This window comes from Citrobacter sp. Cy070, assembly GCF_030332245.1.
Taxonomy (GTDB): Bacteria; Pseudomonadota; Gammaproteobacteria; order Enterobacterales; family Enterobacteriaceae; genus Citrobacter; species Citrobacter youngae.
In genome coordinates this window covers 1-83887 of sequence record NZ_JAOWIG010000058.1, presented here as the reverse complement: position 1 = coordinate 83887, position 83887 = coordinate 1, and the positions used below count along the sequence as shown (strand labels likewise).

The following is an 83887-nucleotide window of genomic DNA, read 5'->3' as shown; positions in this document are numbered from 1 at the left end:
AATCGGTGGAGCTGCATGACAAAGTCATCGGGCATTATCTGAACATAAAACACTATCAATAAGTTGGAGTCATTACCAAACGCTTCAAGTCAGTAACCTGTTTATTTACGGCAAGCGTTCTTTTCCCAATGCAAGCCTCTGCAGCAGTATCAGATTACGATGCGTTGATTATTGAAGCGCGAGGTGGTAATAGCACACCGTTATTGCGCTACCTTGAGGAGCAGGGAAAGAAAAGTGCGTTAACGCCAAATCAGGTGGCTGACTGGCTGCAAGTATCCAGTTGGGTTGATAACAACGATAAAGCAACCATTGATATCTGGCAAAGGTATCGTGGACAGATGGAAGTGCCCGCACGCGGCAAAGTGGCCGCTGCACGTGCGTATCGCAATCAGAAGAGCTGGAATGAATCATTAGCGCTCTGGGAGAGTGTTGTACAGGAAGAGCCTGAGAACGCCGATGTGCGTACTGGCTGGATCATGACGCTGGCGGATGCACGTTACAATCAGCAGGCCCTGACTGAAGCGAATAAATGGGCACGTGCGCATCCGGGGGCTGACTCTGATGCACTGCTTGCCTATGTGTATCATTCACAGGGTAAAAACTGGGATGCGCTGTTAGTCGCCAGCCAGGCGGATGAAGTTGATCCGGGTAACAAAAATGCGAAATCCACGCTGTTGTCAGCGCTGTCAGCCAACCGTGTTGCTGAACCGGCGTTGGGACTGACGGAAGTGGTTCCGACATCTGACCCCGTTAAGCGGCGTCTGGCGCTTGATGCTGCAGCCGAAAAGGTGCGCGCTTCTTATACCTCTGCACGAAATGAAGATGAGCGTTTTATCGTGGCGGATAAAGCGCTTGCCCGCTATGACCAGTTGCTGGCAGCCTGGAAAGATGAACCTGCAGCTCAGGGGGATGTGCGTCGGGCGAGGATTGACCGCATGGGGGCCCTGCTGGTGCGTAAGCGCACTGCCGACGTGATTCAGGAGTACGAATCCCTTTCCGCGGACGGTGAAGTGCCCAACTATGCCAAACGTTGGGTGGCTTCGGCGTGGCTCAGCGAACGTCAGCCGGAAAAGACCGAAGCAATGCTGGCGAGCATCTATTATCCGAACGGACCTATCCCTGTTACGCCGCTCAGTCCTGAAGATCAACAGGATCTGTTCTATGCGCATATTGATAATGAAAACTTTGATGCCGCTAAAAAACAAGTTGATGACTTGATCAAAGAGAGCCCGTATCTGCGTCGTATCTACGGCTCGCCAACGCCACAGCCTAACGATAACTGGCTGCTCGGGCAGACGCTGCTGACGCAATATCATCTTGCTGCCAATGAACTGCCAGAGGCAGAAAAACTCTCAGAACATCTGGCACGAACGGGGTCCGGTAACCAGGGGTTGCGCATAACCTATGCTTCCGTTTTGGAAGCCCGTGGATTGCCACATGCGGCGGAAAAAGAGTTAAAGCTTGCGGAAGTGATCGAGCCCAGCAACCTGGAGCTGGAGCGTCAGCAGGCCTATGTGGCGCTGGATCTTCAGGAGTGGAAACAGGCCGATGAGCTGACCGATGATGTCATCGCCCGTAGCCCGGATGACGAAGCGACGCTGCGCCTGGCACGGATCCGTGATGTGCACAAAATGTCGGAAGTGCGTATCAGCGGTACGCAAGGGATCTCCTCCGATAGTCCGGTCAGCGGTAAGAATGACTTCAACATCAATACAGCGATTTACAGCCCGCCGATTAATGACAACTGGCGACTGTTTACCGGTTTCAACTTTGCCACCGGCGAGTTTGAAGAAGGAAAGGGCATCAGCCGCGATTTGGCGGCTGGTGCTGAATGGACTTCACGTGATTACTGGGCCGAAATGGAACTGTCTGGCCGTAATTATGGCGACGGGCAGAAAATGGGGGGCCGTCTTTCAGCCTGGCATGACTTCAATGATAACTGGCGTGTGGGTGGGTCAGCAGAGCGTCTTTCCCGCAATACGCCACTGCGTGCGCTGCGTAGCGGCGTATATGCAAACGGCGGCGACATGTATGTCCGCTGGTACCAAAACGAACGGCGAGAGTATCAATTGTCGTTTGCGGCCTCACATTTCTCGGATGGTAACGATCGTCTCGAATACGGGCTTAGCGGAAAAGAGCGTATGTGGACGACACCGCGCTTCACGCTGGACTTTACCCCGGGTATCGGCGGTAGCACCAACACCAAAGAGAATGTGCCGTATTACAACCCCAAAAGTGATTTCTCCGTAGTTCCCGGCTTGACCGCGGAGCAGGTGCTTTACCGACACTATGACACCGTGTGGACACAGCAGGGAGTGGCTGGTGTGGGCGGCTACTGGCAACAAGGTGAAGACGCAGGGGCTATCGTCCAGTTGGGTTACGGTCAACGGCTTAAATGGAACAACGTCGTAGATGGCGGGGTGATGCTGGTGTGGGATAAACGCCCCTACGACGGTAAACGTGAGCGGAATATCTCCCTCGCTTTCGATTTGAATGTCAGGTTTTAAGGATTGTTCATGCTGAAAAGATGCCTATGGCTTAGCGCACTCATCGCTGGCTGGTTGATGATTACCGCGTGCAGCAGTGCGCACAATACGACGCCTCGCTACGTTCCTCCTGATGAGAGAACGCCGCTGACGGCCGATCACCCGTGGCCGAAAAATAGTTTTTTGGTTCTGGGTTATCACGATGTAGAGGATGATGCAGCCGATCAGCGCTACCTCTCTGTGCGTACCAGCGCGCTGAGCGATCAAATAGCCTGGCTCCGTGATAATGGCTATAACCCGATCAGCGTTCAGCAAATTCTGGATGCTCATGACGGTAAAATCGTGCTGCCGGAAAAAGCGGTTCTGCTCACCTTTGATGACGGGTATAGCAGTTTCTATACCCGCGTCTGGCCGCTGCTGAAAGCTTACAACTGGCCAGCCCTTTGGGCACCGGTTGGAAGCTGGGTGGATGCCCCTGCGGACAAAAAAGTCGATTTTGGTGGCCTGATGACGGCGCGCGACAAATTCGCCACCTGGAAGATGGTCGAGGAAATGGGCAAATCGCCGTTGGTGGAAATCGGCGCGCATACCTGGAACTCGCATTTCGGTGCTGAGGCGAACCCGCAGGGAAGTAAAGAACCTGCAGTGGCAAACCGTCTCTACGATAAGAAAACCGGCACTTACGAAACGGACGAGCAATACTATCGCCGTATTAATACCGATATCTCTTTGATCACCAATAAAATTAAAGCGGTAACGGGGAAATCGCCACGTGCGTGGGTATGGCCTTACGGTGCCGCCAGCGGTACGACCTTAAACCTGGCCAAAGAGCAAGGTTATAAGATGGCGTTTACGCTTAATGAAGGGCTGGCGAATGCGGCATTCCTTGATGATATCCCGCGTGTACTGATTTCTGATAACCCATCGCTCAAGCGTTTTGCCAGTCAGGTTGCTCAGGTGCGTGAACCGCAGACGATGCGCGTGATGCATGTCGATCTGGATTACGTCTATGACAAAGACCCCGCCCAGCAGAAGCGCAACATCGATAAGCTGATCCAGCGTGTCTACGACATGCGTATCTCTCATGTCTTCCTGCAGGCGTATGCCGACCCTAAAGGCGACGGGAACATTCGCGAGGTCTATTTCCCCAACCGCTGGCTGCCGATGCGTGCCGATCTGTTTAACTATATCTCCTGGCAGTTACAAACCCGTGCAGGGGTTACCGTGTACGCCTGGATGCCGGTGCTGGCTTTCGATCTGGATGCCTCAATTCCGCGTGTAACGGCATGGGATCCGAAAACCGGACGTACTGCGATCAACCGCGAGAACTATGTCCGTCTTTCACCCTGGAGCAGTGAAGCGCGTCAGCGCATTACCGAGATCTACGAAGACCTGGCGAAGCACGCCAGCTTCAAAGGCATCTTGTTCCATGACGATGCCTTCCTGACGGATTTTGAAGATGCATCGCCGGAGGCGTTAGCCGCCTACCGTGCCGCAGGACTTCCGGGAAGCATCGAGCAAATCCGTAATAACCCTCAGGCGTTTGAGCGCTGGACTCGCCTGAAAAGTAAGATGCTGATCGACTTCACCAAACAGCTGACTCAGTCTGTGCGTAATATTCGCGGTCCACAGGTGCAAACTGCGCGCAATATTTACGCCATGCCGGTACTGGAGCCTGAAAGTGAAGCCTGGTTTGCGCAAAACCTGAATGATTTCCTGAATACCTATGACTGGACGGCACCCATGGCGATGCCATTTATGGAGCAGATCCCGGCCAATGATGCTAACGCCTGGCTTGATCGACTGGTGAATGCTGTCGCACAGACGCCCGGCGCGCTGGATAAAACCGTGTTTGAACTGCAGGCACGCGACTGGCGTAAATCCGGGGAACAGGCCGAAATCAGCGGTAAACAGCTCGCCGAATGGATGCGTCAGCTTAAGTTAAGCGGCGCAGGCAACTACGGCTATTACCCGGATGATTTCATCAGCGATAAACCTGAGATGTCAGAGATTCGTTCGACGTTCTCCTCATACTGGTACCCGCAAAAATGACCGATCGCATAATTGCTTTCCTGATACTTTGCCTGATGTTCAGCCTGCCGTTTGGCGTGGCTGTCGTCTTCACGGGTGAAGTGATGTTGAACTTTGTCTTCTTCTGGCCCTTGTTCATGTCTGCATTGTGGATAAGCGGCGGGGTCTATTTCTGGTTTTACCGTGAGCGTCACTGGAAATGGGGAGATGAAACGCCGCCGCCTACTCTGGAAGGGAATCCGCTGGTCTCGATTTTGATCCCGTGTTTTAACGAAGGGATCAACGCGCGCGAAACGATCGAGGCCGCACTGGCCCAGCGATATAAGAATATTGAAGTTATTGCCATCAATGATGGTTCGACGGATGACACGCACGATGTTCTGGAACAGCTGGCAACAGAGTACCCAAGCCTGCGAGTGATTCACTTAGCGGAAAACCAGGGGAAAGCCCTGGCTCTTAAGACCGGCGCAGCTGCAGCGCGCAGTGATTACCTGGTGTGCATCGATGGGGATGCGTTACTGGATCGTGATGCCGTCGCCTATATCGTGGCTCCGCTTATCCAGTTCCCGCGCGTTGGTGCGGTGACCGGTAACCCGCGTATTCGTACCCGCTCGACGTTAATTGGCCGCGTACAGGTCGGTGAGTTCTCGTCGATTATCGGCTTAATCAAGCGTACCCAGCGAGTCTACGGGCAGATATTTACCGTTTCAGGCGTCGTTGCCGCGTTTCGTCGCCGGGCGTTGGCTGAAGTTGGCTACTGGAGCCCGGACATGATCACCGAAGATATCGACATCAGCTGGAAGCTGCAATTACGCCACTGGTCGGTATTCTTTGAGCCGCGCGCGCTGTGCTGGATCCTGATGCCTGAAACATTGAAAGGACTGTGGAAACAGCGCCTGCGCTGGGCACAAGGTGGTGCGGAGGTGTTTATCGTTAACATGCGCCGCCTGTGGTCGTGGGAATTCCGCCGTATGTGGCCGCTGTTCCTTGAGTTCTGTTTCTCTACCGCTTGGGCATTTGCGTATGCGGTTAGTATCGTGCTGTTCCTGTTAGGGCTGCTATTCCCGATGCCAGACACGCTGTATGTTCAGCATCTGTTCCCGCCAGCCTTCACTGGACTTATCCTCGGCGTGGTCTGCCTGTTGCAGTTCGCGGTGAGCCTGATGATTGAACGGCGCTATGAAAAAGGGATTGGGGCCTCATTGTTCTGGATCATCTGGTTCCCGGTGGTGTACTGGATGCTGAGTCTGTTCACCACGCTGGTGGCGTTCCCCAAAGTGATGCTCAAACGCAAACGCGGCAGGGCACGCTGGGTCAGTCCTGATCGCGGTATCGGGAGGATTGAATCATGAACCAACCGTTGATTTTTACCGAACGGCGTCTGCTGCCGCGGGTGATCGACGTCGTGTTGACGCTTATTGCCTGGATTGGGTTCTTATACCTGATTTATAAAGGGTTGATCGTCGCACTGGCGCATTCACCGCATATAGGGGTTCGACCCTTTTTCACGACCCTGGATACGGTGACGTTTTACATTCTTATTGCCCTGGTCAATGGTCTGGTGCTAATTGGTTGGGCTAAGTACAACCAGTTTCGTTTCCGGGTGGAACGCCGCAGTCGCAGACCGGGTCTGGAAGAGCATGAGCTGGCGGAAAGTTTACGCATTACCCGCGAGCTGGTGACCGAGCTGAACAAGGCGAGGGTGCTGACGGTTCACCATCATGAAAGTGGTGAGATCAGTCATATCGATGTGGACAGGGATATCGCCGATAACCGTCTGCCGCCACCGACGCCTGCGATGCTGGAGTATTTGCCACCAGAGCAGCAGCCGTCGTGGCAAAGACGGTCTGAGTGATATTTCTGCTTTCAGCGGCTTCCTTCAGCCTCGCATCGGTCTATGATTAGACCCAGACAATAAAAAAATGTGAGGCAATGTCGTGGATAAGGAACTACTGGATGCAGGTTACCGGGCCTATACCGGCGAGAAGATTGACGTCTATTTCAACACGGCGATATGTCAGCATTCGGGCAATTGCGTGCGGGGAAGCGCGAAACTGTTTAACCTGAAACGTAAACCGTGGATCATTCCGGATGAAGTGGATGTCGAGACGGTTATCAGGGTCATCGATACCTGTCCGAGCGGTGCGCTGAAATATCGCCAGAAATGAGTGAGGGGACTATGGAAATTCTTGCAGGCCACAACAAGTTTTATGTCAATGATGCCGAGGGCAACCAGGTTGCTGAGATAGTATTTGTGCCGACGGGCGAGCATCTGAGCATCATTGAACATACCGATGTCGACCCCAGCCTGAAAGGTCAGGGCGTCGGCAAACAGCTGGTGGCGAAAGTGGTAGAGAAGATGCGCGCTGAAAACCGCAAAGTGATCCCGCTGTGTCCGTTTGCCAAACATGAGTTCGATAAAACTCGCGAGTACGACGATATTCGCGCCTGATTATCACACGAGCGCCGGAACGCATCCCCGCTATCCGGCGCATCACTGCCGATGCAGCAGATCCTGATAAATCCCCGTCAGTACCCCTTGTGGCCCAAACTCTTTTTTAATCCACTGCGTTACGCGACCGGTTGCTGCGTGCTGGGTTGCCAACAGCATGCGTGAATCCTGACGCGGGTTGTGGATCTGCCGCGTGACCAGCAGCGACTTTTCCATCGCTTCGCGTACCATATAGTCCGGTAAAAAGCCGATGCCTTCACCCAGAATCTGGCACTGACACTTGGTATTAAAATCAGGAACCAGAATCGACTCCTGTCCGTGTAACAGCCAGCCGACCTTCTTGTTAATGGTGTGCGCGGTGTCTTCCACCATGATGTTCGGGTACAGGCGCAGCTGGCTCTCAGAAATAGGTTCAGGCATAAAGGCGAGCGGATGATCAGGGGCAATCGCAAACGACCAGCGGATCGCGCCAATCTCAGTGTAATCAATGCCGCCGCCGTCCAGTAACGTATCGGGCGCGCCGATAGCAATGTTGGCGAGGTTGTTGATGATCGAATCCCAGACGCCGTTATACACCTCGGTGGTGACGGTTATCTGGCAGGTCGGAAACTGCTTTTTGAGTACCTGTAACAGCCGTGCAGTATGCTGTGGGGTATACAACAGCTGGTTAATGCAAATGCGTACCCTCGCTTCAATTCCCTGGGCGATAGTATCGATGCTGCGCTTGATGGCGTGGAAGTCATTCAGCAGGTCGGTTGCTTTGCGAAAGAAGTAGCGACCGGACTCGGTGAGCTCAATGCTGCGGGTACTGCGAGTAAACAGCACCACATCGAGCCCCATCTCCATACGTTTGATGGTGTAGCTGATGGCCGACGTTGTTAAGCCAAGCTCCTCAGCGGCCTTGCTGAAACTGCTGTAGCGCGCTGCCATCGTAAAGGCCAGCAGGTTTTCCTCGGTAAAAATTGAATTCATCCGTTCTCCCCTCAGACCATGCTGCGATGTCCACGATACGATGATTGTTGAATGTATTTGTAATCCTTATCGAGAGCAATCAGTTTTGAACAGAATTTAACACTAGGGTTACATTTGATTTGAAGGCAATCACACTTCTGTATTTTAGTTGCGACCCGCTATCTGTGCTGCATACCGCCTGATTTCCCCAGGCTCTGATTCATCGCTAAAACGGCTTCCGTCATAAGGGAAAGATTGCACTACAGCACGTTTTACTCTCATTATTAAATTTGATTCAACAATCGACACGCTTACGATGAATGAAATTTAAGCGGATGTTATTCTCTAAACTCTGTTGCTATTCTCAGGTTATCGGAAATATGAAGAGTCTAAAAAACTGCAGGAGAGTGATTATGTCAGAGAAAGAACTTATTACTGAATTTCTGCTGGCGGCAGAACAGGGTAACGTCGAAGGATTAAAATCCTGTCTGGAAAAAAATGTGGATATTAATGCCACCAACCGTCAGGGCCGTACTGCCATAATTATTGCCAGCCTGAATAAGCATTACGATTGTGTTTCTTTATTGATTGCCGCCGGTGCTGATATTAATAAGCAAGATCAAACCTGCTTTAATCCATTCCTGATTAGCTGCCTGACAAATGACTTAACGCTACTGCGTTTGGTATTACCGGCTAACCCGGATCTTGAGCGTCTGAGTCGTTTTGGCGGTGTCGGCATTACGCCTGCCAGCGAAAAAGGCCATGTCGAGATCGTGCGTGAGCTGCTGCTGCGTACCGATATCAATGTCAACCATACTAATTTTGTTGGCTGGACGCCGCTCCTGGAAGCCATCGTACTTAATGACGGTGGCGCGAAGCAGCAGGAGATCGTTAAGCTGCTGCTCGACCATGGCGCAAACCCGCACATGACGGATAAATACGGTAAAACCCCGCTGGAACTGGCGCGAGAGAAAGGGTACCACGAAATTGCCGAGCTGCTGATTGCCGCCGGAGCCTGACAGAGGAGCGCCATTATCGCTACGCCATCACGGCGATGCGTACTGGCGCTAACCGCCGACGGCGCGTTTCTTTCATTCCGGGGAACGGGACGGGTCGAACAGGTTTTTTCCCACGCGGTAAACCTGTTGATACCTGAACAGCAGCGGTTGCTGACGTTACTGAGTGAAGATTGTGATAACGCACCTAACAGCTGTCGGCTGGCGCTGACGCATTGTGAAGACCTGTTTCACCCCGGTGAGCTGGTCAATTTTAGCGGGTTGGGAATAGTTGTTGGCAATGATAAATGGATAGAAACTTCCGGGTGCCTGCCGTGGCGAATGCCACAGTGGACATCTGATGCAGCAAGTCTTGCCGCAGTCGGCTGGCAGCATTGGGAAGAGGTTATCCGCCAACAGCTAAGAAGCGACGACACATTATTTTTGTATCAGGGTGACAATCCGTTTTTTCAGGAAATCACCCGTCAATTACACAACCGCCGACAAACATTACTGACGGCGTTGCGTACAGGAGAAAATATCTCTACAGCGGTCAGCCATTTAATTGGTCTGGGGATTGGGCTGACGCCATCATCGGATGATTATTTAGTTGGTCTAAGTACCATCTTATTTATTCCAGGACACCCGCTGGGAAAATATCGTGAAGATTTTTTAGCAGCTTTACAATGTGCCGGAAATAATACGACATTACTCAGTAAAATTACGCTGGAGGAGGCTTTTCATCAGCGCTATCGGGAAAGTGTCGCACGACTGCTGAACCATATTATTAATGAGCAACAACCCGTTTCTACGCAATATATAACTGATATTAAAAATATCGGCTCAAGTTCTGGCTGCGACATGCTGTACGGCATGGCAGATGCCTGCGCCCTGAGCCACAGGTCCGGAGGGAATTATGTCGATCAGGATAGTTGTTAAAAAGAATACGTACTTTGATTCGGTCTCACTGATGTCTATTTCAACACGCGCAAATAAGCTCGATGGTGTGGAGCAGGCGTTCGTGGCTATGGCGACAGAAATGAATAAGGGCGTGCTGAAGAATCTCGGCCTGCTCACGCCTGAACTGGAAGAGGCGAAAAGTGGCGATCTGATGATTGTCATTAAAGGCGCCAGCGAAGCGGCGAACGAGCAGACGCTGGTGGCGATTGAGGATCTGTTCACGCATAAAGAGCAGGGCGGCCAGCACGAAGCGCGCTATGCCACGCTCGCCAGCGCGAAGAAGCACGTTCCCGACAGCAACCTGGCGGTGATCTCGGTCAATGGCCTGTTTGCCGCGCGTGAAGCGCGTCAGGCGCTGCAAAATAACCTCAACGTGATGTTGTTCTCTGACAACGTCTCTCTTGAAGACGAGCTGATGCTTAAGCAACTGGCGCACGAAAAAGGGCTGTTGATGATGGGGCCAGACTGCGGAACCGCCATCATTAACGGCGCGGCGTTGTGTTTTGGCAACGCGGTGCGTCGCGGCAACATCGGAATTATTGGTGCGTCCGGTACCGGTAGCCAGGAACTGAGCGTACGCATTCACGAGTTTGGCGGCGGAATTTCCCAGCTGATTGGCACCGGTGGACGCGATCTGAGTGAGAAGATTGGCGGCCTGATGATGCTTGACGCGATTGGCATGCTGGAGGCCGATCCGCAAACTGAGATCATCGCGCTTATCTCCAAACCTCCTGCGCCAGCGGTGGCGCGCAAGGTGCTGGAACGTGCGCGCGCCTGTCATAAGCCCGTGGTGGTGTGTTTCCTCGGACGTGAAGCCGCGCCTGCGGATGAAAAAGGCCTGCAGTTTGCCCGCGGTACTAAAGAGGCGGCGTTGAAAGCGGTGCTGCTGACCGGCGTGAAAAAAGAGAGCCTGGATCTGCATCCGCTCAACTGGCCGCTGATTGAAGAGGTTCGCGCCCGTCTGACCCCGCAACAAAAGTACATCCGTGGCTTGTTCTGCGGTGGCACGTTGTGCGATGAGGCGATGTTTGCTGCCATGGAAAAACATGCCGAAGTTTACAGCAACATTCATCCGGATCCGGCGTTCCGCCTGCAAGATCTCAATCGCAGCGTGGCGCATACCTTCCTCGATTTCGGTGATGACGATTTTACCAACGGCAAACCGCACCCGATGATCGATCCCACCAACCGCATTAGTCGTCTGTTGCAGGAAGCGCGCGATCCTGAAGTCGGCGTGATCGTGATGGACTTTGTGCTTGGCTTTGGATCGCATGAAGATCCGGTTGGCGTAATGCTCGATGCGATCGTTGAAGCCAAAGCGATCGCCGCCGCAGACGGTCGTCCGCTTGAGATCCTCGGCTATGTGCTGGGAACCGATCTTGATACGCCGTCACTGGAAAAACAGTGCCAGATGCTGACCGATGCTGGCGTCATCTGGGCGAGCAGTAGCACCAACACCGGATTGCTGGCGCGTGAATTTATCTGTAAAGGGGAGGAAGCCTGATGAGCCAGACACTGTTTAACCAGCCGCTGAATGTGATTAATGTCGGTATCGCGATGTTCAGCTATGACCTGAAAAAGCAGAACGTTCCCGTGACCCAGCTCGACTGGACGCCGCCGGGCCAGGGCAACATGCAGGTGGTTGCTGCACTGGACGAGATTGCCGATTCGCCGCTGGCAGACAAAATCGCTGCCGCTAACCAGCAGGCGCTGGAACGTATTATCCAGTCGCATCCGGTGCTGATTGGCTATGACCAGGCAATCAATGTCGTGCCGGGGATGACCCGCAACACCATCCTGCACGCTGGACCGCCAATCCGCTGGGAAAAAATGTGCGGCGCAATGAAGGGCGCAGTCACCGGTGCGCTGGTGTTTGAAGGGCTGGCGAAAGATCTGGATGAAGCCGCCGAACTGGCCGCCTCGGGCGAAATTATCTTCTCTCCGTGCCACGAGCATGACTGCGTTGGCTCGATGGCGGGTGTGACGTCAGCATCCATGTTTATGCACATCGTTGAGAACAAAACCTACGGCAACCGCGCATATACCAATATGAGCGAGCAGATGGCGAAGATCCTGCGCATGGGAGCGAACGATCAAAGCGTTATCGATCGTCTGAACTGGATGCGTGATGTGATGGGCCCAATGCTGCGCGATGCCATGAAGCTGGCGGGAGAAATAGACTTGCGCCTGATGCTGGCGCAGGCGCTACACATGGGCGATGAGTGCCATAACCGTAACAATGCCGGGACGGCGCTGCTGATTCAGGCACTGACGCCGTGGATCATTCAGACCGGTTATCCGGTTGAGCAGCAGCGTGAGGTGTTCGAATTCGTCCTCAGCAGCGATTACTTCTCCGGGCCGACCTGGATGGCGATGTGTAAAGCCGCAATGGACGCCGCCCACGGTATTGAATACAGCACCGTGGTGACGACGATGGCGCGTAACGGCGTTGAGTTCGGTCTGCGCATCAGCGGCTTACCGGGTCAGTGGTTTACCGGTCCGGCGCAGCAGGTGATTGGCCCGATGTTTGCGGGCTATAAGCCGGAAGATTCCGGACGCGATATCGGCGATAGCGCGATCACCGAAACCTACGGTATTGGCGGTTTCGCCATGGCGACGGCACCGGCTATCGTGGCGCTGGTGGGGGGTACGGTCGAAGAGGCCGTTGATTTCTCGCGCCAGATGCGTGAAATCACTCTCGGCGAAAACCCCAACGTCACCATTCCGCTGCTTGGTTTTATGGGCGTACCGACCGCTATCGATATTACGCGCGTGGGCAGCACCGGCATTCTGCCGGTGATCAACACCGCAATTGCGCACAAAGACGCGGGGATCGGCATGATCGGTGCCGGAATAGTCCACCCGCCGTTCGCCTGTTTTGAAAAGGCGATCCTCAACTGGCGCGACCGCTACTGCCAATAACAACAATCGGGGCTGACGCGGTTAGCCCCACAGTAGCGAAGCGAAAAACGTTGCTTACCTGCAGGGCTGGGCGATCTTCGCGATCGCAAACGATGCTTAACCTGTTAAGGATATTCCATGAACAGCATAAAACTAGAATGGAAACGTGGTGACTGGGCAGCTTACTTTGGGCTGATGACCAACAACCTGACTAACCTGCTGACAATGATGGGGCTGCTCATTTTTGTCGTCGGGATCCCTACCGAAATTGTCTATGGTCGCATTGCGCCTGCCTTTGGTCTGGCGGTGCTGGTGGCCAGCGTCTGCTACGCCTGGTTTGGCCTGCAGATGGCAAAGCACACCGGGCGTAAAGACGTGACGGCGCTGCCGTCCGGACCGAGCGCACCGTCAATCTTTACCGTCACCTTCCTGGTACTGATGCCGGTTTATCAGCAAACCAAAGATGCCAACTTTGCTATCCAGATAGCGCTGGTATGGTGCTTTGTCGAAGCGTTGATCCTGGTGGGCGGCTCCTTCCTGGGCGAAACCATCCGCAAGATGATCCCACGTACGGTACTGCTTTCTTGTCTGTCCGGCCTGGGACTGTTGCTGCTGGCGATGAACCCGATGCTGCAGGCATTCGAAGCGCCGACCGTCTCTTTCATCGTGCTGTTGCTGATCTTCATTAACTGGTTCGGTAAGAAGCCGATTTTTGCCCGTATTCCTACCGGTTTGCTGCTGCTGATTGCCGGTACGGCCCTGGCGTGGATCTCCGGTTTACAAAGCCCGGAAGCCATTAAAGCGTCGATGTCTTCCTTTGGCTTCAACCCGCCGGAAATTCATGTCGACAGCTTCTTGCAAGGTTTGCCGCATGCACTGCCGTATCTGGCTTCTGCGGTTCCTCTGGGTCTGGCGAACTACATTTTCGACCTTGAGAACATTGAAAGTGCGCACGCGGCGGGGGATGAGTACAACACCCGTAAGGTGATGATGGCGAACGGCTTTGCCTCCATGCTCGGCTGCATGCTGGGCAATCCGTTCCCGGTGACCGTGTATGTTGGGCATGCGGGCTGGAAAGCGATGGGCGCCAGCATCGGCTATACCCTCGCTTCAGGCATCACCATGTTCCTGGTACCGCTGTTTGGGCTGGGCGCGTTTATGCTCGCCATTATTCCGATGACCGCGATAGTGCCGATTCTGGTGTTTATCGGCGTGGTGACCGCCAACCAGGTGGTGCGAGAAACGCCCAAAGTCGAGGTTCCCGTCATCTTCATCTGTCTGTTCCCGTGGATTGCCAACTGGGCATTGACCATCGTTAACAGCGTGATGGGCGCCGCCGGAACCTCTGCGGGGAAACTGGGCAGTGACCTGCTGCACAGCAAAGGCGTCTATTACGACGGACTGGTGCATCTGGGAAGCGGCGCGCCGCTGGCCAGCATGCTGTGGGGCTGTGTCGCTATCTTCGCCATTATGAATAAGCCGTTACGCGGGGCGATTGCCGCAGCCTTTGGGGCACTGCTGTCGCTGTTTGGCGTGATCCACTCCCCGGCAGTTGGCTTTGCTGAGGGCAGCTCGATGATGTTTGTTGTGGCCTACCTGATGATGAGCGGCATGTTTGTCGTCAAACATATTCTCGACAGTCGTGAAGCGGCTACTGCGCCTGAGCAGGAACCGACGAAAACAACCTGAATCGCCTGCAAGCGGAAGAAAATACGATGAAAGAACTTGTGGTCGTTGCCATTGGCGGCAACAGCATTATCAAAGATAACGCCAGCCAGTCGATTGAGCACCAGGCTGAAGCGGTGAAGGCGGTGGCGGACACGGTGCTGGAGATGTTGGCATCGGACTACAACATTGTGCTGACACACGGTAACGGGCCGCAGGTGGGGCTGGATCTCCGACGTGCGGAAATCGCGCACGAGCGTGAAGGGTTGCCACTCACCCCGCTGGCAAACTGCGTTGCCGATACTCAGGGCGGTATCGGTTATCTGATCCAACAGGCGCTGAATAACCGTCTGGCGCGGCGCGGTGAGCAGAAGGCAGTTACGGTGGTCACGCAGGTGGAGGTCGACAAAAACGATCCGGGCTTCGCTAATCCGACCAAGCCTATCGGGGCGTTCTTTAGCGAAGCGCAGCGCGATGAGTTGCTGCGGGTCAATCCGGGCTGGCGCTTTGTCGAGGATTCGGGGCGCGGCTACCGGCGGGTTGTGGCTTCCCCTGAACCCAAACGTATTGTTGAAGCAGAGGCCATCAAAACGCTGACCCAGCAGGGGTTTGTGGTGATTGGTGCGGGTGGCGGCGGCATCCCGGTGGTGCGTAGCGAGCACGGGGACTATCACAGCGTGGATGCGGTGATTGATAAAGATCTCTCCACGGCGTTGTTGGCGCAGGAGATCCGCGCCGACATTCTGGTGATCACCACCGGCGTAGAGAAAGTGTGTATTCACTTCGGCAAACCCAACCAGCAGGCGCTGGATACGGTGGATATTGCGACAATGACCCGCTACATGCAGGAAGGTCACTTCCCGCCGGGCAGTATGTTACCCAAAATCGTTGCCAGCCTGACGTTCCTTGCGCGTGGCGGTAAGCGGGTAATCATCACCACGCCGGAATGCCTGCCTGCCGCACTGCGCGGTGAAACGGGCACCCATATTGTCCATTCCTGAGAGGAGATGCGAATGAAGGAAAGTAACAGCCGCCGTGAATTTTTAAGCCAGAGCGGAAAAATGGTCACTGCTGCCGCGCTGTTTGGCGCAGTGGCTCCGGTCACGTATGCTGCTAATCCTGTCGGGAACACCTGCGGGTCGAAGAGCACAATGACGATTAACGATAAGCACTATTACCTGGATAACGTCCTGCTGGAAGCGGGGTTTGATTACGAAAACTCGGTGGTGGTACATACCCGTACCGCGCTGCAAACCGTTGAAATCCAGGACGGGAAAATTGTTGCGCTGCGCGAGAATAAGCAGCATCCGGATGCGGCGCTGCCGCACTACGATGCGGGTGGAAAGCTGATGCTGCCCGCCATGCGCGACATGCATATCCATCTGGATAAAACCTTTTACGGCGGTCCCTGGCGTTCGCTGAACCGTCCGGCGGGCACCACCATTCAGGATATGCTCCGCCTGGAGCAAAAGCTGCTGCCTGAACTCCAGCCTTATACCCAGGAGCGGGCGGAAAAGCTTATCGATCTGCTGCAATCAAAAGGCACCTCGATTGCCCGCAGTCATTGCAATATCGAACCGGTTTCCGGACTGAAAAACCTGGAGAACCTGCAGGCGGTGCTGGCGCGTCGCCAGCCGGGTTTTGCCTGCGAAATCGTGGCGTTTCCGCAGCATGGCCTGCTGTTATCAAAATCTGAACCGTTAATGCGTGAAGCGATGCAGGCGGGAGCGCAGTATGTCGGCGGTCTGGACCCAACCAGCGTCGACGGCGCGATGGAAAAATCACTCGATACCATGTTCCAGATTGCGCTCGATTACAACAAAGGCGTGGATATCCATCTGCATGAAACCAGTCCGGCGGGCGTGGCGGCGGTGAATTACATGGTAGAAACGGTGGAGAAAACCCCGCAGTTGAAGGGAAAACTGACCATCAGCCATGCATTTGCGCTGTCTACGCTGAACGAGCAGCAGGTGGATGAACTGGCAGCCCGCATGGCGGCGCAGCAAATTACCATTGCCTCGACGGTGCCGATTGGCACGATGCACATGCCGCTAAAACAGCTGCGCGACAAAGGCGTGGAAGTGATTACCGGGACTGACAGCGTGATTGACCACTGGTCGCCGTACGGGCTGGGCGATATGCTGGAAAAGGCGAATCTGTACGCACAGCTCTATATTCGCCCGAATGAACTCAACCTGTCACGGGCGTTGTTCCTCGCTACCGGTGATGTGCTGCCGCTTAACGATAAAGGTGAGCGCGTCTGGCCGAAAGCGCAGGATGAAGCCAGCTTTGTGCTGGTGGATGCCTCCTGCTCGGCGGAAGCGGTCGCCCGCATCTCTCCACGTACCGCAACTTTCCACAAAGGCCAACTGGTGTGGGGGAATGTCGCAAGCTAGTTTGGTTTTCCGCGCAGCGGCTATCGCTGCTGCGCTCCCATATATTAACCGACGATCCCCATATAGCCGTGAATCCCCATATATAAGCCGACCATTGCAATGAGCACGCTGGAAAAATAGGGCGCTTTGCGTGCCAGCGTGTTAAATCCGCTCCAACGCTTGGCCGCCTGCTGCACGCTGATTGCCGCGCCCACGCCCACCGTTACCAGCGTTATCGCCAGCCCGAGGCTAAAGCACAGCACCATCGTTGCCCCCAGCGTAAAGGCTTTGAGCTGGATACAAATCAGCAGTACCGTAATGGCCGCAGGACACGGGATTAACCCGCCGGTCAGGCCAAACAATAAAATTTGGCCGTTGGTGACCTCTTTGCCCGCAAAGCGGCGCTGAATATCGGTGGCATGCGCCCGTTCGTGGGCGTCCTGATACTCTTTCGAACTTTCGCTCAGCCCTGCTAACGCGGCATGGTTATGATCGTGGTCATGGTCATGATGATGATCGTCATCGTGATCATGATGATGGTGGTGATGGTCGTCATGATCATGGTGATGCCCGTGATCGTGGTCGTGATGCGTCTGGGCCAGCCAGTTCTGCTCTCCCTGCCAGGTTCGCCAGAACATCCAGAATGCGGTCCCGAGAATAATTATCGCCGAGACAAACTGCAGCCAGGGCTCCACGGCCTGGGCTGTAAACGCTTTGCTGATATACATCCCGCCGAGCGCAATCAACCACACCACAGCGGTATGCGACAGGGTAGCCGCCAGCCCCAGCATCACCGCCTGCTTGATAGTCCCCTTTATGGCGATAATAAAGGCCGCCATCATTGTCTTGGAATGCCCCGGTTCCAGACCGTGCAACACACCTAATAGAATCGCGCTGGGAATGAAAAACCAGGCGTTGCCTTGCTGAAGAAGCGTCGAAAACTCACCCATGAGAATGATTCTTAGTTGTTTTGTTTCACCGGATTCTACTCCCCCCCAGTATTAAATACTACCCCCCAGTAGAATGACGATGGTATTGTCGCTACAGACAGACGTTAAAAAAGGTATTGCAATGTCACATACGATCCGCGACAAACAGAAGCTGAAAGCCCGAACCAGTAAGATTCAGGGCCAGGTAGCGGCGTTGAAAACCATGCTGGATGAACCGCATGAATGCGCGGCGGTATTGCAGCAAATAGCGGCGATCCGCGGTGCGGTAAACGGATTAATGCGTGAAGTGATTAAAGGTCATCTGACCGAGCACATTGTGCATCAGGGCGATGAAATAAAGCGTGAAGAGGATTTGGATGTGATCCTGAAAGTGCTGGATTCGTACATCAAATAAGTCAGTTTAACGGCTCATCCACACACTGATGAATGAGCCGTTGATAACGTCATTTAGCCAAAAAACATCACAGATACACACAGCAGACCGACAATCAACGTTATCAGGTTCCCCACTGAACGGTACGGCTTCAGCGCCGGGATCAGATAGGTAGACAATGTCGGCATGATAAACAAAATCATGGCAATCAGCGGCCCACTAATCGCGTAAATCATTGAAATAGCATTAGGATTAATGCAGCAGATGATAAACGTGATAGCCGAGACCAGCATGATGGACAAAGCGCGGTTAAAGGCCCGGCTTTTCTTCACACCCACCTGATGCAACGATGTTTTTACTACCTCCGTTGCTCCTTCAATCACGCCAAAGTAGGTGCCGAGGAACGATTTTGACATCGCCACGACGGCAACGATGATCCCAGAAATCGACAGCCATGCCGGTGCGTTAGGCATCATCGACAGCGCTGACAGAATGGTCACGCCTTCATTTTTTGCATCCTCGATATAGTTTGTCGGAATCGAAAGCAAACAGCTGAAAACGAAAAACAGCACGCTCAGGCAGATGATGACGTAGGCTACCTTCATGATTTTTTTGCATTTACCCATGGCCTGCTCGCCGTATTTCTCACGTCGATCAATGGCGAACGTGGAGATAATTGGCGTATGGCTAAAAGCGAAAACCATCACGGGAATAGATATCCAAACCTGATGAAGCGTGTGCTGATCGACAGACATCTGGCCGGTGAGTAACGTTGGCTGCCAGCTTCCGGTCAGGTAGAGCGAAAGGAATAAAAAATACGCGATGAGCGGGAACACCAGAAAGCCCATCACCCGGATGGTGGCTTGTCGACCCATCAGAAAAATTAAATTCAGCACCAGTACCACGCCGAGACTTACCAGCATGCGTATGCGTAGATCAATCTCGATATGTTTTGCCAACTGTTCGGTGAGTGAATTGGTTATCGCCACGGCGTAGATCAGCACCACCACAAAGAAGGCAATAAAATAAAGCGTCGTGATCAGGCTGCCTATCTTCTTGCCATAGTAGTGGGTGACCGCGCCGGTGATCCCTTCACCTGCAGAGGTTTTTGACGACAGAATAAACTGGCACAGCGCCTTGTGCGGCCAGTAGGTTAAAGGCCAGGCGACGAGTGCGGTGATAAACAGTACCACCGCGCCTGCAGAACCCAGCTGTATGGGAAGGAAGAGGGTTCCTGCGCCGACGGCAGTCCCATATAGTGCGAAGCTCCAGAGAGTCTCTTCTTTTGACCAAAATTTCGACATTATTTGAACGTATCAACTATAAAATAAACAAAAAGAAGCGCAATTTACCACAAATGAGAGGGGCTGGGGGAGGTGTGAACAAGTGGGCTGGTGAATGGATGAATAGCCGGAATTGAGAAAATTCCGGCTATTGTTTGAATTATCAGGCAGTAACGCGCTGCTGGCGACGCTTCATAACACGCTCGCGTAACGTGTCATATGCCCAGTTATAGAACATGGTGTACGGCAGGAAGAACAGGAAGAAACCTATTTCCAACGTGAATGCCTGAAACAGGCTGACGTTCAGCACATACGCCACGATGCTCACCCCGATCACAATAAAACCACTCTCAAAACCTAACGCGTGGAATGCGCGTACTTTAGCCGTACGTTTCACCAGATGTGACGGCCATAAGCGGTCAAACAGGGCGTTATATATGATATTCCAGATCATTGCTGTCGTTGCCAGCAGAATGGTCAGCCCGCCCATTTCCAGTACCGAGCGCTGCATCAACCATGCGGTGGTTGGTGCGAGAACAGCGGTGGCAATGCCTTCAAAGCAGACGGCATGAAAAATACGCTCTACTAGCGAGCGGCGTTGGACTGTATCGTGTTGCATAACCTAAAACCTTCTTTGATGCCCGGATAACGGAATGGTGGCAATTTTATCGTTTTATGTGATATCTAAAAGATAGTATCCATCGATAAAGTAGATAGTTCATGCGTTACTCTCCTGAAGCATTAACGGCATTTGTGGAGACCGTTTCCTGCGGTTCATTTTCTGCGGCGGCCCGGCGGCTGCGCAAAAGCCAGTCCACCATCAGTACGGCCATTGCGCATCTGGAAGCCGACCTTGGTTTTGCGCTGTTTGACCGTTCATCACGCCAGCCAACGCTGACCGAAGAAGGTAAGCGGGTGCTGGGTTATGTGCAGGCGATTCTGACGGCCAGCGAACGACTGGATGAAGCGGCGATCTCGTTGTCGGGTGAAACTGAGGCGCGTCTGACCTTCGTGTTGTCAGACACGCTGCATCCGGATGTGCTGGAAGAGTTGATGGTGCAGTTTGATCGCAAGTTTCCCCATACCGAGTTTGAATGTCTGATTGGCGAAGACGAGGACGTGATCGATCTGCTGCAAAAAGGACGTGCGCAGGTGGGGTTGATCGAAGCGCGGGAGGATTACCCGACCGACATGGGCGTCACGCGCCTGCCGATGCAAACCTGGATGGGATTATATGTTGCGGCTTCGCATCCGCTGGCGGCGCAGGAAAAACTGCAGTGGGAACAGCTGCATACCTGGCGCGAGCTGCGTCTGAACACCTATCTGGAAAGCCGTACCAACGTGGCGCGCGGCCCTGTGTGGTCTGCTCCCAACTATTTGTTGCTGCTGAGTATGGCGGTTCAGGGATTCGGCTGGTGCGCGCTGCCTTGCGCGCTGGTAGAAGAATTTGCCGCAGAAAAGCCGCTGGTTCCATTGACGCTGCCCGGTTGGCCAAAGGCTATCTCTATCGATCTGTTGTGGAATAAGAAATCCCCGCCAGGCGTGGCGGGAAGTTGGCTGCGCGACCATTTACAGCAGAGTGGCGTTCAGATGACCAATAAATGATACGAATTTCCTTTGTGATAAAAATCACCTTTTTTAAACAACCTTGATAACTCTTTTTAACAATCATCTACTATTGCGGTGTTATTTTGCGCTGAGGTGGTGATGAAAGAGGTTGTGATAGTCGGGGCGTTAAGGACACCGATTGGCTGCTTCCAGGGGACGCTGGCGCGCCACTCTGCCGTTGAATTAGGCAGCATGGTAGTCAGGGCGTTACTGGAACGCACGGGCGTGGACGTTCACGCCGTGGATGAAGTGATCCTCGGTCAGGTGCTTACCGCAGGTGCCGGGCAGAATCCGGCGCGTCAGTCTGCCATCAATGGTGGGCTACCCAATACCGTTTCCGCCATCACCATTAACGATGTCTGTGGTTCGGGCCTGAAAGCGCTGCATCTGGCGACCCAGGCTATCCAGTGCGGCGAAGCCGACATTGTGATTGCGGGTGGGCAAGAGAATATGAGCCGCGCCCCGCATGTCCTTACGGATAGCCGCACCGGCGCACAGCTGGGGAACAGCCAACTGGTCGACAGCCTGGTACATGACGGGCTGTGGGATGCTTTCAACGACTACCATATGGGTGTTACCGCTGAAAATCTGGCACGGGAATATGGTATCAGCCGCGAATTACAGGACGCCTACGCGCTTCATTCGCAGCACAAAGCGCGGATGGCAATTGATGCCGGGCGCTTTAAAGATGAGATCGTGCCGGTAGTGACCCAGCGTAATGGGCAATCCTTTGTGGTGGATACCGACGAGCAGCCGCGCACCGATGCCAGCGCCGAAGGGCTGGCGCGTCTGGATCCTACCTTCGACAGACTCGGTTCGGTCACGGCGGGCAACGCGTCATCTATCAATGATGGCGCTGCCGCGGTGATGATGATGAGCGAAGCCAAAGCGCAGGCGCTGAATTTACCCATACTGGCGCGCATTCGCGCCTTTGCCAGCGTCGGTGTCGATCCTGCGCTCATGGGGATAGCTCCGGTATACGCGACGCGTCGCTGCCTTGAGCGCGTCGGCTGGCAACTGGCGGATGTCGATTTGATTGAAGCCAATGAAGCCTTCGCCGCGCAGGCATTATCCGTTGGGAAAATGCTGGAATGGGACGAGCGTCGGGTGAATGTGAACGGCGGAGCCATTGCGCTCGGTCATCCGATTGGCGCATCAGGCTGCCGGATTCTGGTTTCACTGGTACATGAAATGGTGAAGCGTCGGGCGCATAAAGGGCTGGCAACGTTATGTATCGGCGGCGGCCAGGGGGTGGCACTCGCTATCGAACGAGATTAACGATCTTACATTTACCGTCTTAAACGCCTTTCTAAGTGTTTTCCCTGCACCTGTAAAAAAGCCCTCCAGCAGGAGGGCAAGGCCAGTTACAGAAACATACACTCTAAACACAGTCAACTTATCAAAACATTGTTTCATTTCATGTGATTAACTGCGCACTTTGTTAGAAAAGGTGTCTTATCGGCCTATAAACTCGGCTGAATTTTCCATTTTTTATCCCCACCTCTAGTGAATGAATAAATTTATCTTATTGTTATTAAATGATTTTATTTAAACCTATTTCGCTATTTATACGCGCTGGCGTGATCGCACTTACACTTTTGATAATAAGATGCGGAAAAAGTGAAACATCGTTTTAGTTATAATTGAAAACCCGTCCCGGGAGGGATATCATGAACGCATTAGGTAAAACGGAACGGCGTTTTGCTATCGCTCAAGAATTCACGGTCAATTTATCACTGGAGGTAAATGTGGACGTAAGACAAAGCATCCATAGTGCGCATGCGAAAACCCTGGATACCCAGGCGCTGCGTAATGAGTTTTTGGTAGAAGAAGTGTTTGTCGCAGATGAATACACCATGGTCTACAGCCACATCGACCGCATCATTGTTGGCGGCATTATGCCTGTGGGCAAAACCGTCTCTGTGGGTGGTGAAGTTGGCAAACAGCTGGGCGTAACCTACTTCCTGGAGCGTCGTGAGTTAGGCGTGATCAACATCGGCGGCCCGGGCACGATTACCGTTGACGGTCAGTGCTATGAAATTGGTCATCGCGATGCGCTGTATGTCGGTAAAGGGGCAAAAGAAGTTGTTTTTGCAAGCATTGACCCTGCAAAACCCGCCAAGTTCTATTATAACTGCGCGCCGGCACACATGACTTATCCAACCAAAAAAGTGACCCCAGCCGACGTTGCGCCAGTGACGTTGGGTGATGATCTCACGAGTAACCGCCGTACCATCAACAAGTATTTTGTGCCGGACGTACTGGAAACTTGCCAACTGAGCATGGGCCTGACCGAACTGGCGCCGGGCAACCTGTGGAACACCATGCCGTGCCATACCCATGAACGCCGTATGGAAGTCTATTTCTACTTCAATATGGAAGAGGACACCTGTGTCTTCCACATGATGGGGCAGCCTCAGGAAACGCGTCATATAGTGATGCACAACGAGCAGGCGGTGATTTCTCCGAGCTGGTCAATTCACTCCGGCGTCGGCACAAAAGCGTATACGTTCATTTGGGGCATGGTCGGCGAAAACCAGGTCTTTGATGATATGGACCATGTTGCAGTCAAAGATCTGCGCTAGTTGCGGGCGACAGCCTTGCCTGCCTGTGGCGGGCATTATAAAAATTTAAGGATTTATAATGATTTTGAATGCATTCTCTCTTGAAGGTAAAGTCGCCGTTGTGACGGGTTGTGACACCGGTCTGGGTCAGGGTATGGCGCTGGGCCTGGCGGAAGCGGGCTGCGATATCGTGGGTATCAACATTGTTGAGCCGACTGAAACCATCGAACGTGTTACCGCACTGGGCCGCCGTTTTTTAAGCCTGACCGCCGATCTGCGTCAGATTGATGGTATTCCGGCACTGCTGGAGCGTGCGGTCGCAGAATTCGGTCATATCGACATTCTGGTCAACAACGCCGGTCTTATCCGTCGTGACGATGCTATCGACTTCAGCGAAAAAGACTGGGACGACGTGATGAACCTGAACATTAAGAGCGTGTTCTTCATGTCTCAGGCGGCGGCGAAGCACTTTATCGCGCAGGGTAATGGCGGCAAAATTATCAACATCGCCTCTATGCTCTCCTTCCAGGGCGGCATCCGAGTGCCGTCTTACACCGCGTCTAAAAGCGGCGTAATGGGCGTCACCCGTCTGATGGCCAACGAGTGGGCAAAACATAACATCAACGTCAACGCGATCGCGCCGGGTTATATGGCGACCAATAACACGCAGCAACTGCGTGCTGATGAGCAGCGTAGCGCCGAAATTCTCGATCGTATCCCGGCGGGCCGTTGGGGTCTGCCAAGCGATCTGATGGGGCCAGTAGTGTTCCTGGCGTCCAGCGCATCTGACTACATTAACGGTTATACCGTTGCGGTCGACGGTGGGTGGCTGGCGCGTTAATTTACCGTCCAGCATCAACAAACCCTGCCAATGGCAGGGTTTTTTTTGGTGTTAAGTTATTTTAGTCCATATTCTGTTTATAAATTAATCCATACATAATTATATATGTATGGGTTGGCAATAATTAATACTCTTTAATATCAGTACATTAAATTTAATTGAGTAATTAGCGATAAATTTTAAAATTGGAATATCCATCACATAACGATGTGGTGCAGCAATTTTATCCATGTTTTTGCCGTTTCCCGCCTGACGCTTCCTGCAAGGGATCCCTTACTTTCATCGACATGGCTTACTCTGTATCTGGCAGGAAAAAATGGTCTCAATTAATCATGAAGCTGCTTTAACACCGCGTACGCAGCGCGATACGCGACGTATGAACTTGTTTGTCTCTATTTCTGCGGCTGTCGCAGGGTTGTTATTCGGCCTGGATATCGGCGTAATTGCCGGCGCGTTGCCTTTCATCACCGATCACTTTGTCCTGACCAGTCGCCTGCAGGAGTGGGTGGTCAGCAGTATGATGCTGGGCGCGGCAATTGGTGCGCTGTTTAACGGTTGGCTGTCATTCCGCCTGGGACGTAAATACAGTCTGATGGCGGGGGCGATCCTTTTCGTCGTCGGATCTCTGGGCTCGGCGTTTGCCTCCAGCGTAGAAATGCTCATTTTTGCCCGCGTGGTACTGGGCGTTGCCGTAGGTATCGCCTCTTACACCGCGCCGCTCTATCTCTCCGAAATGGCCAGTGAGAACGTGCGCGGCAAGATGATCAGCATGTATCAACTGATGGTAACGCTGGGGATCGTACTGGCCTTTTTATCTGATACGGCGTTTAGCTACAGCGGTAACTGGCGCGCTATGCTGGGCGTGCTGGCGCTTCCGGCGGTGTTACTGATTATCCTGGTTGTTTTCCTGCCAAACAGCCCGCGCTGGCTGGCGGAGAAAGGCCGCCACATCGAAGCCGAAGAAGTATTACGCATGTTGCGTGATACCTCAGAAAAGGCCCGTGATGAACTGAACGAAATTCGTGAAAGCCTGAAGCTGAAGCAGGGCGGTTGGGCGTTGTTTAAAATTAACCGTAACGTACGGCGCGCGGTTTTCCTTGGGATGTTGTTGCAGGCAATGCAGCAGTTCACCGGGATGAACATCATTATGTACTACGCCCCACGTATTTTTAAAATGGCCGGTTTTACCACGACTGAACAGCAGATGATTGCCACGTTAGTCGTTGGCTTAACCTTTATGTTCGCGACTTTTATTGCTGTTTTTACAGTAGATAAAGCCGGACGCAAACCGGCGCTGAAAATTGGTTTCAGCGTGATGGCCATTGGGACGCTGGTGCTTGGTTATTGCCTGATGCAGTTTGATAACGGCACGGCTTCCAGTGGGCTATCCTGGCTGTCAGTTGGCATGACGATGATGTGTATTGCCGGCTACGCAATGAGCGCCGCGCCGGTGGTGTGGATCCTGTGTTCGGAAATTCAGCCGCTGAAATGCCGTGATTTTGGTATTACCTGCTCCACCACCACCAACTGGGTGTCGAACATGATTATCGGCGCAACGTTCCTGACGCTGCTCGACAGCATTGGCGCAGCCGGTACGTTCTGGCTTTATACCGCACTGAACGTCGTATTTATTGGTATTACCTTCTGGCTTATTCCTGAAACCAAAAACGTTACGCTTGAGCATATCGAACGTAAGCTGATGGCTAGCGAGAAGTTAAGAGATATTGGGGTGTAAGTAGTGAGGCGCAGTGTCGGATGACGTCTCGTGCAGGCCGGGTAAGCGTAAGCGATACCCGGCATTTTTGTATAACAAGGTTCGAGAATAGAGAGATTACGCCTGCAGGAAGTCTTCGCGTACCGGGGTGAAGGTATCGAGTAATGTTCCCGGCTGTAAACAGACGCAGCCGTGCATAATATTGGGTTGCTTGTACAGGGTGTCTCCTGCACTGACGACATGCTTTTCTTCCCCAATCGTAAATTCAAACTCGCCCGATAAAACGTACGTGAGTTGTTCATGCGGATGGCTGTGCATCGGGCCAACTGCGCCCTGCTCGAAATTGACTTCCACGGCCATCATTTTGCCATCGTGAGCCAGAATACGCCGGGTAACGCCGTTACCCAGATCTTCAAGCGTGGTTTCTTTATGAAAAATAAACATTCGATATCCTTGCAATAAAATGAAACATTATTTCATTAAATTTATATCAGAAAATAAAAAAAGGAAATGTGCGCCGGCAGATGTGGAAAGTTGATCACATCTTTGGTTCACTGGGAGGACAACCACGAATAAGGGTAAATGATGAAAACGATCGGTCTGTTAGGCGGAATGAGCTGGGAATCTACTATTCCTTATTATCGTCTGATTAATGAAGGGGTTAAGCAGAATCTGGGCGGTCTGCATTCTGCGAAAATTCTGCTGCACAGCGTCGATTTCCATGAGATTGAAGCGTGTCAGTCGAACGGTGACTGGCAGCGGGCAGGGGAGATCCTGGCGCAGGCAGCGGTGGGGTTACAGCAAGCGGGAGCTGAGGGAATTGTGCTGTGTACCAACACTATGCATAAAGTGGCCGAGGCCATTGAAACGGCCTGCGATGTCCCGTTTTTGCATATTGCCGATGCAACAGGTCGGGCCATACAGCAACAGAAGATGAGTAACGTCGCGCTGTTGGGCACGCGTTACACCATGGAACAGGATTTCTATCGTGGGCGTTTACAGATGGAATTTGGCATTAGCACGCTAATCCCTGACGCTGACGACCGACAGAAAATAAACCAGATTATTTTCGAGGAACTGTGCCTTGGTGAATTTAGCGAAATTTCCCGCGATTATTACCTGAGCGTGATTGAGCGACTGGCTCGTCAGGGGGCACAAGGGGTGATCTTTGGCTGCACCGAAATTGGCCTGCTGGTTCCCACTGAAATGAGCCCGTTGCCGGTCTTCGATACCGCGGCGATCCATGCGCAGGATGCCGTGACGTTTATGCTTTCACCTGAGATTGTAAAATAGCCTCCAGCGGGTCAGTAAGCCGGTGGAGATGGGCCTGTAGATGTGCTGTAAAAGCATCAACCAGCGCGGATGCCGGGCGATGCAGTGGATGGATCAGGCTGACGGTAAAAGGCACCGAAACACTAAAACGCCGGATTACAATCCCGCTGCCTGCGTAATCCAGGGCGGTCAGCGGGTTCACTACCGAGATCCCCACGCCGGCACGTACCATCGCACAAATTGATGCGGCACTGTGCGTTTCTATGACCATTCGGCGCTTGACCTGATGATCATTAAACAGGGTATCCAGCAACTGGCGATAACTGTCGGTGCGCGACAGGCTGATATAGTTTTCCCCCTGAAAATCTTGCGGTGTTAATACTGCTTTCCCGGTCAGCGGATGTCCCTGTGGCAGCACGCAAACTTCATCCAGCGACAGTAATTCAGTACGTTTAGTCCCGGCGGGGGTATGCAGGGTCTCAGTTAACCCGAGATCGTGGCGCTGTGCCGACAGCCACTCTTCCAGCAACGGCGACTCCTGCGGCACTATCTGAATATTGACCTGCGGATAGCGCTCGAGAAATGGCTGCAGCAGCGGCGGTAAAAAGGACTGTGAGAACACTGGCAGGCAGACAATCGACAGCTCACCCTGACGAAACTCACGCAGGCTCTCTGCGGCGCTCACAATTCTGTCCAGGCCATACCACGAACGTTGCACCTCTTCAAACAGGCGTAGCCCCTGCACTGTGGGATGCAGTCGGCCTCGCGTACGTTCGAACAGTGTTAACCCCAGAACTTTTTCAAATCTTGCCAGCTCGCGACTGACGGTAGGCTGAGACGTGTGCAGCATCCGTGCGGCTTCCGTCAGGTTGCCTGCTGTCATGATGGCGTGAAAAATTTCGATGTGTCGCAGGTTAACGGCGGGCATGGGCAATCCTCGAATGAATCAATCCATATCATTTTTGCATAGACTCACGATAAAACGATATTTTTTATTCTCTTCGGGCTGTGGCGTAATCATAAAAAAGCCAATACCGGAGCACACCATGCCACGTCCACTCAACAGCACTGATACTGACCTGACCGCAGATAACCTGCTGCGTCTGCCCGCCGAATTCGGCTGTCCGGTATGGGTTTACGATGCGCAGATTATCCGCGCGCAGATAGCCAAACTGAGTCAGTTTGATGTGGTGCGTTTTGCCCAAAAGGCCTGCTCGAATATTCATATTTTGCGTCTGATGCGTGAGCAGGGCGTGAAGGTGGATTCCGTCTCGCTGGGTGAGATTGAACGTGCGCTGGCAGCAGGTTTTGTGCCGGAGAATGATGAAATCGTCTTTACCGCCGATATGATTGACCAGGCGACGCTGGCCCGGGTGCATGAGCTACGTATTCCAGTAAACGCCGGGTCGGTTGATATGCTGGAACAACTGGGTCAGGTTTCGCCAGGGCATCGTGTATGGCTGCGCGTCAACCCAGGTTTTGGTCACGGGCATAGTCAGAAAACCAATACCGGCGGCGAGAACAGCAAGCACGGTATCTGGTATAGCGACCTTCCGGCGGCGCTGGAGGTGATTCAGCGTTATCAACTGAAACTGGTGGGCATTCACATGCATATCGGCTCCGGTGTGGACTACGGGCATCTGGAGCAAGTGTGTGGCGCGATGGTGCGTCAGGTTGTTGAATTAGGTCAGGATCTGGAGGCTATATCTGCGGGCGGAGGTTTGTCGATCCCATATCGCGAAGGAGAAGAGGCGATCAACACCGATCACTACTTCGGACTGTGGAACGCCGCACGAGAGCAAATCGCCAAACATCTGGGGCATCCGGTGAAGCTTGAGATCGAGCCAGGACGTTTTCTGGTGGCCGAAGCGGGTGTGCTGGTGGCGCAGGTGCGCAGTGTGAAAGAGATGGGCAGTCGCCACTTCGTGCTGATCGACGCGGGCTTCAACGATCTGATGCGGCCAGCAATGTACGGCAGCTATCACCATATCTCCGCATTGGCCGGGGATGGCCGCTCGCTGGGTAATGCGGCGCAGATTGAGACGGTGGTTGCCGGGCCGCTGTGCGAATCGGGCGATGTTTTTACCCAACAGGAAGGCGGTAAAGTCGAAACCCGTCTATTACCTGCGGTAGTGCCGGGAGATTACCTGGTATTGCATGATACCGGTGCGTATGGCGCGTCGATGTCGTCGAACTACAATAGCCGCCCGCTGCTGCCGGAGGTTCTGTTCGATAACGGTGTGGCGCGACTCATTCGCCGTCGTCAGACTATTGATGAGCTGTTAGCGCTGGAATTTATCTGAATACAGCGTTATGAAACGCCGGAAGGCGCTACGCTTATCCGGCCTACGAAATAAACGGTGGGGCCTGTAGGCCGGATAAGGCGAAGCCGCCATCCGGCATCTGATTACGTGAAGTTCGGCCCCGTTGTCACCGATTCCCGTAACACCAGTTTGCCGGTAAACGGTGGGATCGGCTCCACGCTTTCGCCGTTGGCCAGACGGATAGCCTGATCGATTGCCGTGGTTATCATGGTATCGATCGGCAGATAAACGGTAGACAGCCCCGGCTCCAGCCATTTCGCGCTGGGCGCATCATCAAAACCAAACAACGAAACATCCTCGGGGATCTTTAGTCCTGCCTGATGTAATGCTTTCGATGCACCTAACGCCATGTCATCGTTACAGGCGAACAGCGCGCTGAATATCACTCCTTCATCCAACAGTTCACGACAGGCTTCATAGCCTCTGGTCATCGTTGAATCACCGTATTTGACCTTGGCGGGTTCCCAGGGAATACCGTTTTTTTCCAGCGCCTTACGATATCCCATTAACCGAGATTTACCGGTTGGTGTATGGCCGGGTACGGTGATGCAGGCAATATCACGATGTCCTTGCGATATGAGGTAATCGACGGCCTGAAACGCCGCGTCTTCCTGTTCAAAGAAAATCGCGCGGTCGCGGGCCTGGCTGACGTCGCGGTTAATGACCAGCAATGGCATATCAATGCGGCTCATCAGCGACATAATCGCCTTTTCGCTCATGTAGCGGGTGTAGAGAATAATGGCGTCGCACTGTCGGTCGGCCAGCATTTGAACGGCTTCCTGCTCACGCTCTGGTGTGTCATGGCCGTCGGTGACAATCAGCTGTTTACCGTGAGACTCCGTCTGGCGCGAAGCCTGTTGTAGCAGGCGACCAAAGTAGAAGCCATCAAATGTAGATACCACTAAACCAATGCTGTTGCTGGTGCGGTTTGCCAGTGAGCGCGCTAAAAAATTAGGCCGATAATCTAATGCCTGCATGGCGTTGAAGACTTTCTGGCGCGTGCTTTCTTTAACCTGCCCCGTACCATTAAGTACGCGTGAAACGGTCGCTTTCGATACGCCAGCATGTCGTGAAACGTCTAACATCGTTGTCATGACGCAATCCTGATTAATCGTTTGACAAAGAATTTCCCGGCTCAGTCAGCGCCGAAACGGAATGCCGACGTACCAGCGTTGGGTTAAAGACGTGAGTGATTTCCGGGACCGGGCGTTTTTCGGCCAGCGCCAGCGCCAGTTCGGCGGCCTGGGTTGCCATCGTCACGATAGGGTAGCGTACCGTCGTCAGCCGTGGGCGCACGTAGCGTGAAACCAGTACATCATCAAAACCAATCAGCGAGATTTCTCCCGGCACATCAATGCCGTTATCATTTAATACACCCATAGCACCCGCCGCCATTGAGTCGTTATAGCAGGCGATAGCCGTGAAGTTTTTGCCGCGACCAAGCAGCTCAGTCATTGCCTGCTCGCCGCCGCTTTCATCGGGCTCGCCAAACGTGACCAGTCGATCGTTTACCGGAATATTGCTTTCCGCCAGCGCGTCGTAATAGCCTTGCAAACGATCTTCCGCATCTGAAATGCTGTGGTTGGAACACAGATAGCCGATGCGCGTATGGCCCTGCTGAATAAGATGACGGGTTGCCAGCCAGGCACCGTAACGGTCGTCCAGCGCAACGCAGCGTTGTTCGAATCCCGGTAAGATTCGATTGATCAGTACCATCCCGGGGATTTGTTTCATCAATGATGTCAGCTCGGCATCCGGGATAATTTTAGCGTGGACCACGAGGGCTGCGCAGCGGTGGCGAATAAGCTGCTCAATCGCCTGACGTTCCTTTTGCTCGTTATGGTAGCCGTTGCCAATCAGTAAAAAGTTACCGGTGTTATAGGCCACCTGCTCGACAGCTTTAACCATTGCCCCAAAGAACGGATCGGACACATCACCGACTACCAGACCGACGGTTTCAGTAGATTGTTGTGCCAGCGCACGCGCGTTGGCGTTGGGGTGGTAGCTGAGTGATTCCATTGCACTCATTACAGCCAGACGCGATGCTTCGCTGGCTTTGGGGGAGTCATTGATCACTCGAGAAACGGTGGCGACTGATACACCAGCTAGTCGGGCTACATCCTTTATGGTCGCCATGATAGTACCTGTTGTGGGTAAACGCTTACATCCCGCCAGTGTTACGGAAAACGGCTGTCTGTTCAAGCAGATTGCCCGTCAGAACGTCGCAAATGTGAGCGGACACGAGCGAAGTAAGACAGAAAATAGAAAATGAAAACCTTTGCTTACACTTTGCGATGTGCTGTTGCGATTGTTCGCTGGTGAGGGGAGAGAGCGGATTGATAGAGTTGAGATCCCAGAGGTATTGATAGGTGAAATCAACTTTCGGGTTGATCACAAAATTTACACCAGCCTGCGCAGATGCGCAGGTTTTTTTTTGCGTACGGCGTATCTGTAACAGTAACCGATAATTTACACAACTCGTTGCACTTGGGTTCATTCCTTTGCGTTTTCCAACTGGCGGAACGGCGCGGTGACGACCACAATCAAGATCCCAGAGGTATTGATTGGTGAGATTATTCGGTACGCACTTCGTACCTGTCTCTTGCACCGACCTGCGCGGATGCGCAGGTTTTTTTTCGGATTCTATTTACCCGTTATCTGTCGCGCCCATTCCCCAACTCGTATACTCTCCCATCATTGATGTTTATATAATTAATGGCACAGGGAGTTGAGATGCTATTTGGCTTTTTTCGAAATCTGTTTCGCGTGCTGTTTCGTGTTCGCGTCACGGGCGATGTCAGCGCGCTACGGGGAGAACGCGTCTTAATCACGCCCAACCATGTCTCATTTATCGATGGTATCCTGCTGGCGCTCTTTTTACCGATTCGCCCCGTTTTTGCCGTTTACACCTCGATCAGCCAGCAATGGTATATGCGCTGGCTCACTCCACTGATTGATTTCGTACCGCTAGACCCAACCAAACCGATGTCGATTAAACATCTGGTACGCCTGGTCGAGCAGGGGCGCCCGGTGGTTATTTTCCCGGAAGGACGTATTTCGACCACCGGTTCACTGATGAAAATCTACGACGGTGCCGGGTTCGTTGCCGCAAAATCAAAGGCGACGGTGGTGCCTGTGCGTATTGAAGGCGCGGAACTGACACATTTTAGCCGCCTGAAAGGTCTGGTTAAACAGCGATTTTTTCCGCGTATTCAATTGCATATCCTGCCGCCGACCCAAATGCCGATGCCGGAAGCGCCGCGTGCTCGCGATCGCCGCAAAATCGCCGGTGAAATGCTGCACCAGATTATGATGGAAGCGCGTATGGCCGTCCGCCCGCGTGAAACGTTATACGAGTCGCTACTGGCGGCAAAATACCGGTTTGGCGCAGGCAAAAACTGCATTGAAGATGTTAACTTTACGCCGGACAGCTACCGCAAACTGCTGACGAAGACACTCTTTGTGGCTCGTATTCTGGAGAAATATAGCGCGGAAGGTGAAAAAATTGGCCTGATGCTGCCAAATGCGGGGATCAGCGCGGCGGTCATTTTTGGCGCCATTGCGCGTCGACGCATCCCGGCGATGATGAACTATACGGCGGGCGTGAAGGGATTAACCAGCGCCATTACAGCCTCTGAAATCAAAACGATCTTCACTTCCCGACAATTTCTCGATAAAGGCAAACTCTGGCACCTACCGGAACAGCTCACCCAGGTGCGCTGGGTGTATCTGGAAGATCTGAAGGCCGATGTGACCTTTGGCGATAAGCTGTGGATTTTTTCTCATCTGTTGGCGCCGCATCTGGCACAGGTGAAGCAGCAGCCGGAAGAAGCTGCGGTGATCCTCTTTACCTCAGGATCAGAAGGCCACCCGAAAGGTGTCGTACACAGCCATAAGAGCATTCTGGCGAACGTCGAGCAGATTAAGACGATTGCCGATTTCACTGCTGACGATCGCTTTATGTCAGCATTGCCGCTATTTCACTCTTTTGGCCTGACGGTAGGGTTATTCACGCCGTTGCTGACCGGTGCTGAAGTGTTTTTGTACCCCAGTCCGCTGCATTACCGCATCGTTCCTGAGCTGGTATATGACCGTAACTGCACCGTACTGTTTGGTACCTCAACGTTCCTCGGCAATTATGCGCGGTTTGCTCATCCGTACGATTTCCACCGTCTGCGCTATGTTGTTGCCGGAGCCGAAAAGCTGCAAGACAGCACAAAGCAGTTGTGGCAGGAGAAGTTTGGCCTGCGCGTCCTTGAAGGCTATGGCGTGACGGAATGTGCGCCGGTGGTGTCGATTAACGTACCGATGGCGGCGAAATCGGGAACGGTAGGGCGCATTCTGCCTGGTATGGATGCCCGACTGTTGGCGGTTCCTGGTATTGAAGATGGCGGGCGTTTACAGCTGAAAGGCCCTAATATTATGAGCGGCTATCTGCGCGTCGAAAAGCCAGGTGTACTGGAAGTCCCAACCGCAGAAAATGCGCAGGGTCAGATAGAACACGGCTGGTACGACACCGGTGATGTTGTACGCTTTGATGAAAATGGCTTTGTACAGATTCAGGGGCGTGCCAAGCGCTTTGCCAAAATTGCCGGTGAGATGGTGTCACTGGAGATGGTTGAACAGCTGGCGCTGGCAGTATCTGCTGACAAAATGCATGCCACGGCTATCAAGAGCGATGCCAATAAAGGGGAAGCGCTGGTGCTGTTTACTACCGACAGCGAGCTGACCCGTGAAAGATTACTCCAGTATGCGCGCATCCACGGCATTCCAGAGCTTGCCGTACCGCGTGATATCCGCCACCTGAAACAACTCCCTCTGCTCGGCAGCGGTAAGCCAGATTTTGTGACACTGAAAAACTGGGTCGATGAACCGGAAAAACAACATGCGTGAGTCAGTACACACTAGCACGTCAATCTGGTCAAAAGGGATGATGTCCGTTATCGCCGCGCAGTTTTTGTCAGCGTTTGGCGATAACGCGTTGTTGTTTGCTACCCTGGCTTTGCTCAAGGCGCAGTTCTACCCGGACTGGAGCCAGCCAATCCTGCAAATGGTGTTTGTGGGCGCTTACATTTTGTTTGCGCCGTTTGTTGGACAGGTGGCGGATAGCTTTGCCAAAGGCAGAGTGATGATGTTCGCCAACGGTCTCAAGCTGCTGGGCGCGGCGAGTATCTGTTTCGGCGTTAACCCATTTCTCGGGTATACGCTGGTGGGTATTGGCGCTGCGGCGTATTCTCCGGCCAAGTATGGCATTCTCGGTGAACTGACTACCGGCGACAAACTGGTGAAAGCCAACGGCCTGATGGAAGCTTCCACCATTGCCGCGATTCTGCTCGGATCTGTCGCCGGTGGCGTTCTGGCCGACTGGCACGTGATTGCCGCGCTTTCTGCCTGTGCGCTGGCCTATGCTGGCGCAGTGGTGGCTAACCTGTATATCCCGAAACTGGCCGCGGCTCGCCCCGGTCAGTCCTGGCATCTGGGCAAAATGACGCGTAGTTTTTTCTGTGCCGCCTCCTCGCTGTGGCGCAACGGTGAAACACGTTTCTCGTTGGTAGGAACCAGCCTGTTTTGGGGCGCGGGCGTCACGCTGCGTTTTCTTCTGGTGCTGTGGGTCCCGGTTGCGCTCGGCATTACCGATAACGCCACACCGACCTATCTCAACGCTATGGTGGCTATCGGGATTGTTGTCGGCGCGGGGGCGGCTGCGAAACTGGTGACGCTGGAAACCGTGTCGCGCTGTATGCCTGCAGGGATACTGATCGGCGTCGTGGTGCTGATTTTCTCTCTTCAACATTCGCTGCTTCCGGCCTACGCGTTGCTGCTGCTTATCGGCGTGTGTGGTGGGTTCTTTGTGGTGCCGCTGAATGCGTTACTGCAGGAGCGGGGCAAAAAAAGCGTGGGTGCGGGCAACGCTATTGCGGTGCAAAACCTGGGTGAAAACAGCGCGATGTTGCTGATGCTCGGTATCTACTCACTGGCGGTGTTGGTGGGTATTCCTGCGGTAGCCATTGGCGTTGGATTTGGTGCGTTGTTTGCCCTGGCGATTACGGCGCTGTGGATTTGGCAGCGCCGCCATTAGTCTGTTATATGCTGTTGCAACCAGGCCTACAGGGAACGCTGTCTGTAGGCCTGATAAGCGCAGCGCCATCAGGCGCTAACTGTTAAGGTGCAGGATAGGTATACACCTGATGCACCGCTTCAATCTCTGCCAGCACTTCCTCGCTCAACTCCAGATACAGGCTTTCAACGTTGGTTTTTAGCTGCTCCATCGTCGTGGCGCCCAGCAGTGTGCTGGCGACAAACGGCTGACGACGCACGAATGCCAGCGCCATTTGCGCAGGATCGAGGTTATGGCGTTTGGCGATATCCACATAGGCAGCTACCGCTTTTTGCGTTTGTTCGCTGCTGTAGCGCGTAAAACGGCTAAACAGCGTATTGCGTGCGCCGGCAGGTTTCGCACCGTTCAGGTATTTACCGGTTAAGGTGCCAAAACCAAGGCACGAGTAGGCCAGTAGCTCAACGCCTTCATACTGGCTCACTTCGGCCAGTCCAACTTCAAAGCTGCGGTTTAGCAGGCTGTACGGGTTCTGGATAGTGGCGATACGTGGCAGGTCATGTTTGTCTGCCAGGTGCAGATAACGCATTACGCCAAACGCGGTTTCGTTGGAAACACCGATGTAACGAATCTTACCTGCACGCTGAAACTCTGCCAGCGCGTCCAGCGTATCCAGTAGGGAAACGACTGGAGCGGAGTCCGTCCAGCTATATCCCAGCTTACCAAAGCAGTTGGTCGGACGCTGCGGCCAGTGGACCTGATAGAGATCGAGATAATCGGTCTGCAGTCTTTTCAGACTGTCGTGCAGCGCCTCACGGATGTTTTTACGATCCAGCGCCTGATTTGGTCGAATGCCGCTGTCGTTGTTACGTGATGGTCCACTGACCTTCGACGCCACGATTAGCTTTTCGCGGCTGCCGTGTTTGGCGAGCCAGTTGCCCACGTAAGTTTCGGTGAGTCCCTGGGTTTCTGGACGAGGCGGTACCGGATACATCTCGGCAACGTCGATTAAATTTATGCCTTGTGCAACGGCATAGTCGAGCTGTGCATGTGCGTCGGCTTCGCTGTTTTGTTCACCAAACGTCATTGTGCCCAGCCCCAGTGTACTGACTTCCAGCGAGCTGTGGGGTATACGGTGATATTGCATAGCCGTTTCCTTTTTATAATCACGACATAAGGATTATAAAAATGGCTGAGGGAAGGGAAAAAGGGAAGCAAAATTGTTAAGGCCAGCGCGCTGCTGACCTTAACCATCAACGCTCAATGATTTGAGAGACTTCGTCGCGGTTAATTTGCATCGCATTGCCTTGCTGATCGTGGTAACTCACCAGACCGGTATCATCGTCAATTTCTGGTTTACCATCGGTCAGGATCATTCGACCATCTTTTGTTGCCATCACATAATCACTGCTGCATCCGGAAACGGCAAAAGCCAGCCCGACGGCGGAAATTAAAACTGCCCATTTTTTCATCTGCTTATCCTCACATGGCCTGCGTCTGACACTAGTTTAGTAATAACGCGAAGTTGTGCAGGGCGAAAGCAGTAAAATCTTAATCTGTGAGAGAAGGAAGGTGCGCGGGGAGTATTCGCTCCCCATGGGGGGAGCGATAGTGTCAGTCAGAGTGGATTTTTTTTATTGCGCCACAGGTTCAGGGTCTCTACAGCGATAGAGAAGAACATAGCGAAGTAAATGTATCCTTTCGGAACATGGACATCGAAGCTTTCCAGGATTAGCGTGAAGCCAACCAGTATCAGGAAAGAGAGTGCCAGCATTTTTACCGAAGGGTGACGATCAACAAACTCACCGATTGGGCGGGCTGCAAACATCATTACGCCCACGGCAATCACGACGGCTGCCATCATAATAAACAGATGATCGGACAAGCCTACTGCGGTGATTACTGAGTCCAGACTGAAGATAATATCCAACAGCATGATCTGCACAATCGCGCCCAGGAAAGAAGAGACGCGGGTTTTCAGTCCTTCCTCTTCGCCCTCAATGGACTCGTGGATCTCTTTACTCGCTTTCCAGATCAGGAACAATCCGCCGAGCAGAAGGATCAGATCGCGTGCTGAAATCGCCTCGCCAAACAGTTCGAATAACGGGTTAGTGAGCCGCGTTACCCAGGCGATGGATGCCAGCAGCGCCAGACGCATCACCATCGCTGCCGCCAGCCCGATTCGTCGGGCATGATTGCGTTGTGCTGTTGGGAGTTTTGCTACAACCAGAGAAAGGAAAATAATATTGTCGATTCCGAGAACGATCTCCAGCAGCGTCAGCGTACCGAGCGCCAGCCAGGCGTTAGGATCGGTTATCCATGCAAATAACATCAAACAAAGTCCTGCCAAAAAAAAGAAGCGGTAATTATAGGCGCGTAACGCGACGGGCGAAAGGTCAGGGTGTGTTATTGAGCCTGGAATAGAAAATGCCGTTCCAGCAATGCGCGGGTGAAGTTCTTTTTCAGGTAAAACCCGCGGGGCAGAGTCAGGATCGGTTCGCCATGGGCGCCAATGGCCTCGGTCAGCGCCTGGGCGTTAGCGGCTTTAGGACGCAGTTGCAGCACTTCCCCATGGCGAGCGGTGATGCGTTCGACGTGGCCTAGCACTATCATGTCCATCAACTCTTCCCAGTCCAGACGCAGTTGTCGATCTTCCTCTTCATTCGGACTCCACAGCAGCGGAGAGCCAACGCGCCGTTCAGCCACAGGGATGCTGCGTTCACCTTCTACGGGTATCCACAACACGCGTTTAAGCTTGTGTCGAACATGGCTGGTTTCCCAGGTCACGCCGGTATTACCGGTTAACGGTGCCACGCAGACAAAGGTCGTTTCCAGCGGTCTGCCAAGGCTATCTACAGGGATCGTTTTTAACTCCACGCCCAGCGCGGCAAAATCCTGCTCCGGTTTACTGCCCGCACTGGCCCCAAGCCAAATTTCCAGCAGTACGCCAATCCAGCCTTTGTCCCGCTTCAGATCCTTTGGCGCGACGAGTCCTGCCATCGCCGACAGTTCTCCCAGCGTGTAGCCCGAAAGTTGCCGTGCCTGGTGCAGCAACTGGGCTTCGGATTCAGGCGGAGAAAGCAATGGATGGAGTTCTGGCATCAGGGTTACCCTTGGGTTAAAAAATGAGCAATGATTTTATACCGTGTGGACAGAGTTTATCTTTTTCCACATGCTTTATCCAATTGCATGATTTATAGTGGTTTTTATATTTTGATGTAAAGGGTTGCGCAACAGAAAACCGGGTTTTCCAATTCTGGTCACTGACAATGAACAGGATCTTACACCATGTTATCCACAGAAAGATGGGATAACTGTGAAAAACCCCCACTACTGTTTCAATTTACAGCCTTGACGTGCGACGAAAATCGAATTTTCACACAAATTGTGCCTAACTTATTGGCATAATCTGTGGATAAAACCAACGCTGGTCGATCTTTCATCAGCTCGAAGATCGTATGCGTGACGCGCATCACATTTCTGCATGTTTAGCTACAGTTGTTGCTTTTAACTTAATGAATATATAAGACTATTTTTTGAGTGTGACGGATGTCTTATTCAGACTGCTCCGGGTTTTCCCATAGTAATTCCGTACTTCTTCACAACTATATCCACAGAAAAGGTGAATAAAATCGCCTATGTAGCATATCTTCTGTTTATAACTCGGCCCTTTGCTGTGAGTTATTCAATTGTTATTAGAATATCGCGCCCTTAACAGAGTGGTTTACCGCCCCTCTGGAGTGTGAAACAATCGTTTGTATATAAGGTTTATGTTGAGGTAGTCCGGTGATTGATGACGATGGCTACCGCCCGAATGTAGGGATAGTAATTTGTAACCGCCAGGGGCAGGTCATGTGGGCCCGGCGATTTGGTCAGCACTCCTGGCAATTCCCGCAAGGCGGGATAAATGCAGGAGAGACAGCAGAGCAGGCGATGTACCGGGAACTCTTTGAAGAAGTAGGTCTGAGTCGTAAAGATGTGCGGATCCTTGCTTCTACTCGTAACTGGTTGCGTTACAAGTTACCGAAACGTTTGGTGCGTTGGGACACAAAGCCGGTTTGTATCGGCCAGAAACAAAAATGGTTTCTTTTGCAGTTGGTCAGCAGCGATGCTGAAATCAATATGCAAACCAGCAGTACACCTGAGTTCGACGGCTGGCGCTGGGTGAGTTACTGGTATCCGGTTCGACAGGTGGTGTCATTTAAACGCGATGTCTATCGCAGGGTGATGAAAGAATTCGCAAGTGTTGTGATGGCGCTTCAGGAGAGCACTCCTAAGCCGCAAAGCGCACCTGCGTACAGACGTAAAAGAGGTTAAGCTACGCAAATTATGCTCACCCGCCTGCGCGAAATAGTCGAAAAGGTGGCCAGTGCCCCACGTCTCAATGAGGCGTTGAATATTCTGGTTACTGACATCTGTCTTGCGATGGATACAGAGGTCTGCTCGGTCTACCTGGCCGATCACGACCGACGCTGTTATTACCTGATGGCGACCCGAGGACTTAAAAAACCACGCGGTCGCACTGTTGCACTGGCGTTTGATGAAGGGATCGTTGGCCTGGTTGGCAGGCTGGCGGAACCTATCAACCTTGCCGATGCGCAAAAACACCCCAGCTTTAAATATATTCCTTCGGTGAAAGAAGAACGCTTTCGTGCGTTCTTAGGTGTACCGATCATCCAGCGACGCCAGTTATTAGGCGTCCTGGTGGTACAGCAACGTGAGTTGCGCCAGTACGACGAAAGCGAAGAATCTTTTCTGGTCACGCTTGCCACACAAATGGCCGCTATTCTGTCTCAGTCGCAGTTAACCGCGCTATTTGGGCAATACCGGCAAACGCGTATCCGCGCATTGCCTGCCGCCCCCGGCGTGGCGATCGCTGAAGGCTGGCAGGATGCCACGTTACCGCTGATGGAACAGGTGTATCAGGCTTCAACGTTGGATCCAGTGCTTGAGCGTGAACGTCTGACTGGCGCACTGGAAGAAGCCGCAAATGAATTTCGCCGCTACAGTAAGCGTTTTGCTGCCGGGGCACAGAAAGAGACGGCGGCAATTTTTGATCTCTATTCGCACCTGCTCTCCGATACCCGTCTGCGCCGCGAGTTGTTCGCGGAAGTGGATAACGGCTCGGTGGCCGAGTGGGCGGTTAAAACGATCATCGAGAAGTTTGCCGAACAGTTTGCCGCGCTAAGCGATAACTATCTCAAAGAACGCGCCGGGGATTTGCGCGCGTTGGGGCAGCGTCTGCTGTTCCATCTTGACGACTCTGTTCAGGGGCCGAATGCCTGGCCGGAACGTTTCGTGCTGGTGGCGGATGAGTTGTCTGCCACTACGCTGGCGGAACTTCCCCAGGACCGGTTGGTAGGGGTTGTCGTCAGGGATGGTGCCGCCAACTCTCACGCGGCGATTATGGTTCGTGCGCTGGGTATCCCTACCGTTATGGGGGCCGATATCCAGCCGTCTGTGTTGCACCGCCGCACGTTGGTGGTGGATGGCTATCGTGGCGAACTGTTGGTTGATCCGGAGCCGGTATTAATCCAGGAATATCAGCGTCTTATCAGTGAAGAAATTGAGCTGAGCCGCCTGGCGGAAGACGACGTCAACCAGCCAGCACAGTTGAAAAGCGGCGAGCGCGTGAAGGTGATGCTCAATGCGGGTCTCAGCCCGGAACATGAAGAAAAGCTGGGTAGCAGGATCGACGGTATTGGCCTGTATCGCACCGAAATCCCGTTCATGCTGCAAAGCGGTTTTCCTTCGGAAGAAGAACAGGTTGCGCAGTATCAGGGTATGCTGCAGATGTTTAACGATAAGCCCGTAACTCTGCGTACGCTGGATGTCGGTGCCGATAAACAACTGCCCTACATGCCCATCAGTGAAGAGAACCCGTGCCTTGGCTGGCGAGGGATCCGCATAACGCTCGATCAGCCAGAGATCTTTTTGATCCAGGTTCGCGCCATGCTGCGTGCCAACGCGGCAACCGGCAACCTCAGCATTTTGCTACCGATGGTAACCAGCATTGATGAAGTGGACGAAGCGCGACGTTTGATTGAACGTGCCGGACGCGAAGTGGAAGAGATGATCGGCTACGAGATCCCGAAACCGCGCATTGGCATCATGCTGGAAGTTCCGTCGATGGTGTTCATGCTGCCGCATCTGACAAACCGGATTGACTTTATCTCGGTCGGAACCAACGATCTTACCCAGTACATACTGGCCGTCGATCGTAACAACACACGGGTAGCCAGCATTTATGACAGTCTGCATCCGGGGATGTTACGCGCGCTGGCGATGATTGCGCAGGAAGCCGAAAGAAGCGGTATCGATTTGCGCTTATGCGGTGAAATGGCGGGCGACCCGATGTGTGTAGCCATTCTGATAGGCCTGGGTTTTCGCCATTTGTCAATGAACGGTCGTTCTGTCGCTCGCGTTAAATATCTGCTGCGTCATATCGATTTTGATGAGGCGCAAACGCTGGCGCAGCGCAGCCTGGAAGCGCAGATGGCGGCAGAGGTACGCCATCAGGTAGCGGCCTTTATGGAGCGCCGTGGCATGGGAGGATTGATTCGCGGAGGATTGTAGGCCTGATAAGCGTAGCACCATCAGGCAATACGGGGGGTAAAGATTACCTATACAGATCTTTTACATCTTCCCGGCATCCGCTGCGATCCCCTTGTGCTATCATTCGCACCTTTGGAGCGCCTGCATTATGCAGGCGCGCTTATCAATTGCTGTCTGACTTCAGCGAAATAACAAGAACTTGTGGTGACAGATGACCAGTAGCTATCTGCATTTTCCGGATTTCGATCCGGTCATTTTCTCAATTGGACCCGTCGCGCTTCACTGGTACGGCATGATGTATCTGGTGGGGTTTATTTTCGCGATGTGGCTGGCGACGCGCCGGGCTAATCGCCCGGGCAGTGGCTGGACCAAAAACGAAGTAGAAAACTTACTTTATGCAGGCTTCCTCGGGGTCTTCCTCGGCGGGCGTATTGGCTACGTGCTGTTCTATAACTTCCCGCTGTTCCTTGATAACCCGCTGTATCTGTTCCGCGTCTGGGATGGGGGCATGTCCTTCCATGGCGGGCTTATCGGGGTGATTCTGGTGATGATTATCTTCGCCAAACGCACCAAGCGTACATTCTTCCAGGTCTCTGATTTTATTGCTCCACTAATTCCGTTTGGTTTGGGCGCAGGCCGCCTGGGTAACTTTATCAACGGTGAACTGTGGGGACGCGTTGACCCTAACTTTAAGTACGCCATGCTGTTCCCTGGCTCCCGCACTGAAGATATTTTATTGCTGCAAACCAATCCGCAGTGGCAGTCTATTTTTGACACATACGGCTCTTTGCCTCGCCATGCCTCACAGCTTTATGAGATGGCGCTGGAAGGGGTTGTGCTGTTTATCATTCTTAACCTGTTTATTCGCAAACCTCGTCCGATGGGCTCGGTTTCCGGTCTGTTCCTGATTGGCTATGGCGCGTTTCGTATTATCGTCGAATTCTTCCGCCAGCCGGATGCGCAGTTTACCGGCACATGGGTCCAGTACATCAGCATGGGGCAGATCCTGTCTATCCCGATGATTGTCGCAGGTATTATTATGATGGTTTGGGCATACCGTCGCAGCCCGCAGCAACACGTTTCCTGAGGAACCATGAAACAGTATTTAGAACTGATGCAAAAAGTGCTGGATGAAGGCACACAGAAAAACGACCGCACCGGAACCGGAACGCTTTCCATTTTTGGTCATCAGATGCGTTTTAATCTGCAGGAAGGGTTCCCGCTGGTTACGACTAAACGCTGCCATTTACGCTCGATCATCCATGAGCTGTTGTGGTTTTTGCAGGGCGACACCAACGTTGCCTACCTGCATGAAAACAACGTCTCAATATGGGATGAATGGGCTGATGAGAACGGTAATTTAGGTCCGGTGTACGGTAAACAGTGGCGTGCATGGCCAACACCGGATGGCCGCCATATCGACCAGATCACGACGGTGCTGAACCAGTTGAAAAACGACCCGGATTCCCGTCGTATTATCGTTTCAGCGTGGAACGTAGGCGAACTGGATAAGATGGCGTTGGCGCCGTGTCATGCGTTCTTCCAGTTCTACGTGGCGGATGGCAAACTCTCTTGCCAACTGTATCAGCGTTCATGCGATGTGTTCCTCGGTCTGCCGTTCAACATCGCCAGCTACGCCTTGCTGGTTCACATGATGGCGCAGCAGTGCGATCTTGAAGTCGGTGATTTTGTCTGGACAGGCGGTGACACGCACCTGTACAGCAACCATATGGATCAAACACATCTGCAGCTTAGCCGCGAGCCACGTGCGCTGCCGAAGCTGGTTATCAAGCGTAAACCTGATTCAATTTTCGACTATCGTTTCGACGACTTCGAAATTGAGGGTTACGATCCGCACCCAGGCATTAAAGCGCCGGTCGCTATCTGATCGAGGCTAATCCTGTCACAACCGGCGCCTTATGCGTCGGTTTTTTTTGCCTTACATTCTATTCTGCGGCGTTGATTCCTGAAATTTTGCAACGTGATGTAATGCGATAAATATTCTCCGTAGCTTGCCGAAGAAGCTGAATTTCCCCCTCGTTATTAATTTCTCTCACGCCATACTGGCGACATGAAAAAACAACAAGGCTACACGCTTCTCGAAACCCTGATTGCAATGCTGATTGTCGCGGCGCTTGGCGCATCGGGGTTGTACGGTTGGCAGCGCTGGCAACAACAGCAGCGGTTATGGCAAACAGCCAGCCAGGTGCGGGATTACCTGCTGCAATTGCGCGAGGATGCTAACTGGCGTAATCGTGATCACGTCATCAACGTGCTCCGCGAAGGAGGAACATGGTGTCTGGTAAGCTCAGCGACGTCACAAACTTCGTGTCAGCCGGTTTCACCGTTGATTTTTACGCCACTCTGGGCTGATGTCGAGATGGCAGAGATAACACCGTCACTGGCTTTTTTTGGCCTACGTAATACCGCATGGGCCGGGCATATCTACCTGAAGAATGCTGCAGGTGAATGGCGTGTGGTGGTGTCTGGTTGGGGACGAATCAGGCTTTGCGAACGCGGTGAGGCGGATCAATGTCGGTAAGTGAACGTGGCTTTTCACTGCTTGAGGTGCTTATCGCTATGGTGATAAGCAGCATTTTACTCCTCAGCGCTGCGCGATTTTTACCTGCGCTGCAGCGAGAAATTTTGCAGAACACTCGTCAGCTAGTGCTTGAAGATGAGCTCTGGCAGCGGATGTATACCGTGGCGAAGCATCTCCAGCGGGCTGGCTATTGTCGGGGAAACTGTATCGGAGAAGGGCTGATGATATCAGCCGCGGGAGACTGTGTGATTGTACGCTGGGATGCCAATAGCAACGGTGTTTGGGACGATATTCCGGCAAAGGAGGCCGATGCCGTTGGGTTTCGTGTTCAAGATAAGGTGCTGGAAACCTTGCGTGGCGCAACAACCTGCGTGGGAAAAGGTTGGGATAAAATGACCGATCCGGATTCTATTCAGATTGAGGTATTTCAGGTGGAGCGCCTGAATATCAGCGGATTTGCGCCAGTGCTTTCGTTGCACCTGCGCGGGAGAAGCAACGCCGAACCTCAAAAGGTCATTGAGGTATTCTATGACGTCACAGGATTCAACCTGTGAACCGTGAGCGAGGTGTTTCATCGCTTGCAATGGTGCTTTTACTCCTGGTACTTGGCAGTCTGTTGCTGCAAGGCGTAAGCCGACAGGAGGCGAGTTTTGCGTCGCGGGTGGCAACGGAAAGCCAGTCGCTACAACATCAGGCAGTGGTGCAATCCGCCATGGAATGGGCACGTATGCAGCCCTGGAGTTTGCAGATGGCAACGCAGTGTCGACGCTATTCCACACAGGGTGCGACAGTCTGCCTGCGTGTGCTCGACGACGATCTTGTGCTGCTTATTGCGCAATATGAAGGTATATCGCTATGGCGTCAGGGGATGATTATCGAGGGTACTATCGAATTCTCAGCGCATGGCTGGAGCGATTTCTGCCCGTTAAAGGTGCTGGCGTTATGTCTGATACCCTGAACAGACAGCGTGGTTTTAGCCTGCCGGAAGTGATGCTGGCAATGGTGCTGATGATTATGATCGTGACCGCGCTTTCCGGATATCAGCGGGCGCTGATGAAGAGCTTTTTAGTCAGAAGCCAGTATCAACAATTGTGGCATCACGCCTGGCAGCAAACGCAGTTGCATATGTATTCACCACCTTTAAACTGGCAAATTAACCGAATGCAGACAACGATAGCGGGATGTGTCAGCATCAATGTTAAAATTACTTCCCCTCTGGGCAGGCAGGGTCAGATGACACGACTGCACTGCCCAAATCGTCAGTAGTCAGGAGTTGCTATGTTAAGGGTCTACCACTCCAATCGTCTGGATGTGCTGGAAGCGTTGATGGAATATATCGTTGAGCGCGAGCGGCTGGACGACCCCTTTGAACCCGAGATGATCCTGGTTCAAAGCACCGGTATGGCGCAGTGGTTGCAAATGACTCTGGCACAGAAGTTTGGTATTGCCGCTAACATTGATTTCCCGCTGCCAGCGAGTTTTATCTGGGATATGTTTGTGCGTGTATTGCCGGATATCCCAAAAGAGAGCGCATTTAGCAAACAGAGCATGAGCTGGAAGCTGATGACGCTGCTACCTCAATTGCTGGATAACGACGATTTCGCACTGCTACGCCACTATCTCACCGACGACACAGACAAACGTAAGCTGTTTCAGCTTTCATCACGCGCTGCGGATCTGTTCGACCAGTATTTAGTCTACCGTCCTGAATGGCTGACGCAGTGGGAGGTGGGGCTGCAGGTGGAAGGGCTAGGAGATGCTCAGGCCTGGCAAGCGCCATTGTGGAAAGCACTGGTGGAATACACGGCTGAACTGGGACAGCCAGGCTGGCATCGTGCCAATTTATATCAGCGGTTTATTCAGACCCTGGAGAATACGTCTGACTGCCCACAAGGCTTGCCCTCGCGCGTCTTTATTTGTGGTATCTCCGCGCTACCGCCCGTGTATCTGCAGGCATTACAAGCGCTGGGTAAGCACATTGATATTCATCTGCTTTTTACCAATCCCTGTCGTTACTACTGGGGGGATATTAAAGACCCCGCTTATCTGGCTAAACTGTTGGCGCGTCAGCGTAGGCATAGCTTTGAAGAACGACATTTACCGCTGTTTCGCGATAGTCAGAATGCTGAAGGACTGTTTAACAGCGATGGTGAGCAGGATGTGGGGAATCCGATGTTGGCCTCATGGGGAAAACTAGGGCGTGACTACATATATCTGCTTTCGGAATTGGAAAACAGCCAGGAGCTGGATGCGTTTGTCGACATTACTCCTGACAATCTTTTGCATAATATTCAAGCGGATATTCTGGAACTCGAAAACCATGCGGTGGCAGGAGTCAGCCTGGAGGAGTATTCGCGTAGCGACAATAAACGGTTGCTTGAGCCGAATGATACTAGTGTGACGTTTCATGTCTGTCATAGCCCACAACGCGAAGTGGAAATACTCCACGACCGGTTGCTGGCAATGCTGGAAGCGGACCCAACGCTGACGCCGCGCGACATCATCGTGATGGTGGCGGATATCGACAGCTACAGTCCATTTATTCAGGCTGTCTTTGGCAGTGCACCGGCCGATCGTTACCTGCCGTATGCTATTTCCGATCGCCGGGCACGTCAGTCTCATCCCGTCTTACAGGCGTTTATTAGCCTGCTTTCGCTACCGGACAGCCGCTTTGTTTCGGAGGATGTGCTGGCATTACTGGATGTGCCTGTGCTGGCTGCGCGTTTCAACATCAATGAAGAGGGGTTGCGCTATCTTCGTTTGTGGGTCAATGAATCTGGAATTCGCTGGGGCATTGACGACGACAACGTGCGCGAACTCGCGCTTCCTCCAACTGGTCAGCATACCTGGCAATTTGGTTTAACACGTATGCTGCTGGGCTATGCGATGGAAAGCGCACAGGGGGAGTGGCAGTCGGTATTGCCCTATGATGAGTCCAGTGGTTTGATTGCCGAGTTAGTCGGGCATTTGGCCTCGTTGCTGATGCAGCTAAACATCTGGCGCAGAGGGTTAGCACAGGAACGCCCGCTAGAAGAGTGGTTACCCGTTTGCCGGGACATGCTTAATGATTTCTTCCTGCCGGACGCGGACACCGAAGCGGCGATGACGCTGATTGAACAGCAGTGGCAGGCCATTATCACTGAAGGTTTGGGGGCCGAGTATGGCGAGGCCATACCGCTGTCTCTGTTACGTGACGAACTGGCGCAGCGTCTTGACCAGGAGCGCATCAGCCAGCGTTTCCTGGCAGGGCCTGTCAATATCTGTACGCTGATGCCGATGCGCTCTATCCCTTTCAAAGTGGTGTGCCTGTTGGGCATGAACGATGGCGTTTATCCGCGCCAGCTTGCGCCGCTGGGATTTGATCTGATGAGCCAAAAACCGAGGCGTGGTGACCGAAGCCGCCGTGATGATGACCGCTATCTGTTCCTCGAAGCCCTGATTTCGGCGCAACAAACGCTCTATATCAGCTATATCGGCCGCTCAATCCAGGATAACAGTGAACGCTTCCCGTCGGTGCTGGTGCAGGAACTTATGGATTACATTGGGCAAAGCCACTATTTGCCGGGCGATGAATTACTCACTAGCGATCAAAGTGAAGCGAAAGTAAAAGCGCACATTACCCGTTTACATACCCGTATGCCCTTTGATGCACAAAACTATCTGCCAGGTGAGCAGCAAAGTTATGCTCGAGAGTGGTTGCCAGCGGCAAGTCTGTCAGGCAAAGCGCACACGGATTTTGTCCAGCCGCTCCCCTTTACAATGCCTGAAACCCTGACGCTGGAAACGCTGCAACGCTTTTGGGCTCATCCGGTGCGGGCGTTTTTCCAGATGCGCCTGAGGGTAAATTTCCGCTCTGAAGAGAGCGAAATCCCGGAAACAGAACCCTTTATCCTCGAAGGGCTCAGCCGCTATCAACTTAATCAGCAGTTGCTTAATACCCTGGTTGAAGAGAACGACGCTGAACGACTGTTTCGCCGTTTTCGTGCGGCGGGTGCGCTTCCCTATGGGCCATTTGGCGAAATTCTGTGGGATACGCAGCGTCAGGAGATGCAGACGCTGGCTGAACGCATTATCGCCTGTCGTCAGCCTTGTCAGAGCATGGAAATCGATCTTACCTGTAACGGCGTGCAAATCACCGGTTGGTTGCCGCAGGTACAAGAGGACGGTTTGTTGCGCTGGCGCCCATCTTTGATCAGCATTGCGCAGGGTGTGCAACTTTGGCTGGAACATCTTGTCTATTGTGCGAGTGGCGGTACGGGAGAAAGCCGGTTGTTCTTACGCAAAGACGGCGAGTGGTGTTTCCCTCCACTGGAGGCCGAACAGGCGTTACAGTATCTGTCGCAACTTATTGAGGGATATCGGGAAGGCATGTCATCGCCGCTACTGGTATTACCGGAAAGTGGTGGGGCGTGGATAAAAACCTGTTATGACGCCGTAAATGATGCCATGTTAGATGACGATGATACGTTGCAAAAAGCGCGCAGTAAGTTTCTGCAGGCCTATGAAGGCAACATGATGGTACGCGGTGAAGGTGATGACATCTGGTATCAACGTCTGTGGCGTCAACTGGATGCTGATACGCTGGAGACCATTGTTTTACAGTCTCAGCGTTACCTGTTACCGATTTTTCGATTTAATCAGTCGTGATTATTGTATAAAAATTGCGCAATTTGATGGCTTCCACTATGATGCGCTTTCTGTCACGGACTGATTCTTACAAAGAGAAGAGGCTGACGCGTTCAGCACAGAGTCTTGCCCTGTTCAGAACACGCTTAATGCGTTGTTTGCAGTGAACAGGTGAATACGTTAATGATGAGGTTTGTGAATGCCCCGCAGCACCTGGTTTAGCGCATTACTGTTGTTCGTCGCCCTTTGGGTTCCCGTAAGTCAGGCTGATACCGGTTGGCAGCCTTTAGCTGAAACCATCCGTAAAAGCGATAAAGACACCCGTCAGTATCAGGCCGTGCGCCTTGATAACGGTATGGTCGTATTGCTGGTATCCGATCCGCAGGCCGTGAAATCCCTTTCTGCACTGGTGGTCCCCGTGGGTTCGCTGGAAGATCCGGACGATCATCAGGGGCTGGCGCATTATCTCGAACACATGTGTCTGATGGGGTCGAAAAAATACCCGCAGCCGGACAGCCTGTCTGAATTCCTGAAAATGCACGGCGGCAGCCATAATGCCAGCACCGCGCCTTATCGTACGGCTTTCTATCTTGAGGTTGAAAACGACGCGCTGGTGGGGGCTGTAGATCGCCTGGCAGACGCTATTGCCGATCCGTTACTGGATAAAAAATATGCCGATCGCGAGCGTAACGCGGTTAACTCCGAGCTGACGCTGGCGCGTACCCGAGACGGGATGCGTATGGCGCAGGTGAGTGCGGAGACTATTAACCCGGCGCACCCTGGTTCGCGCTTCTCCGGCGGAAATCTGGAAACATTAAGCGATAAACCGGGTAATCCGGTGGTACAGGCGTTACACAAATTTCATGAAAAGTACTACTCCGCGAACCTGATGAAGGCGGTGATTTATAGCAATAAACCATTGCCAGAGCTGGCGCGGATAGCGGCTGACACCTTTGGTCGCGTGCCAAACAGAAATATCGAAAAACCGGAAATAACCGTCCCGGTTGTCACCGACGCGCAAAAGGGCGTCATCATCCACTATGTTCCAGCAATGCCGCGTAAAGTGCTGCGCGTCGAGTTTCGTATTGATAACAATAGCGCGCAGTTCCGCAGTAAAACCGATGAGCTGGTGACCTACCTGATTGGCAATCGTAGCCCGGGCACGTTGTCTGACTGGCTGCAAAAGCAGGGCCTGGTTGAAGGTATTCGCGCAGACTCCGATCCGGTGGTCAACGGGAACAGCGGCGTGTTAGCCATTTCCGCGACGTTAACCGACAAGGGGCTGGCGAATCGCGATGAAGTTCTCGCGGCAATCTTTAGCTACCTCAATTTGTTACGCGAGAAAGGCGTTGATAAACGCTATTTTGATGAGCTGGCGCATGTGCTGGATCTCGATTTCCGTTATCCCTCCATCACCCGTGATATGGACTACGTTGAATGGCTGGCGGATACCATGATCCGCGTTCCCGTCGAGCATACTCTGGATGCGGTGAATATTGCCGACCAGTACGATGCCAAAGCCGTTGAGCAACGTCTGGCAATGATGACGCCGCAGAATGCGCGTATCTGGTATATCAGCGCGAAAGAGCCGCATAATAAAACTGCTTACTTTGTCGATGCGCCTTATCAGGTAGATAAAATCAGCGACAAAACCTTTGCCGACTGGCAGCAAAAAGCGCAGGGCATTGCGTTGTCATTACCGGAGTTGAACCCCTACATTCCTGATGATTTCACGCTGATTAAGGCGGATAAAAAATACGCTCACCCGGAACTGATCGTTGATGAGCCGGATTTACGCGTGGTGTATGCGCCGAGCCAGTATTTTGCCAGCGAGCCAAAGGTTGATGTCAGCGTGATACTGCGTAACCCGAAAGCGATGGACAGCGCCCGCAATCAGGTCTTATTCGCCCTGAACGATTATCTGGCGGGTATTGCACTCGACCAGTTAAGTAACCAGGCCGCAGTGGGAGGTATTGGTTTTTCTACAAACGCTAATAACGGCCTGATGCTTAACGCCAACGGCTATACTCAGCGTTTGCCGCAGCTTTTCCAGGCGCTGCTGAGCGGTTATTTCAGTTACACCTCAACAGATGAACAGCTGGAACAGGCGAAATCCTGGTACGCCCAGATGATGGACTCGGCGGAGAAAGGCAAAGCCTACGATCAGGCGATCATGCCGGTTCAGATGCTGTCTCAGGTACCGTACTTCTCACGCGATGAGCGCCGTAAGCTACTGCCTTCCATCACCCTGAAAGAGGTAATGGCCTATCGCGACGCCTTGAAAACCGGGGCGCGTCCCGAATTCCTGGTGGTCGGTAATATGAGCGAAGCTCAGGCGAAAACCATGGCGCGGGATATCCAGAAGCAGCTTGGTGCGAACGGCTCACAGTGGTGCCGAAACAAAGATGTTGTGGTAGACAAGAAGCAGTCTGTCATCTTTGAAAAAGCGGGCAGTAGTACGGATTCCGCGCTGGCGGCGGTATTTGTGCCAACTGGATACGATGAGTACACCAGTTCAGCCTATAGCGCCATGTTAGGGCAGATTGTTCAACCGTGGTTCTACAATCAACTGCGTACTGAAGAGCAATTAGGTTATGCCGTCTTTGCTTTCCCAATGAGCGTTGGCCGCCAGTGGGGAATGGGCTTCCTGTTGCAAAGCAGCGACAAGCAACCGTCCTATCTCTGGGAACGCTATAAGGCATTTTTCCCCACGGCGGAAGCGAAGCTGCGGGCGATGAAAGCTGATGAGTTCGCACAAATTCAGCAGGCGATTATTGCGCAAATGCTCCAGGCCCCGCAAACGCTGGGGGCAGAAGCCTCGCAGTTAAGCAAAGATTTTGATCGCGGCAATATGCGCTTCGATTCACGTGATAAAATCGTGGCTCAGATTAAACTGCTGACGCCGCAAAAGCTTGCCGACTTCTTCCATCAGGCGGTGGTTGAGCCGCAAGGCATGGCGATACTGTCGCAGGTTTCCGGCAGTCAGAACGGGAAAGCAGAATATGTGCACCCGGAAGGCTGGAAAGTGTGGCAGACCGTCAGCGCGTTGCAGCAAACCTTACCCCTGATGAGTGATAAGAATGAATGATGCCGCTGAGTCTCTTGATCCACTTCGCTTGCCCCTGACGGGCGAGCGCCTGATTGAAGCCTCTGCGGGCACCGGTAAAACCTTTACCATCGCCGCCCTGTATTTACGTTTACTGCTTGGACTGGGCGGCTCTGCCGCCTTTCCTCGTCCGCTGACCGTCGAAGAACTGTTAGTGGTCACCTTCACCGAGGCGGCTACTGAAGAGCTGCGCGGTCGAATTCGTAGCAACATCCATGAACTGCGTATTGCCTGCCTGCGTGAAACCACCGATAACCCGCTATACGCCCGTCTGTTAGATGAAATCGCCGATAAAAAACAGGCCGCCCAGTGGCTGCTATTGGCAGAAAGACAGATGGATGAAGCGGCGGTGTTTACCATTCACGGCTTTTGCCAGCGTATGCTCAGCCTCAACGCTTTTGAGTCAGGCATGCTGTTTGAGCAACAACTGATCGAAGATGAATCGCTGCTGCGCTATCAGGCCTGTGCGGACTTCTGGCGTCGACACTGCTATCCGCTGCCCCGTGACATTGCGCAGGTGATTTTTGAAACGTGGAAAGGACCGCAGGCGCTGCTGAGAGATATCGATCGCTATCTGCAAGGGGAAGCACCGGTTATCAAGGCTCCACCGCCCGATGACGAAACGCTGGCAACCCGGCACGAACAAATCCTCGCGCGCATTAATCAAATTAAGCAGCAATGGCGCGATGCCGTTGATGAGCTGGATAGCCTGCTGGAAGCATCCGGGATCGACCGGCGTAAATTTAATCGCGGTAACCAGGGGAAGTGGATCGAAAAGATCAGCGCGTGGGCGCAGGAAGAAACCCAAAGCTATCAGCTGCCCGATGCGCTGGAGAAATTCTCCCAGCGTTTTTTAGAAGAGCGAACCAAAGCGGGCGGCGTAACGCCTCAGCACCCGCTTTTCGTCGCTATTGATCAACTGCTTGGCCAACCGCTGACAATCCGCGATCTGGTGATCACCCGGGCACTGGCGGAGATCCGCACGGCGGTTGCCGAGGAGAAACGCCGCCGCGGCGAGCTGGGTTTTGACGATATGCTCAGCCGTCTGGATGCAGCGTTGCGCAGTGAAAGCGGCGATGCGCTGGCGACGGCGATTCGTACCCGTTTTCCGGTCGCGATGATTGATGAGTTCCAGGATACCGACCCGCAGCAATACCGTATTTTCCGCCGTATCTGGCAGCATCAACCGGACACCGCGCTGCTGCTGATTGGCGATCCGAAACAGGCAATTTACGCCTTTCGCGGCGCGGATATCTTTACCTACATGAAGGCGCGTAGTGAAGTCAGCGCGCACTATACGCTCGATACTAACTGGCGTTCGGCTCCTGGCATGGTCAATAGTGTGAATACGATTTTCAGCCAGATGAACGACGCCTTTATGTTCCGCGACATCCCCTTCAGCCCGGTAAAATCCGCAGAGAAAAACCAGTCGCTTCAGTTTGTTTTACACGGTGAAACGCAGCCAGCCATGAGTATGTGGCTGATGGAAGGGGAAAGCTGTGGCGTAGGCGACTATCAGAACTACATGGCGCAGGTGTGCGCCACGCAAATTCGCGACTGGCTTAAGGCCGGGTATTCTGGCGCTGCGCAACTGGTCAGCGGTAAAACGTCCAGGCCGGTACGCGCCTCGGACATCAGCATACTGGTTCGTAGCCGCCAGGAGGCGGCGCTGGTCCGCGATGCGCTGACGCAACTGGCCATTCCCTCTGTTTATCTCTCCAACCGTGACAGCGTGTTTGAAACGCTGGAAGCGCAGGAACTGCTGTGGGTGCTGCAAGCGGTGATGACGCCGGAGCGTGAGAACACGCTGCGTAGCGCGCTGGCAACCTCAATGATGGGGCTGAATGCGCAGGATCTCGAAGCGTTAAATAACGACGAAAATGCCTGGGATGCGGTAGTCGAGGAGTTCGATGGCTATCGTCAGATCTGGCATAAACGCGGCGTGATGCCCATGCTGCGCGCGCTGATGGCTGCCCGCCAGATTGCGGAGAACCTGCTGGCGACGGCGGGGGGCGAACGTCGACTGACTGACATTTTACATATCAGCGAACTGTTGCAGGAAGCGGGCTCGCAGCTGGAAAGCGAGCATGCGCTGGTGCGCTGGTTATCACAGCATATTCTTGAACCCGACAGCAATGCGTCCAGTCAGCAGCTCAGGCTCGAAAGCGACAAGCATTTGGTTAAAATCGTCACCATCCATAAATCGAAAGGGCTGGAATATCCACTGGTCTGGCTGCCGTTTATCACCAATTTCCGCGTCCAGGATCAGGCTTTCTACCACGATCGCAGCTCCTTTGAAGCGGTGCTGGATCTCAGCGATGCCGCGGAGAGCGTTGAGCTGGCCGAAGCGGAACGTCTGGCAGAAGACTTGCGCTTGCTCTATGTTGCGCTCACCCGTTCGGTATGGCACTGCAGCCTTGGCGTGGCGCCGTTGGTACGCCGTCGGGGCGATAAGAAAGGGGATACCGATGTGCATCAGAGCGCCCTTGGCCGCCTGCTGCAAAAAGGCGAGCCGATGGATGCCGCGGGTCTGCGTGGCGCTATTGAGGCGCTGTGCGGTGAGGATATCGCCTGCCTGACGCCGAATAAACCGGACGGTGAGCGCTGGCAGGTTGCACAGCCCGCCAGTTCTACGTTGAATGCAAAAATACTGCAGCGTACGCCTGGTGACAGCTGGCGCGTGACCAGCTATTCCGGTCTGCAACAGCGTGGGCATGGTATTGCGCAGGATCTGATCCCGCGACTGGATATCGATGCCGCTGGCGTCGGTGAGGTTATTGAAGAGTCAGGACTCACGCCACATCAGTTTCCGCGCGGCGCTTCGCCGGGTACATTTTTGCATAGCCTGTTTGAAGATCTCGACTTCACCCAACCGGTAGAGCCGCATTGGGTCGAAGAAAAACTGGCGTTGGGCGGTTATGATGCACACTGGACGCCGGTTTTGACCGCATGGTTGGACGCCATTTTGCAGGCGCCTCTCAACGAGACCGGCGTGAGTTTGAGTCAGCTTTCCGCGCGTGAAAAACAGGTGGAGATGGAGTTTTATCTGCCGATTTCGCAGCCGCTGATGGCCAGCCAACTTGATGCGTTGATCCGCCAATACGATCCGCTTTCGGCTGGCTGCCCGCCGCTGGACTTTATGCAGGTTCGCGGCATGCTGAAAGGGTTTATTGACCTGGTGTTCCGCCACCAGGGGCGTTATTACCTGCTCGACTACAAGTCAAACTGGCTGGGCGAAGACAGTTCTGCGTATACCCAGCAGGCAATGGCCTCAGCCATGCAGGCGCACCGTTACGATCTGCAGTATCAGTTGTATACCCTGGCACTGCACCGTTATCTGCGCCATCGCATTGCTGATTACGATTATGAACGCCATTTTGGCGGCGTTATCTATCTTTTCCTGCGTGGCGTTGATAGTGAAAATCCGCAGCAGGGAATTTACGCTACCCGACCCGATGGGGAATTGATCGCGTTGATGGACGAGTTGTTTGCCGGTGCGGCTCTGGAGGAGATGCAATGACAATCCAGAAACGATTGCTGGAGGCCGTAGAGCAAAAACAGCTCCGTCCTCTGGATGCTCAGTTTGCGCTGGCGGTTGCCGGAAACGACAACCCTGCCGTTACGCTGGCGGCGGCTCTGCTTAGCCGTGAGGCGGGCGAAGGGCACGTTTGCTTACCGCTTTCCCGGTTGTCTTTACGCGAAGATGCCCATCCGCTGTTGAGCGCCTGGCTGTGCGAGGCCGGTGAACCGGAAGATTGGTCGGAATGCCTGCTGGCCTCCGCTGCGGTAAGCCGTGGCGAGCAGCCCACGCCGCTGGTGCTGTACGGCGATCGCTTGTATCTGAACCGCATGTGGCATAACGAACGCGCGGTGGCGCGCTTTTTCGGTGAAGTTAACCACGCCATTGAGGTGGATGAACAACTGCTGACCCACACGCTGGCGGCGCTGTTTCCACCCGTTGAAGGCGTTAACTGGCAAAAAGTGGCGGCTGCTGTGGCGTTGACCCGCCGTATATCGGTGATCTCCGGCGGGCCGGGGACCGGAAAAACGACAACGGTGGCGAGGCTTCTGGCGGCGTTGATTCAGATGGCGGACGGTGAACGCTGTCGTATTCGTCTGGCGGCGCCAACGGGAAAAGCGGCAGCCCGTCTGACCGCCTCGCTGGGCGCGGCGCTGCGAGAACTGCCGCTGACCGATGAGCAAAAGAAGCGCATTCCCGATGATGCCAGTACATTGCACCGATTATTGGGCGCTCAACCTGGAAGCCAACGCCTGCGGCATCATGCAGGAAACCTGCTGCATCTGGACGTGCTGGTGGTGGATGAAGCCTCGATGATCGATTTGCCGATGATGTCGCGCCTTATCGATGCGCTACCGCCACATGGGCGGGTGATTTTTCTTGGCGATCGCGACCAGCTCGCTTCCGTTGAAGCGGGGGCGGTGCTGGGGGATATCTGTGCTTTCGTCGGTGATGGCTTTACCCCGGAGCGTGCCCGCCAGCTTAGTCGCCTGACTGAAACCACTATTCCGGCAGGTTCGGGAACTCAGGCGGCTGCTCTGCGCGACAGTTTGTGCCTGCTGCAAAAGAGCTACCGTTTCGGTAGCGATTCCGGAATCGGCCAGTTGGCTGCGGCGATTAATCGTGGTGACAAAGCCGCGATAAAAACGGTCTTCCAGCAGGGATTTAGCGACATCGAAAAACGCGCTCTGCACAGCAGCGAGGATTACGCCGCGATGCTGGAGGAAGCGCTGGCGGGTTATGGGAACTATCTCGATTTACTGCGCGAGCGTGCCGAGCCGGATTCTGTCATTCAGGCCTTCAATGAGTATCAGCTATTGTGCGCCCTGCGGGAAGGTCCGTTTGGCGTGGGTGGCTTGAATGAACGCATTGAGCAGGTGATGGCGCAAAAGCGCAAAATTCACCGTTCGACGCATAGCCGCTGGTATGAGGGAAGGCCGGTAATGATCGCGCGCAATGACAGTTCGTTGGGATTATTTAACGGTGATATTGGCATTGCCCTCGATCGTGGGCAGGGCCTGAGAGTGTGGTTTGCGCTGCCGGACGGTTCTATCAAATCGGTCCAGCCCAGTCGCTTGCCTGAACATGAAACGACCTGGGCAATGACCGTCCATAAATCGCAGGGATCTGAGTTTGACCACGCGGCGCTAATTTTACCCAACCAGCATTCACCTGTGGTGACTCGCGAGCTGGTCTATACCGCCGTTACACGCGCGCGCCGTCGTTTGTCGCTGTATGCCGATGAACGGATATTGAGTAGCGCCATTGCCACCCGAACCGAACGCCGCAGCGGACTGTCGGCGTTGTTTAGTGATGGCATAATGTAGGCCGGATAAGCGTCAGCGCCATCCGGCTGTGTGCCTGATGGCGACGCTATCGCGTCTGATCAGGCCTACGATCTGCATACTAAAGATGTGCCAGTGAACTGTATGCCGCATCCGGCAACGATCACTATCCCAAATCCGCCATCAGCACTTTTGACCGCCGCTGATAGTTGTACATCTCTTTTTTGCTTTCCGGCAGCAGATCGATATCGACCGGCGTGAAGCCGCGCTCCTGGAACCAGTGAATGCTGCGCGTCGTCAGCACGAACAGCTTACTCAGCCCCATTTGTCTGGCCTGCACAGCAATCCGCTCCAGCAAAACTTCGCCGCGTGATGAGCTACGGTAGTCCGGATGCACTGCCACGCACGCCATTTCGCCAATCTTCTCCTCCGGAAAAGGGTACAGGGCGGCGCAGGCAATGGTCAGATTATCGCGCTGAATTATGGTGAACTTGTCGATCTCCATTTCCAGCTGTTCGCGGGAGCGGCGGACCAGAATACCTTGCTGTTCCAGCGGGCGGATAAGCTCCAGAATCCCGCCGATATCGTTAATGGTAGCGCGACGGATCTGCTCGGCGCTTTCCATCACGATCTGCGTACCGATGCCGTCGCGGGAGAACAGTTCTTGCAGCAATGCACCATCTTCCTGATAGCTGATCAGATGGCAGCGGCGTACGCCACTGCGACAGGCTTTCACTGCTCCGCGCAGGAAACGCACCGTACCGGAACTGTAATCGCCTTTCTCTTCCTGCAATTCAACGCGAGCCTGGGCTTCGTTAGGAAACAACTCGGAAATAATATCGCCATCATCGTTGGTGACACCCTGAGACGAGCAAAAACCGATCATTTTCTCTGCCTTCAGTTTGATAGCCAACTGTGTGGCGACCTCTTCTGACGTCAGATTAAAGCTCTCACCAGTGACGGAAACGGCGACCGGGCCCATCAGCACAATCGCGCCGCTATCTAACTGGCGGTGAATGGCATCTTCATCGATGCGACGAATACGCCCGCTGTGGCAGTAATCTACGCCGTCATCAACGCCCAGCGGCTGGGAGATAATAAAATTACCGCTGACCACATTGATGTGTGCACCCTGCAATGGCGTATTATTCAGGCTCATCGACAGGCGGGCGGTAATATCAAGCTGAAGTAGCCCCGCAGCCTGTTTGACCAGCTCCAGGGTTTTCGCATCGGTGACGCGCGTGTTTTTGTGGTACACCGGTTCATGATGATGCGCCGCAAGATTGGCATCAATCTGCGGTCGTGCGCCATAGACCACGACCAGGCGGATGCCGAGGCTATGAAGAAGACCAATGTCATTGACGATACTGGAAAAGTTTTCATGCTCGATGGCTTCGCCGCCCAGCATAATGACAAACGTTTTTCCCCGATGGGTATTGATATAGGGAACAGAATGGCGGAATCCCTGTACCAGTTCGGTTCTACGCTCCTTCACCACGGCACACCCTCATTGCATGATTATTCGTAATTTGTGTATTTTTATTCTGTTTTTGCGCTGTACGCAAGCGTAATTTTTACCCATACCGAAGATTTTTATCAGTAATACCGTGAATATAAAAAGAATGTTTACCCTTTTATAGATGACAGATTATGCGTCATTCGCTAAAGTTTCCGGTCAATTCGGACGTTTTACGTATTACCTCAATACAGATTTCTTTTGCTCGGGAGAAGCATGTCGGGATCCAACTCAGCAATCAGTCGCCGCCGTTTACTGAAAGGTGCGGGTGCTATGTGGCTTTTAAGCGTCAGCCAGGTTGGTCTGGCTGCCGCGAGTCAGGTCGTTGCCGTACGTATCTGGCCTGCGTCCAGCTATACCCGCGTCACGGTAGAATCTAACCGTCTGCTGAAATACAAACAGTTTGCCCTGAGTAATCCTGAGCGTGTGGTTGTGGATATTGAAGACGTTAATCTGAACTCGGTGCTCAAGGGCATGGGAGCGCAGATTCGTCCTGACGACCCGTATATTAAGTCGGCGCGTGTTGGGCAGTTTGACCCACAGACCGTGCGGATGGTGTTCGAGCTGAAACAGAACGTGAAGCCGCAACTTTTTGCTCTGGCGCCGGTGGCGGGCTTTAAAGAACGTCTGGTGATGGATCTCTATCCCGCGAATGCCCAGGATGTTCAGGATCCTCTGCTGGCGTTGCTGGAAGATTACAACAAGGGCGATCTGGATAAACAGGTTCCACCTGCGCAGAGTGGCCCCCAGCCGGGCAAAGCGGGACGCGATCGTCCCATTGTCATTATGCTGGACCCGGGCCACGGCGGGGAAGATTCCGGCGCGGTGGGGAAATACAAGACGCGTGAAAAAGATGTGGTACTGCAGATTGCCCGCCGTCTGCGAGCCCTCATAGAGAAAGAGGGCAACATGAAGGTCTTTATGACGCGAAATGAAGATATTTTCATTCCGCTTAAAGTCCGTGTGGCAAAAGCGCAGAAGCAGCGTGCAGACCTGTTTGTCTCGATTCACGCCGATGCCTTTACCAGTCGACAGCCCAGCGGTTCGTCGGTGTTTGCGCTCTCGACCAAAGGCGCGACCAGTACCGCGGCGAAATATCTGGCACAGACCCAGAACGCCTCGGATCTCATCGGTGGCGTCAGCAAGAGTGGCGACCGCTACGTCGACCACACTATGTTCGACATGGTGCAATCGCTGACCATCGCCGACAGCCTCAAGTTTGGTAAAGCGGTATTAAATAAGCTTGGTAAAATCAACAATCTGCATAAGAACCAGGTTGAACAAGCCGGGTTTGCGGTGCTAAAAGCGCCGGATATTCCGTCCATTCTGGTAGAAACAGCGTTTATCAGTAACGTTGAGGAAGAGCGCAAACTCAAAACGGCGACCTTCCAGCAGGAAGTTGCAGAGTCGATTCTGGCGGGGATTAAAGCCTACTTTGCCGATGGGGCGACGCTGGCGAGAAGGGGATAAATACACGTCCTGGCATTCCGGTGCGATATAAAGAATGATTGTCCAGGACGAAATATTATAGTGGGGGTATTTACTGGTTTATCTATTATTATCGGATAAGTTGTCGATAAATTCATATTCATGAAACACCCAGTTAGTGATTCAATTTAGAAATTGGTTTATCTATCTGAAATTTATACCTAATAGATAGTTAATTATATTGAAAATATTATTGCATTTATTGACTAATAAGTTTTTTATATTGTTTTTTTCCTAAAAATAAATCTGATGATGTCTTCTGGCACATAGTATCTCTTTACCTGGGATATAATTTTCTCGCATCACCTCTGGCAGGAATGCAGACACCATAAATTATGGTATTGGATATTTATCACCAAGGGAAAAAAATGAAAAAATTCACTATTGCAGCCATTGCTATGGCATTTGCAGGAAGCGCCTTCGCGGGCGATCAGGACTCTGCGGATATTCATTTTGCAGGTGAAGTGCAGACTAACATCTGTACGGCGGAGCTTTTAGGGGGAGGAACTTCCGTGCAACTGGATCCGACTGACGTTAAAACCGTAACGGCAGCCACCACTGACTCGGTAATGAAAAAAGACTTCACAGTATCTCTGGACTGTACTGCCCAGGGGGCCAAAGACAAAATTACCGGTGCGAGCTATGCCACTGTAACAGGCTATCTGGCAGCGGCAAAAGGTACAGCGGTTAATGCCAGCACTTCTGCGCTGGATAACTCTGACGTTACGGCTGCTGGCGCACAAGGGGTTGGTTTCCAGGTGCAAAACAAAGACAGCAGCAATGCAGTCCAGACGTTTACCACCGCGGATCGCGTGGCGAAAGTGATCGATACTGCAGCGCCAATGCTGTTCAATTATAACGTGGGCTACCTGAAAACTGGCACTGTCAGCGGCGGTCTGGTTGCGGCTGACGCCATGTTTATCGCAACTTATCAGTAATAATACCAGGCAGGGCCGTTAGGCCCTGCTTTTGCATTCAGGAAGGAGGGAGTGTGCGTAAAGGAAAACCGTTATTGTTGCTCCTGATGATATTCGGCCTGCTAAGTGGGCAAAAAGCGATAGCTGCCGCTCAGTTTAAGGTGGAAGGGCAGATTTATAAAACAACCTGTACCCTACAAACACCGGGAGATGGTACTTCGATAGCGTTAGAAGAGGTGACAACAGAGGCGTTAATTGCTTCAACGACTCTCGTTTCAGCGAAAGAATTTACTATTAACATCAATTGTTCCGCACCCTCCTACTTGCATGAAGTAACGGGGAAATTTACCACGGATGGCGAGATTGATAGCAGTGTAAAAGCATTAAAAAATACGATTACCGATGCGACTGGCGCAAAAGATGTCGGCCTACAAATTAAAGATAAAACTACTGACACTGTTGTTGACTTCAGTACCACGCAGCAGTTCACGTTGCCCTTGAGCAGTGATAACAGCGCCTCGTTTCGCTTTGAGATTGGTTATATCAACCTTGGCGTACCGGAAAAAGGCGATGTGCATGCGGCGGCGACTTTTACCCTGACCTATGCCTGATGGAGCGTCTGTGAATAAATCGATTTTTTTGCTGCTACTGTATGGGTTGACGTGGGAAAATTCAGCGTGTGCTGCCGATACGCTGGAATATGAATTTACTGGTCGGGTAACGGAGTCAACCTGTAAGGTGGAACTTTACAGTTATGCAGCACTAATTGATTCTATTGGATTGGTCGCCAGGCTCGGCAGTATACCAGCCGTAGGTGATATTAGGTGGTTATCGGAAATGGGCAATTATTATTTCCATGTCACCTGCCCATCCGGGTATGCGGGGTCAGCGGTGACCGGAAAAATAACTACATCGCAGGAAGTTGATGCCGCCACCCTCGCAATTAAGTCTAAAGATAGAAATAATCAGTTTGGCTTCGTTTTTAAAGATGCCGATCAGAATGTGATGATTGATTTTAGTACAGTGGAAAATACGCAATCCCTTGTGCAGAATAGTGATGCGAAAACGGCGGATTTTAATTTTATGATTGGCGTCGTGCCTTATGGCGCACAAGTGGACTACGGTGAGCTTGATGCTTCTATTATGTTTTCTGCCACCTTTCAGTAATAGGGGAAGTAAATGAAATATTTATCTTTCCTTTTATCTCTGATGGTCTTTTGCGCTTTGGGCTCGGATACGATTCAGACGCCTGAAATTGCTGTTCGGGCTAAGATCTTGCCCGTGCCCACAAAATGTAACGTATGGGTCGAGGTGGATGGTGTGAGCAGTACCACCATTACGTTAGAGACGGCCTCCCTGAAGGATATTCAGGGGGCGACCTCAAGTCCGCTGCATCAAAAGAGTTTCGTTATACGTTCTGAGTGTACGGATGCTGAGGGGTATTACCCAAATATTCGTTGGGTGACGAGCGGAGAGACCGATCCTGCAACTTATGCGTTAAAAAATACCACCTTATCAGGTGCGGTAAACGTTGGTTTCCAGGTACTGGATCAATCAACACCACCGGGTTCAGTCGTAAATTTTGAGACAGGCAGCCGGAAATATTATGAATATGTAGATCATGGCCGTTGTTACAGCTTCGAGGAAGTCGAGTCAATTTGCTATAACTGGGAGTCAACCTATTCTGTAGGTTATATCGCCTACGGTACGCCTGGCGCGGGTATTGTTACGGCAGATGCTACCGTGATCATTGATGTTGAATAAAATATCTAAAAAGCATTTGGTTTGTATATATATGAATGCTGAATAATGTAAAAATGTTATTTATATCAAAGGAATTAATATGAAAAGGTATTCCTGTTCGCTATTTGCTGCGTGTTTATTAGTGATGACCTGTACTTCATCATCGCTGGCCAGTGTTGTTATTCAGGGCACGCGTATTATTTATCCTGAAGCGGCGAAAGAAGTAACGGTAAAAATGGTCAACGAAGGCAAGTCACCTTTATTAGTTCAATCCTGGCTGGATGACGGTAATGAAAATGGCGACCCGGCAAAAATGAAACTGCCGTTTATTGTCACACCGCCGGTCTCGCGTCTTGATCCACAAAAAGGTCAGAGCGTGCGTATTACCTGGACCGGTCAGGCATTGCCGCAGGATAAAGAGAGTATTTATTGGTTTAACGTGCTGGAAATTCCACCCAAAGATAAGAGTGCGGAAGGAAAAAGCAAGCTTAATCTGGCGTTGCGTTCGCGGATTAAATTTTTTTACCGTCCGGCATCGCTGAAGGGCAGTTTTATTGATGGTTTAAATAATGTTAAGTGGTCGCTGGTCAATGATGCGGGCAACGTGGCGATCGTCCTGCAAAACGACTCGCCTTATTATCTCTCGCTGATTGGCGGCGCGGTATGGGCAGGGGCGAAAAAATATGAGTACAAACCGAAAATGTTGAGTCCTTTTAGCGAAGAATGTTTTGTGGTTCCGCAATTAACGACGACTTCCATTAATAAAGTGTCATGGGTTGCATTGAATGATTACGGTGCAGATTCGGAAGTCGTTAAGACGATTAAATAAGGCAGTACCGGCAGAGTAACAGGATTATTAATTTAAAGGGAATGATAGTGTGCCGATTATCGCGATCTATTTATTTATCGACGTTTCTGACCGGTTTTTTTTCGCTGGCGTCCGCACAAGCAGATGAAGGCACGTCCGATGAAAGCGCCAGCACCGAGGTGGTGGAGTTTAGTGACGCCTTTCTAATGGGCGATGCAGGCAGCCAGCTTAACCTGAAGCGTTTTTCACGTGGAAATCCTGTTCTTGCCGGGACATACAACGTTAAAGTTTTCCTTAATGGCAAGGAAATGTTCAAAACGCAGCTGACTTTTCACGAAAACAATACGGATTATGCGTCGGCGTGTTTTACCCATGCGCTGCTGGAGCAGCTCAATGTGGATCCCGCGTTGCTGAATCAGGAGGATGAGGACGCCTGTTATGATCTGGCCGCCATCCTGCCGAAGTCATCCAGCCGCTACGATCCGTTGACGCAGGAAATGAATGTGACGATCCCGCAGGTGTATCTGGTCAGTCATCCTGCGGGTTACATTCCTCCCTCACGTTGGGATTCCGGGATCCCGATGGCGATGCTCTCCTATAACGCTAACGCCTGGCATGCCAAAAGTAACGGTACCACGCAGGACTCTTTTTACACCGGATTGATGTTTGGTGTGAACCTTGGCGCATGGCGTTTACGTTCAAATGGCGCATACAACTGGGATAGCGACAACGGCGGAGAGTACAGCAGCTACGATCTCTTTATTGCGCGCGACATCGTGCCGCTGCGCGCAAAACTGGAAGTCGGGGATGTTCGTACTAACGCCAATATGATGGACTCCATTTCTCTGGACGGCGTGCATCTTTACAACGACGCGCAGATGGATCCATCGGCTAATAGCTATGTGCCGGTGATTCGCGGCGTTGCGAACAGCAATGCCAAAGTGACGGTACGCCAGGAAGGGCGCATTGTCACGCAGGTCACCGTTCCGCCGGGGCCGTTCGCCATCAGCGACTACTATGCCGCACAAAACGGCAGCGATCTGGACGTTACCGTTGAAGAATCTGACGGCAGTACTCGCGTATTTTCCATGCCCTATGCCTCTATTGCCCATTTGCTGCGTCCTGGCGAAGTGGACTGGGATATCGGTATCGGCACGATAGATAAAGACACGGTTGATGAAACGCTGTGGGCGGGAGTCGCCACCGCCTCTTACGGCTTGAGCAATATGTTTACCGCCTACGGCGGTGTGCAAATGGCGGAAAATTTATACACCGCCGGAATGCTCGGCGTGGCAATGAATACGGGTATCGGGGCGTTTTCATTCGACGTGACGCACTCACAAACCACCGCCGATGACGTTGGCACCTTAAAAGGGCAGAGTTACAGCCTTAACTACAGTAAAAATTTCACGGCGACGGGAACCACCTTCAGCGTGGTCGGTTATCGCTTTTCCTCGGAAAACTACCTGTCAATGAACGATGCGTTGTCGCTTAAAAACACGCTGAATAATTATGCTTCTGATAATAGCACCTCCACCCGGGAGGCGTATCACGCCTATACGCGCACGCGCAACGAGATACAGGCCAACGTCTATCAGGATGTGACTATCAATGGTGAAAGTTATGGCTCGTTTTATCTGAATGGGACCTGGCGTAGCTACTGGGGCGATGATGGCAACACCTCGCAGTATTCCGTGGGCTATAGCAGCTCTGTGGGGAGCGTGAGTTACAGCATTTCCGCCCAACGTAGCTATAACGAATTTGGTGAGGAAGACGACAGCATCAACCTGGGTTTCTCTATTCCGTTGGGGTCAGGATCCAGCGTGGACTATCGTCCTTTCTCCAGCATGAGCGTCAACAGCAGTAGCGATTTTAAAGGTAATGACAGCATCAGCGCGATGGCGACAGGAAGCTCGCGAGACAATATGTATAGCTACTCCCTGAATACCACAAGCAGCCGCAACAAAGACAGCGAAGATCTCACCACGGTCGGCAGTTGGGTGACGCGCAACGGTGCGTACAGCACTACCTCATTATCGGCGACGCAAGGGCTTAATGGTGATCAACAGTATTCGCTAAGTGCAACCGGTGGCGTGGTGCTGCACAGCGGCGGGCTGACGCTGGCTTCCGGTTATTTAACGCCAGACTCGACGATGGCGCTGGTACACGCCAGCGGGGCGAAGGGCGCGTCCGCCTCAATGGGCAATGGGCAGGTAGACGGTTTTGGCAATATGGTCGTCACCAGTCTGAGCCCCTACCGCGAAAACACCGTCGGTCTGAATATTGACACGATGGAAAACGATGTGGCGATCGGCAATACCACCGGCGTCGTGGTGCCGACCAGCGGGGCGCTGGTGCGTGTGGATATCGAAACCGATGCCCGTAAAGCGTTTATGTTGGAACTGACGCGCGACGATGGCGGGTTTATTCCGCTGGCGGCAGATGTGCAGGATAGCACTGGTAGTTCGGTCGGCACCGTCGGTCAGGCGGGGATTGCCTTTGTGCGTGGTGTGGATGACCGCGGTACGCTCTCTGTCATTTGGGGCAGTGGTACAGAAAGCCGCTGCCAGGTGAGTTATCAACTGGATAGCAATGCCAACATGATCGGTAAAACGCCGCTTATCCCCGGTCTGCGCTGCCGGATGACATCAACCAGCGTGAAGGTGACGCCATGATCCATAACCGAATTTATCGCCATTTAGCATTTGGCCTGTTCTCGTTTTGTTTTAGCGCCGCCAGTTTCGCTACCTGCGTCAATGCTAATGTTTCAAGGTGCGTCGGCAGCAGCAAAGAGATTCAGCTGACGGTAAAAGCACGCCTGCAGGAAGCTTCATGCAATGTATCTCTGGGGAGTTCCGCGGGTGGAGGAGAGAAATCACTGACCTTCGATTTCGGCAATGTGTTGCGCAGTGGCCTGAGTTACAAGACCAATGATTATCTCGCTCAAAATCTATATATTGCGTTAAAAGACTGTAATGACATGTTTAATAAAGCACAAGTCACATTTAACGCCGATACCTGTACAACCGATAATAAAGTTGCCTGCGATGGTGTTCATTGGGCAGGAGTTAAAATAAAAGATGATAGTGGTTCTGAAGTGGAATTTAATAAATGGAACGATCTGGTCTTGACCACAAATACTATTCCTCTGTGGGCGAGGTACAGACTGTATTTAGTGGAGACGGACGGCAGTTCTGAAAACTATAGTCAGGCGATTCAGATTATTGTGCGCTATAACTGACGGTAAGGAGTGGATCATGCATAACTTAATGTTTTATCTGCTGATGCTGCTGATTTCCACCCCGGCGCTGGCGGCAGAGAGTTGGATTGAGGCACCGACGATGACGCTGACGGTAAAGGCTACGGCGGTAACATCAGTGTGTGATATTCGTGTTGCAGAGGGATATGTAACTCTCCCCGGCGCTGATATCAGGCTGTTTGAACCCGGTGGTAGTTATTATTCTCTGGGGCCAAGGGATTATGGAAGTGATGACAATCTCTATACCCCGTTTGATATTACGCTCTCTGGTTGCGGTAGTGAATCCGCAGCAATACAGCGAACGATGCGGTTAACGTTTTCCGATGCTACTGGAGTCGCTCCGCTACTGCCTGGTGTATTTGTTGACCAGCCATCAGCGGGTATCGGAATCGTTATTTTTGATATAAATAATAGTGCATATGTCAGGAATGTACTGCTGAATGAGATTTCGTTTCTCGGGCTTATGACGGATGACGAGCAAACCTTTCATTATGCGGCACGCTATCAGTACATAGCGGGTGGAACGCAGGAAGCTCGCCGCTTAAGTGCATCGGTGATTGTTTCCGCAGCTTATGAATAAAAAGGATGCTTTATGCTGAAAAAATATGGAATTATCACGCTGCTAGCGTTGGGGTTATGTGGCGTTCACAGCGCATTGGCGAGCTGTTCATTCACCACACCGACGGGAACATATATTGAGCAAACCATGGCAACGTCGCCAATAACGGCGGTCACGCTGACAAGCTCAGATATGCAGCAGTTATTCCGCAGTTCGTTACTGGCCGGCGGGCCGGTAATCTCCACCTGTAGTTCGTCTACGGGAGACGCGATGAGCGTCGACGGGGATTCTTTTTCTTATGCACCACTGTCTGAAACGCTGTCTGATGGTGGGATGCTGATAGGCGCTGGTGCCAATGGATTTGGGTATGGACTCTGGTACACCGTGACCTATGGCGACGGCAGCGGTAGCACTTCGGGGCACCTTAACAACGGATATATGTTCAGCGCGACCCCTGCCCAACTTAATGGCGCCAAGTGGGAGTTCTGGGCCGAATTATGGTATGCGGGGGGGAGTTTTGGCGATCGTGTAAAAGCGAGTGAGATCTCAGCCATTAATTCAACGTATTTTAAATTAGGCTTTAATAATACTCTGAAGGGGTTCAGGTTTAATGCGCCTGCCATTCCGATTACGCCTACGACCTGTAATTTGAGTCTCAGCTCACCGGAGGTTGATTTTGGTGAGTTTGACTCTTTGAGTAAAGCTAAAACACAATCATTTACAGTGTATTCTGGCACTTGCAGTATGGTCAGTAGAATGGAACTCCGCATACTCAGCAATGGAAATCCCGTTGACACTAATCAAAATTTATTACTCAATAAGCTAACGGGTGATAATGCCGCCAGTGGTTTTGGATTGGGGTTCTATCCTAAATATGGTTTCGCTGACATGAATCTGGCCCTGGATGTTCCGTTGGGTGAAGGAATTGAGCCAAGTGACGATCATTATGTAGACGGATTTATGTATGTGGGCAATTATACCATGTATGCGTTTCTGAGAGCCGATGGAACAACGCTAAAGGCCGGAGATTTTGAAGCTACTGCGACCTTTAATGCCAGCTACTATTAACCCTGGCGAATGATATACCGTCCGTAGAATTGACCGATACGGGCGGATGACAGACACAAAAAAACCGCATAAGGCGAAACGCTTTTGCGGTTTTATTTTTCAAGGTCTTATTAAATGACCTTAACAGAATATGTTGGTTGCGGGGGCCGGATTTGAACCGACGACCTTCGGGTTATGAGCCCGACGAGCTACCAGGCTGCTCCACCCCGCGTCCGTCATTACTCTTCCATCGAGTAACGTTACTGCTTCTGATTTTAATTGGTTGCGGGGGCCGGATTTGAACCGACGACCTTCGGGTTATGAGCCCGACGAGCTACCAGGCTGCTCCACCCCGCGTCCGTCATTACTCTTCCATCGAGTAACGTTACTGCTTCTGATTTTAATTGGTTGCGGGGGCCAGATTTGAACTGACGACCTTCGGGTTATGAGCCCGACGAGCTACCAGGCTGCTCCACCCCGCGTCCGTGGATGCGCACTATACTCTGCTAATGATTTCATGCAACCCTTTTTTCACCTTGATCACGTTTTTAGGGCGAAAACGAACAAAAACAACGCATTCTGGATTGTTTTTTGCGCAAAATTTGCGTTCGGGTAGGTATACGCATTTCATTAGGTTCGGGGGTTTGTTATCTTCGTCTCGCATTCAGGCAACATAAGACGAGAATAATGAAAGGACGTTGGGCAAAATATCTTCTGGCGGGAGCAGTCGTCGCGATGCTCGCAGCATGTTCCTCAAAACCCACCGATCGTGGGCAGCAGTATAAAGACGGGAAATTTACCCAGCCTTTCTCACTGGTGAACCAGCCTGATGCGGTTGGCGCGCCAATTAACGCCGGTGATTTCGCCGAGCAGGTTAATCAAATTCGCAGCGCATCGCCACGTTTGTACGGTAACCAGAGTAACGTTTACAACGCTATCCAGCAGTGGCTACGTGCGGGCGGTGATACGCGCAGTATGCGCCAGTTTGGTATTGATGCCTGGCAAATGGAAGGGGCGGACAACTACGGTAACGTTCAGTTTACCGGTTACTACACACCGGTTATTCAGGCGCGCCATACGCGCCAGGGCGAGTTTCAGTATCCTATCTATCGTATGCCGCCAAAACGTGGGCGCTTACCAAGCCGTGCCGAGATCTATGCTGGCGCGCTGAGCGACAATTACATTCTGGCGTACAGCAACTCCCTGATGGATAACTTCATTATGGATGTTCAGGGCAGTGGTTACATCGATTTTGGCGATGGCAGCCCGCTGAACTTCTTTAGCTATTCCGGGAAAAACGGTCACGCCTATCGCAGTATCGGTAAGGTGCTTATCGACCGTGGCGAAGTGAAAAAAGAAGATATGTCGATGCAGGCCATTCGCCATTGGGGTGAAACGCACAGCGAAGCCGAAGTGCGTGAGCTGCTGGAGCAGAACCCATCGTTTGTCTTCTTTAAACCGCAATCTTTTGCGCCGGTCAAAGGGGCCAGCGCGGTACCGCTGATTGGTCGCGCATCCGTGGCTTCTGACCGCAGTATTATCCCTGCGGGTACGACGTTACTGGCGGAAGTTCCGCTGCTGGACAATAACGGTAAATTCACCGGTCAGTATGAATTACGTCTGATGGTGGCATTAGATGTCGGTGGGGCGATCAAAGGACAGCACTTCGATATCTACCAGGGTATTGGTGCAGACGCCGGACACCGTGCGGGGTGGTATAATCACTACGGACGCGTGTGGGTGCTGAAAACAGCGGCCAACGCGGGTAACGTATTCAGCGGTTAATTGCCGGATGGCGCTTCGCTTATCCGGCCTGGATTATTGAGTAGGCCTGATAAGGCGTAGCCGCCATCAGGCAGTGATGCAGTCATCAAGGGCGGTATTTGTCCGCTCTTTTTGTTTTCTATATCTGAGGTTCTATGTCTGTGGTTATCAGTGATACCTGGCGCCAGCGTTTTGGCGGTACGGCACGCCTGTATGGCGAAAATGCGCTGCAGCTGTTTGCCCAATCGCACGTCTGTGTCGTTGGAATTGGCGGCGTGGGGTCGTGGGCGGCGGAAGCGCTGGCGCGTACCGGTATTGGCGCTATTACACTCATCGATATGGATGATGTGTGCGTCACTAATACTAACCGCCAGATCCATGCTCTGCGCGATAACGTTGGCCTGGCAAAAGCTGAAGTGATGGCTGAACGTATCCGTCAGATTAACCCGGAGTGCCGGGTGAACGTAGTTGATGATTTTGTTACGCCAAATAACGTTGCAGAGTATATGAACGCGGGCTTTTCGTATGTCATCGATGCTATCGACAGCGTGCGCCCGAAGGCGGCGCTGATCGCTTATTGCCGGCGCAATAAAATTCCGCTGGTGACCACTGGTGGTGCGGGCGGGCAGATTGATCCTACGCAGATTCAGGTGGTTGATTTGGCAAAAACCATCCAGGACCCGCTGGCGGCGAAGCTACGTGAGCGACTGAAAAGCGATTTTGGGGTGGTGAAAAACAGCAAAGGCAAACTGGGCGTGGACTGTGTGTTCTCGACCGAAGCGCTGGTGTATCCGCAGGCAGATGGCTCGGTATGTGCAATGAAGGCTACGGCGGAAGGGCCGAAGCGTATGGATTGCGCATCCGGATTTGGCGCTGCCACCATGGTGACGGCGACCTTTGGTTTTGTTGCGGTCTCTCACGCGCTGAAGAAAATGATGGCGAAAGCGGCGCGCCAGCCCTGATTGTGTCGGATGGCGCTATGCTTATCCGACCTACGGTTTGTGCGGTGTTGTAGGCCGGATAAGACGCATCAGCGTTGCCATCCGGCATCCTGAGCTGCCTCAATGAGCGCATTCAGCCCCTGACTACGTGACGCGCTCAGTTGTGCGCTTAAGCCCAACTCATCAAATAACGCCATCGGCGAACGCGTCTGTAACTCCGCGGTAGTTTTACCTTCGATAGCAGTGAGTAGTACCGCCAGCAGGCCGCGCACAATTCGGCCTTCACTATCACCGAAGAAGTGAAGTGTGCCATTCTCATGCAGACTGTACCCCAGCCAAACGCGGTTTTCGCATCCGGCAATCTCTTTTGCCTGCGCTTTCAGATCATCTGAAAGGGCCGGAAGTTGCTTGCCCAGTAAAATAAGTTGACGATATTTATCTTCCCACTGGGTGAGCGGGATAAAAGTATTCCGTAACGTCTCTTCCGTTACGATTGTGCCAAACGGGTGTCCGGCGAGCAGAGGGCTTGTCATTAGTCCACCAATATTTCCAGTGCGCGGTCAACGGCTGCGACCAACGCATCCACATCGCTTTGCGTATTATAAGGTGCAAATGAGGCGCGCAGCGTCCCGGAGACGCCCAGCTCCGCCAGCAGCGGTTGTGCGCAGTGCTGCCCCGCTCGCAGCGCAATGCCATATTCGGCCAGTAGCGTCACCATGTCGCTGTGATGAACGCCTGCGAAATCAAAGGCTAACAGACTGGATTCCTGGCAGCGGAAGGAACGAAATCCTGGCCGCTTTGCCAGCATATCTTCTGCCAACGTCGCCAGACTGCGGCTCCAGTTTTCGGCTTGCACGATATCAATATCCGCAAGCCATTCAAGCGCCGCACTTAATCCAATGACGCCCGCAACGTTCGGCGTGCCTGCCTCAAGCTTCCACGGTGCCGCTTGTGTGGAGAAACCATCAAAGCTGACTTCACTAACCATCTTGCCGCCGCCGAGCCAGGGAGACATGGCTTCCAGTAATTCAGGCTTACCGTACAGCGCGCCAATGCCGGTGGGACCATACAGCTTGTGGCCCGAGAACGCATAGAAATCAATATCTAACTGCTGAACGTCAGCGGGGAAATGTACAATTCCCTGAGCGCCATCCACCATCACCACCATGCCTGCCGCATGAGCAAGCGTAATCGCGCGGGCTAAGTCAGGGCAGCCGCCGGTGACGTTCGACATCTGACCGAGAGCCAGAATGCGACTGCATGGGGTGATGAGGTCCGCCAGACGCTCAGTGTCAGGCAGCAAATGGGCATTGAGCGGAAGCTTGATGACGTTGGCCCCCGTTTGCTCCGCCACCATCAGCCAGGGAACCAGGTTGGCGTGATGTTCCGCTACGCTGACGATAATCTCGTCGCCCGGTTGTAAGCGAGGACGCGCATAACTTTGGGCAACCATATTGATAGCTTCCGTCGTGCCACGGGTCCAGACGATTGTTTTGTCATCCGGCGCGTTAATCAGCCGTGCGACTTTTTCCCGCGCGGCTTCATAGCGCGCGGTCAGACGCTGGGCTTCAGCAAACTGGCTGCGATGGACGTTCCCGGCGCTCAGACTATAAAACTGATGGGTCGCCTCAATCACCGCCTGCGGCTTCAATGCCGTCGCGGCGCTGTCGAGATAGACACCTGCATCGTTGAGTGCGGGAAATTGTGCGCGAAACTGCGTGGGGTTAAAAGCGTTCATGGTATTCCTCAGTTCAGTAAACGGATCGTGGCGCAAAAAGGGCGCAGACACAAGGGTTGCGCTAACCATCGGAATCCTCTGGATATCCCCGCGAAGTCTGTGCAGTGTCTTATGCTAGATAGTGTTAGGTGAATAATTTTGCCTGTTATGAAATTCGTTTTATCTGGCATAAATTGCTGTGAGGAGAAGAATATGAAAAAGACTACCGCCATAATCTCTGCCTGTATGCTGACTTTTGCCCTGAGCGCCTGTTCCGGTCCGAATTACGTGATGCACACCAACGATGGCCGGACAATCGTGTCTGACGGTAAGCCAAAGACCGATAATGAGACAGGAATGATTTCGTATAAAGACGCTAACGGCAACAAACAGCAGATTAACCGTACCGATGTGAAAGAGATGGTAGAACTGGAGAAATAGCCGGTCGTCATTGGCAGACACACGGACAAAAAAAAGCACCGCAATTTGGCGGTGCTACATTAATCACTATGGACAGACAGGGTAAATGTACAGGAAGTGAAAAAGGGTAGCTTTGCTACCATGGTCTGAATCGCAGACCAATTGCAAACACAACAACACAACATCACAACCGTAAGCCAAAAGCCCACCAGAACACGCATTCCGATAAAACTTTTCGTTCCGGCTTCAGGAAGTGCCGCCACTATAGGTATTTGCTGGTAGAACCTCAACGGACAATTTATAATGGCTCAGATAAAAAAAACTAATAGGTTACAGCCTGTTAGCTAATTGTTAAATTCATTTAACATCAAAGCCTAAAAGTCATGTCAAAACGATTACCACCCTTAAATGCGTTGCGTGTTTTTGATGCTGCAGCGCGTCATTTGAGCTTTACTCGCGCAGCAGAAGAGCTTTTTGTGACGCAGGCCGCAGTAAGTCATCAAATCAAGTCTCTTGAGGATTTCCTGGGGCTGAAGCTATTTCGTCGACGCAATCGATCTTTGCTGTTAACGGAAGAAGGTCAAAGCTACTTCCTCGACATCAAAGAGATTTTTTCGCAATTAACCGACGCGACGCGTAAACTTCAGGCACGTAGTGCAAAAGGTGCACTTACCGTCAGTTTATTGCCCAGTTTTGCGATCCAATGGCTGGTGCCCAGACTCTCTAGCTTTAACTCAGCTTATCCGGGAATCGATGTCAGGATCCAGGCGGTGGACCGTCAGGAAGACAAACTGGCTGACGATGTGGATGTGGCGATTTTCTACGGACGCGGCAACTGGCCGGGTCTGCGCGTTGAAAAATTGTACGCAGAATATTTATTGCCGGTATGCTCGCCGCTGTTGCTTACCGGTGATAAACCGCTGAAGACGCCTGAAGATCTGGCAAAACATACGTTATTGCACGATGCGTCACGGCGTGACTGGCAAGCTTATACACGCCAGCTTGGGCTGAATCATATCAACGTACAGCAGGGACCTATCTTCAGCCATAGCGCCATGGTGCTACAGGCGGCTATCCATGGACAGGGCGTTGCGTTGGCCAATAACGTTATGGCGCAGTCCGAAATTGAAGCCGGACGTCTGGTTTGTCCATTTAATGATGTTCTGGTCAGCAAAAACGCATTTTATCTGGTTTGTCATGACAGTCAGGCAGAACTGGGTAAAATAGCCGCCTTCCGTCAGTGGATACTGGCGAAAGCGGCCACGGAACAAGAAAAATTCCGCTTTCGTTATGAACAATAATTTACGTAGGGTATTAACATGACCAGCCGTTTTATGCTGATTTTTGCCGCCGTCAGTGGCTTTATCTTTGTAGCTCTGGGAGCCTTTGGGGCACATGTTCTGAGTAAAACCCTCGGCGTTGTTGAAATGGGGTGGATCCAGACTGGCCTTGAGTATCAGGCATTTCATACGCTGGCTATTTTTGGTCTGGCCGTCGCCATGCAGCGACGCATCAGCATTTGGTTTTACTGGAGTAGCGTGTTCCTGGCATTAGGGACTGTGCTGTTTAGCGGCAGTCTGTATTGCCTCGCGCTTTCTCATTTACGCCTGTGGGCGTTTGTTACCCCTGTCGGTGGTTTTAGCTTCCTTGTAGGCTGGGCACTGATGTTAGTGGGCGCTATTCGATTGAAACGTAAGGGCGTAAGCCATGAATAAGGTTGTATTGTTGTGTCGCCCGGGTTTTGAAAAAGAGTGCGCCGCAGAAATTACGGATAAAGCAGGGCGTCGCGAAATCTTTGGTTTCGCCCGCGTCAAAGAAAATGCGGGTTATGTCATCTTTGAATGCTATCAGCAGGAAGATGCGGAAAAGCTGGTTAAAGAGTTGCCGTTTAGCTCGCTGATTTTTGCTCGCCAAATGTTTGTTGTCGGCGAGCTACTGCAATATTTGCCGCCGGAAGACCGCATCACACCGATCGTCGGTATGCTGCAGGGCGTGGTGGAGAAAGGCGGCGATTTGCGTGTCGAAGTTGCCGACACGAATGAAAGCAAAGAGCTGGTTAAGTTTTGCCGCAAATTTACCGTACCGCTGCGCGCCGCGCTGCGTGAAGCGGGCGTGCTGGCAAAACATGAAACGCCAAAACGTCCGGTAGTGCACGTCTTCTTTATTGCGCCAGGCTGTTGCTATACCGGCTATTCCTGGCCTGACAATAACTCCCCGTTCTACATGGGGATTCCGCGTCTGAAGTTCCCGGCGGATGCGCCGAGCCGTTCAACGTTGAAGCTGGAAGAGGCGCTGCACGTGTTTATCCCTGCCGATGAGTGGGATGAGCGTCTGGCCAATGGAATGTATGCCGTTGATTTAGGAGCATGTCCTGGCGGTTGGACCTACCAACTGGTTAAACGCAATATGTGGGTGTACTCGGTGGATAATGGTCCGATGGCGCAAAGCCTGATGGATACCGGGCAGGTCACCTGGCTGCGGGAGGATGGATTTAAGTATCGCCCGAATCGCAACAACATCTCATGGATGGTGTGCGACATGGTGGAGAAGCCAGCGAAGGTTGCCGCGCTGATGGCACAATGGCTGGTCAACGGCTGGTGTCGTGAGACGATTTTCAACCTCAAGCTGCCGATGAAAAAACGCTACGAAGAGGTATCACAGAACCTGGCTTACATTCAGGCCCAGCTTGATGAACATGGCGTAAATGCCCAGATTCAGGCGCGTCAGCTGTATCATGACCGTGAAGAAGTAACTGTTCACGTGCGTCGTCTGTGGGCTGCCGTCGGCGGTCGTCGCGACGAGCGATAAAGCTACAATCCAGGTCGGATGGCGGCGAAATCGCCCTGTTCGGCTTGGATTGATTCAATCAGCTGTGTATCTGAAACAATATGCGTCACATTTTCCAGATGCCCAATCTGCGTCTCACCCGAGCGATTAAATTTACTCTTATCAATCAATAATAATGACTGCGCCGCACGCTTAAGCAGGATGGATTTAAAATCGGCGTTGGTAGCGTTGGAATCCCAGAGTGTACCGCCGCGGTCGATCCCCTCGCAGGAAAAGATGAACAGGTCGATATCAAGTGACTTTAGCTGTGAGATGAGAGATGGATTAACGTAGCAACCGTATTTACGCTCAAGTCGACCACCGGAACTGATCAACTGAATATTTTCACGTTTACCCAATTCGAGGCAAATCGGTTGGCTATTCGTAAATACGTGAATGTTAATGTCTGGCAACAGGCGAGCCAGGTACCAGCAAGTAGAACTGGCATCCAGCGCGATCACCATACCTTCCTCTATCCACGTTAACGCGTCTCTGGCGATATCTGCTTTGTGGGAATAATGGCTTTTCAGTCTGATATGAAACGGCTCGCCGCAGTCCTGGTTTACCCGATGTATCACTTTGGCGCGCCCGTGATTACGCAGTACCTTACCCTGCGCCTGCAGTTGCGTAAGATCGCGACGGATAGTTTCTTTACTGACATTGAGCTGTGAGGATAAGGTTTCAGTCGTCAGACTTTTATGGTTGCTCAACAGATCCAGGATTGCTTGCAGGCGCGCTGCTTTCATGTTTTCTCACCCCATCATGCGATGAATGCCCGTACCTGTCGGGCATTCAGGTAAGAGATTATGGCGTTACCCCTTTTTTTAACAGGATATTTCCGTACTTTGCCCGCTCCCCTGTAATAACGATTGCGAATACTTTTTGTGCGCGTTCATAAAATGCATAACGGTCAATGCGAGTGATGTCCGGGCAAGGTGTTTGTAATGACAGTGCCTGCCGATATCGCGCTTCTACGTCGAGGTCGAGCGAGTCTCCTTCGACGGCGGCCATCATCACCAGTGGTGGGGCGTAACTGTCCAGTTCAAACAGCGGAATAATCGCCCGCAACAGGTCGCTGACCTGCAGACCATCGGCCCGGATAACCTGCGGGCCCATACTGTGGGCCGGAAAGTGGGCGTCGGAAAAAATAATCTCATCACCGTGACCCATTTCAGCCAGCACCTTTAACAGATCCGGGGAAATTAAGGGGGAAATCGTTTTGAGCATGTCACTCGACTCCTGTGAATACGGGTTCTGTTTGTGGATAGAAGTAACGATACTGATAGTCCACCTGCGCGCGAGCCAGTTCCGGAGAGGCAAATTCGCCGATACCGGACCAGGCAAACATCGCTGCACCGGCAACCGTCGTTTCGGCATCATCCAGCACTTTGATGGGAATACCCAGAATGTTCGCTTTTATCTGATTCCATAGTGCATTACGACTTCCTCCACCAACCAGAAGTAGCTCTGTTGCGTTGAAATGACCGATGGTTTCTAGTGTGTGTAGATTGTGCTGCAACTGGGCCGTCAATCCTTCCAGCGCCGCGCGGTAGAAGTGTCCGCGGGTACTGTTGAGTGTGACACCCTGCCAGCCGGCATTCTGAGAGGCCAGCAGGTCGCAGTGCATCTTCACGCCTTCGGCACCTGCCGGGATTGCCCTGGCTTCGTCAATCAGCGTTTGCCATGGGGTATCAGCAGTCCACAACAACTTGCGTACCCATTCGAGGACACCGGAAGCAAGCCACTGCATTCCGGGGTTATTGAGTCCGGGCTGGCTATCCAGTTCACAGGTTGAACCCACATAGTCGCTGAGTAAGGCAGTATTCACATGTGCGCTGCGTACCATCAGTATTTCCCATGTACCGGAAGAGAGCACGGGTTCATCTGGCTGCGCGCCTGCGCCAAAGAGCGCAAACTGCGTGTCGTGGCCGGCAGAGATAACCGGAATGCCCGCTGTGAGCCCAAGTTGCTTTGCCGCGTCATTTTTCAACGTTCCGATCTGCTCTCCCGCTTCAACTAAACGTGGAAACAGTCGGCGTGGTATCCCGGTTGCCTGCAAAATATCAACACTGAAATCTCGCTGATGAATATCCAGCATCTGACTGGTACCGGCCATGGTGATATCTGTGGTGAACTCACCGGTGAGGCGATGGTTGAGCAGTGATGAAATAAATAGCCAGGCGTGTGCCTGTTCCAGCAATTGTGGGTGATTCTCTTTAAGCCATACCAGCTTGTACAGCGTGTTGAAGCTGAACGCGCCGACGCCGGAAATTTCCTGCAACTGCTGCGGCGGCATGTAGCGGTGGATATTCTCCATTACTGCCGTGGTGCGTGGGCATTTCCAGCTGATTACCGGATACAGTTGCTTGCCGTTCTGATCAACCAATGCGCCGTCTACGCCAAAGGTGGTGACGGCGATCCCACGGACCTGGCAGGCGGCCAGTTGCGCGGAGAGCCGCTGGCAGCAATCGGCAAAGCGCTGCACAATAGCGTCGAGGGACCACTGATGCCAGGCGCTATTTTCTGCCGCGATGTCACTGGCGTTTGGGGTGGACGCACGAGCGACAATCTTTCCCTGGCGGTCAACAGCGATAGCCCGCACGTTGGTCGCGCCACAGTCAAGGACCAGGATAACCTCTTGTTTCATAATTGCTCCTGGGAGATTACCTATTGCCGGATGGCGGCTTCGCCTTATCCAGCCTACAAAACCGTGCGCTTCGTAGGCCTGATAAGATGCGTAAGCGTCGCCATCAGGCAATCGCTCGATGTTTAACGCTTATATAGCGGGCCATAGTTCTGGCAGGCGCGATAATCCTGGCCTTCGCTGTCCATACCGTGCGCCGCCCATGCGGAAGGGCGATAGATCTTCTCTTCTTCCACGTTGTGCATACACACCGGAATACGCAGCATGGCGGCGAGCGTAATAAAGTCCGCACCAACGTGGCCAATCGTCAGCACACCGTGGTTGGCACCCCAGTTAGCCATTACGGAATAGACATCGCTGAACGGACCTTTGCCGGTTAAGCGCGGTGCAAACCAGGTTGTTGGCCAGGTAGAGTTGGTGCGAGCATCAAGCTGAGCATGTACCTCTTTCGGTAATTCCACACTCCAGCCTTCCGCAATTTGTAGCACTGGACCCAGACCTTTGATGATATTGATGCGGGTCATGGTGAACGGTACGCCACCTTCGGTAAGAAAACGGGAAGAGTAGCCGCCGCCTCGGAAATACTCGTGGATCGCCGGACACCATTCCGTCGCCGCCAGGCAATCATCTGCTTCCTGCTGTGAGATCTCCCAGTGTGGTTTCATGGTTGGCTGGCCTTCGCTGTCACGCTGTTTGCAGGAACCATCCAGTGCCGCAGAGCCGGAGTTAATCAGGTGAATAATGCCGTGCTCCGCAAGACCGGTCAGCGGTTTACCTGTGACGCGCTCTACTGCTTCCGGTGACCAGTAGGTTCGTACATCAGCAAAGACCTGCGCCGTGCCGGTGAGTTGATGGCCGAACAGCATCGCCACGCCGTTCAGGCTGTCGTTCTCGGTGGCGACGACATACGGTTTGCGCACGCCATTCCAGTCAAATGAGCTGTTGAGCAACGCTTCGGCGGTGTCGCCGTTTGGATATTGATCCGTCCAGTGGCGCTGGCCCTGGAAACCAGCGGCAATCGCGTTGTACCCCATCGACTCTTCAACCCGGCCTTTCTCTGCCAGTTTCTGGTTACCCTGCATCATGTCGCGAATGCACATGGCCATCAGCAGGCTCTCTTTCAGCACTGCACGGCTCTGTTCTTCATTTCGCTTATACTGTTGTGCGTTCTGATCCTCGCCATAACGGAAATGTTTATCCGCCCATGCCAGGGCAATTTCCAGCTCCGCTTCGTCATAGATCTTCTGGTCAATGCGACGACGCAATTCGGTCATATCAACAGGTTGAACCTTCATTCCCAGCCAGGATTCAAAGAAGTTATGGTCGACAATAGAGCCTGCAATTCCCATTGAAACGCCGCCGACTGACAGATAGCTTTTACCTTTCATGCTGGCAACGGCTAAACCTGCCCGAGTGAAACGCAGCAGTTTTTCTTCAACATCGGCAGGGATAGTGGTATCACCTGCATCCTGCACGTCATGACCGTAAATAGAGAAGGCGGGAAGCCCTTTTTGATTATGTGCAGCCAGTGCTGCAGCCAGATACACGGCACCTGGACGCTCCGTCCCGTTGAAACCCCAGATGGCTTTCGGGCGCATAGGGTCCATATCGATAGTTTCGCTGCCGTAGCACCAACACGGCGTGACGGTAATTGTCACGCCGACGTTCAGGCTACTAAATTTTTCTTCACAGGCGGCAGATTCAGCCAATCCGGCAATACAGGTGTCTGCGATAACGCACTCGATCTGTGCCCCGCAGGCATGACGAAGTTTCTCGGAAATCAGTGCGGCAGTGGCTTTTGCCATGTTCATGGTTTGTTCTTCGAGCGACTCGCGTACACCCATACGACGCCCATCAATCACCGGACGAATACCGATTTTCGGTAAACTATTTTTTTTCATTCGAGGTTCCTCATCTCACTTTATGCCGTGCTGCAAAAGCGGATGTCGGACACCACTGTCGCAGTTGGCTGAATTACCCATTTTTGCTAACTCGAGTTAGCTTAGGTATTAGAGAGTTTTTTGCACAACTTTTTTGTTATGGAACTGTGAGAAGCCTCACGAGAAGTGGTTAAAATTCGATCTGCGTCAAATAAACAAATACAGATTTTTTCATTAAATTCTTTTTAAATTAATAAGATAAAATAAATTGTCTGTTCAGTGTCACAGTTTTAAACCAAATGATTTGGCTATTTTTGGCAGCTAAAATAGCTTTAAAAGGCAATCGCTAACTCGAGTTAGCATCGTTGATAAAACGCATATGATCTTGTAGACACATTCGCATTAACGGTGACGATGGCTTCCTGGCAACGCTGTTTTTCGCCTGATTCACTGATTACAGTTTCTGTATATTGAGGAAAGCAGCAATGTCTGAAACATTTTTACAGATGAGTCATATTACGAAACGTTTTCCCGGCGTATTAGCGTTGAGTAATGTGGATTTTACTTTACGCAAAGGTGAGGTTCATGCGCTGTTGGGGGAGAATGGCGCGGGAAAGTCTACCCTGATGAAAATTTTATCCGGTGTATATCAACCTGATGAAGGGGATATTATTTTTGAGAACCAACCCGTTTCGTTTGCAAACCCATTGAGCGCACAAAGCGTAGGTATCACCATTATTCATCAGGAGTTTAACCTTTTTCCTGAACTGACGGTCGAAGACAATATATTTATTGGCAGGGAGTTTTGCAAAAATAATCGCTGGCGTCTGGATGAGAAACAACAGCGGCAGGCTGCGATCGATATTTTGCAAAAATTAAACCTGAATATCTCCCCAGACACGCTGGTTGCCGATCTTACTGTTGCTCAGCAACAAATGGTTGAGATTGCGAAAGCGATATCGGTGAATGCCAAGATTCTTATTATGGATGAACCAACGGCGGCGTTGACGGAAACCGAAATTGACAGTTTATTCCGGGTTACACGCTTACTTAAAGAACAGGGAACGGGCATCGTTTATATCTCGCACCGACTGGAGGAACTGGCGCTGATAGCCGATCGCGCTACCGTCATGCGTGATGGACAGTTTATTGCCACCGTGGATTATGATTCGGTCAAAATCAGCGACCTGATTGCCATGATGGTTGGGCGTGACCTTGGCAATATCTATCCCCGTCGGGAGCCGCAACCCCAGCGTAAACCGGTGCTGGAAGTCAGTGGCCTGACGCGCAAAGGCGTACTGAACAATATCGATTTTACCTTGCATCAGGGGGAAATCTTAGGTTTTGCCGGGTTGATGGGGGCCGGGCGTACTGAGCTGGCACGGGCTATCTTTGGTGCCGATCCTATCGATAGCGGAACCATCAAGTTGAACGGTAAAGAGACGGTAATCAAGGATATTCCTGATGCCATCCAGCAGGGTATTAGCTACTTAACCGAGGACAGAAAAAAAGAGGGCCTGGCATTAGGATTGTCCGTTGAACGCAATATTATGCTAGGAAATTACCCCGAATATTCCAACCGATATGGCAATGTGGACAGCAAACGTTGTCAGCAAACCAGCGAAGAGCAGGTGAAAGCACTGCGTATTAAGACGCCGCATCTTGAACAGGCTGCGTTGAATTTAAGTGGCGGTAATCAGCAAAAAATTATTATTGCCAGATGGGTATGCAAAGACACCGACATTCTCATCTTTGATGAACCCACCCGCGGTATTGATGTGGGAGCCAAACTTGAAATTTATGAATTAATGAATCGACTGGTGGCAAAAGGGAAATCAATTATCATGATTTCCTCTGAATTACCGGAAGTGCTGGGTATGTGCGATCGCATTTTAGTTATGCGTAATGGGCGTATTACCGGAGAGTTAGCTTCTGATGACGCCACACAAGAAAAAATCATGCAATATGCGACGTTAGAGGACTAATTTATGACTATCTCTGTAACCTCTTCAGACAGCAATAATAAGAAAATAAAAATTAACAAAGAGCTTTTAATGCGCCTGGGTAATGACTCCAACTTATTGATAGTGTTTTATGTTCAGATAATGCCCGATGACTTTGTCATGCAGCTCCACCGATTTTGAGAACGACAGCGACTTCCGTCCCAGCCGTGCCAGGTGCTGCCTCAGATTCAGGTTATGCCGCTCAATTCGCTGCGTATATCGCTTGCTGATTACGTGCAGCTTTCCCTTCAGGCGGGATTCATACAGCGGCCAGCCATCCGTCATCCATATCACCACGTCAAAGGGTGACAGCAGGCTCATAAGACGCCCCAGCGTCGCCATAGTGCGTTCACCGAATACGTGCGCAACAACCGTCTTCCGGAGACTGTCATACGCGTAAAACAGCCAGCGCTGGCGCGATT

72 protein-coding genes, 3 tRNA genes and 2 pseudogenes are annotated in these 83887 nt (G+C 52.5%); 54 read left to right on the top strand and 23 right to left on the bottom strand.

The genetic code is table 11. The annotated features are described in order from the left end of the window. From OGY19_RS24440 to OGY19_RS09295, 7 genes are all read left to right on the top strand, one after another. Positions 1-62: IS1 family transposase (locus tag OGY19_RS24440; RefSeq protein ID WP_071528444.1), on the top strand; the 62-nt coding region annotated here is incomplete at its 5' end. A 9-nt stretch (positions 63-71) separates the two neighbouring features. After that, the gene (pgaA, locus tag OGY19_RS09320; RefSeq protein WP_286596376.1) at positions 72-2507 is read left to right on the top strand and encodes a poly-beta-1,6 N-acetyl-D-glucosamine export porin PgaA; all 2436 of its coding nucleotides are present in this window, start codon (positions 72-74) and stop codon (positions 2505-2507) included. A 9-nt stretch (positions 2508-2516) separates the two neighbouring features. Further along, positions 2517-4538, top strand: a complete 2022-nt coding sequence (gene pgaB / locus OGY19_RS09315; RefSeq protein WP_048213135.1) for a poly-beta-1,6-N-acetyl-D-glucosamine N-deacetylase PgaB — start codon at positions 2517-2519, stop codon at positions 4536-4538. After that, the gene (gene pgaC, locus OGY19_RS09310; RefSeq protein WP_040232145.1) at positions 4535-5869 is read left to right on the top strand and encodes a poly-beta-1,6-N-acetyl-D-glucosamine synthase; all 1335 of its coding nucleotides are present in this window, start codon (positions 4535-4537) and stop codon (positions 5867-5869) included. The genes pgaB and pgaC overlap by 4 nt, the downstream gene beginning before the upstream one ends. After that, a complete protein-coding gene (pgaD, locus tag OGY19_RS09305; RefSeq protein ID WP_048213134.1) occupies positions 5866-6372 on the top strand; it encodes a poly-beta-1,6-N-acetyl-D-glucosamine biosynthesis protein PgaD in 507 nt (168 codons plus the stop codon). The genes pgaC and pgaD overlap by 4 nt, the downstream gene beginning before the upstream one ends. A gap of 82 nt (positions 6373-6454) precedes the next feature. After that, positions 6455-6685: a 4Fe-4S mono-cluster protein YjdI gene (gene yjdI / locus OGY19_RS09300; RefSeq protein WP_061068514.1), complete on the top strand. Its 231-nt coding sequence runs from the start codon at positions 6455-6457 to the stop codon at positions 6683-6685. An 11-nt stretch (positions 6686-6696) separates the two neighbouring features. Continuing rightward, positions 6697-6969, top strand: a complete 273-nt coding sequence (locus tag OGY19_RS09295) for a GNAT family N-acetyltransferase (protein WP_003033869.1) — start codon at positions 6697-6699, stop codon at positions 6967-6969. 42 nt (positions 6970-7011) lie between these two features. On the opposite strand, the gene OGY19_RS09290 is transcribed toward OGY19_RS09295, so the two are convergent. Then, positions 7012-7941 (bottom strand): LysR substrate-binding domain-containing protein, encoded by a 930-nt coding sequence (locus OGY19_RS09290; protein ID WP_005123372.1) that lies wholly within the window; start codon positions 7939-7941, stop codon positions 7012-7014. Between the two features lie 392 nt (positions 7942-8333). Here OGY19_RS09290 and OGY19_RS09285 point away from each other — a divergent pair, with 392 nt between their 5' ends. From OGY19_RS09285 to OGY19_RS09255, 7 genes are all read left to right on the top strand, one after another. Then, positions 8334-8939, top strand: a complete 606-nt coding sequence (locus OGY19_RS09285) for an ankyrin repeat domain-containing protein (RefSeq protein WP_101741593.1) — start codon at positions 8334-8336, stop codon at positions 8937-8939. Between the two features lie 42 nt (positions 8940-8981). Beyond that, positions 8982-9854, top strand: a complete 873-nt coding sequence (locus OGY19_RS09280; RefSeq protein WP_502873219.1) for an oxamate carbamoyltransferase subunit AllH family protein — start codon at positions 8982-8984, stop codon at positions 9852-9854. After that, positions 9832-11379 carry an acyl-CoA synthetase FdrA gene (fdrA, locus tag OGY19_RS09275; protein ID WP_115601517.1) on the top strand — a complete coding sequence of 516 codons (1548 nt, stop codon included), beginning with the start codon at positions 9832-9834 and terminating at the stop codon, positions 11377-11379. The genes OGY19_RS09280 and fdrA overlap by 23 nt, the downstream gene beginning before the upstream one ends. Further along, positions 11379-12797 (top strand): YlbE family protein, encoded by a 1419-nt coding sequence (locus OGY19_RS09270; RefSeq protein WP_115601518.1) that lies wholly within the window; start codon positions 11379-11381, stop codon positions 12795-12797. Before fdrA ends, OGY19_RS09270 begins: the two co-directional genes overlap by 1 nt. 117 nt (positions 12798-12914) lie before the next feature. Next, a complete protein-coding gene (locus tag OGY19_RS09265; protein WP_105242191.1) occupies positions 12915-14465 on the top strand; it encodes a xanthine permease in 1551 nt (516 codons plus the stop codon). A gap of 26 nt (positions 14466-14491) precedes the next feature. Further along, positions 14492-15442 (top strand): carbamate kinase family protein, encoded by a 951-nt coding sequence (locus OGY19_RS09260; RefSeq protein ID WP_061068511.1) that lies wholly within the window; start codon positions 14492-14494, stop codon positions 15440-15442. Positions 15443-15454: 12 nt separating this feature from the next. Continuing rightward, positions 15455-16837 carry an amidohydrolase family protein gene (locus OGY19_RS09255; RefSeq protein WP_286596371.1) on the top strand — a complete coding sequence of 461 codons (1383 nt, stop codon included), beginning with the start codon at positions 15455-15457 and terminating at the stop codon, positions 16835-16837. 44 nt (positions 16838-16881) lie between these two features. Here OGY19_RS09255 and OGY19_RS09250 read toward each other — a convergent pair whose 3' ends face one another. After that, the gene (locus OGY19_RS09250; protein ID WP_115601521.1) at positions 16882-17766 is read right to left on the bottom strand and encodes a nickel/cobalt efflux protein RcnA; all 885 of its coding nucleotides are present in this window, start codon (positions 17764-17766) and stop codon (positions 16882-16884) included. A 121-nt stretch (positions 17767-17887) separates the two neighbouring features. Between OGY19_RS09250 and rcnR the strand changes: the two genes are divergently transcribed. Next, positions 17888-18160 (top strand): Ni(II)/Co(II)-binding transcriptional repressor RcnR, encoded by a 273-nt coding sequence (gene rcnR / locus OGY19_RS09245; RefSeq protein ID WP_003033900.1) that lies wholly within the window; start codon positions 17888-17890, stop codon positions 18158-18160. A gap of 53 nt (positions 18161-18213) precedes the next feature. Here rcnR and OGY19_RS09240 read toward each other — a convergent pair whose 3' ends face one another. Next, on the bottom strand, positions 18214-19443 hold the full coding sequence (locus OGY19_RS09240) for an amino acid permease (RefSeq protein WP_115601522.1): 1230 nt from the start codon (positions 19441-19443) through the stop codon (positions 18214-18216). 142 nt (positions 19444-19585) lie between these two features. After that, the gene (locus OGY19_RS09235) at positions 19586-20041 is read right to left on the bottom strand and encodes a multidrug/biocide efflux PACE transporter (RefSeq protein WP_003840976.1); all 456 of its coding nucleotides are present in this window, start codon (positions 20039-20041) and stop codon (positions 19586-19588) included. A 101-nt stretch (positions 20042-20142) separates the two neighbouring features. On the opposite strand from OGY19_RS09235, the gene OGY19_RS09230 reads away from it, so the two are divergent. The 5 genes from OGY19_RS09230 to araE all read left to right on the top strand — a co-directional run bounded on the left by OGY19_RS09230 (position 20143) and on the right by araE (position 26170). Beyond that, positions 20143-21027, top strand: coding sequence for a LysR family transcriptional regulator (locus OGY19_RS09230; protein ID WP_115601523.1), 885 nt, complete (start codon positions 20143-20145; stop codon positions 21025-21027). Positions 21028-21129: 102 nt separating this feature from the next. Beyond that, the gene (locus OGY19_RS09225) at positions 21130-22308 is read left to right on the top strand and encodes an acetyl-CoA C-acetyltransferase (RefSeq protein WP_005123390.1); all 1179 of its coding nucleotides are present in this window, start codon (positions 21130-21132) and stop codon (positions 22306-22308) included. Positions 22309-22778: 470 nt separating this feature from the next. Further along, on the top strand, positions 22779-23615 hold the full coding sequence (gene kduI, locus OGY19_RS09220) for a 5-dehydro-4-deoxy-D-glucuronate isomerase (RefSeq protein WP_005123391.1): 837 nt from the start codon (positions 22779-22781) through the stop codon (positions 23613-23615). A gap of 58 nt (positions 23616-23673) precedes the next feature. Next, entirely contained in the window at positions 23674-24435 is a 762-nt protein-coding gene (gene kduD / locus OGY19_RS09215) for a 2-dehydro-3-deoxy-D-gluconate 5-dehydrogenase KduD (protein ID WP_003033923.1), read from the top strand. Between the two features lie 316 nt (positions 24436-24751). Further along, positions 24752-26170 carry an arabinose-proton symporter AraE gene (gene araE / locus OGY19_RS09210; protein WP_115601524.1) on the top strand — a complete coding sequence of 473 codons (1419 nt, stop codon included), beginning with the start codon at positions 24752-24754 and terminating at the stop codon, positions 26168-26170. A gap of 96 nt (positions 26171-26266) precedes the next feature. Here araE and OGY19_RS09205 read toward each other — a convergent pair whose 3' ends face one another. Beyond that, positions 26267-26593 (bottom strand): cupin domain-containing protein, encoded by a 327-nt coding sequence (locus OGY19_RS09205; protein WP_061068507.1) that lies wholly within the window; start codon positions 26591-26593, stop codon positions 26267-26269. Positions 26594-26734: 141 nt separating this feature from the next. Between OGY19_RS09205 and OGY19_RS09200 the strand changes: the two genes are divergently transcribed. Further along, positions 26735-27442 carry an aspartate/glutamate racemase gene (locus OGY19_RS09200; RefSeq protein ID WP_115601525.1) on the top strand — a complete coding sequence of 236 codons (708 nt, stop codon included), beginning with the start codon at positions 26735-26737 and terminating at the stop codon, positions 27440-27442. Here OGY19_RS09200 and OGY19_RS09195 read toward each other — a convergent pair. Then, positions 27414-28349, bottom strand: a complete 936-nt coding sequence (locus tag OGY19_RS09195) for a LysR family transcriptional regulator (protein ID WP_048213118.1) — start codon at positions 28347-28349, stop codon at positions 27414-27416. The two genes, OGY19_RS09200 and OGY19_RS09195, sit on opposite strands and share 29 nt — an antisense overlap. Before the next feature lie 118 nt (positions 28350-28467). Here OGY19_RS09195 and lysA point away from each other — a divergent pair, with 118 nt between their 5' ends. Continuing rightward, complete coding sequence (lysA, locus tag OGY19_RS09190) at positions 28468-29724, top strand: diaminopimelate decarboxylase (RefSeq protein WP_115601526.1); 1257 nt, start codon at positions 28468-28470, stop codon at positions 29722-29724. Between the two features lie 104 nt (positions 29725-29828). Here the strand turns inward: lysA and OGY19_RS09185 are convergent, their stop codons facing one another. Both OGY19_RS09185 and galR read right to left on the bottom strand, forming a co-directional pair. Beyond that, on the bottom strand, positions 29829-30839 hold the full coding sequence (locus OGY19_RS09185) for a LacI family DNA-binding transcriptional regulator (RefSeq protein WP_048213116.1): 1011 nt from the start codon (positions 30837-30839) through the stop codon (positions 29829-29831). A gap of 13 nt (positions 30840-30852) precedes the next feature. Continuing rightward, complete coding sequence (gene galR, locus OGY19_RS09180) at positions 30853-31881, bottom strand: HTH-type transcriptional regulator GalR (RefSeq protein WP_048213115.1); 1029 nt, start codon at positions 31879-31881, stop codon at positions 30853-30855. 597 nt (positions 31882-32478) lie between these two features. Here galR and aas point away from each other — a divergent pair. Beyond that, positions 32479-34638: a bifunctional acyl-ACP--phospholipid O-acyltransferase/long-chain-fatty-acid--ACP ligase gene (gene aas / locus OGY19_RS09175; RefSeq protein ID WP_101741602.1), complete on the top strand. Its 2160-nt coding sequence runs from the start codon at positions 32479-32481 to the stop codon at positions 34636-34638. Then, the gene (lplT, locus tag OGY19_RS09170; protein ID WP_101741603.1) at positions 34631-35824 is read left to right on the top strand and encodes a lysophospholipid transporter LplT; all 1194 of its coding nucleotides are present in this window, start codon (positions 34631-34633) and stop codon (positions 35822-35824) included. Before aas ends, lplT begins: the two co-directional genes overlap by 8 nt. Positions 35825-35906: 82 nt before the next feature. Here lplT and OGY19_RS09165 read toward each other — a convergent pair whose 3' ends face one another. The 4 genes from OGY19_RS09165 to mutH form a co-directional block, all read right to left on the bottom strand. Next, the gene (locus OGY19_RS09165) at positions 35907-36947 is read right to left on the bottom strand and encodes an NADP(H)-dependent aldo-keto reductase (RefSeq protein WP_048213112.1); all 1041 of its coding nucleotides are present in this window, start codon (positions 36945-36947) and stop codon (positions 35907-35909) included. A 106-nt stretch (positions 36948-37053) separates the two neighbouring features. After that, a complete protein-coding gene (gene ygdR, locus OGY19_RS09160; protein ID WP_005123410.1) occupies positions 37054-37272 on the bottom strand; it encodes a lipoprotein YgdR in 219 nt (72 codons plus the stop codon). Between the two features lie 146 nt (positions 37273-37418). Continuing rightward, on the bottom strand, positions 37419-38132 hold the full coding sequence (locus tag OGY19_RS09155) for a TerC family protein (RefSeq protein WP_040232169.1): 714 nt from the start codon (positions 38130-38132) through the stop codon (positions 37419-37421). 74 nt (positions 38133-38206) lie between these two features. Next, positions 38207-38902: a DNA mismatch repair endonuclease MutH gene (gene mutH, locus OGY19_RS09150; protein WP_115601528.1), complete on the bottom strand. Its 696-nt coding sequence runs from the start codon at positions 38900-38902 to the stop codon at positions 38207-38209. Between the two features lie 684 nt (positions 38903-39586). On the opposite strand from mutH, the gene rppH reads away from it, so the two are divergent. From rppH to recD, 12 genes are all read left to right on the top strand, one after another. Beyond that, positions 39587-40117 carry an RNA pyrophosphohydrolase gene (rppH, locus tag OGY19_RS09145; protein ID WP_003825602.1) on the top strand — a complete coding sequence of 177 codons (531 nt, stop codon included), beginning with the start codon at positions 39587-39589 and terminating at the stop codon, positions 40115-40117. A 12-nt stretch (positions 40118-40129) separates the two neighbouring features. Then, positions 40130-42376, top strand: a complete 2247-nt coding sequence (ptsP, locus tag OGY19_RS09140) for a phosphoenolpyruvate--protein phosphotransferase (RefSeq protein WP_115601529.1) — start codon at positions 40130-40132, stop codon at positions 42374-42376. 190 nt (positions 42377-42566) lie between these two features. After that, the gene (gene lgt, locus OGY19_RS09135; protein ID WP_048213109.1) at positions 42567-43442 is read left to right on the top strand and encodes a prolipoprotein diacylglyceryl transferase; all 876 of its coding nucleotides are present in this window, start codon (positions 42567-42569) and stop codon (positions 43440-43442) included. Between the two features lie 6 nt (positions 43443-43448). Then, entirely contained in the window at positions 43449-44243 is a 795-nt protein-coding gene (gene thyA / locus OGY19_RS09130; RefSeq protein ID WP_005123418.1) for a thymidylate synthase, read from the top strand. Positions 44244-44426: 183 nt separating this feature from the next. Next, a complete protein-coding gene (locus OGY19_RS09125; RefSeq protein ID WP_115601530.1) occupies positions 44427-44897 on the top strand; it encodes a prepilin peptidase-dependent protein in 471 nt (156 codons plus the stop codon). Further along, complete coding sequence (locus tag OGY19_RS09120) at positions 44888-45451, top strand: prepilin peptidase-dependent protein (protein WP_115601531.1); 564 nt, start codon at positions 44888-44890, stop codon at positions 45449-45451. The genes OGY19_RS09125 and OGY19_RS09120 overlap by 10 nt, the downstream gene beginning before the upstream one ends. Next, positions 45448-45855, top strand: coding sequence for a DUF2509 family protein (locus tag OGY19_RS09115; protein ID WP_048213106.1), 408 nt, complete (start codon positions 45448-45450; stop codon positions 45853-45855). The genes OGY19_RS09120 and OGY19_RS09115 overlap by 4 nt, the downstream gene beginning before the upstream one ends. Next, positions 45840-46163, top strand: coding sequence for a prepilin-type N-terminal cleavage/methylation domain-containing protein (locus OGY19_RS09110; RefSeq protein ID WP_048213105.1), 324 nt, complete (start codon positions 45840-45842; stop codon positions 46161-46163). The genes OGY19_RS09115 and OGY19_RS09110 overlap by 16 nt, the downstream gene beginning before the upstream one ends. A gap of 12 nt (positions 46164-46175) precedes the next feature. Then, complete coding sequence (recC, locus tag OGY19_RS09105) at positions 46176-49544, top strand: exodeoxyribonuclease V subunit gamma (protein WP_115601532.1); 3369 nt, start codon at positions 46176-46178, stop codon at positions 49542-49544. A 178-nt stretch (positions 49545-49722) separates the two neighbouring features. After that, positions 49723-52611, top strand: a complete 2889-nt coding sequence (ptrA, locus tag OGY19_RS09100; RefSeq protein ID WP_115601533.1) for a pitrilysin — start codon at positions 49723-49725, stop codon at positions 52609-52611. Continuing rightward, entirely contained in the window at positions 52604-56149 is a 3546-nt protein-coding gene (gene recB, locus OGY19_RS09095; RefSeq protein ID WP_115601534.1) for an exodeoxyribonuclease V subunit beta, read from the top strand. Before ptrA ends, recB begins: the two co-directional genes overlap by 8 nt. Further along, a complete protein-coding gene (gene recD, locus OGY19_RS09090; protein WP_115601535.1) occupies positions 56146-57975 on the top strand; it encodes an exodeoxyribonuclease V subunit alpha in 1830 nt (609 codons plus the stop codon). The genes recB and recD overlap by 4 nt, the downstream gene beginning before the upstream one ends. A gap of 124 nt (positions 57976-58099) precedes the next feature. On the opposite strand, the gene argA is transcribed toward recD, so the two are convergent. Next, on the bottom strand, positions 58100-59431 hold the full coding sequence (argA, locus tag OGY19_RS09085) for an amino-acid N-acetyltransferase (RefSeq protein WP_115601536.1): 1332 nt from the start codon (positions 59429-59431) through the stop codon (positions 58100-58102). A gap of 234 nt (positions 59432-59665) precedes the next feature. Here argA and amiC point away from each other — a divergent pair, with 234 nt between their 5' ends. The 10 genes from amiC (at position 59666) to OGY19_RS09035 (ending at position 69291) form a co-directional block, all read left to right on the top strand. Continuing rightward, complete coding sequence (amiC, locus tag OGY19_RS09080) at positions 59666-60919, top strand: N-acetylmuramoyl-L-alanine amidase AmiC (protein WP_101741615.1); 1254 nt, start codon at positions 59666-59668, stop codon at positions 60917-60919. A 386-nt stretch (positions 60920-61305) separates the two neighbouring features. Beyond that, complete coding sequence (locus OGY19_RS09075; protein ID WP_233605576.1) at positions 61306-61875, top strand: fimbrial protein; 570 nt, start codon at positions 61306-61308, stop codon at positions 61873-61875. Positions 61876-61928: 53 nt separating this feature from the next. After that, positions 61929-62465, top strand: a complete 537-nt coding sequence (locus OGY19_RS09070) for a fimbrial protein (RefSeq protein ID WP_115601538.1) — start codon at positions 61929-61931, stop codon at positions 62463-62465. A gap of 10 nt (positions 62466-62475) precedes the next feature. After that, positions 62476-63021, top strand: coding sequence for a fimbrial protein (locus tag OGY19_RS09065; RefSeq protein WP_115602386.1), 546 nt, complete (start codon positions 62476-62478; stop codon positions 63019-63021). Between the two features lie 12 nt (positions 63022-63033). Further along, positions 63034-63618, top strand: a complete 585-nt coding sequence (locus OGY19_RS09060) for a fimbrial protein (RefSeq protein ID WP_115601539.1) — start codon at positions 63034-63036, stop codon at positions 63616-63618. Positions 63619-63697: 79 nt separating this feature from the next. Beyond that, positions 63698-64426: a fimbria/pilus periplasmic chaperone gene (locus OGY19_RS09055; protein ID WP_286596362.1), complete on the top strand. Its 729-nt coding sequence runs from the start codon at positions 63698-63700 to the stop codon at positions 64424-64426. 41 nt (positions 64427-64467) lie between these two features. Continuing rightward, positions 64468-67080: an outer membrane usher protein gene (locus OGY19_RS09050; RefSeq protein WP_115601540.1), complete on the top strand. Its 2613-nt coding sequence runs from the start codon at positions 64468-64470 to the stop codon at positions 67078-67080. Next, on the top strand, positions 67077-67646 hold the full coding sequence (locus OGY19_RS09045; RefSeq protein ID WP_115601541.1) for a fimbrial protein: 570 nt from the start codon (positions 67077-67079) through the stop codon (positions 67644-67646). Before OGY19_RS09050 ends, OGY19_RS09045 begins: the two co-directional genes overlap by 4 nt. Positions 67647-67662: 16 nt before the next feature. Then, a complete protein-coding gene (locus OGY19_RS09040; protein ID WP_115601542.1) occupies positions 67663-68244 on the top strand; it encodes a fimbrial protein in 582 nt (193 codons plus the stop codon). A gap of 12 nt (positions 68245-68256) precedes the next feature. Further along, complete coding sequence (locus OGY19_RS09035; RefSeq protein WP_115601543.1) at positions 68257-69291, top strand: fimbrial protein; 1035 nt, start codon at positions 68257-68259, stop codon at positions 69289-69291. 134 nt (positions 69292-69425) lie between these two features. On the opposite strand, the gene OGY19_RS09030 is transcribed toward OGY19_RS09035, so the two are convergent. From OGY19_RS09030 to OGY19_RS09020, 3 genes are all read right to left on the bottom strand, one after another. Next, positions 69426-69502, bottom strand: a tRNA-Met gene (locus OGY19_RS09030). A 48-nt stretch (positions 69503-69550) separates the two neighbouring features. Beyond that, positions 69551-69627: transfer RNA gene (locus tag OGY19_RS09025), tRNA-Met, on the bottom strand. Positions 69628-69675: 48 nt separating this feature from the next. Continuing rightward, positions 69676-69752: transfer RNA gene (locus OGY19_RS09020), tRNA-Met, on the bottom strand. Between the two features lie 205 nt (positions 69753-69957). Here OGY19_RS09020 and mltA point away from each other — a divergent pair. After that, positions 69958-71055, top strand: coding sequence for a murein transglycosylase A (gene mltA / locus OGY19_RS09015; protein WP_048213098.1), 1098 nt, complete (start codon positions 69958-69960; stop codon positions 71053-71055). A gap of 134 nt (positions 71056-71189) precedes the next feature. After that, positions 71190-71996, top strand: coding sequence for a tRNA cyclic N6-threonylcarbamoyladenosine(37) synthase TcdA (gene tcdA, locus OGY19_RS09010; RefSeq protein ID WP_115601544.1), 807 nt, complete (start codon positions 71190-71192; stop codon positions 71994-71996). Positions 71997-72064: 68 nt separating this feature from the next. Here tcdA and csdE read toward each other — a convergent pair whose 3' ends face one another. Next, positions 72065-72508, bottom strand: a complete 444-nt coding sequence (csdE, locus tag OGY19_RS09005; protein WP_048213096.1) for a cysteine desulfurase sulfur acceptor subunit CsdE — start codon at positions 72506-72508, stop codon at positions 72065-72067. Next, positions 72508-73713, bottom strand: coding sequence for a cysteine desulfurase CsdA (csdA, locus tag OGY19_RS09000; RefSeq protein ID WP_115601545.1), 1206 nt, complete (start codon positions 73711-73713; stop codon positions 72508-72510). The genes csdE and csdA overlap by 1 nt, the downstream gene beginning before the upstream one ends. Positions 73714-73905: 192 nt before the next feature. Here csdA and OGY19_RS08995 point away from each other — a divergent pair, with 192 nt between their 5' ends. From OGY19_RS08995 to rlmM, 4 genes are all read left to right on the top strand, one after another. Then, on the top strand, positions 73906-74133 hold the full coding sequence (locus OGY19_RS08995) for a YgdI/YgdR family lipoprotein (RefSeq protein WP_048213094.1): 228 nt from the start codon (positions 73906-73908) through the stop codon (positions 74131-74133). 362 nt (positions 74134-74495) lie between these two features. After that, entirely contained in the window at positions 74496-75413 is a 918-nt protein-coding gene (gene gcvA, locus OGY19_RS08990) for a glycine cleavage system transcriptional regulator GcvA (RefSeq protein WP_005130970.1), read from the top strand. 18 nt (positions 75414-75431) lie between these two features. Next, positions 75432-75827 carry a DUF423 domain-containing protein gene (locus OGY19_RS08985; RefSeq protein ID WP_003034037.1) on the top strand — a complete coding sequence of 132 codons (396 nt, stop codon included), beginning with the start codon at positions 75432-75434 and terminating at the stop codon, positions 75825-75827. Then, the gene (rlmM, locus tag OGY19_RS08980; RefSeq protein WP_048213093.1) at positions 75820-76920 is read left to right on the top strand and encodes a 23S rRNA (cytidine(2498)-2'-O)-methyltransferase RlmM; all 1101 of its coding nucleotides are present in this window, start codon (positions 75820-75822) and stop codon (positions 76918-76920) included. The genes OGY19_RS08985 and rlmM overlap by 8 nt, the downstream gene beginning before the upstream one ends. Before the next feature lie 2 nt (positions 76921-76922). Here the strand turns inward: rlmM and fucR are convergent, their stop codons facing one another. The 4 genes from fucR to fucI all read right to left on the bottom strand — a co-directional run bounded on the left by fucR (position 76923) and on the right by fucI (position 81483). Beyond that, a complete protein-coding gene (fucR, locus tag OGY19_RS08975) occupies positions 76923-77684 on the bottom strand; it encodes an L-fucose operon activator (protein WP_115601546.1) in 762 nt (253 codons plus the stop codon). Positions 77685-77742: 58 nt separating this feature from the next. After that, a complete protein-coding gene (gene fucU, locus OGY19_RS08970) occupies positions 77743-78165 on the bottom strand; it encodes an L-fucose mutarotase (protein WP_005130966.1) in 423 nt (140 codons plus the stop codon). Between the two features lies 1 nt (position 78166). Beyond that, positions 78167-79585 (bottom strand): L-fuculokinase, encoded by a 1419-nt coding sequence (gene fucK / locus OGY19_RS08965; protein WP_115601547.1) that lies wholly within the window; start codon positions 79583-79585, stop codon positions 78167-78169. A 122-nt stretch (positions 79586-79707) separates the two neighbouring features. After that, positions 79708-81483: an L-fucose isomerase gene (gene fucI / locus OGY19_RS08960; RefSeq protein WP_115601548.1), complete on the bottom strand. Its 1776-nt coding sequence runs from the start codon at positions 81481-81483 to the stop codon at positions 79708-79710. A gap of 464 nt (positions 81484-81947) precedes the next feature. Between fucI and OGY19_RS08955 the strand changes: the two genes are divergently transcribed. Further along, positions 81948-83447 (top strand): sugar ABC transporter ATP-binding protein, encoded by a 1500-nt coding sequence (locus OGY19_RS08955; protein ID WP_061068496.1) that lies wholly within the window; start codon positions 81948-81950, stop codon positions 83445-83447. A gap of 3 nt (positions 83448-83450) precedes the next feature. Then, positions 83451-83552, top strand: a pseudogene (locus OGY19_RS08950) (ABC transporter permease); the annotation flags it as partial. Here the strand turns inward: OGY19_RS08950 and OGY19_RS08945 are convergent. After that, a pseudogene (locus OGY19_RS08945) lies at positions 83541-83887 on the bottom strand (IS1-like element IS1A family transposase); the annotation flags it as partial. The pseudogenes OGY19_RS08950 and OGY19_RS08945 overlap by 12 nt on opposite strands.

Coding starts and splice junctions, on each gene's coding strand:
- pgaB (WP_048213135.1), top strand. CDS start 2,517: ATGCTGAAAAGATGCCTATGGCTTAGCGCACTCATCGCTGGCTGGTTG.
- pgaC (WP_040232145.1), top strand. CDS start 4,535: ATGACCGATCGCATAATTGCTTTCCTGATACTTTGCCTGATGTTCAGC.
- pgaD (WP_048213134.1), top strand. CDS start 5,866: ATGAACCAACCGTTGATTTTTACCGAACGGCGTCTGCTGCCGCGGGTG.
- OGY19_RS09295 (WP_003033869.1), top strand. CDS start 6,697: ATGGAAATTCTTGCAGGCCACAACAAGTTTTATGTCAATGATGCCGAG.
- OGY19_RS09290 (WP_005123372.1), bottom strand. CDS start 7,941: ATGAATTCAATTTTTACCGAGGAAAACCTGCTGGCCTTTACGATGGCA.
- OGY19_RS09285 (WP_101741593.1), top strand. CDS start 8,334: ATGTCAGAGAAAGAACTTATTACTGAATTTCTGCTGGCGGCAGAACAG.
- fdrA (WP_115601517.1), top strand. CDS start 9,832: ATGTCGATCAGGATAGTTGTTAAAAAGAATACGTACTTTGATTCGGTC.
- OGY19_RS09270 (WP_115601518.1), top strand. CDS start 11,379: ATGAGCCAGACACTGTTTAACCAGCCGCTGAATGTGATTAATGTCGGT.
- OGY19_RS09265 (WP_105242191.1), top strand. CDS start 12,915: ATGAACAGCATAAAACTAGAATGGAAACGTGGTGACTGGGCAGCTTAC.
- OGY19_RS09260 (WP_061068511.1), top strand. CDS start 14,492: ATGAAAGAACTTGTGGTCGTTGCCATTGGCGGCAACAGCATTATCAAA.
- OGY19_RS09255 (WP_286596371.1), top strand. CDS start 15,455: ATGAAGGAAAGTAACAGCCGCCGTGAATTTTTAAGCCAGAGCGGAAAA.
- OGY19_RS09250 (WP_115601521.1), bottom strand. CDS start 17,766: ATGGGTGAGTTTTCGACGCTTCTTCAGCAAGGCAACGCCTGGTTTTTC.
- rcnR (WP_003033900.1), top strand. CDS start 17,888: ATGTCACATACGATCCGCGACAAACAGAAGCTGAAAGCCCGAACCAGT.
- OGY19_RS09240 (WP_115601522.1), bottom strand. CDS start 19,443: ATGTCGAAATTTTGGTCAAAAGAAGAGACTCTCTGGAGCTTCGCACTA.
- OGY19_RS09235 (WP_003840976.1), bottom strand. CDS start 20,041: ATGCAACACGATACAGTCCAACGCCGCTCGCTAGTAGAGCGTATTTTT.
- OGY19_RS09230 (WP_115601523.1), top strand. CDS start 20,143: ATGCGTTACTCTCCTGAAGCATTAACGGCATTTGTGGAGACCGTTTCC.
- OGY19_RS09225 (WP_005123390.1), top strand. CDS start 21,130: ATGAAAGAGGTTGTGATAGTCGGGGCGTTAAGGACACCGATTGGCTGC.
- kduD (WP_003033923.1), top strand. CDS start 23,674: ATGATTTTGAATGCATTCTCTCTTGAAGGTAAAGTCGCCGTTGTGACG.
- araE (WP_115601524.1), top strand. CDS start 24,752: ATGGTCTCAATTAATCATGAAGCTGCTTTAACACCGCGTACGCAGCGC.
- OGY19_RS09205 (WP_061068507.1), bottom strand. CDS start 26,593: ATGTTTATTTTTCATAAAGAAACCACGCTTGAAGATCTGGGTAACGGC.
- OGY19_RS09200 (WP_115601525.1), top strand. CDS start 26,735: ATGAAAACGATCGGTCTGTTAGGCGGAATGAGCTGGGAATCTACTATT.
- OGY19_RS09195 (WP_048213118.1), bottom strand. CDS start 28,349: ATGCCCGCCGTTAACCTGCGACACATCGAAATTTTTCACGCCATCATG.
- lysA (WP_115601526.1), top strand. CDS start 28,468: ATGCCACGTCCACTCAACAGCACTGATACTGACCTGACCGCAGATAAC.
- OGY19_RS09185 (WP_048213116.1), bottom strand. CDS start 30,839: ATGACAACGATGTTAGACGTTTCACGACATGCTGGCGTATCGAAAGCG.
- galR (WP_048213115.1), bottom strand. CDS start 31,881: ATGGCGACCATAAAGGATGTAGCCCGACTAGCTGGTGTATCAGTCGCC.
- aas (WP_101741602.1), top strand. CDS start 32,479: ATGCTATTTGGCTTTTTTCGAAATCTGTTTCGCGTGCTGTTTCGTGTT.
- lplT (WP_101741603.1), top strand. CDS start 34,631: ATGCGTGAGTCAGTACACACTAGCACGTCAATCTGGTCAAAAGGGATG.
- OGY19_RS09165 (WP_048213112.1), bottom strand. CDS start 36,947: ATGCAATATCACCGTATACCCCACAGCTCGCTGGAAGTCAGTACACTG.
- ygdR (WP_005123410.1), bottom strand. CDS start 37,272: ATGAAAAAATGGGCAGTTTTAATTTCCGCCGTCGGGCTGGCTTTTGCC.
- OGY19_RS09155 (WP_040232169.1), bottom strand. CDS start 38,132: ATGTTATTTGCATGGATAACCGATCCTAACGCCTGGCTGGCGCTCGGT.
- mutH (WP_115601528.1), bottom strand. CDS start 38,902: ATGCCAGAACTCCATCCATTGCTTTCTCCGCCTGAATCCGAAGCCCAG.
- ptsP (WP_115601529.1), top strand. CDS start 40,130: ATGCTCACCCGCCTGCGCGAAATAGTCGAAAAGGTGGCCAGTGCCCCA.
- lgt (WP_048213109.1), top strand. CDS start 42,567: ATGACCAGTAGCTATCTGCATTTTCCGGATTTCGATCCGGTCATTTTC.
- thyA (WP_005123418.1), top strand. CDS start 43,449: ATGAAACAGTATTTAGAACTGATGCAAAAAGTGCTGGATGAAGGCACA.
- OGY19_RS09125 (WP_115601530.1), top strand. CDS start 44,427: ATGAAAAAACAACAAGGCTACACGCTTCTCGAAACCCTGATTGCAATG.
- OGY19_RS09120 (WP_115601531.1), top strand. CDS start 44,888: ATGTCGGTAAGTGAACGTGGCTTTTCACTGCTTGAGGTGCTTATCGCT.
- OGY19_RS09110 (WP_048213105.1), top strand. CDS start 45,840: ATGTCTGATACCCTGAACAGACAGCGTGGTTTTAGCCTGCCGGAAGTG.
- recC (WP_115601532.1), top strand. CDS start 46,176: ATGTTAAGGGTCTACCACTCCAATCGTCTGGATGTGCTGGAAGCGTTG.
- ptrA (WP_115601533.1), top strand. CDS start 49,723: ATGCCCCGCAGCACCTGGTTTAGCGCATTACTGTTGTTCGTCGCCCTT.
- recB (WP_115601534.1), top strand. CDS start 52,604: ATGAATGATGCCGCTGAGTCTCTTGATCCACTTCGCTTGCCCCTGACG.
- recD (WP_115601535.1), top strand. CDS start 56,146: ATGACAATCCAGAAACGATTGCTGGAGGCCGTAGAGCAAAAACAGCTC.
- amiC (WP_101741615.1), top strand. CDS start 59,666: ATGTCGGGATCCAACTCAGCAATCAGTCGCCGCCGTTTACTGAAAGGT.
- OGY19_RS09075 (WP_233605576.1), top strand. CDS start 61,306: ATGAAAAAATTCACTATTGCAGCCATTGCTATGGCATTTGCAGGAAGC.
- OGY19_RS09060 (WP_115601539.1), top strand. CDS start 63,034: ATGAAATATTTATCTTTCCTTTTATCTCTGATGGTCTTTTGCGCTTTG.
- OGY19_RS09055 (WP_286596362.1), top strand. CDS start 63,698: ATGAAAAGGTATTCCTGTTCGCTATTTGCTGCGTGTTTATTAGTGATG.
- OGY19_RS09050 (WP_115601540.1), top strand. CDS start 64,468: ATGATAGTGTGCCGATTATCGCGATCTATTTATTTATCGACGTTTCTG.
- OGY19_RS09045 (WP_115601541.1), top strand. CDS start 67,077: ATGATCCATAACCGAATTTATCGCCATTTAGCATTTGGCCTGTTCTCG.
- OGY19_RS09040 (WP_115601542.1), top strand. CDS start 67,663: ATGCATAACTTAATGTTTTATCTGCTGATGCTGCTGATTTCCACCCCG.
- OGY19_RS09035 (WP_115601543.1), top strand. CDS start 68,257: ATGCTGAAAAAATATGGAATTATCACGCTGCTAGCGTTGGGGTTATGT.
- mltA (WP_048213098.1), top strand. CDS start 69,958: ATGAAAGGACGTTGGGCAAAATATCTTCTGGCGGGAGCAGTCGTCGCG.
- tcdA (WP_115601544.1), top strand. CDS start 71,190: ATGTCTGTGGTTATCAGTGATACCTGGCGCCAGCGTTTTGGCGGTACG.
- csdE (WP_048213096.1), bottom strand. CDS start 72,508: ATGACAAGCCCTCTGCTCGCCGGACACCCGTTTGGCACAATCGTAACG.
- csdA (WP_115601545.1), bottom strand. CDS start 73,713: ATGAACGCTTTTAACCCCACGCAGTTTCGCGCACAATTTCCCGCACTC.
- OGY19_RS08995 (WP_048213094.1), top strand. CDS start 73,906: ATGAAAAAGACTACCGCCATAATCTCTGCCTGTATGCTGACTTTTGCC.
- gcvA (WP_005130970.1), top strand. CDS start 74,496: ATGTCAAAACGATTACCACCCTTAAATGCGTTGCGTGTTTTTGATGCT.
- OGY19_RS08985 (WP_003034037.1), top strand. CDS start 75,432: ATGACCAGCCGTTTTATGCTGATTTTTGCCGCCGTCAGTGGCTTTATC.
- rlmM (WP_048213093.1), top strand. CDS start 75,820: ATGAATAAGGTTGTATTGTTGTGTCGCCCGGGTTTTGAAAAAGAGTGC.
- fucR (WP_115601546.1), bottom strand. CDS start 77,684: ATGAAAGCAGCGCGCCTGCAAGCAATCCTGGATCTGTTGAGCAACCAT.
- fucU (WP_005130966.1), bottom strand. CDS start 78,165: ATGCTCAAAACGATTTCCCCCTTAATTTCCCCGGATCTGTTAAAGGTG.
- fucK (WP_115601547.1), bottom strand. CDS start 79,585: ATGAAACAAGAGGTTATCCTGGTCCTTGACTGTGGCGCGACCAACGTG.
- fucI (WP_115601548.1), bottom strand. CDS start 81,483: ATGAAAAAAAATAGTTTACCGAAAATCGGTATTCGTCCGGTGATTGAT.
- OGY19_RS08955 (WP_061068496.1), top strand. CDS start 81,948: ATGTCTGAAACATTTTTACAGATGAGTCATATTACGAAACGTTTTCCC.